Source organism: Curtobacterium sp. MCBA15_012 (assembly GCF_001864935.2).
GTDB lineage: Bacteria > Actinomycetota > Actinomycetes > Actinomycetales > Microbacteriaceae > Curtobacterium.
On the sequence record NZ_CP126267.1, the window covers coordinates 1,776,541 to 1,891,883 of the forward strand.

General features: G+C 72.9%; 107 protein-coding genes and 1 tRNA gene (2 of these 108 only partly in view). 54 read left to right on the plus strand and 54 right to left on the minus strand.

Features of this window, described 5'->3' with window-relative positions; translation table 11 throughout:
• The 6 genes from QOL15_RS08190 to QOL15_RS08215 all read right to left on the minus strand — a co-directional run.
• Positions 1–5 carry the 5' portion of a PfkB family carbohydrate kinase gene (locus QOL15_RS08190; RefSeq protein WP_305405834.1) on the minus strand. 1,522 nt of this gene lie to the left of the window's left edge, so only the first 5 of its 1,527 coding nucleotides appear in the window; it begins with the start codon at positions 3–5; its stop codon lies off the left edge, out of view.
• A complete protein-coding gene (locus tag QOL15_RS08195; protein WP_071247156.1) occupies positions 2–628 on the minus strand; it encodes an SIS domain-containing protein in 627 nt (208 codons plus the stop codon). The genes QOL15_RS08190 and QOL15_RS08195 overlap by 4 nt, the downstream gene beginning before the upstream one ends.
• Complete coding sequence (locus QOL15_RS08200; protein WP_071247154.1) at positions 625–1,944, minus strand: glycosyltransferase; 1,320 nt, start codon at positions 1,942–1,944, stop codon at positions 625–627. The genes QOL15_RS08195 and QOL15_RS08200 overlap by 4 nt, the downstream gene beginning before the upstream one ends.
• Entirely contained in the window at positions 1,941–2,942 is a 1,002-nt protein-coding gene (locus tag QOL15_RS08205; protein WP_071247152.1) for a glycosyltransferase, read from the minus strand. Before QOL15_RS08205 ends, QOL15_RS08200 begins: the two co-directional genes overlap by 4 nt.
• A 135-nt stretch (positions 2,943–3,077) precedes the next feature.
• The gene (locus tag QOL15_RS08210; protein WP_071247150.1) at positions 3,078–4,151 is read right to left on the minus strand and encodes a glycosyltransferase family 9 protein; all 1,074 of its coding nucleotides are present in this window, start codon (positions 4,149–4,151) and stop codon (positions 3,078–3,080) included.
• Positions 4,152–4,309: 158 nt separating this feature from the next.
• The gene (locus QOL15_RS08215; RefSeq protein ID WP_071247148.1) at positions 4,310–4,861 is read right to left on the minus strand and encodes an HAD-IIIA family hydrolase; all 552 of its coding nucleotides are present in this window, start codon (positions 4,859–4,861) and stop codon (positions 4,310–4,312) included.
• Positions 4,862–4,924: 63 nt separating this feature from the next.
• Here QOL15_RS08215 and QOL15_RS08220 point away from each other — a divergent pair, with 63 nt between their 5' ends.
• The 5 genes from QOL15_RS08220 to QOL15_RS08240 all read left to right on the plus strand — a co-directional run bounded on the left by QOL15_RS08220 (position 4,925) and on the right by QOL15_RS08240 (position 10,952).
• Complete coding sequence (locus QOL15_RS08220) at positions 4,925–5,905, plus strand: glycosyltransferase family 9 protein (protein WP_071247146.1); 981 nt, start codon at positions 4,925–4,927, stop codon at positions 5,903–5,905.
• Positions 5,906–5,943: 38 nt separating this feature from the next.
• A complete protein-coding gene (locus QOL15_RS08225) occupies positions 5,944–6,300 on the plus strand; it encodes a PRC-barrel domain-containing protein (protein ID WP_065963667.1) in 357 nt (118 codons plus the stop codon).
• 78 nt (positions 6,301–6,378) lie between these two features.
• Positions 6,379–7,479 carry an SGNH/GDSL hydrolase family protein gene (locus QOL15_RS08230; protein ID WP_071247145.1) on the plus strand — a complete coding sequence of 367 codons (1,101 nt, stop codon included), beginning with the start codon at positions 6,379–6,381 and terminating at the stop codon, positions 7,477–7,479.
• Between the two features lie 57 nt (positions 7,480–7,536).
• Positions 7,537–7,992, plus strand: coding sequence for an NUDIX domain-containing protein (locus QOL15_RS08235; RefSeq protein WP_065963670.1), 456 nt, complete (start codon positions 7,537–7,539; stop codon positions 7,990–7,992).
• Between the two features lie 698 nt (positions 7,993–8,690).
• Positions 8,691–10,952, plus strand: coding sequence for a collagen binding domain-containing protein (locus QOL15_RS08240; protein ID WP_071247144.1), 2,262 nt, complete (start codon positions 8,691–8,693; stop codon positions 10,950–10,952).
• Between the two features lie 547 nt (positions 10,953–11,499).
• Here QOL15_RS08240 and QOL15_RS08245 read toward each other — a convergent pair.
• On the minus strand, positions 11,500–12,900 hold the full coding sequence (locus tag QOL15_RS08245) for an MFS transporter (protein ID WP_139197469.1): 1,401 nt from the start codon (positions 12,898–12,900) through the stop codon (positions 11,500–11,502).
• A 238-nt stretch (positions 12,901–13,138) separates the two neighbouring features.
• Positions 13,139–14,089: a hypothetical protein gene (locus QOL15_RS08250; protein WP_071247141.1), complete on the minus strand. Its 951-nt coding sequence runs from the start codon at positions 14,087–14,089 to the stop codon at positions 13,139–13,141.
• A gap of 120 nt (positions 14,090–14,209) precedes the next feature.
• On the opposite strand from QOL15_RS08250, the gene QOL15_RS08255 reads away from it, so the two are divergent.
• Positions 14,210–14,467 (plus strand): hypothetical protein, encoded by a 258-nt coding sequence (locus QOL15_RS08255; protein ID WP_065963679.1) that lies wholly within the window; start codon positions 14,210–14,212, stop codon positions 14,465–14,467.
• 88 nt (positions 14,468–14,555) lie between these two features.
• Here the strand turns inward: QOL15_RS08255 and QOL15_RS08260 are convergent, their stop codons facing one another.
• On the minus strand, positions 14,556–15,299 hold the full coding sequence (locus QOL15_RS08260; protein ID WP_071247139.1) for a membrane protein insertase YidC: 744 nt from the start codon (positions 15,297–15,299) through the stop codon (positions 14,556–14,558).
• 52 nt (positions 15,300–15,351) lie between these two features.
• Entirely contained in the window at positions 15,352–15,642 is a 291-nt protein-coding gene (locus tag QOL15_RS08265) for a hypothetical protein (protein WP_065963684.1), read from the minus strand.
• Between the two features lie 67 nt (positions 15,643–15,709).
• On the opposite strand from QOL15_RS08265, the gene ybaK reads away from it, so the two are divergent.
• From ybaK to QOL15_RS08280, 3 genes are all read left to right on the plus strand, one after another.
• Positions 15,710–16,195, plus strand: a complete 486-nt coding sequence (gene ybaK, locus QOL15_RS08270; protein ID WP_065962293.1) for a Cys-tRNA(Pro) deacylase — start codon at positions 15,710–15,712, stop codon at positions 16,193–16,195.
• A gap of 96 nt (positions 16,196–16,291) precedes the next feature.
• Entirely contained in the window at positions 16,292–18,889 is a 2,598-nt protein-coding gene (locus QOL15_RS08275; protein ID WP_071247138.1) for an ATP-dependent Clp protease ATP-binding subunit, read from the plus strand.
• Between the two features lie 724 nt (positions 18,890–19,613).
• On the plus strand, positions 19,614–19,850 hold the full coding sequence (locus QOL15_RS08280; protein ID WP_071247136.1) for a hypothetical protein: 237 nt from the start codon (positions 19,614–19,616) through the stop codon (positions 19,848–19,850).
• A 236-nt stretch (positions 19,851–20,086) separates the two neighbouring features.
• On the opposite strand, the gene QOL15_RS08285 is transcribed toward QOL15_RS08280, so the two are convergent.
• Positions 20,087–21,244 (minus strand): glycoside hydrolase family 6 protein, encoded by a 1,158-nt coding sequence (locus QOL15_RS08285; RefSeq protein ID WP_083393973.1) that lies wholly within the window; start codon positions 21,242–21,244, stop codon positions 20,087–20,089.
• A gap of 149 nt (positions 21,245–21,393) precedes the next feature.
• Between QOL15_RS08285 and QOL15_RS08290 the strand changes: the two genes are divergently transcribed.
• From QOL15_RS08290 to QOL15_RS08355, 14 genes are all read left to right on the plus strand, one after another.
• Complete coding sequence (locus QOL15_RS08290) at positions 21,394–21,936, plus strand: adenine phosphoribosyltransferase (RefSeq protein WP_065962287.1); 543 nt, start codon at positions 21,394–21,396, stop codon at positions 21,934–21,936.
• 53 nt (positions 21,937–21,989) lie between these two features.
• A complete protein-coding gene (gene thrS, locus QOL15_RS08295; protein ID WP_175473834.1) occupies positions 21,990–24,011 on the plus strand; it encodes a threonine--tRNA ligase in 2,022 nt (673 codons plus the stop codon).
• Positions 24,011–24,706 carry an HIT domain-containing protein gene (locus QOL15_RS08300; protein WP_083230224.1) on the plus strand — a complete coding sequence of 232 codons (696 nt, stop codon included), beginning with the start codon at positions 24,011–24,013 and terminating at the stop codon, positions 24,704–24,706. The genes thrS and QOL15_RS08300 overlap by 1 nt, the downstream gene beginning before the upstream one ends.
• 12 nt (positions 24,707–24,718) lie before the next feature.
• Entirely contained in the window at positions 24,719–25,645 is a 927-nt protein-coding gene (pdxS, locus tag QOL15_RS08305) for a pyridoxal 5'-phosphate synthase lyase subunit PdxS (protein ID WP_065962284.1), read from the plus strand.
• A complete protein-coding gene (pdxT, locus tag QOL15_RS08310; protein WP_139197467.1) occupies positions 25,642–26,235 on the plus strand; it encodes a pyridoxal 5'-phosphate synthase glutaminase subunit PdxT in 594 nt (197 codons plus the stop codon). The genes pdxS and pdxT overlap by 4 nt, the downstream gene beginning before the upstream one ends.
• Positions 26,236–26,315: 80 nt before the next feature.
• Positions 26,316–27,080, plus strand: coding sequence for a YebC/PmpR family DNA-binding transcriptional regulator (locus tag QOL15_RS08315; RefSeq protein WP_065962279.1), 765 nt, complete (start codon positions 26,316–26,318; stop codon positions 27,078–27,080).
• Positions 27,081–27,084: 4 nt separating this feature from the next.
• Positions 27,085–27,729 carry a crossover junction endodeoxyribonuclease RuvC gene (gene ruvC / locus QOL15_RS08320; RefSeq protein ID WP_065962278.1) on the plus strand — a complete coding sequence of 215 codons (645 nt, stop codon included), beginning with the start codon at positions 27,085–27,087 and terminating at the stop codon, positions 27,727–27,729.
• A gap of 150 nt (positions 27,730–27,879) precedes the next feature.
• Positions 27,880–28,503: a Holliday junction branch migration protein RuvA gene (gene ruvA, locus QOL15_RS08325; protein ID WP_071247130.1), complete on the plus strand. Its 624-nt coding sequence runs from the start codon at positions 27,880–27,882 to the stop codon at positions 28,501–28,503.
• The gene (gene ruvB / locus QOL15_RS08330) at positions 28,500–29,531 is read left to right on the plus strand and encodes a Holliday junction branch migration DNA helicase RuvB (protein WP_071247124.1); all 1,032 of its coding nucleotides are present in this window, start codon (positions 28,500–28,502) and stop codon (positions 29,529–29,531) included. Before ruvA ends, ruvB begins: the two co-directional genes overlap by 4 nt.
• A gap of 127 nt (positions 29,532–29,658) precedes the next feature.
• Complete coding sequence (yajC, locus tag QOL15_RS08335) at positions 29,659–30,078, plus strand: preprotein translocase subunit YajC (RefSeq protein ID WP_065962270.1); 420 nt, start codon at positions 29,659–29,661, stop codon at positions 30,076–30,078.
• 90 nt (positions 30,079–30,168) lie between these two features.
• Positions 30,169–31,917, plus strand: a complete 1,749-nt coding sequence (gene secD, locus QOL15_RS08340) for a protein translocase subunit SecD (protein ID WP_071247122.1) — start codon at positions 30,169–30,171, stop codon at positions 31,915–31,917.
• Positions 31,917–32,921 carry a protein translocase subunit SecF gene (gene secF / locus QOL15_RS08345; RefSeq protein WP_071247120.1) on the plus strand — a complete coding sequence of 335 codons (1,005 nt, stop codon included), beginning with the start codon at positions 31,917–31,919 and terminating at the stop codon, positions 32,919–32,921. The genes secD and secF overlap by 1 nt, the downstream gene beginning before the upstream one ends.
• On the plus strand, positions 32,921–33,289 hold the full coding sequence (locus QOL15_RS08350; protein WP_071247118.1) for a rhodanese-like domain-containing protein: 369 nt from the start codon (positions 32,921–32,923) through the stop codon (positions 33,287–33,289). The genes secF and QOL15_RS08350 overlap by 1 nt, the downstream gene beginning before the upstream one ends.
• Before the next feature lie 57 nt (positions 33,290–33,346).
• Positions 33,347–35,701: a bifunctional (p)ppGpp synthetase/guanosine-3',5'-bis(diphosphate) 3'-pyrophosphohydrolase gene (locus QOL15_RS08355; protein ID WP_253181636.1), complete on the plus strand. Its 2,355-nt coding sequence runs from the start codon at positions 33,347–33,349 to the stop codon at positions 35,699–35,701.
• Between the two features lie 151 nt (positions 35,702–35,852).
• On the opposite strand, the gene QOL15_RS08360 is transcribed toward QOL15_RS08355, so the two are convergent.
• The 3 genes from QOL15_RS08360 to deoC all read right to left on the minus strand — a co-directional run bounded on the left by QOL15_RS08360 (position 35,853) and on the right by deoC (position 38,382).
• Entirely contained in the window at positions 35,853–36,413 is a 561-nt protein-coding gene (locus QOL15_RS08360; protein ID WP_175473021.1) for a type IV toxin-antitoxin system AbiEi family antitoxin, read from the minus strand.
• Between the two features lie 75 nt (positions 36,414–36,488).
• Positions 36,489–37,472: an ROK family protein gene (locus QOL15_RS08365; RefSeq protein WP_071247114.1), complete on the minus strand. Its 984-nt coding sequence runs from the start codon at positions 37,470–37,472 to the stop codon at positions 36,489–36,491.
• 163 nt (positions 37,473–37,635) lie between these two features.
• Positions 37,636–38,382, minus strand: coding sequence for a deoxyribose-phosphate aldolase (gene deoC, locus QOL15_RS08370; protein WP_065962255.1), 747 nt, complete (start codon positions 38,380–38,382; stop codon positions 37,636–37,638).
• A gap of 42 nt (positions 38,383–38,424) precedes the next feature.
• Here deoC and QOL15_RS08375 point away from each other — a divergent pair, with 42 nt between their 5' ends.
• From QOL15_RS08375 to QOL15_RS08390, 4 genes are all read left to right on the plus strand, one after another.
• Positions 38,425–39,957 carry an SDR family oxidoreductase gene (locus QOL15_RS08375; RefSeq protein ID WP_065962253.1) on the plus strand — a complete coding sequence of 511 codons (1,533 nt, stop codon included), beginning with the start codon at positions 38,425–38,427 and terminating at the stop codon, positions 39,955–39,957.
• Positions 39,954–40,553: a GDSL-type esterase/lipase family protein gene (locus tag QOL15_RS08380; RefSeq protein WP_065962251.1), complete on the plus strand. Its 600-nt coding sequence runs from the start codon at positions 39,954–39,956 to the stop codon at positions 40,551–40,553. The genes QOL15_RS08375 and QOL15_RS08380 overlap by 4 nt, the downstream gene beginning before the upstream one ends.
• Positions 40,553–41,002, plus strand: coding sequence for a DUF6804 family protein (locus QOL15_RS08385; protein ID WP_254780109.1), 450 nt, complete (start codon positions 40,553–40,555; stop codon positions 41,000–41,002). The genes QOL15_RS08380 and QOL15_RS08385 overlap by 1 nt, the downstream gene beginning before the upstream one ends.
• A gap of 175 nt (positions 41,003–41,177) precedes the next feature.
• A complete protein-coding gene (locus QOL15_RS08390; RefSeq protein WP_065962249.1) occupies positions 41,178–42,731 on the plus strand; it encodes a stealth conserved region 3 domain-containing protein in 1,554 nt (517 codons plus the stop codon).
• Positions 42,732–43,003: 272 nt separating this feature from the next.
• Here the strand turns inward: QOL15_RS08390 and QOL15_RS08395 are convergent, their stop codons facing one another.
• From QOL15_RS08395 to QOL15_RS08415, 5 genes are all read right to left on the minus strand, one after another.
• Positions 43,004–43,963 (minus strand): phosphodiesterase, encoded by a 960-nt coding sequence (locus QOL15_RS08395; protein WP_071247111.1) that lies wholly within the window; start codon positions 43,961–43,963, stop codon positions 43,004–43,006.
• 182 nt (positions 43,964–44,145) lie between these two features.
• The gene (locus QOL15_RS08400; RefSeq protein ID WP_065962241.1) at positions 44,146–45,834 is read right to left on the minus strand and encodes a ubiquinol-cytochrome c reductase cytochrome b subunit; all 1,689 of its coding nucleotides are present in this window, start codon (positions 45,832–45,834) and stop codon (positions 44,146–44,148) included.
• On the minus strand, positions 45,834–46,904 hold the full coding sequence (locus tag QOL15_RS08405) for a ubiquinol-cytochrome c reductase iron-sulfur subunit (protein ID WP_065962239.1): 1,071 nt from the start codon (positions 46,902–46,904) through the stop codon (positions 45,834–45,836). The genes QOL15_RS08400 and QOL15_RS08405 overlap by 1 nt, the downstream gene beginning before the upstream one ends.
• 33 nt (positions 46,905–46,937) lie before the next feature.
• On the minus strand, positions 46,938–47,747 hold the full coding sequence (locus tag QOL15_RS08410) for a cytochrome c (protein WP_065962238.1): 810 nt from the start codon (positions 47,745–47,747) through the stop codon (positions 46,938–46,940).
• Positions 47,748–47,768: 21 nt separating this feature from the next.
• Complete coding sequence (locus QOL15_RS08415; RefSeq protein WP_065962236.1) at positions 47,769–48,407, minus strand: heme-copper oxidase subunit III; 639 nt, start codon at positions 48,405–48,407, stop codon at positions 47,769–47,771.
• A 70-nt stretch (positions 48,408–48,477) separates the two neighbouring features.
• On the opposite strand from QOL15_RS08415, the gene trpD reads away from it, so the two are divergent.
• A complete protein-coding gene (gene trpD / locus QOL15_RS08420; RefSeq protein WP_065962234.1) occupies positions 48,478–49,533 on the plus strand; it encodes an anthranilate phosphoribosyltransferase in 1,056 nt (351 codons plus the stop codon).
• A gap of 181 nt (positions 49,534–49,714) precedes the next feature.
• Here trpD and glpK read toward each other — a convergent pair whose 3' ends face one another.
• Together glpK and QOL15_RS08430 are read right to left on the minus strand one after the other, a co-directional pair.
• Entirely contained in the window at positions 49,715–51,226 is a 1,512-nt protein-coding gene (gene glpK, locus QOL15_RS08425) for a glycerol kinase GlpK (protein ID WP_065962232.1), read from the minus strand.
• A gap of 101 nt (positions 51,227–51,327) precedes the next feature.
• Entirely contained in the window at positions 51,328–52,050 is a 723-nt protein-coding gene (locus tag QOL15_RS08430; RefSeq protein ID WP_071247109.1) for an MIP/aquaporin family protein, read from the minus strand.
• 311 nt (positions 52,051–52,361) lie between these two features.
• On the opposite strand from QOL15_RS08430, the gene dhaK reads away from it, so the two are divergent.
• From dhaK to dhaM, 3 genes are read left to right on the plus strand one after another with little or no spacing between them, the layout of a single operon-like run.
• Complete coding sequence (gene dhaK, locus QOL15_RS08435) at positions 52,362–53,363, plus strand: dihydroxyacetone kinase subunit DhaK (protein WP_071247107.1); 1,002 nt, start codon at positions 52,362–52,364, stop codon at positions 53,361–53,363.
• 53 nt (positions 53,364–53,416) lie between these two features.
• The gene (gene dhaL, locus QOL15_RS08440; RefSeq protein WP_065961619.1) at positions 53,417–54,043 is read left to right on the plus strand and encodes a dihydroxyacetone kinase subunit DhaL; all 627 of its coding nucleotides are present in this window, start codon (positions 53,417–53,419) and stop codon (positions 54,041–54,043) included.
• Positions 54,040–54,804, plus strand: a complete 765-nt coding sequence (gene dhaM, locus QOL15_RS08445) for a dihydroxyacetone kinase phosphoryl donor subunit DhaM (RefSeq protein WP_071247105.1) — start codon at positions 54,040–54,042, stop codon at positions 54,802–54,804. Before dhaL ends, dhaM begins: the two co-directional genes overlap by 4 nt.
• A gap of 122 nt (positions 54,805–54,926) precedes the next feature.
• On the opposite strand, the gene QOL15_RS08450 is transcribed toward dhaM, so the two are convergent.
• Positions 54,927–55,760 carry a helix-turn-helix domain-containing protein gene (locus QOL15_RS08450; RefSeq protein ID WP_071247103.1) on the minus strand — a complete coding sequence of 278 codons (834 nt, stop codon included), beginning with the start codon at positions 55,758–55,760 and terminating at the stop codon, positions 54,927–54,929.
• Between the two features lie 101 nt (positions 55,761–55,861).
• Here QOL15_RS08450 and QOL15_RS08455 point away from each other — a divergent pair, with 101 nt between their 5' ends.
• Entirely contained in the window at positions 55,862–56,542 is a 681-nt protein-coding gene (locus QOL15_RS08455) for an SDR family NAD(P)-dependent oxidoreductase (RefSeq protein ID WP_071247101.1), read from the plus strand.
• 163 nt (positions 56,543–56,705) lie between these two features.
• Positions 56,706–57,743: an alcohol dehydrogenase catalytic domain-containing protein gene (locus QOL15_RS08460; protein ID WP_071247100.1), complete on the plus strand. Its 1,038-nt coding sequence runs from the start codon at positions 56,706–56,708 to the stop codon at positions 57,741–57,743.
• A 304-nt stretch (positions 57,744–58,047) separates the two neighbouring features.
• Here QOL15_RS08460 and QOL15_RS08465 read toward each other — a convergent pair whose 3' ends face one another.
• The 7 genes from QOL15_RS08465 to QOL15_RS08495 all read right to left on the minus strand — a co-directional run bounded on the left by QOL15_RS08465 (position 58,048) and on the right by QOL15_RS08495 (position 64,800).
• Positions 58,048–59,253, minus strand: a complete 1,206-nt coding sequence (locus tag QOL15_RS08465) for a sensor histidine kinase (protein ID WP_254780111.1) — start codon at positions 59,251–59,253, stop codon at positions 58,048–58,050.
• A complete protein-coding gene (locus QOL15_RS08470) occupies positions 59,250–59,885 on the minus strand; it encodes a response regulator transcription factor (RefSeq protein ID WP_139197466.1) in 636 nt (211 codons plus the stop codon). The genes QOL15_RS08465 and QOL15_RS08470 overlap by 4 nt, the downstream gene beginning before the upstream one ends.
• Positions 59,886–60,185: 300 nt before the next feature.
• Positions 60,186–60,350, minus strand: coding sequence for a hypothetical protein (locus tag QOL15_RS08475; RefSeq protein ID WP_171898746.1), 165 nt, complete (start codon positions 60,348–60,350; stop codon positions 60,186–60,188).
• Between the two features lie 234 nt (positions 60,351–60,584).
• Entirely contained in the window at positions 60,585–60,893 is a 309-nt protein-coding gene (locus QOL15_RS08480; RefSeq protein ID WP_139197465.1) for a DUF4190 domain-containing protein, read from the minus strand.
• A gap of 100 nt (positions 60,894–60,993) precedes the next feature.
• Positions 60,994–63,357: an excinuclease ABC subunit UvrA gene (locus QOL15_RS08485; protein ID WP_071247099.1), complete on the minus strand. Its 2,364-nt coding sequence runs from the start codon at positions 63,355–63,357 to the stop codon at positions 60,994–60,996.
• A gap of 62 nt (positions 63,358–63,419) precedes the next feature.
• Complete coding sequence (locus tag QOL15_RS08490) at positions 63,420–63,887, minus strand: NUDIX hydrolase (RefSeq protein WP_071247255.1); 468 nt, start codon at positions 63,885–63,887, stop codon at positions 63,420–63,422.
• 151 nt (positions 63,888–64,038) lie between these two features.
• Positions 64,039–64,800, minus strand: coding sequence for an SDR family oxidoreductase (locus tag QOL15_RS08495; RefSeq protein WP_065961630.1), 762 nt, complete (start codon positions 64,798–64,800; stop codon positions 64,039–64,041).
• Positions 64,801–65,077: 277 nt separating this feature from the next.
• On the opposite strand from QOL15_RS08495, the gene QOL15_RS08500 reads away from it, so the two are divergent.
• Together QOL15_RS08500 and QOL15_RS08505 are read left to right on the plus strand one after the other, a co-directional pair.
• Positions 65,078–65,548, plus strand: a complete 471-nt coding sequence (locus QOL15_RS08500; RefSeq protein ID WP_065961631.1) for an NfeD family protein — start codon at positions 65,078–65,080, stop codon at positions 65,546–65,548.
• Positions 65,545–66,720 carry an SPFH domain-containing protein gene (locus tag QOL15_RS08505; protein WP_071247097.1) on the plus strand — a complete coding sequence of 392 codons (1,176 nt, stop codon included), beginning with the start codon at positions 65,545–65,547 and terminating at the stop codon, positions 66,718–66,720. The genes QOL15_RS08500 and QOL15_RS08505 overlap by 4 nt, the downstream gene beginning before the upstream one ends.
• Positions 66,721–66,789: 69 nt before the next feature.
• Here the strand turns inward: QOL15_RS08505 and QOL15_RS08510 are convergent, their stop codons facing one another.
• From QOL15_RS08510 to QOL15_RS08550, 9 genes are all read right to left on the minus strand, one after another.
• On the minus strand, positions 66,790–67,140 hold the full coding sequence (locus tag QOL15_RS08510) for an RNA polymerase-binding protein RbpA (RefSeq protein ID WP_071247095.1): 351 nt from the start codon (positions 67,138–67,140) through the stop codon (positions 66,790–66,792).
• A gap of 177 nt (positions 67,141–67,317) precedes the next feature.
• The gene (gene lnt / locus QOL15_RS08515) at positions 67,318–69,000 is read right to left on the minus strand and encodes an apolipoprotein N-acyltransferase (RefSeq protein WP_254784108.1); all 1,683 of its coding nucleotides are present in this window, start codon (positions 68,998–69,000) and stop codon (positions 67,318–67,320) included.
• Positions 69,001–69,011: 11 nt separating this feature from the next.
• Complete coding sequence (locus QOL15_RS08520; protein WP_071247093.1) at positions 69,012–71,453, minus strand: RNA helicase; 2,442 nt, start codon at positions 71,451–71,453, stop codon at positions 69,012–69,014.
• Positions 71,453–72,205, minus strand: a complete 753-nt coding sequence (tatC, locus tag QOL15_RS08525) for a twin-arginine translocase subunit TatC (RefSeq protein WP_071247250.1) — start codon at positions 72,203–72,205, stop codon at positions 71,453–71,455. Before tatC ends, QOL15_RS08520 begins: the two co-directional genes overlap by 1 nt.
• 298 nt (positions 72,206–72,503) lie before the next feature.
• On the minus strand, positions 72,504–73,475 hold the full coding sequence (locus tag QOL15_RS08530) for a YafY family protein (protein WP_071247091.1): 972 nt from the start codon (positions 73,473–73,475) through the stop codon (positions 72,504–72,506).
• Positions 73,468–74,517 (minus strand): YafY family protein, encoded by a 1,050-nt coding sequence (locus QOL15_RS08535; RefSeq protein ID WP_071247089.1) that lies wholly within the window; start codon positions 74,515–74,517, stop codon positions 73,468–73,470. The genes QOL15_RS08530 and QOL15_RS08535 overlap by 8 nt, the downstream gene beginning before the upstream one ends.
• Positions 74,518–74,586: 69 nt before the next feature.
• Complete coding sequence (locus QOL15_RS08540; RefSeq protein ID WP_071247087.1) at positions 74,587–75,510, minus strand: hypothetical protein; 924 nt, start codon at positions 75,508–75,510, stop codon at positions 74,587–74,589.
• A 43-nt stretch (positions 75,511–75,553) separates the two neighbouring features.
• Positions 75,554–76,702, minus strand: coding sequence for a tRNA (adenine-N1)-methyltransferase (locus QOL15_RS08545; protein ID WP_370692483.1), 1,149 nt, complete (start codon positions 76,700–76,702; stop codon positions 75,554–75,556).
• 122 nt (positions 76,703–76,824) lie between these two features.
• Positions 76,825–77,535, minus strand: a complete 711-nt coding sequence (locus QOL15_RS08550; protein ID WP_254784107.1) for an HAD family phosphatase — start codon at positions 77,533–77,535, stop codon at positions 76,825–76,827.
• A 209-nt stretch (positions 77,536–77,744) separates the two neighbouring features.
• Here QOL15_RS08550 and QOL15_RS08555 point away from each other — a divergent pair, with 209 nt between their 5' ends.
• Positions 77,745–78,677, plus strand: coding sequence for a proteasome assembly chaperone family protein (locus QOL15_RS08555; RefSeq protein ID WP_071247244.1), 933 nt, complete (start codon positions 77,745–77,747; stop codon positions 78,675–78,677).
• 158 nt (positions 78,678–78,835) lie between these two features.
• On the opposite strand, the gene mshC is transcribed toward QOL15_RS08555, so the two are convergent.
• The 3 genes from mshC to QOL15_RS08570 all read right to left on the minus strand — a co-directional run bounded on the left by mshC (position 78,836) and on the right by QOL15_RS08570 (position 82,285).
• Positions 78,836–80,080, minus strand: coding sequence for a cysteine--1-D-myo-inosityl 2-amino-2-deoxy-alpha-D-glucopyranoside ligase (gene mshC / locus QOL15_RS08560; protein ID WP_071247086.1), 1,245 nt, complete (start codon positions 80,078–80,080; stop codon positions 78,836–78,838).
• Positions 80,077–80,907 (minus strand): undecaprenyl-diphosphate phosphatase, encoded by an 831-nt coding sequence (locus tag QOL15_RS08565; protein WP_071247085.1) that lies wholly within the window; start codon positions 80,905–80,907, stop codon positions 80,077–80,079. The genes mshC and QOL15_RS08565 overlap by 4 nt, the downstream gene beginning before the upstream one ends.
• A gap of 61 nt (positions 80,908–80,968) precedes the next feature.
• Positions 80,969–82,285 (minus strand): M20/M25/M40 family metallo-hydrolase, encoded by a 1,317-nt coding sequence (locus QOL15_RS08570; RefSeq protein ID WP_065961647.1) that lies wholly within the window; start codon positions 82,283–82,285, stop codon positions 80,969–80,971.
• Between the two features lie 184 nt (positions 82,286–82,469).
• Between QOL15_RS08570 and QOL15_RS08575 the strand changes: the two genes are divergently transcribed.
• A tRNA-Leu gene (locus QOL15_RS08575) sits at positions 82,470–82,555 on the plus strand.
• A 255-nt stretch (positions 82,556–82,810) separates the two neighbouring features.
• Here the strand turns inward: QOL15_RS08575 and QOL15_RS08580 are convergent.
• The 8 genes from QOL15_RS08580 to QOL15_RS08615 all read right to left on the minus strand — a co-directional run bounded on the left by QOL15_RS08580 (position 82,811) and on the right by QOL15_RS08615 (position 92,803).
• A complete protein-coding gene (locus QOL15_RS08580) occupies positions 82,811–83,524 on the minus strand; it encodes a hypothetical protein (protein ID WP_253181617.1) in 714 nt (237 codons plus the stop codon).
• The gene (locus tag QOL15_RS08585) at positions 83,521–84,660 is read right to left on the minus strand and encodes a zinc-dependent alcohol dehydrogenase (protein ID WP_071247084.1); all 1,140 of its coding nucleotides are present in this window, start codon (positions 84,658–84,660) and stop codon (positions 83,521–83,523) included. Before QOL15_RS08585 ends, QOL15_RS08580 begins: the two co-directional genes overlap by 4 nt.
• A gap of 187 nt (positions 84,661–84,847) precedes the next feature.
• The gene (locus QOL15_RS08590; protein WP_071247083.1) at positions 84,848–86,341 is read right to left on the minus strand and encodes an HD domain-containing protein; all 1,494 of its coding nucleotides are present in this window, start codon (positions 86,339–86,341) and stop codon (positions 84,848–84,850) included.
• Between the two features lie 237 nt (positions 86,342–86,578).
• On the minus strand, positions 86,579–87,907 hold the full coding sequence (locus QOL15_RS08595) for an NAD(P)/FAD-dependent oxidoreductase (protein WP_071247082.1): 1,329 nt from the start codon (positions 87,905–87,907) through the stop codon (positions 86,579–86,581).
• 192 nt (positions 87,908–88,099) lie between these two features.
• Positions 88,100–88,309, minus strand: coding sequence for a hypothetical protein (locus tag QOL15_RS08600; protein WP_065961658.1), 210 nt, complete (start codon positions 88,307–88,309; stop codon positions 88,100–88,102).
• Between the two features lie 10 nt (positions 88,310–88,319).
• A complete protein-coding gene (locus tag QOL15_RS08605) occupies positions 88,320–90,116 on the minus strand; it encodes a DEAD/DEAH box helicase (RefSeq protein ID WP_065961680.1) in 1,797 nt (598 codons plus the stop codon).
• Between the two features lie 167 nt (positions 90,117–90,283).
• On the minus strand, positions 90,284–91,534 hold the full coding sequence (gene dinB / locus QOL15_RS08610) for a DNA polymerase IV (protein ID WP_065961660.1): 1,251 nt from the start codon (positions 91,532–91,534) through the stop codon (positions 90,284–90,286).
• 111 nt (positions 91,535–91,645) lie between these two features.
• Positions 91,646–92,803 carry an acyl-CoA dehydrogenase family protein gene (locus tag QOL15_RS08615; protein WP_071247080.1) on the minus strand — a complete coding sequence of 386 codons (1,158 nt, stop codon included), beginning with the start codon at positions 92,801–92,803 and terminating at the stop codon, positions 91,646–91,648.
• 23 nt (positions 92,804–92,826) lie between these two features.
• Between QOL15_RS08615 and QOL15_RS08620 the strand changes: the two genes are divergently transcribed.
• A complete protein-coding gene (locus tag QOL15_RS08620; protein WP_071247078.1) occupies positions 92,827–93,618 on the plus strand; it encodes an SGNH/GDSL hydrolase family protein in 792 nt (263 codons plus the stop codon).
• An 87-nt stretch (positions 93,619–93,705) separates the two neighbouring features.
• Here QOL15_RS08620 and QOL15_RS08625 read toward each other — a convergent pair whose 3' ends face one another.
• The 3 genes from QOL15_RS08625 to QOL15_RS08635 form a co-directional block, all read right to left on the minus strand.
• Positions 93,706–95,100 carry a serine hydrolase gene (locus QOL15_RS08625; RefSeq protein ID WP_071247076.1) on the minus strand — a complete coding sequence of 465 codons (1,395 nt, stop codon included), beginning with the start codon at positions 95,098–95,100 and terminating at the stop codon, positions 93,706–93,708.
• Positions 95,101–95,237: 137 nt separating this feature from the next.
• On the minus strand, positions 95,238–96,476 hold the full coding sequence (locus QOL15_RS08630) for a D-alanyl-D-alanine carboxypeptidase family protein (protein WP_175473833.1): 1,239 nt from the start codon (positions 96,474–96,476) through the stop codon (positions 95,238–95,240).
• A gap of 20 nt (positions 96,477–96,496) precedes the next feature.
• The gene (locus tag QOL15_RS08635; protein ID WP_071247072.1) at positions 96,497–97,315 is read right to left on the minus strand and encodes an RNA methyltransferase; all 819 of its coding nucleotides are present in this window, start codon (positions 97,313–97,315) and stop codon (positions 96,497–96,499) included.
• A 74-nt stretch (positions 97,316–97,389) separates the two neighbouring features.
• On the opposite strand from QOL15_RS08635, the gene QOL15_RS08640 reads away from it, so the two are divergent.
• The 3 genes from QOL15_RS08640 to QOL15_RS08650 all read left to right on the plus strand — a co-directional run bounded on the left by QOL15_RS08640 (position 97,390) and on the right by QOL15_RS08650 (position 99,727).
• Positions 97,390–98,223, plus strand: a complete 834-nt coding sequence (locus tag QOL15_RS08640; protein ID WP_071247242.1) for an NAD-dependent protein deacetylase — start codon at positions 97,390–97,392, stop codon at positions 98,221–98,223.
• Entirely contained in the window at positions 98,220–98,858 is a 639-nt protein-coding gene (locus QOL15_RS08645) for a histidine phosphatase family protein (protein WP_065958974.1), read from the plus strand. The genes QOL15_RS08640 and QOL15_RS08645 overlap by 4 nt, the downstream gene beginning before the upstream one ends.
• Positions 98,859–99,007: 149 nt before the next feature.
• Positions 99,008–99,727: a hypothetical protein gene (locus QOL15_RS08650; protein ID WP_139197463.1), complete on the plus strand. Its 720-nt coding sequence runs from the start codon at positions 99,008–99,010 to the stop codon at positions 99,725–99,727.
• A gap of 92 nt (positions 99,728–99,819) precedes the next feature.
• Here the strand turns inward: QOL15_RS08650 and QOL15_RS08655 are convergent, their stop codons facing one another.
• Together QOL15_RS08655 and QOL15_RS08660 are read right to left on the minus strand one after the other, a co-directional pair.
• Complete coding sequence (locus QOL15_RS08655; RefSeq protein WP_065959284.1) at positions 99,820–100,896, minus strand: glycosyltransferase family 1 protein; 1,077 nt, start codon at positions 100,894–100,896, stop codon at positions 99,820–99,822.
• A 5-nt stretch (positions 100,897–100,901) separates the two neighbouring features.
• The gene (locus QOL15_RS08660; RefSeq protein ID WP_254784106.1) at positions 100,902–101,978 is read right to left on the minus strand and encodes an alpha/beta fold hydrolase; all 1,077 of its coding nucleotides are present in this window, start codon (positions 101,976–101,978) and stop codon (positions 100,902–100,904) included.
• Positions 101,979–102,337: 359 nt separating this feature from the next.
• Between QOL15_RS08660 and treS the strand changes: the two genes are divergently transcribed.
• From treS to QOL15_RS08725, 13 genes are all read left to right on the plus strand, one after another.
• Entirely contained in the window at positions 102,338–104,047 is a 1,710-nt protein-coding gene (gene treS / locus QOL15_RS08665; RefSeq protein ID WP_071247065.1) for a maltose alpha-D-glucosyltransferase, read from the plus strand.
• Between the two features lie 218 nt (positions 104,048–104,265).
• Positions 104,266–105,009: a 3'-5' exonuclease gene (locus QOL15_RS08670; RefSeq protein ID WP_370692484.1), complete on the plus strand. Its 744-nt coding sequence runs from the start codon at positions 104,266–104,268 to the stop codon at positions 105,007–105,009.
• 76 nt (positions 105,010–105,085) lie between these two features.
• Complete coding sequence (locus QOL15_RS08675; RefSeq protein ID WP_065958980.1) at positions 105,086–106,213, plus strand: DUF475 domain-containing protein; 1,128 nt, start codon at positions 105,086–105,088, stop codon at positions 106,211–106,213.
• A gap of 77 nt (positions 106,214–106,290) precedes the next feature.
• On the plus strand, positions 106,291–106,878 hold the full coding sequence (locus QOL15_RS08680; RefSeq protein ID WP_065958982.1) for a TerD family protein: 588 nt from the start codon (positions 106,291–106,293) through the stop codon (positions 106,876–106,878).
• A gap of 20 nt (positions 106,879–106,898) precedes the next feature.
• Positions 106,899–107,480 (plus strand): TerD family protein, encoded by a 582-nt coding sequence (locus tag QOL15_RS08685; protein WP_065958984.1) that lies wholly within the window; start codon positions 106,899–106,901, stop codon positions 107,478–107,480.
• A gap of 71 nt (positions 107,481–107,551) precedes the next feature.
• Complete coding sequence (locus QOL15_RS08690) at positions 107,552–108,130, plus strand: TerD family protein (protein ID WP_071247063.1); 579 nt, start codon at positions 107,552–107,554, stop codon at positions 108,128–108,130.
• 86 nt (positions 108,131–108,216) lie between these two features.
• A complete protein-coding gene (locus QOL15_RS08695; RefSeq protein ID WP_071247061.1) occupies positions 108,217–109,437 on the plus strand; it encodes a toxic anion resistance protein in 1,221 nt (406 codons plus the stop codon).
• A gap of 18 nt (positions 109,438–109,455) precedes the next feature.
• Positions 109,456–110,016, plus strand: a complete 561-nt coding sequence (locus QOL15_RS08700; protein WP_065958991.1) for a hypothetical protein — start codon at positions 109,456–109,458, stop codon at positions 110,014–110,016.
• Positions 110,013–110,573, plus strand: coding sequence for a TerD family protein (locus QOL15_RS08705; RefSeq protein WP_065958994.1), 561 nt, complete (start codon positions 110,013–110,015; stop codon positions 110,571–110,573). The genes QOL15_RS08700 and QOL15_RS08705 overlap by 4 nt, the downstream gene beginning before the upstream one ends.
• A 347-nt stretch (positions 110,574–110,920) precedes the next feature.
• Positions 110,921–111,496: a hypothetical protein gene (locus QOL15_RS08710; protein WP_139197462.1), complete on the plus strand. Its 576-nt coding sequence runs from the start codon at positions 110,921–110,923 to the stop codon at positions 111,494–111,496.
• Between the two features lie 3 nt (positions 111,497–111,499).
• Positions 111,500–112,687: an HpcH/HpaI aldolase/citrate lyase family protein gene (locus QOL15_RS08715; protein ID WP_065958997.1), complete on the plus strand. Its 1,188-nt coding sequence runs from the start codon at positions 111,500–111,502 to the stop codon at positions 112,685–112,687.
• Positions 112,684–115,335 carry a phosphoribosyltransferase domain-containing protein gene (locus QOL15_RS08720; RefSeq protein ID WP_071247057.1) on the plus strand — a complete coding sequence of 884 codons (2,652 nt, stop codon included), beginning with the start codon at positions 112,684–112,686 and terminating at the stop codon, positions 115,333–115,335. Before QOL15_RS08715 ends, QOL15_RS08720 begins: the two co-directional genes overlap by 4 nt.
• Positions 115,332–115,343, plus strand: partial view of a hypothetical protein gene (locus QOL15_RS08725; RefSeq protein WP_065959002.1) — the 5' portion only. Its footprint extends 798 nt past the window's final position; the window shows 12 of its 810 coding nt (coding positions 1–12); it begins with the start codon at positions 115,332–115,334; the stop codon falls past the right edge of the window. Before QOL15_RS08720 ends, QOL15_RS08725 begins: the two co-directional genes overlap by 4 nt.

Consider the following 115,343-nt stretch of genomic DNA (forward strand, 5'->3'; position numbering starts at 1 on the left):
CTCATCGGCGTGCTCCGCGGCGCAGGGCGGGCTCCATCGCGCGGCACAGGGCGTGCACGAGGACGAGCTGCGCCTCCTGCACGTTCGCCGACGGCCCCTCGATCCGGATCGCGTCGTCCACGGCGTCGGCCAGCGGGTTCGGGCCGGGGCCGGTCATCGCGATCGACCGGGCGCCCACCGCGCGGGCAGCCGCTGCGGCGCGGAGCAGGTTCGGGCTCTTGCCGCTCGTGCTGAGCAGCACGACCACGTCCCCGGCTCGGGCGTGCGCCGTGACCTGGCGGGCGAAGACCTCGTCGAAGCCGTAGTCGTTGCCGATCGCGGTGACGGCGGACGACTCGGCGTGCAGCGAGATCGCCGAGTACGCCGGGCGGTCGCCGTCGAAGCGGCCGGTGAGCTCGGAGGTCAGGTGCTGCGCCTCCGCGGCCGACCCGCCGTTCCCGGCGGCGAGGAGCCGACGACCGGCGACGAGCCGTGACGCGATGTCGTCCGCCCAGGCGGCGATGTGGTCCTTGTGGTCGACGAGCGACGCGATCACCCGGACCGAGGCCGCGATGTGGTCGACGACGGTGCGGACGCTGCTGTCCTCGGTGCCCGGGTCGCGGGTGCCGGCCTGCTGGTCGATGGTCATCGTGCGGTCCTCTCCGTCGGGAGCGTGGAGCGGGAGGTCCGTCCGACGCGGGTGGGGCGGGAGCCCGTGGTCGTGGTGGTCGGCACGGCGGCCGACCCGGCGACGAGCCGTTCGTAGACGCGCTCGCTGTCCGCGGCGACCTTGTGCCAGGTGTACTTCGTCTCGGCGCGACGTCGCCCGGCGCGGCCGTACGCCTTGCGACGCTCCGGCTCGTCGAGCACGAGGCCGACCGCGGCCGCGACCGCGTGCTCGTCCCGCGGGGGGACGTGCAGGCCGGTCGCGTCCTCGACGACGGTGTCGATGAGGCCACCGACGCTCGACGCCACGACGGGACGGCCGCAGGCCATCGCCTCGAGCGGGACGATCCCGAAGGGCTCGTACCAGGGGGCGCAGACGACGACGTCGGCGCTGCGGTACACCTCCGGCATGTCGTGCTGGCCGAGCTGCCCCCGGAAGGACACGTGCTCGCGGACACCGAGCGAGCGGGCCAGGGCGTCCAGGCGCTGGTACTCGGGGTCGTCGACGAGGTCGGCCCCGGCGACACCGGCGCCGCCGACGACGACGAGCTCGACGTCGCGTCCCTCGTCGAGGAGCTTCGCGAGGGCGGCGATCGTCGTGCCGACGCCCTTCCGGCGCACCAGGCGCGACGCCGTGAGCACACGGAAGGTGCGACCGCGCTCCTCGACCGGTCCGTCGGGCGTGAACAGCTCGGTGTCGACGCCGCAGGGCACGACCGAGATCGCGTGCAGGGGGACGGCGAGCGCCTTGAGCTCGAACGCCTCGTCGGAGCAGGTCGCGATGACCTGGTCGGCGGTGCGGCCGACCGCGGGCTCGACCCACTCGCGTTCCGCGGGGCTCGTGTCCGCCGTCCCCTGGTGCCGACGCTTCACGACGCCGAGCGCGTGGAACGTCTGCACCACGGGGATGCGGACACCGCCGGTGCGCGCCTGGACCTGCTGGACGGCGTCGATCGCTGCGTGCCCGGACATCCAGAAGTGCCCGTGCACGACGTCGGGTCGGTCGAGGAACCACTCGGCGGCGAGCACCGAGGCGAAGGTCCCCATGTACGGGTACAGGTCGTCCTTCGGCACGTGGCGCGCGGGTCCGGCGTCGACGTGCACGACCTCGACCCCGGGGCGCAGGGCGACCCGGACGGGCAGGTCGGCGTCGTCGCGGCGGGTGTACACGGTGACCTGGTGCCCCCGGTCGGCGAGGGCCCCGGAGAGCTCCGCGACGTGCACGTTCTGTCCGCCGGCGTCCACGCCGCCGAGGACGGCGAGGGGGCTGGCGTGCTCGGAGACCATGGCGATCCTCATCGCGCGCTCCCTTCCAGCGCGGGCGTCGCCGCGCGGTCGCGTCGCGCTCCGCGCGTGACGGCGTCGTCGAGGAGGTCGTCCCAGTCCGCCAGGTACCGGCCGAGCGCGTGCCGCGCGAGCGCGGCCTCCCGTGCCACGGCACCGCGGCGGCGGGCCTCCTCGGGGTCCTCCAGGAGCGTCCGGGAGACGCGGACCAGGTCCGCCACGTCGGTCGCGATCGCGCCGGCGTCGGCGGGCACCGACCGCGGCGCGTCCGTCGTGGCGAGGACGAGCACCGGCATCGCCATGTGCATCGCCTCGATGAGCGAGAGCCCGAGGGACGTCCACCGGTTCGGGTGCACGTAGGCGCGCCGCTCGGCGAGCGCGGCGTGCATCGGGTCGGCGGGGACGTCTCCGAGCGGGACGACGTGGTCGCCGAAGCCGAGCTCCGGGAGCCGGTCGGTGCCCATGCCCCAGACGTCGACGGGTGCGACCGCGGCGAAGCGGGGGAGCAGGTCGGTCCCGACCACGCGACCGCGGCGGACCGGTTCGTTGATGACGACGCCGAACCGCTCGAGCGCCCCCGTGTACAGCGGACCCGGGTCGACGACGCCGTGCTCGACCACGGTGGTGCGGGTGCGACCGCAGTCCCACATCAGGGCGTTCCAGTGCGTCACGTGCGCGATGACGAGGTCGTCGCGGTCGCGCATCGGGTGCAGGCTGTCCGGCACGTCGACCCGCGGGGCGTTGTGCTCGACGAAGACCATCGGGACGTCCCGGCCACCGAGCAGCCGCTGTGCTTCCTCGAGTTCCTCGGTGCGCTGGAGGACGACCACGTCGACCTCGGCGTCGACCAGGTCGGCCGGGTCGATCTCGATCGCCGAGTCCGGCCAGTCACGTCCGCCTCGGCCGAGGCCCCAGCCGTCGCGGGCGGGGGTGGTCGGGATGAGGTACTCGTGGGGGCCGCGGACGAAGGCGTCCATCCAGCCGCCGTGCACGTGCCACACGAGGATCCGCATGCAGGGCCTTCCGTCTCGTCGGTGCCCCTCCGGGAGGCCTGCGGCCGGGGTCGGTGACCCGTGGTCGAGGAGAAGGAGGAGCAGTGGCGCACGCTACGCAGCGACTGCTCCTCCTCCTCGCAGGCTTCCGCGCGATCATCCGCGCAGCGCGACCACCAGTCGCTCGTGGGCCGCCAGGACGTCCTCGACGCGCACTCCGGACAGGCACGGGTGCCCGGCGACCGGGCACTCGCGGGCCCGGCTGAGGCGGCACGGTGCGGCCTGGTCGCCGAGCAGCTCGACGGCCGGGGCGTACGGCGCCCACTTCACCGCGGGCACCACGGGGGAGAACAGGCTGACGATCGAGGCACCCACCGCGGCCGCGAGGTGCGCGGGCCCGGTGTTGCCGACGACGACCACCTCGGCGCCGGCGAGCACGGCCGCGAGCTCGGCGGGGCTCGTCCGGCCGCCGAGGTCGAGCGCGGTGTCGCCCGCGACCGCCGCGGTGAGCGCGCGTTCGCCCGGGCTGCCGGTCACGACGACCGGGACGCCGCGGGCCGCGTACGCGGCGACGAGCGCGCGGTGGTGGCCCTCGGGCCACGACCGCGCCGGGACGCTCGCTCCTGGGTGGACGACCACGTAGCGGTCGAGCGCGACCACCTCGGGCGGTGCGACGGCGTCGTGCCGCACCGCGAGCCTCCCGTCGTCACCCGGCGGCAGCCGGAACCCGGCGGCCTCGGCGATGCGCAGCGCCCGCTCCGGTTCGGGCAGGTCCTCGGGCAGGTCCTCGCCGGGCCGCAGCCGCACGTCGAGCAGCGACCCGGGGTGGTCGACCGAGGCGCCGGAGACGCGGGCGACCCCGGCCAGGCGGAGGAGCAGCGCGACCGGCAGGGGGGACTGGTGGAACGAGGTGAGGACGACGGCCTCGTCCGGCTGCTCCTCGGTGACGAGCGCGCGGAACTCGCCGAGCAGGGCGTCGTCGATCGGCCGGGCGGTCTCGGTGACCCACGGCGCCGCCCACACCCGCACGCGGTCGACCCCGGGCAGGAGGTCGGCGGCGGGGGAGCCCTGCGGCCCGCAGAGCATCGTGACGTGCGACGCGCCGGACGCGACGGCGCGGACGGCGGGGCCGGCGACCAGGACGTCACCGAACGAGTCGAGGCGCACCACGAGGACGCGGGGGCGGCGGGGCTCGTCGGCGGGGGACGTGCCTCCGGTCTCCGTCCCCACTGGCGTGCCGTCCGGCTCCGTCCCCGTAGGCGTGCCGTCCGGCTCCGCGCCCACGGGCGTGCCGTCCGGCTCCGCGCCCACGGGCGTGCCGTCCGGCTCCGCGCCCACGGGCGTGCCGTCCGGCTCCGCGCCCACGGGCGTGCCGCCCGGCTCCCCGCTCACGCGCGTGCGGCGGGGACGCGGGCGAGCACCGCGGTCACGGCGTCGTCGAGCGAGTCGACGACGGTGTCCGCCGCGTCGACCTCCTCTGCCCGGGTCCGCGGGGTGGGCACGAGGATGCCCTGCGCACCCGCGGCGACCGCGGCGCCGACGTCGGCGCCGATGTCCCCGACCACGACGAGCTCGGACGGGTCGATCCCGAGCCGTTCCGCCGCGTCGAGCACCATGCCCGGCCGCGGCTTCCGGCACCGGCAGTCGTCCCCGGCGTCGTGCGGGCAGACACACCACACGTCGAAGGGGCCGACGAGCTCGTCGACCCGGGCGTTCGTCGCGTCCACCTGCTCGCGGGTGGCGAGGCCCTTCGCGATCGCGGACTGGTTCGTCACGACGCCGACGCGGAGCCCGGCGGCACGCGCACGCTCGACCGCACGGTGCGCACCCGGCACCGGCACGACGAGTCGCGGGTCGGCGTTGTACGGGACGTCGATCACGAGCGTGTCGTCACGGTCGAACAGGAGACCGCGCACGACGCGGTCCTTCGCGAGGGCCATGCCCCAGTGCTACCGGAGCGCACCCGCGAACGCCCCCAGTGCGATCCGGTTAGCGTCGCCGGGGTGACCGCCGTCCCCACGCTGCCCCCGTCCGACGGGCGCCCGGACCTCCTGGTCCTGCGCGCCATCAAGCTCGGCGACGCCCTCGTCGCCGTCCCCGCGCTGCACGCCCTCCGCCGGGCCTTCCCGGGCCACCGCATCACCCTCGCGACCACCGCCTGGCTCGCCCCGGTCGTCGAGCTGCTCCCCGTCGACGTGCACCTCGCCCAGCACGGGCTCGACCACGCGATCGGCGCGCCGCACGGTGCGGTCGACGTGGCGGTCAACCTGCACGGCGTCGGCCCGGGGTCGTCCGACCTCGTCGCCGCGCTCGGTGCGCGCCGGGTGATCGGCCACGCCGACCCCGCCCACGGGTACGACGGCCCGGAGTGGCCGGACGACGTCCACGAGCGCGAGCGCTGGGCACGCCTGGTCACCTGGCACGGCATCCCCGCCGACCCGGACGACGTCGCGATCGCCCGCCCCGAGACCCCCTCGGTCGCGCTCGGCGCGGCCGTCGTGCACGTGGGTGCCTTCCACGGGGCCCGGCACTGGCCCACCGACCGGTTCGCGGCCGTCGCGCGCGGGCTGCGGGAGCGCGGACACGACGTGGTCCTGACGGGAGGCGCGGACGACGTCGACCGCGCGGCGGCCGTCGCGCAGGGGGCCGGTCTGGCGCCGGAGGCGGTGCTGGCCGGCGTGCTCGACCTGCAGCCGTTCGCGGCCGTGATCGCCGATGCGGCGGTCGTCGTCACGGTCGACACCGGCGCGGCGCACCTCGCGTCCGCCTACGGCGTCCCGTCGGTCGTGGTGTTCGGTCCGGCGCCGCCCGAGGCCTGGGGCCCGCCGGCGTCCGGTCCGCACGTCGTCCTCACCGACGCGTCGGTGCGCCGTGGCGACGTGTTCGCCGAGGACCCGGACCCGGCGCTCCTCGCGGTGGGCGTCGACGACGTGCTCGCCGCGGTCGACTCGCTGCCCGTGACCGTCCGCAGCAGCGCTCGGTAGCGTCGAGGACGACCTGTCCTGCTCGAAGGGAGCACCCCGTGTTCGAAGCTGCTGACGTCCGCGACTGGATCGGCCTCGCCGTCGTCGACGACACCGAGGACAAGATCGGCACCCTCGAGAGCATCTACTACGACACCGCCACGTCGGAGCCGGCCTTCGGCTCCGTGACCACCGGCCTCGTCGGCTTCCAGAAGCTCCTGTTCGTGCCGCTCGTCGGCGCCACCGTCGCGCCGAAGCACCTGCGCGTCGCGTTCCCGAAGAAGCTCGTCAAGGACGCGCCGTCGATCCCGACCGACGGCGAGCTCGAGGCGACGACCGAGCCGGTGCTGTACGAGCACTACGGCCTGCAGTACCAGACCGGCAGCGGCGGCGAGCGGCGCCTGGGACGGCGCTGACCGCGGCGGGCGGGTCGGACCGGTAGCCTGGTCCGTCCCGCCCGCGCCCCCGCGCGGCGGTGTCGTCCGTCCCGTCCCGTGGAGGTCCCCCTGCTGCGTTCCCGGATCCCGCGCGCCCTGGCCACGGCGCTGGCCGTCGTCCTCGTCGCCGTGTGCGGGGTCGCCGTGGGCAGCGGGACCGGTGCCGGCGGCGTGCTCGGGGTCCCGTCCGCTGCTGCCGCGCCGATGTGGCCGGTGCCGGCCCCGTTCCCGACGACCGACCCGCCGACCGACACCCTCGCGGGTCTCCCGCCGGGCAGCGAGTACGTCGCGCTCGGCGACTCGTACTCCGCCGGCTACGGTCTGCCGGACCCGACCGGGTTGCCGACAGCGGTGTGCGGGCAGTCCGCGCGGGACTACCCGCACCGGATCGCGGCGCGGTACGGCCTCGTGCTGCACGACGTGACGTGCGGCGGAGCGACGAGCCGCGACGTCCTGTCCGGCTACCAGTTCAAGGGCGTGCCGCCGCAGATCCGCGCGCTGTCCGACCGGACGCGGCTCGTCACCCTGTCGATCGGGGGCAACGACGCCGGGCTGTTCAGCACCGCGGCCTCGTGCCTGGCGCTCGCACCGGACGGCCCGGTGTTCTCCGGGCGGGACGCACCGTCGTGCCGGAGCCAGCTCGTGCGCGGCGGTGTCGACGAACTCGGCGACACGATCCGGTCCGACGTCTCGCTCGGCATCGCCGACACCCTCGCGCGCGTCCGTGCAGCGGCGCCGAACGCGGTCGTCGTCCTCGTCGGGTACCCGGCGATCTTCCCCGACGCCGAGCACACGCCGAAGGGCGGTTGCTTCCGGCCGACCCTCGACCTCGGCACGTTGGCGGGGCGCTTCCCGACCGACACGTACCCGTTCACCGACACCGACGTGCGGTACCTGCACGGCGTCCAGGCCGACCTCGACGAGGTCTCGGCCACGGCGGCCCGCGCCGCGGGGGTGTCCTACGTCGACGCGTTCACGAGCACCCAGGCGCGGACCGCGTGCGCGACGAGCCGTGCGTACGTCGAGGGGGTGACGTTGGAGGGCAGCCGGAACCTCAGCCGCATCGACCTCGTCGCCGGGTCACTGCACCCGAACGAGCGCGGCGTCGCGTACCTGACCCGGCGGGTGGCCGCCGAGCTGCAGACCCTCGCCGGCTGATCCCGACCGTGGCAGCGCCGGCGCGCGGGCCCCGTCCCGTCGGGCTAGCCTCGGGCCGTGGTCACCAGCGCCGGACTCCTGCTGCACCGCGGATCCGTCGCGGGCGGTGACGCGGAGGTGTTCCTCGCGCACATGGGCGGCCCGTTCTGGCGCTCCCGCCCGCGCGCCTGGTCGATCCCGAAGGGCCTCGTCGAGGCGGGGGAGGACCCGCTCGACACCGCGCGGCGCGAGTTCGCCGAGGAGATCGGCGTCCCGCCACCGACGGGCACCGTGGTCGACCTCGGCGAGGTCCGGCAGGCGTCGGGCAAGCGCGTGCACGTGTTCGCCGTCCGTGCGGAGGACTTCGGCGTCGACGTCGTCCGGAGCAACACCGTGCGCCTCGAACTCCCGCGGGGGTCGGGCCGCTTCGTCGAGGTCCCGGAGGTGGACGACGCCCGGTGGGTGCCGCTCGCCGCGGCGCGGGACCTGCTCGTCGCGGGACAGGTCCCCGTGCTCGACCGCCTGCCGGGCTGACGGCCCGGAGCCCGCGGTCCGCCGCGCTCCCGCACGACCAGAGGCAGCTCGCGCCACGTCGTTCCGTGGCGCGACGTGCTTCCGTTTGTGTGCAGCCACCGCCTGTCGAGCGCCGCCCGGCGTGCGCAAGGCGCGACCGCCGCGCAACCACCCACCGGCCTGGAGGCGCAGCTCCAGTCCGCCCCGCGCCTCCCGTCCGGCGGTGCCGCGGTTCACCGCGCTCCCGCACAACCAGAGGCACGTCGCGCCACGTGGTTCCGTGGCGCAACGTGCCTCCCGTTGTGCGCAGCCACCCCGCGTCGAGCGCCGCCCGGCGGGCGCAGCGCGCCGGCGCACCGCGCGCGACCACCCGCCGGCCGGGAGGCGCAGTACCAGCCCGCCCCGCGCCTCCTGTCCGTCGGTTCCGCGGTTCACCTCGCCTCCGCACAACGGGGAGCACGTCGCGCCACGTCGTTCCGTGGCGCGACCTGCCTCCCGTTGTGCGCAGCCACCGCGCGTCCAGCGCCGCCCGGCGTGCGCAACGCGCCCGCGCACCGGGCGCGACGACCCACCGGCCGGGAGGCGCGGCACCAGCGCGCCCCGCGCCTCCCGGCCGACGGACCCGCCACGGGTTCCGTCGAGGCAGGCACGGACATGCTCTCGCTCATCGGATAACCTGAGGACTCGTCAAGGATCCGGCGCGGGACAGGGGAACACTCATGCGCCGACTGCGCACGATCACGGCCGGCGCGACCGGCGTCGTCCTCGGACTGGGCCTCGTGCTCGCGGGGGCGACCACAGCGACCGCCGCGACCGAGGGGCACTGGGGTGTCTTCACCGCCACGGGGAAGGCGGGCGCCTACACCGGTGAGGTGGCCCTGCCCGGCTTCCCGACGACCACCTGGACGTCGACCTCGCGCCAGGCACAGGTCATCGGCGGCACGACGACGGGTCAGGGCCCGTCCACGCCGCCCGGCGCGGTCTACGGGGACAGCAGGGGCAACTCGTACCTCAACCTCCGTCCGGCCGCCGACCGCCCCGACGCGTCGGGTGCAGCCAGGACGACCTACACCTTCGCGGGAGGCACGCCCGGTGCGGGCGGGTGGTCGTTCGTGCTCGGGGACATCGACGCCGACCAGGCGACGATCGCGGCGACCCTTGCCGACGGCAGCCCCGCCTCCGTCGCACAGCTCGGGTACCAGGGGTCGTACAACTCGTGCTCGACCGTCTCGCCCGGCGGGTGGAGCTGCCCGAGGGACCCGGGCGGTGTGCCCGCCGGGCAGGACGTGCCGACCTGGGACGCCGCGACCGGTGTCCTGCGAGGCAACGCGGGTGCGGTCGACACGGCGGGGGCGAGCGCGTGGTTCACGCCGACGGCCTCCCTCGCGACGCTGACGATCGCGTTCCAGCAGCGCAGCGGCGCTCCCGTGTACCAGACCTGGTTCGCGAACCGCACCTCGTCCCTCTCCGGCACCGCGACCCTCGACGGGGCGGCCCTCCCGGACGCCCTGGTGACGGTGACCGCACCGAACGGTTCGGTCGTCACGACCACGACCGACGCGCAGGGGCGCTGGTCCGTCCCGGCGCTGACACAGGCCGACGGCTACCGGGTCTCGGTCGCGACCCCGGACAACGCGACCGTGCAGACCGCCCCCGGCCCGGTGTCCCTCCGCGCCGACGTGACGGGCGCCGACACCGCCTTCGTCACGCCGCCCGGCACCGTCGCGGTGGACGGCACCGTGGTGGACACCGCGGGCACCCCGGTCGCCGACGTCCCGGTGGTCGTCAGGGACGCGACGGACGGCACGGTCCTCGCCGAGGTCACCACCGACGGTGACGGCGCCTGGACCGCCGTCGGTCTCCCCGCGGGGTCCGCCATCGTGGCGGGCGTCGTCGGCGGCACCCCGGTCGCGGCCACGACCGGTGCGGACGGCGCGCCGACCGTCGTCCTGGCGCCCATCGTCGTGCAGGCACCGCTCGCCACGATCAGCGGGCGGGTCACCCTCGACGGTGCAGCGCCGAGTGCATCGACGGTCGAACTCGTGCAGGCCGGGAGGGTGGTCGCGACCACCACCACGGCGCCCGACGGCTCCTACGACTTCCGCGTCCTTCCCGGGACCTACACCGTCCGCACCACCGAGCCCGTGGTCGGTGCGACGGGCAGCACCGAGGTCACGGTCACGGCGACCGGCTCCGGTACGGCGACCGCGGACTTCCCGTTCGCCACGCCCGTCCCGTCGACCACCTCACAGGCGGGGTCCGTGAGCTACCGCGGCGGCGCTCCGGTGGCCGGAGCGACCGTGACGGCCCGACCGGTCGAGGCCGGTTCGGGCACCGTCGTCGTCGTGACGACCGCAGCCGACGGGTCGTACGACCTCACGGGTCTCACCCCGCTGACCGACTACCGCCTGACCGTGACCGGTGCCGAGACCACGTCGGTCACGACGGGTGCGACGGGAGCTGCGACCGCCCGGGTCGACTTCGCCCTCCCGCTGCCGACGGTCGAGCAACCCGGAACGGTCACGGACGCGGACGGACGGCCCGCCGCCGGCGTCCCCGTCGTCGCGACGCCCACCGCGGGTGACCCGGTGTCCACGACGACCGCGACGGACGGTACCTTCACGCTCCCCGGTCTGCAGCCGGCGACCGAGTACGACGTCGCGGCCGGCACCGGAGCGACGGCGGGTGCCGCGCAGCGGGTCACCACGGCGGCCGTGGGTGCCACGCCGGTGCCGCTGGCGCTGCGCCTGCGCGCCGCCGCCGTCACGCCGGGCCCGGTGACGCCCGCTCCGACACCGGGTGTCGGCCCGACGGCCCCGAGCGGCGTCGGGAGCGCGACTCCCCGCGGGCCGCTCGCGTTCACCGGCGCGGAGGTCGCCCCGACGGCGATCGCCGCGGGTGCTCTGGTCCTGATCGGTGCGGCCGTCCTCACGGCGCGCGCCGCCCGGACGCGACGGCGGGTGGGCGCCGAGCGCGGCTGAGCGCGGCGAGGTTCGCGCGGAGCCGCGGGCCCGCCGACCCGGAGGCGCGGCGCTCGCCCGCCCCGCGCCTCCCGTCCGGCGGTCTCGCGGGTCACCGCGCTCCCGCACAACCAGGAGCACGTCGCGCCACGTGGTTTCGTGGCGCGACGTGCCGACGGTTGTGCGCGGCGCCGCGCGTCCACCCCGCCGGACGGGAGGCGCGGCACCAGGCCGCCCCGCGCCTTCCGTCCGGCGTTCCCCCGGTTCACCGCGCTCCTGCGCACAACGGAAGGCACGTCGCGCCACGTGGTTCCGTGGCGCGACGTGCCTTCCGTTGTGCGCAGGGCACCGCGGCCGCGGCCGCCCGTCGGTCTGGAGGCGCAGCGCCAGCCCGCCCCGCGCCTCCCGTCCGGCGGTTCCGCGGTCCACCGCGCTCCCGCACAACCAGGAGCACGTCGCGCCACGTGGTTCCGTGGCGCGACGTGCTTCTGGTTGTGCGCAGACAGCTCGCACCACGCGGCACGCGCGCAGCGCAGCAGCGGGCGCAGCAGCGCAGCCTCGCCGCCCCTCAGCCCCGGTGCGTCCGCACCGACCCGGTCGCCGTCCGCACCGACCCCGTCGCCGTCCGCACCGTCCCCGTGACCACGCCGATCGACCCGGTGAGCGTCTGGATCGCCCGTCCGACCACCGGCACCGACGTCGTGACGACCGCGAGCGACGAGGTGATGGCCTCGATCGACGACGTCGACAGGTGCTCCTGCGTGTGCGAGTGCACCGGGAACCCGCGCCGCGCGAGGAGCACGACGCCGAGCGACCCGACGAGCACGACCGCACCGGCGAGCGGCATCCACTGCAGCCCGACGGCCCCGAGCGCCTGTCCGCCGACGGCCGCGCCCCCGGCGATCCCGATGTTCGACGCACCGTTGACGAGCGCGCCGGCGATGTCGGGGGAGACGCCCCCGGTCCGGATCGCCGCGGCCATGAAGAGGGTGCCCGTGGTGCCGTTGGCGGCCATCCACACGCCGGCGACGACCATGGTCCCGACGAGGGAGCCGTGCACGAACGGCAGCAGGGCGAAGGCGACGACCATCACGGCGATCGCGGCGAGCAGGGTCTGCCGGGGCGCACGGTCGACGAACATGCCCGCGAGCCAGAGCCCGACGATCCCGGTGCCACCGAGCACGAGCAGCGCGCCGCTCACCATCCCGGAGTCGAGTCCGGCGTCGATCGCGTACGGGCCGATGTACGTGTAGACGACGTAGTGGCCGCCGAAGAGCAGCAGGTCGGCCACGACGACCGACAGCAGGCCGGTGCGTGCCCATGCGCGCGGCGAACCGATGTGGGGCGACGCAGCACCGCGGACGGCGGGCAGGAACGCTGCGGCGACGACCGCGAGCCCGGCTGCCGCGACGGCCACACCGCCGACGGCGGGACGCCAGCCGACGCTCTGCGCCACCCAGGTCGCGAGCGGGACGCCGAGGACGAAGCCGAGCGAGCTGCCGGAGTACACGAAGGCGATCGCGCGGCCGGCCAGGCGCGGCGGGACGATCCGGGTCGCGTAGGCCGAGGCCACCGAGAAGAACAGCGCGTGCGCGACGCCGCCGACGACCCGGCCGGCGCACACGACCGCGAACGAGGGTGCGGTCGCGACGAGCACGTTCGACACCGCGTACCCGACGAGCGTCGCGACGAGCACGGCCTTGCGGGGGAGCCGGGCGGTGAGCGAGGTGAGCGGGAGCGCGAGCAGCGCCACCGCGGCGGCGTACACGGTCACGACGATGCCCATGGTCGACTCGCCGACGCCGAGGTCGCGGCTCATGGTCCCGAGCAGCCCGACCGGCATGAGCTCGGTGGTGATCGCGAAGAACGTCGCGAGACCGAGCACGGCGATGCCGACGACGGACTGGGTGGTGACGGTGATCGGCCGCGTGTTCGTCGACACGGCCGAGGTGGTGGTGTTGGTGGACACGCTGCTGACCTCCTCCGGGGCACGGCGGAGCACGCGTCTGACCGGACCGTCGTGACGGCGGTGCGAGGTGCGCGCTCGCGGTGGGTGTGGACCGGGTCGAGTGACCCGGGATGGTTGTGGACGACTCCACGGCGAGTGCGCTCATCCAGTGTTGCACGCTGCATCCGGATTGCGCGAGGGGCGGAGCCGAGAAAGTCCTAGGAGCGCTCCAACGCAGTGCTGGAGCGGGCATTCCCGATCAGTTCTCGTTCGTCACCGTGCCCTGGACGGCGCCGCCGCGCAGCGTCACCGTGAGGGTCCCGCTGGTCGACTGCGCCGAGAGCGACACCGACCCGTGCAGGGCGTCCTCCCGCGGGTAGCAGGCCGTCGTCGACGCCAGGCGGTTCGCGGTGGCGACCAGGCAGATTGCCGACCGGTCCGTCCCGACGCCGGCCCACACGTTCCAGGGCGTCTCGAACGCGCTGCCGTCGAGCGCACGGTTGGTGAACACCAGGCGGGTGGTCCGCAGGCTGACCGGCGCCTCGACCGGCCCCGGCAGCTGGTCCGCGTAGGTCTGCGGGATGTCGAGCAGCTCCTCGAGCGTCACCGCACCGGGCGTCGGGGTGGTCTGGGGCGCCGACACCGTCTGTTCGTGCGCGGTCCCGACGACCGTGCCGGCACCGAACGCCACGACCGCGGTCACGGCCGCGCCGAGCACGATCCAGATCCGTGGTCGCGTCGTGCGGACCGCCTCGCGGACCCGGGTCACCAGGCCGCGACGACCGCCGTCGCGGTCGGACGGGAGGCCCGACCCACCGCCGCCTCGTCCGTCGCCGCCGTCAGCGGGTGCGTCCACGACACGGGTCGGCTCGCCGGGTCCGCGCACGCCCGGCGGTCCGTCGGGGCGTGCGCGGGCGGACCCCGTCACGTCGTGGTCGTGGTCGTGGTCGACCGGCTCCGCCCCGGCTGCGTCCGTCCCGGGGAGGTGGGTCGACGACACCGCGGCGGGTGTGCCGCTCGACGGTCCGGGTCCGGGTCCGTCGGCCGACGGCGCGGAGTCGGGGTGCACGCTGCCCGCACGGCCATCGTCGGACGGCACGAGCGCTGCCAGGGCGACCCGGGCGCGCGCGGCCTCGTCGGGAGGCGTCGCAGGGCCCCAGGCGAGGGCCTCGAGCCGTGCTCGTTCCCGTGCCACGTCGTCGTCGACCATCAGCGCTCCCGGTCCGGACGCACCGGACCCGCCCATGCTCCCACCGGGACGACCCGCGTGCCCGTTCCCCGGGGCCCACCGTCCGACCGCTGTCCAGTGGGCGACGGGTAGACGGGTGCCATGACCGCAGACACCGGACCCGACACCACCACCACGGGCGACGCCGAGCGCCACGACGCCGTCCGCCACGACGCCGACCCGGAGACCCTCGAGGCCCTCAGCCACGACACCCAGTCCGGCGAGGCCGACTACGTCGCGACGAGCCCCGGCGGCAGCGGCACCGAGCGCCACGTCCCGACCGCCGACGAGGAGCAGGGGCGCGGCACCGAGTACGACCCGGTCGACCAGGGCCCGCAGCAGGAGGGCCAGGGCGGCTGACCCGACGCACCGGACCGGGTCGGTCGACGGGACCGACCCGGCCGTCGCGACCGGCGCGACCGCTGCGGGCGCGCGTGTCGACTCGGCGCTACCGGATCACCCGACGGAGCGCCGCCCGCTCGCCGTAGGTCCACACCGCGCTCGTGACGACGTACAGCGTCGCCGCGAGCGGTGCGATCCCCGCGAACACGACCGACACGAAGGGCACCCACCGGGCGACGGCCGTGGCGACCCCGCTGCCCGGAGCCTCCGCCCCGTCGGCCACCGGCGCCACCGGGTTCCAGCGCAGGTTCGCCCGGCGGCTGGCCTCGACCACGAGCGCGAGGAGCACGAGCAGCAGCACGACGACCCAGGCGTGGGTCCACAGCGGGGACGTCAGCACCACCACGAGGGACCGCCCGAGCGGGATGCCGACGAGCGTCGCCTCGAGCAGCGTGTTCGTCACGCCGCCGATCGTCCCGTGGCTGAACAGCGTGTACACGAGCGACAGGACCGGAGCCTGCGCGAGCACGGGCAGGCACCCGGCGAGCGGCGAGACCCGCTCCGAGGTGTACAGCTCCTGCACGGCACGCTGCAGACGCTGTGCGTCGCGGCCGTGTCGACGTCGGAGCTCGGCCAGTCGCGGGGCGAGTCGCCGGCGGTCGCGTTCGGCCCGGACCTGGACGACGGCGAGCGGCACGAGCACGAGGCGCACGGCCAGGGTGAGCGCGACGACGGCGAGCGCCGAGGCGGCGTCCCCGACGAACGGGGAGAGGCCCTCGGCGAGGGCGGTGAGCAGGTCGGCGCCGCCGTGCAGCAGCATGCCGACGACGGGCAGGGTGGTGGGGTCCATGACGTTCCGTTCGGTGGAGGGACGGGCAGGCGTGACCCGACCACCGCGGTGGTCAGGCCGGCGTGCACACTCCCGGTGCCCGGGCGCGGACGTGTCCGTCGGCGTCCGGGTGACTCCACGCGATCCGTGTCGGCAGGTCGTCGTCGCGGTCGCCCCGCTGCGGGTGCAGGGGGGCGAGGTCGAACCCGAACGCGACCGCGAGCAGGTGCGCCACGAGCACGGCGACCGCGACGGCCGTCACCCCGAGGACGGCGACCACGGCGACGAGCGGCGCGGGGCCGATCGAGGGGTCGCCGAGCACCAGCGCGGCGACGATGCGCAGCAGGGGCTCGATCACGGTCATGGTGGGTTCAGGCTAGCGCCCCGCGTGGCTCGGTCGGCGGGCGGGTCCGGGCGGGCAGGATCGGACCATGACCGCAGGATCGCCGAGCACCCCAGCGACCCTCGCCCTCGAACGGGCAGGGATCCCGTTCACGCCGCACGTGTACGAACACCACGAGACGGCGACGAACTTCGGCGAGGAGGCTGCCGCCGCGCTCGGCCTCCGCGAGGAGCAGGTCTTCAAGACCCTCGTCGTCTCGGTCGACGGGCAGCTCGCCGTCGCCGTGGTCCCGGTCGCGAACCGTCTCGACCTCAAGGCCGTCGCGGCGGTGCTCGGCGGCAAGAAGGCGTCCCTCGCGCTGCCCGCCCTCGCCGAGAAGCGCACCGGGTACGTCGTCGGCGGGATCAGCCCCGTCGGGCAGAAGACGCCCCTGCGCACGGTCGTCGACGCGTCGGCTGCGGACTACCCGAGCATCTTCGTCTCGGGCGGCCGTCGCGGGTTCGACATCGAGCTCACCCCGGCCGACCTCGTCCGGGCCACGGACGCCCGTACTGCCCGGATCGCCCGGACTTGAGTCGCCCCGGCGCAAGTTCTTCCCTCTCCCGGGAATGAGCCGACCCCTCCTGCGTTGCACTGAGTCGAAGGCACTCACGTTCCCCAGGAGGTCCCGTTGCCAGAGACGTTCGGCCCGACCGGCGGCGACGCGTTCGACGCGTTCCTCGCCCGCCTGCTCGCGGCCCAGCAGCCCGGCGGCCAGCGGTCGGTACCGCTCGGTCGACCGGTCGACATCACGCGGCTGCTCAGCCGCCGCACCCACGGTCTGCTCCAGCAGGCCGCGGAGTACGCCGTCGCCCAGGGCCAGCACGAGGTGGACGCACTCCACGTCCTGCACGTGCTCGTCCGGACCGACCCCTTCGGCGCCGTCCTGCAGCACGCCGGCGTCGACCCGGAGCGCTTCGCCGCCGAGGTCGAGCAGCGCCTGCCGATGGCCCGCGAGTCCCAGGACGCGGCTCCCGGGCGTCCGGGGCTGACCGCGACCGCGCAGCGGATCCTGCTCGAGGCCGCCCAGGCCGCGCGTGGCTTCGGCAGCACCTACACCGACCCCGAGCACGTCTTCTTCGCGCTCGTCACCGACCACGACACCGTGACCGGTCAGCTCCTCGCGAGCGCCGGGGTCACGCCGCAGGTCCTGCAGTCGTACGCACAGCAGGCGGCCGAGGCCGCACGAGAGGGGCGCCCGATGCCCGGCACCACCGAGTCCGACCAGCAGACCGACCAGCAGCAGTCCGACACCCCGACGCTCGACCGGTTCGGGACCGACCTGACCGAGCGCGCGCGGCAGGGCCGCATCGACCCGGTGATCGGCCGCGCCGCCGAGATCGAGCAGACCGTCGAGGTCCTGCTCCGTCGCACCAAGAACAACCCCGTGCTGATCGGGCAGCCCGGCGTCGGCAAGACCGCGATCGTCGAGGGCCTCGCGCAGCGCATCGCCGACGGCGACGTCCCCGGCCTGCTGCGCGGCAAGCGCGTGGTCGCCCTCGACCTCGCCGCCATGCTCTCCGGCACCCGCTACCGCGGCGACTTCGAGGAGCGCCTCACGACGGCCATGGACGAGGTCGCGGCGCACGCCGACGAGCTCGTCCTGTTCGTCGACGAACTGCACACCGTGGTCGGCGCGGGCGGTGGAGGCGAGGGCGGCTCGATGGACGCCGGCAACATCCTCAAGCCCCGCCTGGCCCGTGGCGACCTGCACCTCGTCGGTGCGACGACCCTCGCCGAGTACCGCCGCATCGAGAAGGACGCAGCCCTCGAACGGCGCTTCCAGCCCGTGACCGTCGGCGAGCCGAGCGTCGAGGACGCCGTCGCGATCCTCACCGGCCTCGCCCCGCGCTACGCCGAGCACCACGACGTCGAGTACACGCCGGAGGCCCTGCGTGCCGCGGTCGAGCTGTCGCACCGCTACGTCACCGACCGGCACCTGCCCGACAAGGCCATCGACCTCGTCGACCAGGCGGGCGCACGCCGTCGGCTCGCCCTGTCGGGCGACGACGACGTCGCGGCCCTGCGCGAGCAGCTCGCCGCGCTCACGGCGGCCAAGGACGCCGCGGTCGCCGAGGAACGCTACGAGGACGCGTCGCGCCTGCGCGACGAGGTGGACGGACTGGAGGCGCGGATCACCGCCGCCTCGCAGGGTGACGTCAGCCGCGCCTCCCGTCCGGCAGCCGGTGACCGCACGATCACGGAGGCCGACGTCGCCGAGGTGGTGTCCCGCGCCACCGGCATCCCGGCGACGCGCCTGACACAGGGCGACCGGTCCCGGCTCGCCGCGCTCGAGGACGACCTGCACGAGCGGGTGGTCGGCCAGGACGACGCCGTGCGCGCCGTCGCCACCGCGGTCCGGCGCAGCCGGACCGGCATGGGCGACCCGCGCCGTCCGGTCGGGAGCTTCCTGTTCCTCGGCCCGACCGGTGTCGGCAAGACCGAGCTCGCGAAGGCCCTGGCCGCGTCGCTGTTCGGCGACGAGTCGGCGATGCTCCGCTTCGACATGAGCGAGTACGGCGAGCGTCACACGGTGTCGCGGCTCGTCGGTGCCCCTCCCGGGTACGTCGGGTACGACGAGGCCGGCCAGCTGACCGAGCGCGTCCGGCGGAACCCGTACTCGGTGATCCTGCTCGACGAGGTCGAGAAGGCCCACCCGGACGTCTTCAACCTGCTCCTGCAGGTGCTCGACGACGGGCGGCTCACCGACGGGCAGGGCCGCACGGTGGACTTCCGGAACACCGTCGTCGTGATGACGTCGAACATCGGGTCGGAGTTCCTCGCGTCGCGGTCCGGCGCGCTCGGGTTCTCGGCGGCCGGTGCCGACGGGTACGCCGAGGAGGACCTCCGCGCCCGGGTGATGGGCAAGCTGCGCGAGGCGATGCGGCCGGAGTTCATCAACCGCATCGACGACGTCGTGCTCTTCCGCAAGCTCGAGCCCGGACAGCTCCGCTCGATCGTGTCGCTGCTGCTGCACGAGACCGGCCTCCGCCTGCTCGCACAGGGCATGACGATGACGGTCACCGACGCGGCCGCCGACTGGCTCGCCGAGCACGGGTACGAGCCCGAGTACGGTGCCCGACCGCTCCGCCGCCTCGTGCAGCGCGAGGTGGACGACCGCATCGCGACCCTGGTGGTCGACGGCGCCGTCGCGGAGGGCGACATCGTCCTGGTCGACGTCGAGGACGGCGCGCTCACGGCGCGGGTCGCGGAGCACGCCACGCGGTAGGTGACGGCGCGCCCGGACCCCGGTCCGTGCACGATCGCAACGACCCCGGTACCACCTCGGTACCGGGGTCGTCCCGTGTGCGCAGGAATGCATTCCGAGATTCTTCGAGGAAAGGGTTGCGCATGCATTCCCGGTGTGGATAGTGTTCACGAGCACACCGCGTCAGCACGAGACCGAGAGGGGGGCTGACCATGATGATCACCGCGATGACTCCGTTCCGTGGATTCCGTGGAGCCAGCTGGACCCCGCTCCGGGTCCGCTGACCGCGAGCGTCCCGCACCGCTCGACACCTGCCGTTCCGGCACGTCTGCACTGAGGTCCGCCCTCCGGGGGTGACCTGCCAGGCGTCGCCGGGCCCTGCCCATCCGCACCCGTGACCGCCGACCGTGTCGGCGTGGTCGCGACGGTGTCGGCTGCGCCCGGCGGGGGTACCCGTGCCGGTGCGGCGCTCGTCCAGCGGCATTCCACCACACCGCTCCCGTTCCGATCCGGAACCGTTGCGGAATGCACCGTCCGTGCATTGTTCCGACATTCCCGTCCGCATTCCCGGACGTGGTGTCGTGCCCGTTCTCCGGGCTTGTCGGACTGTCCTCCCGACGGGTTCTTCCGTGGCGCCGGTCGACCGGGTCCTCGTGATGCCCGACCGCCGGGCGTCCGCGCCGGCGCTCCGCCGCACCCTCCGTACCGCCCGTTCTCGGGCACCACTCCCTGAAGGGGAACCACCGTGTCGTCGAAGACCACGTCCACCCGTCCGCCCGACACCGCTGCAGCCGTGCGGCGCGTGTCCCTGGCCGACCGCATCGCCCTGCGCGTCGGCATGTCGCTCATCATCTGGAGTCGTCGGACCCGCCGCGTGCGGCCGTCCGTCGACCACGCGACCCGGCAGCGCCTGGAGCGCGAGCGGCGCGAGCGCGAGCTCGACCTGCTCGTCCGCGGCGCCGCGATGCGCATGTGGCGCTGACCGGCCCGGTCGCCCGACGCCGGGGGCGCTCCGCTGCCGGACCATCTGCACAACGGGGAGCACCTCGCGCCACGCATCGCCGTGGCGCGAGGTGCTCCCCGTTGTGCGACGCGCACCCGAGCCGCTCGGGCCGGGTGCCGAGCGGCGCTCGCGCGCCCGGCGAGCCCGCGGCGGTGCGCCGCCCACGCGGCGGGCGGTGGGGGCGCAGGGAGGTGGGGCGCGCCTCCCGGCCGGCGTCAGCCCGCGCGGTTCGCGACCAGCGCGACCGCGTACGACGCGAACCAGGTGCCCGCCGCCGGGCCGCCGTTGCAGGTGCCGTCGCTCAGGCCCGGGGTCTTGACCCACAGCAGGGCGTCGAGCCCGGTCGTCCCGTTCGCCACGCGCGGGGTCTGCCCGAGCCCGGCGCCGGGCGGGTTGCACCACGTGCCGAGCCAGCCCCGGCCGTTCCGCGACACGTCGACGACGTAGCGGGAGCCACCGGTCAGCGCGCTGAGGCGCTCGGCGTAGGCCTGCTCGCCCTCGAGGGCGTAGAAGTTCGACACGTTCGTGAAGAACCCGCGCGCGCGGTCGATGCCGGCGCGCTGCAGCAGGTCGGCCTGCACGGCGGGCTTGTTCCAGTTCTCGTTGCCGCCGTCGAGGTAGGCGGGCACCCCGGCCGCGGCGAACGCGTCGACCGCGGCCGCGAGGAGTGCCGGGCGCGTGGCGTCCTCCGAGCGGCAGGTCGGCAGGTGCGAGAGCGAGTCCGGCTCGACGAGCACCACCGCCCGGTGCCCGCGGAGCATCCCGGCGATGCGCTCGTTCCACGCGGTGTAGTCGACGGCGGTCAGGCCCCCGGCCGAGAACCCGCCGCAGTCGCGGTTCGGCACCGCGTAGGTGACGAAGACGGGGGTGGTGCCGGACGCCTCGGCGGCGGCGAGGTTGCGCGCGACGACGCGGTCGAGCAGGTCGCCCCGGAGCCAGTCGCCGAGCCAGGTCGCGACCGGCTGCGCGGCGATCGTGCGGGCGGCGGCGGCCTCGGTCGTGCGGCCCTCGGCGGCGAGCCGGGTGGCGGCGACCCCGGCCTGCGCGTCGGGTTGCAGCGTCGGGCCGCCCGCGAAGACCTCGACGGGGGGAGCGGTGCGGAGTGTGCCCGGCGTGACCGGGGGTCGGGCGACGGCGGTCGTGCTCGCGGTGGTGCTGGTCGACCCGCGGGGGACCACGGCGGACGTGCGCGCGGCGGTGCTCCCGCTCGGTGCGGCGATCGCCGGTGCGCCGGTGAGCACGACCGCCCCGGTCAGGAGGGCCGCGGCGGTGACGACGGCTGCCCGGCGCCCGGCCCTGCCCGGGGTCGTCGTCCTGGTCGTCGTCCCGTGGGAGCCGGCCCTGCCCGGGATGGTGGTCCTGTGGTGGTGCACGGTTCCTCCCGACCGGGCGTGTGCCCTGCGCACGCGGTCCCGGTGCCGACCATGGGAACTCCTGCTCCCGTGCCGGGTCGAGCACCAGAAGGAGGGGGTTGACGGCTCCGCGGCGGCGTGGTGCGGGCACGGTCGACTACCGTTGTGCGGTGACCGAAACCGCTGCTGCCCTCGTCGAACGACTCACCGCGATCGTCCCGGACTTCCCGAAGCCGGGGATCCTGTTCCGCGACGTGACGCCGGTCTTCTCCGACCCGGTCGCCTTCGGCCGCGTCTGCGAGGCCCTCGCCGCCCCGTTCGCGATCGGTGCCGGGTTCTCGGCCGTCGCGGGCATCGAGGCACGCGGGTTCGCCCTGGCCGGCGGGATCGCCGCGCAGCACCAGGTCGGCGTCCTGACCGTCCGCAAGGCCGGCAAGCTCCCCGGCGAGGTGCTCAGTGAGCAGTACGCGCTCGAGTACGGCGAGGCCGAACTCGAGCTCCGCCCCGGGCAGCTGCCCCAGGGCACCCGGGTGCTCGTCGTCGACGACGTCCTCGCCACGGGTGGGACCGGTGCGGCGACGATCACGCTGCTCGAGCGCGCCGGGTACGAGGCGATCGGGTTCGCGTCGCTGCTCGAGCTCGACGGGCTGGCGGGTCGGGAGCGCCTGGAGCCGCGCCTGCCCGTGACCACGCTCGGACGCGTCCCCGCCTGAGGCCGCGCACTAGTCTTGACCCACCCCTGATCCAACCGAGGAGCACCACGATCGTGACCGAGTCAGTCGCACCCGCGCCCGCAGACCTTCCCCAGGCACCCGAGCCCCGCACCGCGACGACGACCACGACGGGCACCGAGCTCTTCGCCGGCGTCCGCGGCGTGGTGGCGATCCGCGTCGACGGCGTGCTCAAGGACCTCGCCGCCGACGTGCAGGCGGGCGAGACCGCCGAGCCGGTGACGCTCGACGAGCAGGACGGCCTCGACATCCTCCGCCACTCGGCCGCGCACGTGCTCGCGCAGGCCGTGCAGCAGATCAACCCCGACGCGAAGCTCGGCATCGGCCCGCCCGTCACCGACGGCTACTACTACGACTTCGACGTCGCCGAGCCGTTCACCCCGGACGACCTCAAGGCGATCGAGAAGGGCATGGACCGCATCGTCAAGCAGGCTCAGCGCTTCCGGCGCAAGGTCGTCACGGACGACGAGGCCCGCGAGCTCATGACTGGGGAGCCGTACAAGCAGGAGCTCATCGGGCTCAAGGGCGCCGCTGCCGAGGGTGACTCGGGCGAGAGCGTCGAGGTCGGCGCCGGCGAGCTGACCGTGTACGAGAACGTCGACCCGAAGACCGGCGAGGTCGTCTGGCAGGACCTCTGCCGCGGGCCGCACGTCCCGCACACCCGCTGGATCGGCAACGCCTCGAAGCTCATGCGCGTCGCCGCGGCGTACTGGCGCGGCTCCGAGAAGAACCCGCAGCTGCAGCGCGTCTACGGCACCGCCTGGCCGGACAAGGACCAGCTCAAGGCGTACCTCGTGCGCCTCGAGGAGGCCGCCAAGCGCGACCACCGCAAGCTCGGCGCCGAGCTCGACCTGTTCTCGTTCCCCGACGAGATCGGCTCCGGGCTGGCGATCTTCCACCCGAAGGGCGGCATCATCCGCCGCGAGATGGAGGACTACTCGCGCCGTCGGCACGAGCAGGAGGGCTACTCCTTCGTCTACACGCCGCACATCACCAAGGGCGACCTGTTCGAGCAGTCCGGGCACCTCGGCTGGTACAAGGACGGCATGTTCCCGGCCATGCACATGGACGAGGCGCGCGACGAGGACGGCAACGTCACCCGGCAGGGCGCGGACTACTACCTCAAGCCGATGAACTGCCCGATGCACATCCTGGCGTACCGCTCGCAGGCCCGGTCGTACCGGGACCTGCCGCTGCGGATGTTCGAGTTCGGCACCGTGTACCGCAACGAGAAGTCCGGCGTCATCCACGGCCTGACGCGCGTCCGCGGCATGACCCAGGACGACGCCCACATCTTCACCACCCAGGAGAAGATGAAGGAGGAGCTGACCACGACCCTCGAGTTCGTGCTCTCGCTGCTCCGCGACTACGGCCTCGACGACTTCTACCTCGAGCTGTCCACGAAGGACCCCGAGAAGTACGTCGGCGACGACGACGTCTGGGACATCGCGACGAACACCCTGCGCGAGGTCGCCGAGGAGTCCGGGCTCGAGCTCGTCCCGGACCCCGCGGGTGCCGCGTTCTACGGCCCGAAGATCTCCGTCCAGGCGCGCGACGCCATCGGCCGCACCTGGCAGATGTCCACCGTGCAGCTCGACTTCAACCTGCCCGAGCGCTTCGAGCTCGAGTACACGGCGCCGGACGGCTCCCGGAAGCGCCCGGTGATGATCCACCGCGCCCTGTTCGGCTCGATCGAGCGGTTCTTCGGCGTCCTGACCGAGCACTACGCGGGCGCCTTCCCGGCCTGGCTGTCGCCGGTCCAGGTCGTCGCGATCCCGGTCGCCGCCGAGTACGGCGACTACCTCGACGAGGTCGTCGCGAAGCTCCGCGCGCACGGGGTCCGTGCCGAGGTCGACCACTCGGACGACCGCATGCAGAAGAAGATCCGCACGCACACCAAGGCGAAGGTGCCGTTCCAGCTCATCGCCGGTGGCGACGACCGCGACGCCGGGGCGGTCTCGTTCCGGTTCCGCGACGGCCGCCAGGACAACGGCGTGCCCGTCGACGAGGCGGTCGAGCGCATCACCACCGCGATCCGCGACCGCGCGCGGGTCTGATGGTCGCCGAGCAGCCGGGAGGCTCGCCCGAGGTCCCCGGGACCGGTCACGTCGTCGACGCGGCCGGCGCCGGGGCCGCGGCTGCGCCCGGCGCGACGGACGCGGTCCGCCCCGGGGCCGCCGGCACCGGGTCCGCGGACGACCCGCTGGTCATCCGTGACGCCGCCACCGGCGCCGCGGTGCCGGACGCCTTCCAGCGCCTCTGGAACCCGCACCGGATGGCGTACATCGACGCCGGTCGCGAGGGCAAGGGGCGCGGGCACGAGGACGACTGCCCGTTCTGCGAGGCACCGGGGAAGTCCGACGAGGACGGCCTGATCGTCGCCCGCGGCGAGCACGCGTACGTGCTGCTCAACCTCTTCCCGTACAACAACGGCCACCTGCTGGTCTGCCCCTACCGCCACGTCCCGCTCTACGACGAGGCGACCCCCGACGAGCTCCGCGAGATGGGCGAGCTGACCCAGACCGCGATGCGCGTCCTCCGCGAGGTCTCGCACTGCGACGGCTTCAACATCGGCATGAACCAGGGCGAGGTCGCCGGCGCCGGTGTGGCCGCGCACCTGCACCAGCACGTCGTGCCGCGGTGGGCCTCGGACGCGAACTTCTTCCCGATCATCGCCCGCACGAAGTCGATGTCCCAGCTGTTGGGGGACACCCGCCGTCTCGTCGCGGAGGGCTGGCCCGCTGCGGACTAGACTGTCGGCATCATGAGCGACAGCACCAGCACCTCGGGCACCAACGGCAACGGCACCTCGATCACCGGCTCCGACCGCGTCAAGCGCGGCCTCGCCGAGATGCTCAAGGGCGGCGTCATCATGGACGTCATCGACGCCGAGCAGGCGCGCATCGCGGAAGAGGCCGGCGCGACCGCCGTCATGGCCCTCGAGCGCGTGCCCGCCGACATCCGCGCGCAGGGCGGCGTCGCCCGCATGTCCGACCCGTCGATGATCGAGGAGATCATCGCCGCGGTGTCGATCCCGGTCATGGCGAAGGCCCGCATCGGCCACTTCGTCGAGGCGCAGGTGCTGCAGGAGCTCGGCGTCGACTACATCGACGAGTCCGAGGTGCTGTCGCCGGCCGACTACGTCAACCACATCGACAAGTGGAACTTCACCACCCCCTTCGTCTGCGGTGCCACCAACCTGGGCGAGGCGCTCCGTCGCATCACCGAGGGCGCCGCGATGATCCGCTCCAAGGGCGAGGCCGGCACCGGTGACGTCTCCGAGGCGACCAAGCACATCCGCACCATCTCGAAGGAGATCGCGGCGCTGCGGTACCTCAAGGAGGACGAGCTCTACGTCGCCGCCAAGGAGCTCCAGGCGCCGTTCGACGTCGTCAAGGAGGTCGCCCAGACCGGCAAGCTCCCGGTCGTGCTCTTCACCGCCGGTGGCGTGGCCACCCCGGCCGACGCCGCGATGATGATGCAGCTCGGTGCCGACGGCGTGTTCGTGGGCTCGGGCATCTTCAAGTCGGGCGACCCCGCCGCGCGTGCCGCCGCGATCGTCAAGGCCGTGACCTTCCACGACGACCCCAAGGTCATCGCCGAGGTGTCCCGCGGGCTCGGCGAGGCGATGGTCGGCATCAACGTCGCCGACGTCCCCGCCCCGCACCGTCTCGCCGAGCGCGGCTGGTGAGCGCCCGACCCCGCATCGGGGTCCTGGCGCTGCAGGGTGACTTCCGCGAGCACATCGCCTCGCTGACCGAACTCGGCGCGGACGTCGTGCCGCTCCGCCGCCCGGAAGAAATCGACACCCTCGACGGTGTCGTGATCCCCGGCGGCGAGTCGAGCGTCATGGACAAGCTCTCGCGGGCGTTCGGCGTGGCCGAGCCCCTGTCGGCCGCGGTCCGCGCCGGGCTGCCGACGTACGGCACGTGCGCGGGCATGATCATGCTCTCGTCGCGGATCGCCGCGGGCATCCCCGGGCAGCAGACGCTCGACGTGCTCGACACCACCGTGCGGCGGAACGCGTTCGGCAGCCAGAACGACTCCTTCGAGACCGACATCCCGATGCCGGCGCTCGGTGAGGCCCCGGTGCACGCGGTCTTCATCCGGGCCCCCGTGGTGGAGCAGCACGGCGCGGGCGTCGAGGTCCTCGGTGCCCTCGCCGACGGGCAGGTCGTCGCCGTGCAGCAGGGCAACGTGCTCGCGAGCGCGTTCCACCCGGAGGTCGCGGGCGAGGACCGCTTCCACCGCCGCTTCCTGGCGATGGTCGCGTCGGCCTGACGCGACCCGCGGGGCGGCGGCGATCCGCGCCTCCCGGCCGGTAGACTGGTGCGGATCTTCCGCTAGACGCAAGGAGCACCGTGTCCGGGCATTCCAAGTGGGCAACGACCAAGCACAAGAAGGCCGTCATCGACAGCCGTCGTGCCAAGTCGTTCGCCAAGCTCATCAAGAACATCGAGGTCGCGGCCAAGATGGGCGGTGCCGACCTGTCGGGCAACCCGACCCTGGTCGACGCGGTCCAGAAGGCCAAGAAGACCTCGGTGCCGAACGACAACATCGACCGCGCCATCAAGCGCGGCGCCGGCCTGACCGGTGAGTCGATCGAGTACACGACGATCATGTACGAGGGCTACGGCCCGAACGGCGTCGCGATGCTCGTCGAGTGCCTCACGGACAACAAGAACCGTGCCGCGGCTGAGGTCCGCACGGCGATGTCGCGCAACGGCGGCACCATGGCCGACCCGGGCAGCGTCGCGTACAACTTCTCCCGCAAGGGCGTCATCTCGGTGTCGAAGGTCGACGGCCTCGACGAGGACACCGTCATGACGGCCGTGCTCGACGCGGGTGTCGAGGACGTCATCGACCAGGGCGGCGGCTTCGAGGTCATCACCGAGGCGTCCGACCTCGTGGCGGCCCGCACCGCGCTGCAGGAGGCCGGCATCGACTACGACTCGGCCGACGCCGAGTTCGTGCCGGGGCTCAAGGTCCCGATCGACGCCGACACCGCGCGCAAGGTCTTCAAGCTGATCGACGCGCTCGAGGACAGCGACGACGTGCAGAACGTCTACGCGAACTTCGACATCCCCGCGGACGTCCAGGCCGAGCTCGACGAGGACGAGGACTAGGCAGATGCTCCGGGTGCTCGGGGTCGACCCCGGGCTGACCCGGTGCGGCGTCGGCGTGGTCGAGGTCGCACCGAACCGGCGCGCCCGGCTCGTGCACGTCACGGTCGTGCGCACGCCGGCTGACATGGCGCTCGAGCAGCGCCTGCTCCGCATCGCCGACGGCATCGCCGCCGAGATCGACGAGCACCGTCCGGACGCCGTCGCGGTCGAGCGGGTGTTCGCGCAGGCGAACGTCCGGACCGTGATGGGGACGGCGCAGGCCGCCGGGCTCGCCCTGCACGCCGCCGCGGCGCGCGGGCTGCCCGTCGGGCTGCACACCCCCTCCGAGGTGAAGGCCGCGGTCACGGGGTACGGCAACGCCGACAAGCGGCAGGTCCAGACGATGATCGCGCGGGTGCTCGGTCTCGACGAGGCCCCGAAGCCCGCCGACGCCGCGGACGCGCTCGCCCTGGCCGTGTGCCATGCCTGGAGGCTCGGATCGCCCGACCGGGTCGGCCCCGGTCCGGCGACGCTCACCCCGGCGCAACGCGCGTGGCGCGAGGCGCAGAACGGCGGGACCGCGGACTCGCCGCTCGCGCGTGCCGCGGCGGCCGCCGCGCGCCCGAACGGGGCAGCCGCCGCGCGTCGCGCGGCCGCCCGCCAGGCCTGATCCGACGCGTCGTGGCCGGCCTGGTCCACCGCTGCCCGTCCGAGCGCCTCCGTCGGCGCGCTGCTGGCCGGGTCGACCGCAGCCGGGCAGGCGTGCCCGTCGCCGCGCGGCGGTCCGGTGCCGTCGGTGGGCGGCCCTAGGCTCGTGGGCATGATCGCGAGTCTCCGGGGCACCTGCATCGACGTCGCCGGATCGGCCGTGGTGGTCGAGGCCGGGGGAGTGGGCTACGCCGTCACCGTCACCCCGGCCCACGCCCTGACCATGCGCCAGGGTTCCGAGGTGTTCCTGCGCACCGCGATGATCGTGCGCGAGGACGAGCACCTGCTCTTCGGGTTCGAGTCGACCGATGCGCTCCAGGTGTTCGACCTGCTCCGGAGCGTGTCCGGCGTCGGACCGAAGTCGGCGATGGGCGTCCTGGCGCACCTCGACCCGTCCCAGGTCGCGAACGCCGTCGCGAACGAGGACGACGCGGCCTTCCGCAAGGTGTCCGGCATCGGTCCGAAGACCGCGAAGCTCATCACGGTCGCCCTGGCCGGCAAGCTCGTCGCGTTCGAGCGGGCCCCCGCCGGTGCGCCCGTCGCGGGTGCCGCCGGTGCGCACCCGGCCGCGCTCGACGTCGTGTCGGCGCTCATCGGCCTCGGCTGGCGCGAGGACGCCGCGCAGTCCGCCGTCGACGCGGTCGTCGCAAACGACCCCGGCGCCGCAGCCATGGGCACGCAGTCGCTCCTCCGTGCCGCGCTCGGCACCCTCCGCCCGACGGGTGCGGGCCGGTGAGCGGCATCACGTCCGCCGGTGCCGAGTCCCAGGAGGAACTCGCCTTCGAGGGCGCGCTCCGCCCGAAGTCCCTCGACGAGTTCGTCGGGCAGCGCAAGGTCCGCGGGCAGCTCGACCTGCTGCTCAAGGCCGCAGCGATGCAGGAGCGCACGCCCGACCACATCCTGATGGCCGGTCCGCCCGGCCTCGGCAAGACGACGCTCGCGATGATCGTCGCCCACGAGTCCGGTCGCCCGCTGCGCATGTCGAGCGGCCCGGCGATCCAGCACGCCGGCGACCTCGCCGCGGTGCTGTCGTCCCTGGTCCCCGGCGAGGTCCTGTTCATCGACGAGATCCACCGCATGGCGCGATCGGCGGAGGAGATGCTCTACCTCGCGATGGAGGACTTCCGCATCGACGTCATGGTGGGCAAGGGTGCCGGCGCGACGAGCATCCCGCTCGACCTCGCCCCGTTCACCCTCGTCGGCGCCACGACGCGGGCGGGCTTGCTGCCGAACCCGCTGCGCGACCGCTTCGGCTTCACCGCCCACCTCGAGTTCTACGAGAAGGGCGAACTCGAGCAGGTCCTCATCCGGGCGGCGCACCTGCTCGACCTGCAGATCGACCGGACCGCCCTGCGGGAGATCGCGGGCCGCTCCCGCGGGACGCCGCGCATCGCGAACCGCCTGCTGCGGCGCGTCCGGGACTTCGCCCTCGTGCACCGCACGTCCGACGGGATGGCGGCGGTGCAGGGTGCGCTCGACCTCTACGACGTCGACGAACTCGGCCTGGACCGTCTCGACCGCGCCGTGGTCGAGACGATGCTCACCCGGTTCGACGGCGGCCCGGTCGGCCTGAACACCCTCGCGGTCTCGGTGGGCGAGGAGTCCGAGACGATCGAGTCGGTCGTCGAGCCGTTCCTCGTCCGCGTCGGCCTCGTCACGAGGACCCCGCGCGGGCGCATCGCCACGCCGCAGGCCTGGCGGCACTTCGGCCTCACGCCGGGCGCGGGTGCCGCTGCGCAACCAGGACTCCCCATCGACGACTAGACCGCGTGGTATGTTGTGTACCGCCCAGCGGACACCCCGCGCGACAGCACCGTGCAGGACCGCCCGCCGACCCGTGCCCTAGACTGCTACGGCCCGAAGTCGAGCAACCAGAGAAGGCAACGCCCCCATGGACCAATCCATCTTCCTCATCGTCATCATCGTCGCGTTCGCAGCCTTCATGTTCTACAGCTCGCGCAAGCGCAAGAAGCAGCAGTCCGAGCTGCAGACGAAGATGCAGCCGGGTGCCCGCGTCATGCTGTCCTTCGGCCTGTACGGCACGCTGCTCTCCGTCGACGACGAGAAGGTCACCGCCGACGTCGAGATCGCCCCGGGCACCGTCGTGACCGTCCACCGCCAGACGCTCTCGCGCGTGGTGGACGACAACGCCTCCGACGTCGAGGAGACCCCTGTCGTCACCGACACCGCGGCCGCTGCCCCGGTGCTCGACCTCGGCAAGGACGACACCGACCGCCGCGTCGAGCCGGAGTTCGGCGAGCGGGTCGAGCCGGTCGACCCCGACGTGACCAAGCGCAAGACCGAAGACTGACACCCCGGGCCACCGGGTCCCTCGGGACCCGGTGGCCTCACCTCTGCCGCCGGCGTCGCCGTCGGTCCTGACAGAAAGACGAGACGACCGGTGGCACGATCGACACCCGTCAAGAAGGCGCTGCGTTCGCTCACCTGGTTGGTGATCATCATGGCGGCCCTCGCAGGCCTCAACACCGCGGCGTCGGTGCTGGCCGCCAACACCAAGGACGACACGGGCAAGTGGTTCGCCGGTGCGAGCTGGGTGCCGGAACTGGCGCTCGACCTGCAGGGCGGCACGCAGCTCACCCTCGCGGCGCAGAACACCGAGGGCGGCTCGGTCACCTCGCAGCAGCTGAACCAGGCGGTCAACATCATCCGCCAGCGCATCAACGCGACGGGTGTCTCCGAGTCCCAGATCAACACGCAGGGCACGAACAACATCGTCGTGTCCATCCCGGGCAAGCCGGACAAGGCGACGATCGACCGGATCGAGGCGGCGGCGAAGCTGACCTTCCGTCCGGTGCTCACCACCTCGGCCGCGACGAACGCCGCCGTCGGCGGTGACTCCGCAACCGCGTCGCCGACGCCCTACACCCCGCCGGCCTCGCTGCCCGCGACGCCGAGCGCGAAGCCGACCGACGCGAGCGACCTGAACCAGATCACGCCGCGCCTGCAGGACCTGTACACGAACTACGACTGCAAGGCGCCGGGCGACGTCACCACCGCGCCCGACGACGAGCCGCTCGTCACCTGTGACGCCGACGGCACCGCGAAGTTCGTGCTCGGCCCGGTCGAGGTCTCCGGCGCGGACATCAGCAACGCGACCTCGGGCCTCGCCCAGGACTCGCAGGGTGCGACCACGGGCCAGTGGGCCGTGAACCTGACGTTCAACGGCGACGGCTCGAAGGACTTCAGCAGCGTCACGAACCGTCTCGTCAAGCTGCAGTCCCCGCAGAACCAGTTCGCGATCGTCCTCGACGGGACGGTCATCACCGCGCCGGCGACGAACGCCGCGATCACCAACGGCAAGGCGCAGATCACCGGCAACTTCACCGCCGAGTCCGCGAAGACCCTGGCCGACCAGCTGAAGTACGGCGCGCTGCCGATCAACTTCCAGGTGCAGTCGAACGAGAACATCTCGGCGACGCTCGGGACCGCGCAGCTGATCGGCGGCCTCGTCGCCGGCCTGATCGGCCTGATCCTGGTGATCATCTACTCGGTCATCCAGTACCGGGCGCTCGCGTTCGTCACCGTCCTGTCGCTCGGCGTCGCCGCCGCGCTGACCTACCTCGTCATCGCGATCATGTCGTGGCGCGTCGACTACCGACTGTCGCTCGCGGGTGTGGCCGGCCTCATCGTGGCCATCGGCATCACCGCGGACTCGTTCATCGTCTACTTCGAACGCATCCGTGACGAACTGCGCGACGGACGCGGGCTCGAGAGCGCCGTCGAGGCCGGGTGGAAGCGCGCCCTCCGCACGATCCTCGCGTCGGACTCGATCAACTTCCTCGCCGCGGTCGTGCTCTACGTCCTGGCGGTCAGCGACGTGAAGGGCTTCGCCTTCACCCTGCTGCTGACGACCCTGATCGACGTCGTCGTGGTCGTGCTCTTCACCCACCCGATGATGCAGCTCATCGCCCGCAGCCGGTTCTTCGGCGAAGGACACCGGTTCAGCGGGCTCGACCCGGCCGCGCTCGGCGCCGTCTACCGCGGTCGCGCGCAGTTCCGCGCCCCCGTCGTCGACGGCAAGCGGCAGCGGAGCGCGGGCGAGGCGCAGCGTCGCCAGACCATCGCCGAGCGCAAGGCGCAGCAGAACGCGGGCACCACCGGCTCGACCACGGACGGGAAGGACGACTGATGGCCAGCTTCAGCCAGTTCGGCAGCGACCTCTACACGGGCAAGCGCTCGTACGACATCGTCGGCCGGCGCAAGACCTGGTACCTCGTCGCGATCATCGCGATCGTCGTCTCGCTCGCGGTGCCGTGGCTCCGCGGCGGCTACCAGCTCGGCATCGAGTTCACCGGTGGTTCGGAGTTCACGATCTCGAACGCGAAGGACCTCGACCAGTCGATCGCGACCCGCACGGTCGAGTCGATCGTCCCCGAGGGCATCCCGCGCGTCTCGCAGGTCGGCCAGGACGGCATCCGCGTCCAGACCGAGCAGCTGACCGACCGTCAGACGAGCGACGTCCAGGACGCCCTGGCGAAGGCGTACGACGTCTCCGACGACCAGGTCGCCTCCACCTACATCGGGGCGACGTGGGGTGCCGACGTGCTCGCACAGGCCATCCGCGGTCTCGTGATCTTCCTGGCACTGGCCGCGGTCGTCATGGCGCTGTACTTCCGCACCTGGAAGATGTCGCTCTCGGCGATGGTGGCGCTCCTGCACGACCTGCTCATCACCGCGGGCGTCTACGGCATCGTTGGCCTCGAGGTCACCCCGGCCGCCGTCATCGGCTTCCTGACGATCCTCGGGTACTCGCTCTACGACACCGTCGTGGTCTTCGACAAGGTGCGCGAGAACACGTCGCAGGAGTCGCACCGGACGTTCACGCAGTCGGTCAACCTCGCGGTGAACCAGACGCTCGTGCGCTCCATCAACACCTCCGTGGTGGCGCTGCTGCCCGTCGCGGCGATCCTCTTCATCGGGTCGTACGTGCTCGGTGCCGGCACGCTGCGGGACATCTCGCTCGCGCTGTTCATCGGCATCATCGTCGGCACCTACTCGACGATCTTCATCGCGTCGCCGATGTACGCGCACCTGCGCGAGAACGAGCCCAAGGTGAAGCAGGCCGACGAGAAGAAGCGCCAGGCCGCCGCCAAGCGGCAGCGCGAGGTCGACGCGACCGCCGAGGCCGTCTGATGGCGGTCGAGGTCCAGGACGTCGACGTCGCCGAGGCGCGTCGTCGCATCGACGCCGGTGCACGGCTGTTCGACGTCCGCGAGCAGGGGGAGTGGGACGCGGTGCACGCGCCGGAGGCCACCCTCGTGCCGATGTCCGAGCTCGTCGGGCGCTGGCAGGAGATCGACGGGGGTGACCAGCCCGCGATCGTGGTCTGCCACTCCGGCGCCCGCTCGGCCCGGGTCGTCGCGGCACTCGAGCAGTCGGGTGTGCCGGCCGTGAACCTGACGGGCGGCATGGTCGCGTGGGAGCAGGCGGGCCAGCCGGTCGTGCACGGTGGCCAGGTGGAGCACACCGACGCCCACGGCGAACCGCGTCACGAGCACTGACCGGACGCGCGTAGTCTTGCTGGACCGTACCCGGAAACCGGTCGCTGGAGGCGCTTCATGACGGACACCCGTGAGTCCACGCCCCAGGGCGGTCCTGCGCAACGAGCCGGTGGTCAGGACGCCAGTCGTCCCGGCTCGGCCCCGCGCCCGTCGAGTCCGCTCGGACCGAACACGACGGGGAACATCGGCTCGCTCCGGTCCCTCCTGCCGCGTCTGTTCTCGCGTGCGCAGCCCGCGGGCGCGGTCGACACGCTGATCCGCACGGTCCGTTCGCACCACCCCAAGGCCGACGTCACGCTCATCGAGCGGGCGTACTCGGTCGCCGAGCGCGCCCACGACGGGCAGAAGCGCAAGTCAGGTGAGCCCTACATCACCCACCCGGTGGCGGTCGCGCAGATCCTCGCGGACCTCGGCATCGGCACGATCACGATCGCGGCGGCACTCCTCCACGACACGGTCGAGGACACCGACTACCAGCTCGACCAGCTGCGCGCCGACTTCGGCGACGAGATCGCGATGCTCGTCGACGGCGTCACGAAGCTCGACAAGGTCAAGTACGGCGACAGCGCGCAGGCCGAGACCGTCCGCAAGATGGTCATCGCGATGTCGAAGGACATCCGCGTCCTCGTCATCAAGCTCGCCGACCGGCTGCACAACGCCCGGACCTGGGGCTTCGTCGAGTCCGCCTCGGCCACGCGCAAGGCCAAGGAGACGCTCGAGATCTACGCGCCCCTCGCGCACCGGCTCGGCATCCAGATGATCAAGCTGGAGCTCGAGGATCTGTCGTTCGCGGTCCTGCACCCGAAGCTCTACGTCGAGATCGACAGCCTGGTCAAGGAACGGCAGCCGAAGCGCGAGCAGTTCGTGCAGAACGTCATCGGCACGCTCAAGAAGGACCTCAAGTCGTCGAAGATCCGCGGCGACGTGATGGGCCGACCGAAGCAGTACTACTCGATCTACCAGAAGATGATCGTGCGCGGGCGCGAGTTCGACGAGATCTACGACCTGGTCGGCATCCGCGTCCTCGTGCCGACCGTGCGCGACTGCTACGCGATGCTCGGTTCGGTGCACGCGCGGTGGACCCCGCTGCCCGGTCGCTTCAAGGACTACATCGCGACCCCGAAGTTCAACCTGTACCAGTCGCTGCACACCACGGTCCTCGGGCCGCAGGGGCGCGCGGTCGAGATCCAGATCCGCACGCACGAGATGCACCAGCGAGCCGAGTTCGGTGTCGCGGCGCACTGGAAGTACAAGCAGCGGGCGCAGGGCCGCGACGTCGACACGACGAGCACCGACGACCAGGACATGGCGTGGCTCGCCCACATCACCGACTGGCAGGCCGAGACGAGCGACCCGGGGGAGTTCCTCGACTCGCTGCGGTACGAGATCGGTGCGAAGGAGACGTACGTCTTCACGCCCCAGGGCAAGGTCATCGGGCTCCCCGCAGGTGCCACCCCGGTCGACTTCGCCTACGCCGTGCACACCGAGATCGGGCACCGCACGATGGGTGCGAAGGTCAACGGCCGCCTGGTGCCGCTCGAGAGCCAGCTCTCCAGCGGTGACGTCGTCGAGATCTTCACGTCGAAGAACCCCGACTCCGGGCCGAGCCAGGACTGGCTGACCTTCGTCCGGAGCCCCCGGGCCCGGAACAAGATCAAGCAGTGGTTCACGAAGGAGCGCCGCGAGGAAGCCATCGAGCAGGGTCGTGACGCGATCGCGCGGGCGATGCGCAAGCAGAACCTCCCGTTGCAGCGGATCATGAGCCAGGACTCCATCTCCGAGGTCGCGTCGTCGATGCGCTACGACGACGTCTCGGCGCTGTACGCGGCGATCGGCGAGGGACACGTCTCGACCCAGTCGGTCATCGAGAAGGTGCTCGGCAACGTGCAGACCGAGACCGAGACGGACGAGTCCGAGCTCGCCTTCCCCCGGCAGGTCACGAGCCGGCAGCTGCGCAACAGCGACAGCGGCGTGCTGGTCCGCGGTGCGCCGGACATCCTCGTCAAGCTCGCGAAGTGCTGCACCCCGGTGCCGGGCGACCAGATCGTCGGGTTCATCACCCGCGGCCAGGGCGTGTCGGTGCACCAGGCGTCGTGCACGAACGTGAAGTCGCTCATGAACGAGCCGGACCGGATGATCGAGGTCGAGTGGGCCCCGTCGTCCAAGTCGGTGTTCCTCGTGCAGATCCAGATCGAGGCGCTCGACCGTTCCGGTCTGCTCAGCGACGTCACGCGGGTCCTGACCGACCACCACGTGAACATCCTGTCGGCCACGGTCTCGACCTCGTCCGACCGGCTCGCGCTGAGCCGGTTCGTGTTCGAGATGGGCGACACGACGCACCTCGACCGGGTCCTCAACGCGGTGCGCCGCATCGACGCCGTCTACGACGTGTACCGGGTCAGCGCGGGCTGAACCTCCGGGTCAGCGCGGGCTGAGCCTCCGGGTCAGCGCGGGCTGAGCCTCCGGGTCGTCGTGCGGCCGAGCCTCCGGGTCGTCGTGCGGCCGAGCCCTCCGGGTCGGCGAGCCGCTGTGCCCCACCACACCGGTCGGGCTGACCTGCCGGTCAGGACCGGGTCGGTCCGGCTCGGCCGGTCAGGGTCCGGAGCCGTCGCGCGGCCTGGCGCACCATCGGGACGGTACCGAGCGCGTCGAGCGCCGCGTGCACGGCGTCCTCGTCGACCGTGCCGGTCACCAGCAGGCCGTGCACCGCACCGGCGGACGCGTCGTCGAAGCCGTCCTGCACCCGGAGCAGGTCGACCGCCGTGCGCAACGGTGTGGTGACGGCGACCGTCCCGAACCGGACGACGTCGGTCGGCGGGAGTCGGACCTCGCGCAGGCGCACGTCCGGGTCCACCGGCACGCGGACGCGCGACGGCAGGCTGACCTCGAGGGGCTCGGGTGCCCGCGAGCACGCGCCCCAGATCCAGGCGGCACTGCGCCCGCTCGCGACGAGCCGCGGGTCCGGCAGACGCCAGCCGTGCGCAGCGGCTCGGAGGGCAGGGTCCTGGGGCTCGGCGGGGGAGGCCCAGCACGGCCCCACCGCGACGAGCTCCCCGGCGAGGACCGCCGCGTGCAGCTCGGCGACCGGCCAGTCGTCGCTGGTCACGAGGCGGGGCGACGACACCCGCTCATCCTGCCCGACCATGCCCGTCGGCTGCACCCCCTGTGGAGAGCGACCGAGCACCGCCGGTGCCTCGGCTCAGCGCAGCACGTCGGCCCGGTGCACGAGCGCGGCTGCACCGATGAGCGGCCCGTCCTGCGACAGCCCGGTCGGCACGATCTGCACCTTCGTCACGAACCCGAACTCGACGCGCTCGGCGACCGCCTCGCGGGCGTACGCGAACAGGTCGGGGCTGACGTGCGAGAACCCGCCGCCGATCGCGACGACCTCGAGGTCGACCAGGCTCGCGGCGGACGCGATGGCCTGTCCGAGCGCCCGACCACTGCGCCGGACGGCTGCGACCGCGACCTCGTCGTCGGCGGCGTACGCAGCCGCGAGCTCCTCGCCCGTGGTCCCGGTGAAGCCCTGGCGTCGGGCCCAGGCGACGGTCTTCGGGCCGCTCGCGACGGCCTCGAGGCAGCCGGTCCCACCGCAGGCGCACGGGTCGTCGTACCCGCCGCACTCGACGTGCCCGATGTGCCCGGCGTTGCCGGTGGGCCCGCTCACGGTGCGGCCGTGCAGGATCAGCCCGCCGCCGACACCGGTCGAGACGATCATGCCCATCACGTGGTCGTGGCCCTGCGCGGCGCCGACCCAGTGCTCGGCGAGCGTGATCGCGAGGCCGTCCATGCGGAGCGTCACCGGCACACCGGCCGGCACGTGCGCGGCGACACGGTCGCGCAGCGGGTAACCGCGCCAGACGGGCATGTTGAGCGGCGACACCAGGCCGTGCTGCTCGTCGACCGGTCCCGCCGAGCCGACGCCGACACCGACCAGTTCGGCGTCCGCGGGCAGCGCCGCGAGGGCGCTCGTGACGACCTGGTCGACTGCGGCCTGCAGCTCCTCCGAGGTCCGGCCGGGCCCGGTCGGGCTGCGGAAGCGCGTGGCCGGCAGGACGACGCCGTCGTCGGAGACGAGGGCCGCCTCGACCTTCGTGCCGCCCAGGTCGACGGCGAGGGCCAGGCGTGCGCCGGCGGTGGTCGGACCGGTGGTCGCCGGTTCCGGGGACGAGGTGGTGGTCATGCGCGCTCCGATGCGGCGGATGGACGGGAGGCCCGGCCCGGCTCGGTGACGTTCGTCGCGTCCGGCACGGCTCGGTCCGGTGGTGGTGGGTGCTCTCGATCGCAGGTGCGGACGGGAGCAGGGTGTCCCGCCCACCCGGCTGTGCCGGGTGGGCGGGTCGACGTCAGTAGGACGACGTGTCGTCGCCCGCGGTCGACGCGGTGCCCGTCGCGGCGCGGTGGGCGACCTCGTCGAGGATGCGTGCCGACGCGCTCGTGCCGATGCGGTCCGCACCCGCCTCGACCATCGCGAGCAGGGTGTCGAGGCCGCGGACACCGCCGGAGGCCTTGACGCCCGTGTCGGGCCCGACGGTCTCGCGCATGAGGCGGATGTGCTCGACGGTCGCGCCGCCGCCGGCGAAGCCCGTCGAGGTCTTCACGAACGCGGCACCGGCCGACTGCGCGGCACGGCAGGCGGCGACGACCTCGTCGTCGGTGAGGAACGCGGTCTCGAGGATCACCTTGACGACGGTGTCACCGGCGGCGTCGACGACCGCGCGGACGTCCTGCTCGACGCGGGCCCAGTCACCGGAGCGGGCGGCGCCGATGTCCTGCACCATGTCGAGCTCGAACGCGCCGTCGGCGAGTGCCTGCAGCGACTCGGCGACCTTGGTCGCGGTGGTCGTCGTGCCGTGCGGGAAGCCGATGACCGTCCCGACGCCGACGCCGGTGCCGCGGAGGCGTTCGACCGCGTGCGCGACGTCGCTCGGACGGACGCACACGCTGAACACGCGGTGCGCCGCGGCCTCGTCGAGCTGCGCGTCGACGTCGTCGCGGGTCAGCTCGGGCTTGAGGATCGCGTGGTCGATGAGGGCACGGACGGCATCGGCGTCGAGGGCGACCGGACCGGCGGGGGAGGCTGCGTTGTCCACCCGGCAAGCCTACCCGGAGGCGGCGCGCGTACCGTGCCCTGCATGCAGGTCCTCGTCACCGGCGCCACCGGCTACATCGGTGGTCGGCTCGTCCCCCGTCTCCTCGAAGCCGGACACCAGGTCCGGGTGTTCGTCCGCACCCCGCGGAAGCTGCAGGACGTCCCCTGGCACGACGACGTCGAGGTCGCCGCGGGTGACCTGCAGGACGCCGAGGCCGTCCGTGCCGCCGTGCAGGGCGTCGAGGCCGTCTACTACCTGGCGCACGCGATGGGCGCAGACGGCGACTTCGAGCAGGCCGAGCGCGACGCCGTGGAGACGATGGCGCGCGAGGGCCGGGACGCCGGGGTGCGGCGCTTCGTGTACCTCGGTGGCCTGCACCCGGAGGGCGAGCTGTCGAAGCACCTCCGCAGCCGCAAGGAGGTCGGCGACGTGCTGCTCGCGTCGGGCGTCCCGACGATCGCGTACCAGGCCGGCGTCGTCATCGGCTCGGGGAGCACCTCGTTCGAGATGATCCGCCACGTGACCGACGTCCTGCCGTGGATGCCGGCGCCCCGGTGGGTCCGGAACCGGATCCAGCCGATCGCGGTGCGCGACGTCCTGTACTACCTCGTCGCCGCGCTCGACATCCCCGCCGACGTGAACCGGACCTTCGACATCGGCGGTCCCGACGTCCTCAAGTACGGGCAGATGCTCAACGGCTACGCGGTCGAGGCGAAGCTGCCCCAGCGGCGCTTCACGGTGCTGCCCGTCCTGACCCCCGGGCTGTCCGCGCACTGGTTCAACATCGTGACCCCCATCCCGAAGAAGCTCGCGACGCCGATCATCGAGTCGCTGCAGTTCGAGTGCGTCCAGCGCGAGCACGACATCGACGACCTCGTGCCCCGGCCCGAGGGCGGGCTCACCTCGTACCGACGTGCGGTCCGTCTGGCGCTCGCGCGGATGCGGTCGGGCGAGGTCGAGACGAGCTGGCGGAGCGCGACCCTGTCGGCCACCCCCGCCGACCCGCTGCCGAGCGACCCCGACTGGGCGGGCCACACCGTCTACGTCGACGACCGCCGACGGCACACGTCCGCGTCCGCCGAGGACGTCTGGCGCGTCGTCGAGGGCATCGGCGGCGACAACGGCTGGTACTCGTTCCCGCTGGCGTGGGTCGCCCGCGGCTGGATGGACAAGCTCGCCGGCGGGGTCGGCCTGAGCCGCGGCCGTCGCGACCCGAAGCGCCTCGAGCAGGGCGACGCACTCGACTGGTGGCGCGTCGAACGCCTCGAGCGCGGCCGGTACCTCCGCCTCCGCGCCGAGTTCAAGTCGCCGGGCCGCGCGTGGCTCGAGATGACCGTCACCCCGAACGAGGCCGGCGGCAGCGACTACCACCAGCGTGCTATCTACTTCCCGCAGGGCCTGTCCGGTCGGCTGTACTGGTACGGGATCCTGCCCTTCCACGGCGTGATCTTCCCCGGCATGGTCGAGCGGATCACGGCGGCCGCCGAGCGGGAGTCCGAGCACACGGAGTCGACGGGGCGGAACTGGACCCAGCATGATGGGACCCAGCAACCCGCACACGAGGAGGCAGCATGACCGCGCAGGCCGCGACCGAGCACCAGGGCACCGTCCTGTTCCTCGGCGACAGCATCACCGAGCAGGGGTCGTGGGACCAGTGGCTCCCGGGCGAACGCACCGTCAACCAGGGTGTCGGGGGTGACACCACCGACGGCGTGCTCGCGCGCCTCGACGACGTGGTCGCCGCGAAGCCCGAGTCGATCGTGCTCCTCATCGGCACGAACGACTTCGGCAACCACCGGTCGAGCGTCGAGCACGTCGTCCGCGGCGTCGAGTCGATCCTCGTCACCCTCCGCCGCGAGCTACCGGGCGTCCGCCTGCTCCTCGTGTCGATCCTGCCGCGCCAGGCAGACTGGTCCGCCAAGATCGAGGAGGCGAACCGGCACCTGCGCCAGTTCGTCGCCACGTGCCACGCGCAGTACCTCGACCTGTGGCCGGCGCTGGCCGACGGTGACCACCTCGACGAACGCTTCACCGAGGACGGCCTGCACCTGACCGAGGACGGCTACCGCGCCGTCGTCGACGAGCTCGTCCCGGCACTCGAGCGTCTGCGCGGGCTCCCGCCGATGTCCCGACCGATCCAGGCGATCGACCTCGAGGAGGCCGACGCCTGATGGCGCGGAAGGGTCGCCCCCCGGCGGGGTCGTCGCTGCACGGCGTCCCGGCGGGTCCGACCCGGTCCGCCGCGGGTCGCACGGCCCCCGTGGGCGGTGCCACGGGTACACCCGGGTACACGCGTCCCGCCCTGGCCCCGTCGCTGCTGGCAGCGATCGTCCTGCTCGCCTGCGTCGCCGTGATCGACTCGTCGGCGTTCGTGTTCGCGCGCTGGGGCATCACGGTGCTCGCGCTGATCGTGCTCGTCTTCGCCGTGCGCGGGCGGGTCTGGTGGGCCGCGGTGCTGACCGCCGCGATCGCGGTGTGCTGGAACCCCGTGGTGGTCGTGCCGATCCCGGGGCAGGTCTGGGCAGCCCTGCAGCTGCTCGCCGCGGCCCTGTTCATCGTCGTGGGGATCGTCGTGAAGGTGCCCCGCGGGACGGACGCGACCACCGCCTCCCGTCCCTGACCGGCGACCGACCGCCGGCCGCGGGACGGAGCCGGGACCGGCCTCCGGACCGCACCCGGGCACCCGCCTCCCGCAGGCCGGGCGGCCCAGCGGTGCCGCGCGGACCGGGCCGCCGTCCGGACGGTAGGATCGGGAAGGTCGGGCGCAGGGCCCGACGGCGACCCGAAGGGCATGGATGAGCCACGAGACCGAGCCGGCGACCGAGAGTCCTCTGCTGAACCCTCGACCGTCCTCCGGCGGTCTCGACCGTCCCGACGTCGTGGTCCGGAAAGGCCGCCTCACGTTGGTGAACGGGCACCTCACGCCCCAGCAGTCGATGATCGAGGACCTCCTGTTCCTCGACGACGCGCTCACCGCCGGTGACGTCGACCACCTCCTCATCCGTGGCAACGACCAGCGGCCGGTGATCGCGCTCGACGAGCGCGACCGGCAGCGCGCCGAGAGCGCGATCATGGCGGCGTCGGCGAACGAGCCGTTCTACGCGAAGCCGCCGGGGGAGCCCGCCGTGCTCGTCATCGACGACGGCCTCGGCTCGCCGGAAGAGCCCGTCCTGCGCGTGTTCCGCCCGCGGCTCGAGCCGCTCGGCCGTCTCCGCTACGGCGCCGAGACGAGCGTGCAGGTCGAGTTCTGGCGGGTGACGGACACCGAGGTCCTCGCCCCGGTCGAGAACGCGCTCATGCGCCGCAGCCTGCCGGTCGACGAGTTCGTCCTGGTCGACATCGAGCGCTACGGCCGGACCTGGCGCACCGTCGAGCACATGTTCGACGACCACGTCTCGGACATCCGGTTCCCGATCGACATCGTGTTCTCGTGGGTGGACGGCAACGCGATCGAGTACCAGCGCGCCCGTCAGGCAGCGCAGGCGAACGCGGTGCTCGGCGAGGGCGACGACGCCCCCGCGCGGTTCCGGCAGATCGACGAGCTGAAGTACGCGCTCCGGTCGGTGCACACGTTCGCGCCCTGGATCCGGCAGATCTACATCGCCACGGATTCGCCGGCGCCGAAGTGGCTCGCCGACCACCCCAAGGTCCGCATCGTCCGCAGCGAGGAGTTCTTCGCCGACCCCTCCGTCCTGCCGACGCACAACTCGCAGGCCGTCGAGTCGCAGCTGCACCACATCCCGGGCATCAGCGAGCACTTCATCTACTCGAACGACGACATGTTCTTCGGGCGCACGGTCGACCCGTCGGTGTTCTTCAGCCCGGGGTCCGTGACGAAGTTCATCCTCGCGACGACCCGCATCGGACTCGGCTCGAACAACCCGGCGCGCAGCGGGTTCGAGAACTCGGCGCGCGTCAACCGGCGGCTGCTGCAGCAACGCTTCGGTGCGGTGACCACGAGGCACCTCGAACACGCGCCGACGCCCCTGCGCGCGTCGATCCTGACCGAGATGGAGCACGAGTTCGCGGACGAGTTCCGGGCGACCGCCGCGTCGCGGTTCCGGGCCGCCGAGAACATCTCCGTCACGAACTCGCTGTACCACTACTACGCGCTGCTCACGGGTCGGGCGATCGTGCAGGAGAACGCTCCGGTGCGGTACATCGACACGACCATGCAGTCCGGGCTCAAGGCGCTCCAGGACCTGCTCAAGAAGCGCGACGTCGACTTCTTCTGCCTGAACGACGGGAGCTTCCCGGAGGTCTCGGACGAGGAGCGCACGGAGCGCGTGACGGACTTCCTCGAGAAGTACTTCCCGTTCCCGGCGCCGTGGGAGCGCACGGACGCGTAGCGGCCCGCCGGCCGGTGTCCGTCGGCGGGCGGGGTCCGTCACGCTCGGGGGCGAGCGGGCCGGATCCGTCACGCTCGGGGGCGAGCGGGCCGGATCCGTCACGCTCGTGAGCCCCGTCCGACGATCACCGCGCGCTCGACGGAACGCGCGCGGCGTGTCCTGCCCGCTCGGCGGCGGGGCACATCAGCCGATCCCGCCGGAGTGGCGCGGGTCTCGGCGCTGGGTGACGGTCGGGGCTCCCGTCGCTGCCGTCGCCGACCTCGGACGGACCGTCAGCGACGGATGGGCGAGGTGGGCACCGTGTCGTGCGTGAACACGGGGATGCTCGACGTGACCGGGGCCGGTTCGACGGCAGCGGGGATCGTGACACCGGCGGCCGTGAGGCGGGCCTCCGTCTGTTCGGCCGAGACCGGCTCGCCGACCGTGGAGTAGTGCCCGATCGGGACGACCGAGTGGACGACGTTCGTCCCGAACACGTGCACGAGGTTGAACGACTGCGCACCGTCCTGACCGCGGGTGCCGCCGAGGTACTCGGTGAGGTCCTGCGTGTAGCAGGTCGCACTCGCGACGGAGACGGGGATGCCCGCGAAGACCGCGCTCGTCGAGTAGTGCAGGTGTCCGGCGATGATCGCGATGACGTCCGAGCCCTCGACGACCTCGGCGAGTGACGCCTGGTCGCGGAGCTCGACGAGCACGGCGAGGTCCTGGACGCTCGGCACCGGCGGGTGGTGCATCGCGAGGATGGTGCCGTGCGGTGCCGCCTCGGAGAGGACCTCGGCCAGCCAGTCGAGCTGCGCGGGGGAGACCTCGCCGTGGTGGGCGCCCGGGACGCTCGTGTCGAGGGTGATGACCCGCAGGCCGTTCACGTCGTAGACGAAGTCGACGGGACGGTCCGTGGGCTGCAGGCCGAAGAGCTCCTGGCGGAACGCGCCGCGCTCGTCGTGGTTGCCCATCGCCCAGATGACTTGCGCGCCGACGCGTTCGGCGGCGGGCTCGACGATCGCCTTGACGCGCGCGTACGCGCCGGCCTCGCCCTTGTCGGCGACGTCGCCCGTGACGACGATCGCCTCCGGCCGGGTCCCGGAGGCCTCGACGTCGTCGATGATCGCCTGGAGTCGGGCGGCGGAGTCCACGTCGCCGTAGAGGGCGCGGTCACCCGCCACGAGGTGGGTGTCGCTGAGGTGGAGGAGGAAGTGGTTCGGCCTGGGGTGTTCGGCCGTCCGGCTGTCCATCGGTCTCTCGTTCCGTTGGCGGATGCGTGGTGCAACACGTTGCCACACCGTCCTGGACGAGTCCACCACCCGATCGTGAATCCGAGGTGAACCGGAGGGGTGTGTTCCTGAAAGGGCGGAGAACGAACGAGCCCCCCGACCACGAAGTGGACGAGGGGCTCGTTCGTTCTTGCTGAGGAGACTCAGTGGTTCCCGGCGCCGACCGCGGGTGCCGGCGCGGAGCTGTCGAGCTCCGGACCGTGGTGCGCGGCGTGGGCGGCCTCGAGCTCGGCCTTCGTGACCGGCGCGATGCGGTCCTCGAAGAAGAAGCGGGAGACACGGGCGCGGACCTTCTGCGCCTGGCTGATCCGGCCCTTGGCGTCCGGACGGATCATGAGCGGCTTGTACTCGTTGAACTGCAGGAGCTTCCAGCGCTCGTACTCGTCGAGCTGCTCGTGCACCTCGATGTACTCGCCGTGGGGGAGCCGCACGATCCGGCCCGACTCGTAGCCGTGCAGGACGATCTCGCGGTCCTTCTTCTGCAGCGCGAGGCAGACGCGCTTCGTGATCCAGAAGGCGACGAACGGGCCGAGGACCGTTGTGGCCTGGATGACGTGGATCACGTGCTCGATCGACACCATGAAGTGCGTGGCGATGATGTCGGACGAGGCGGCGGCCCAGAGCGAGGCGTAGAGCGTGATGCCCGCGGCACCGATGGCGGTGCGGGTCGGCGCGTTGCGCGGACGGTCGGCGAGGTGGTGCTCACGCTTGTCGCCCGTGACCCAGGCCTCGATGAACGGGTAGACGAACATCGCCACGATGAGCGCCATGAGGACGGCGATCGGCGCGAGGATGTTGAACGACACCGTGTAGCCGAACCACACGACCTCCCAGTGCGGCGGCACCAGACGGAGCGCGCCGTCGGCGAAGCCGATGTACCAGTCGGGCTGGGTACCGGCGGACACCGGGGACGGGTCGTACGGGCCGTAGTTCCAGATCGGGTTGATCGTGAACAGCGACGCGATGGCGGCGAGGATGCCGGCGACGATGAAGAAGAAGCCACCGGCCTTCGCGGCGAACGCCGGGAGGATCGGGACGCCCACGACGTTGTCGTTGGTCTTGCCGGGGCCCGCGAACTGCGTGTGCTTGTTGATCACCACGAGCACGAGGTGGACACCGAGCACCGCGACGAGGATCGCCGGCAGCAGCAGGATGTGCAGCGTGTAGAGGCGGCCGACGATGTCGGTGCCCGGGAACTCGCCACCGAACAGCAGGTAGGCGATCCACACACCGATCACCGGGACGCCCTCGATCATGCCGACGATGATGCGGAGACCGTTGCCGGAGAGCAGGTCGTCGGGGAGCGAGTAGCCGGTGAAGCCCTCGGCCATGGCCAGGACCCACAGCACGAAGCCGAAGACCCAGTTGATCTCACGCGGCTTGCGGAAGGCACCGGTGAAGAACACGCGGGCCATGTGCAGCATGATCGAGGCCACGAAGAGCAGGGCTGCCCAGTGGTGGACCTGGCGCACGAAGAGCCCACCGCGGATGTCGAACGAGATGTTCAGGGTCGACTGCAGGGCGGTCGACATCTCGACGCCCTTGAGCGGGACGTACGAGCCGTTGTAGACGACCTCGGTCATCGACGCCTGGAAGAAGAACGTCAGGAACGTCCCCGAGAGCAGGACGACGACGAAGCTGTACAGCGCGACCTCGCCGAGCATGAAGCTCCAGTGGTCGGGGAAGATCTTGCGCCCGACCTCCTTCACGAGGCCGGAGATGCTGGTGCGCTCGTCGATGTAGTTGGCGGCGGCCCCGATGATGCGGGACCCGCGCTCCGGCTGCGGCTTGGTGGCCGTCGACGGGGCGTTCGTGGTGGTGGTGCTGGTCATCAGCGTTCACGCTCCCAGAAGGACGGTCCGACCGGCTCGTGGAAGTCGCTCTGGGCAACCAGGTAGCCGTCGTCGTCGATCGCGATCGGAAGTTGGGGGAGGGGACGTGCGGCCGGGCCGAAGATGACCTCGCAGTTGTTCGAGACGTCGAACGTCGACTGGTGGCACGGGCACAGCAGGTGGTGCGTCTGCTGTTCGTAGAGCGCGACCGGGCACCCGACGTGGGTGCAGATCTTGGAGTAGGCGACGATGCCGTCGTAACCCCAGTCCTCGTGCCCCTTGGAGGGGTTGAGGTCCTTCGGGTCGAGGCGCATCAGCAGCACGGACGCCTTGGCCTTCTCCTCGAGCATGTGCTCGGACTCGAGCATGCCCTCGGGGATGACGTGGAAGACGGAGCCGATCGTGACGTCGGACGCCTTGATCGGGAGACCCGTCGGGTCCTTGGTCAGGCGCAGGCCGGACTTCCAGAACGTGTGGCGGAGCAGCTCGTTCGGGTCCTCCGCCGGGGCGAGGTCACGGACGAGGACGATGCCGGGCAGCGGGAACGCCGCGAGTGCACCGATCATCGAGTTGCGGATCAGCTTGCGACGGCTGAAGCCCGACTCCTTGTCGGCGAGCTGGAACGCCTCGACCGCCTTGGCGCGGGTCGCGTCCGTCCCACGGGTGCCGTGGCGCATCTCCGTGATCTCGCGGTCGACCACGAGCGACTTCGACCAGTAGACCGCGCCGAGACCCAGCGCGAGGAGCGCGAGGGTGATGGCGAGGCCGAGCCAGAGGTTGCCGGCGCGGACCGTGCCGAAGTCCTCCGGGTCGATCGGGAACGCGACGTACGCCGCGATCGCGAGGACGCTGCCGACGATGGAGAGGTAGAAGAACGTGGCGACCTGGCGCTCGGCGAGCCGCTGCTTCTTCGGGTCGACGTCGGTGCGACGTGCGCGGTGCGGCGGCTCACCCGGGTTCTCGAAGGCGTCCGCGGGGACGACCGCGGTACCTGCCGAGGTGCTGCTGGTCGTGCCGTGCTTCTCGACAGCCGAGGACGAGTTCAGTGCCTCGTCGTCGTGCTCTGCCATGGTGTTCCCTTCAGTGTCGTGCGACACGGACGATCAGTTGGACTTCGCGGTCAGCCACACGGTCATCGCGACGACCGCACCCAGACCGAAGATCCAGATGAACAGACCCTCTGCCACCGGGCCGAGGGAGCCGAGGGCGAACCCGCCCGGCGACTTGTTGTCCTGCACGTACTTCAGGTACGTGATGATGTCGGCCTTCTGCTCCGGGGTGAGGTTCAGGTCGTTGAAGACCGGCATGTTCTGCGGGCCGGTGACCATGGCCTCGTAGATGTGCTTGCCGGAGACGGTCTGCAGGTTCGGCGCGTACTTGCCCTCGGTCAGGGCGCCGCCGGCACCCGCGACGTTGTGGCACATCGCGCAGTTGATGCGGAAGAGCTCCGCACCCTCGGCGGCGTCGCCGTCCTTGCCGTTCGTCAGCTTGGTGGAGGGGATGCCCGGGCCGGGGCCGAGCGAGGCCACGTAGGCGCCCATGGCGTCGACCTGCTCGTCCGTGAACTGGGCGGGCTTCTCCTCGGCCTGGGGGCCCTGCGCTGCCATCGGCATGCGGCCGGTGCCGACCTGGAAGTCGACCGACGCGGCGCCGACACCGATGAGGGACGGACCCTCGCTCGTGCCCTGGGCGTCGAGGCCGTGGCAGGTCGCGCAGTTCGAGGCGAAGAGCTTCTGGCCCTCGTTGACCTGCGACTGGCTCGAGGCCGCCGTGGCGGTGGTGCTGTCGTCGGCGTTGGCCGTCGAACTGAACAGCGCGTACGCACCGCCGGTGGTCATGAGACCGACGACGATGAGCGAGACGGTCGCCATCGGGGAACGGCGGCCCTTCTTGGTCTTGGTTCTGGTGAACATGCTGTGGGGGGTGTCCAGTTCCTACTTGAGAAGGTAGATGACGGCGAAGAGACCGATCCAGACGACGTCGACGAAGTGCCAGTAGTACGACACGACGATCGCGGTGGTCGCCTCCTTGTGCCCGAAGTTCTTCGCGGCGAACCCGCGACCCAGGGTGAGGAGGAAGGCGATCAGGCCGCCGGTGACGTGCAGGCCGTGGAAGCCGGTGGTCATGTAGAACGCCGAGCCGTACGCGCTCGAGGAGAGCGTCATGCCCTCGTGCCAGAGGTTGGCGTACTCGAAGATCTGGCCGCAGACGAAGATCGCGCCCATGCAGTACGTGACGAAGAACCACTCCGTCATGCCCCAGTCCTTGGGGTTCCAGCTCGTGCGGTGCACCTGGAAGCGCTCCGCGGCGAACACCGCGAACTGGCAGGCGAAGCTGGACAGCACCAGGATGATCGTGTTCACGGAGGCGAAGGGCACCTCGAGCTTGGAGGTCTCGGTGGCCCACAGTTCGGGCGAGGTGCTGCGCAACGTGAAGTAGATCGCGAACAGGCCGGCGAAGAACATGACCTCGCTGCCCAGCCACACGATCGTCCCCACGGCAACGGCGTTGGGCCTGTTCAGGACCGGACCGCTGGCGCTTCTGGAGAGAGGGGTGCTAGTCACGTCCTCCATTATGGCCGAAACCTGTGACAGTGTTTTCGCAGCAGACTGGCGGGTCTTCCGAATTCACTACGATCGAGCCATGTCGCTCCCACTCTCCTGGCCCTCGGTGATCAGCGCGCTCATGGCTCGCGAGGACCTCTCCATCAGCCAGTCCTCATGGGCCATGGAGGAGATCGTCCAGGGACGCGCGACGTCCGCACAGATCGCCGCGTTCGCCGTGGCGCTGCGGGCGAAGGGCGAGACGGTCGACGAGGTCGTCGGCTTCCGCGACGCGATCCTCGACGCGGCGGTGCCGCTCGACGTGGACCCGATGGCGCTGGACATCGTCGGGACCGGCGGCGACGTCGTCGGCACGGTCAACGTCTCGACCATGGCCGCGATCGTCATCGCCGCCGCGGGCGTGCCGGTCGTGAAGCACGGCAACCGGGCGAGCTCGTCGAAGTCGGGGTCGAGCGACGTGCTCGCGGCCCTCGGCCTGGACCTCACGATGGACGCCGCGCGTGTCGCCGAGACGTTCCGGCGTGTCGGACTGACCTTCGCCTTCGCGAGCGCCTTCCACCCCGGGTTCGCCCACGCAGCCCCGGTCCGGCGCGAGATCGGGGTGCCGACGGTGTTCAACTTCCTCGGTCCGCTCGTGAACCCGGCCCGGTGCGAAGCGAACGCGGTGGGCGTGGCGCAGCTCGACCTCGTCCCGATCATCACGGGCGTGTTCCAGACCCGCGGGGCGACGGCCCTCGTGTTCCGCGGCGACGACGGTCTCGACGAGCTGACCACCACCGGCCACTCCCACATCTGGGAGGTCACCGGCGGTCGGGTCACCGAGCACGACCTCGACCCGCGCGACCTCGGCATCGCCCGGGCCCGCACGCAGGACCTCCTGGGCGGGGACCCCGAGCACAACGCGCAGGTGGTGCACCGGGTGCTCGCGGGGGAGACCGGACCGGTCCGCGACATCGTCCTCCTGAACGCCGCGGCCGGTCTCGTGGCCTTCCGGCTCGCCGAGGACCCGGAGCAGGTCGACGTGCCGATCCTGCAGCGGTTCCGCGACCAGCTCGCCGTCGCGGCCGACGCGATCGACTCGGGTGCCGGAGCGCGCAAACTGGCTGACTGGGTGGGCGCGGCGCCCGCCGCCTGACCCGGACGAGCGCTCTCGGACACGCGGCACCAGGCGCCGCACGAGCGACCCACGCGCCGGCGGCGCAGTGCCGGTCCGTCGGACCCGCACTCCACACCGCACCAGCCGGCAACGCACCGGAGGCGCGGTGCCGGTCCGTCGGACCCGCACCGCGCCTCCAGGCGGTCACCTCAGCTGCGCGTCAGCGCACGTCCTCGTCGACCCAGTCGAAGGTCTTCGTGACGGCCTTCTTCCAGAGGCGCAGCTGGCGCGCACGCTCCTCCTCGTCGAGCTGCGGCTCCCAGCGCTTGTCCTCCTGCCAGTTGGCACGGAGCTCGTCGAGGTTCGCCCAGAACCCGACGGCCAGACCGGCGGCGTAGGCCGCGCCGAGCGCGGTGGTCTCCGCCACGACCGGGCGCACGACCGGCACGTTGAGGATGTCGGCCTGGAACTGCATGAGCGCGTCGTTGGCGGTCATGCCGCCGTCGACCTTGAGCTCGGTGAGCTCGACGCCGGAGTCCGCGTTCACGGCGTCCAGGACCTCGCGGGTCTGGAGCGCCGTCGCCTCGAGGGCGGCACGGGCGATGTGGCCCTTGTTCACGTAGCGGGTCAGGCCGACGAGCGCACCGCGGGCGTCCGGACGCCAGTACGGCGCGAACAGCCCCGAGAACGCCGGGACGAAGTAGACGCCGCCGTTGTCCTCGACGGTCTTGGCGAGGGCCTCGACCTCCGGGGCGCTGCCGATGATGCCGAGGTTGTCGCGGAGCCACTGGATGAGCGACCCCGTGACGGCGATCGAGCCCTCGAGCGCGTAGTGCGTGTCCTGGTCGCCGAGCTTGTAGCCGACCGTGGTGAGGAGGCCGTTCTCGGAGCGGACGATCTCGGTACCGGTGTTGAAGATGAGGAAGTTGCCGGTGCCGTAGGTGTTCTTCGACTCGCCCTGGTCGAACGCGGCCTGACCGAACGTCGCCGCCTGCTGGTCGCCGAGGATGCCGGCGATCGGCACCTCGCGGAGCAGGTTCGACGACTCGACGTGGCCGTAGACCTCGGAGGAGCTGACGATCTCGGGGAGCATCGACTTCGGGACACCGAAGTCGGCGAGGATGTCGTCACGCCACTGCAGGGTCTCGAGGTCCATGAACAGGGTGCGCGACGCGTTCGTGACGTCGGTCTTGTGCACGCCGCCGTCGGTGCCACCGGTCAGGTTCCAGAGGACCCAGGTGTCGGTCGTGCCGAACAGCAGGTCGCCGGCTTCGGCCTTCTCGCGGGCACCCTCGACGTTCTCGAGGATCCACATGATCTTCGTGCCGGCGAAGTACGTCGCCAGGGGCAGGCCGACGATCGCCTTGTAGCGGTCGGTGTCGCCGTCGGCGAGCTTGTCGACGAGGGCCTGCGTCCGGGTGTCCTGCCAGACGATGGCGTTGTAGACCGGCTTGCCGGTGGTCTTGTCCCACACGACCGCGGTCTCGCGCTGGTTGGTGATGCCGACCGCGGCGACGTCGTGGCGGGTGATGTCCGCACGGGACAGCGCCTGGCCGATGACCTCACGCGTGTTGTCCCAGATCTCCGACGGGTCGTGCTCGACCCACCCGGCGCGCGGGAAGATCTGCTCGTGCTCCTTCTGCCCGACCGAGACGATCGAGCCGGAGTGGTCGAAGACGATCGCTCGGGTCGAGGTGGTGCCCTGGTCGATGGCGACGATGTAGTCGGCCATTGGTGCTCCTTTGCGGGTGTGTTCGGTGTGGTCGGGCCCGGTGACGGACCGACCGGTGCGGGGGTCGACCCCGGGGTGGGGCCGACCGACGCGGAGGGGGGTCAGACGAGGGGGAGGAGGGGCCCGGAGACGATCGCTGCGAGCGCGCCGCCGACGAGGGGGCCGACGACCGGGACCCAGGCGTAGGACCAGTCACTGGTGCCCTTGCCCTTGATCGGCAGCAGGGCGTGCGCGATGCGGGGGCCGAGGTCACGGGCCGGGTTGATGGCGTAGCCGGTGGGGCCACCGAGCGAGACACCGATCGCGATCACGAGGAAGGCGACGGGGACCGCGCCGAGCTCGGCGGGGGCCTTGCCGTTGGTCATCGCGAGGATGACGAACACGAGGACGAAGGTGCCGATGATCTCGGTGACGAGGTTCCAGCCGTACGAGCGGATCGCGGGGCCGGTCGAGAACACGCCGAGCTTCGCTGCTGCGTCGGGCTCCTCGTCGAAGTGCTGCTTGTAGGCGAGCCAGACGATGACCGCACCGATGATCGCGCCGATGAGCTGCGCGAGCCAGTACAGGAACATCTCGCCGATGGTGATGTTGCCGAGGATCGCCTGCGCGAGGCTGACCGCGGGGTTGAGCTGGCCGCCGGACTTGTACGACACGAGCACACCGGCGAAGACCGCGAAGCCCCAGCCGATCGTGACCATGAGGAAGCCCGCGCCGAAGCCCTTGGACTTCGTGAGCGACACGGCGGCGACGACACCGCCACCGAGGATGATGAGCATCGCCGTACCGACGAGCTCGCTGAGGAAATTGACGCCGATGCCGTCCATCGGTGACCTCCAGTGCATGAGGGTCGGGGGTCCGGTGGTGCTGCGTCCGGCACTCCCCGTTGAGTGATTGGGGCCGAGCATAGTGACGCCGTTCCGCGCTGCGCGACGCATCACTGAGCGAAGTCCACCAAAGTGCACGAACGTGCAGGACGCGTGTGCGCCGGGGGATCGCGGGAGGCTCCCAGACCGGGTGCGGAGTGCACGAACGTGCACCTGTGCGGAACGGGTGGTCGCTGTAGGGTGGACGCACTCCGGTCGACGACGGCGGTGTCGCACCTCCGCGGACGGCCCCGCACCCGTGGAGGGCACCAGTGAAGAAGCTCATCAACGACCCGCAGGCCGTCGTCACCGAGACCGTCCGAGGCTTCGCGCAGGCGCACGCCGACCACGTCGTCCTGGTCGAGGACCCGATCCACATCCGCCGCGTGGACGCTCCCGTGGCCGGCAAGGTCGGGATCGTCAGCGGTGGTGGCAGCGGCCACGAACCGCTGCACGCCGGGTTCGTCGGGTACGGCATGCTCGACGCGGCCGTTCCCGGACCGGTGTTCACGAGCCCGAGCCCGGACCCGATCGTCGCCGCGACGAAGGCCGTCGACGGGGGAGCGGGCGTGCTCCACATCGTCAAGAACTACACCGGCGACGTCCTGAACTTCGAGACCGCCGCCGAGCTCGCGGCGATGGAGGACGTGCGCGTCGAGGCCGTCGTGGTGGACGACGACGTCGCCGTGCAGGACTCGCTCTACACGGCCGGCCGCCGCGGGGTCGCCGGGACCGTGGTCGTGGAGAAGTGCGCGGGCGCCGCCGCCGAGCGCGGCGACGACCTGGACGCGGTGGCCGCGATCGCCCGCCGGGTGAACGCCGCGACCCGGTCGATGGGGCTCGCCCTGTCCTCGGGGACCGTGCCGCACGCCGGCGAACCGTCGTTCACGCTCGCCGACGACGAGGTCGAGCTCGGCATCGGCATCCACGGCGAGCCCGGTCGGGAGCGCATCCCGATGGCGCCGGCCGACCGACTCGTGGACCGGGTGATCGAGCCGGTGCTCACCGATCTCGACGCCCCCGCGGGCTCTGACCTGCTGCTCCTGGTGAACGGCATGGGCGGCACGCCGCTCTCCGAGCTGTACATCGTCTACCGACGCGCCGCCGAGGTGCTCGCGGAGCGTGGCCACCGGGTCGCGCGTAGCGTGGTCGGCGACTACGTCACGTCCCTCGAGATGCAGGGGTTCTCGCTCACCGTCACGGTGCTGGACGAGGAACTCACCGCCCTCTGGGACGCCCCGGTGGAGACCCCGGCCCTGCGCTGGGGTCGCTGACCCGGCCCGACGCGGCCCGGGACCACCGTTCACCATCCAGGAAGGGACACGAATTGGCGCTCGACACCGCATGGGCCACCGACTGGGTGCACCGCACCCTCGCCACGATCGACGAACACCGTGCCGAGCTCGTCACGCTCGACCGTGAGATCGGCGACGGCGACCACGGCGAGAACCTCGACCGCGGCTTCCGCGCCGTCGTCGAGGCCGTCGACGCCGGGTCCTTCGACACCCCCGGCGCGGTGCTCAAGGTCGTCGCGACGAAGCTCATCTCGACCGTCGGAGGCGCTGCCGGGCCGCTGTTCGGGACGGCGTACCTGAAGGCCGCGCAGGCCGCGGGTGACGCGACCGAGCTCGACGCCGACGCCCTCGTAGCCGTGCTCACGGCGGCCCGCGACGGCGTGGTGTCCCGTGGCAAGGCCGAGGTCGGCGACAAGACGATGGTGGACGCCTGGTCGGCAGCGGTCGACGCCGCAGCGACGGCCGCCGCCGCGGGGGAGTCGCCCGAGCGCGTGCTCGAGGCCGCCGCGGACGCCGCACGCACCGGTGCCGAGTCGACCGAACCGCTGGTCGCCCGCAAGGGTCGTGCGAGCTACCTCGGCGAGCGGGCCGTCGGGCACCGCGACCCGGGCGCACAGTCGACGGCGTACATCCTGCGCGCCGCGGCGGACGCGGCGTGACCGTCGGGATCCTCGTCGTCTCGCACAGCGCGGCGATCGCCGAGGGAACCGTGGCCCTGGCCCGGCAGATGGCCGCGGACGTGCCGCTCGTCGCCGCCGGCGGGACCGACGACGGCGGGATCGGCACCTCGTTCGAGGCGATCACCGAGGGGATCGGGGAACTCGCCGGTGCCGACGCGGTCGTGGTGCTGTGCGACCTCGGCTCGGCCTACCTGACGGTGGACACCGCGCTCGACTTCCTCGACGACGACGCCCGGGGTCGCGTGCACGTGTCCTCGGCACCCGTCGTCGAGGGCACGATCGCCGCGGCCGTGGCCGCGCAGACCGGAGGCGACGCCGACGCCGTGCTCGCCGCGGCGGCGACCGCCGCGACCAGCGGGGCGGACGCGGGCAGCGCCTCCAGTCCGGTGCTCGGCGACCAGACCGCCGGGGCCGCGTCCGACGCGCCGTCGGGTGACGGGCCTGGAGGCGCGGTGCCGGTGGACGGCACAGCCGACGGTGACGACGCGGTCGCGTCCGCGACCGTCGAACTGGTGAACGAGAGCGGGCTGCACGCCCGCCCCGCGGCCGAGTTCGTCAAGGCCGCGGCGAAGCACGAGGCCCGGGTGACGGTGAACGGCGTGGACGCCAAGAGCCTGCTCGCGATCATGGCGCTCGCCCTGCCGAAGGGCGCGTCCGTGACCATCGACGCGACCGGGCCGGACGCCCGGGACGCCGTGGACACCCTGGTCAGCCTGGTGCGCTCGGGCTTCGGGGAGTGATCCGCCGCCCTGCCCGTGCCGGTCGGTGCGGGCAGGGCGATGGCGCGCTGCGGACGAGTCCGGTGCCGGGCCGGTCGGTGCGGGCAGGGCGATGGCGCGCTGCGGACGCGTCCTGCCGTGTTTCAGCCCGGCGTGAGCTCCTGCAGGCCGGTGACCCGGAGCAGGTCGAGCGTCGCGGCGTCGGTGCTGCCCGGGACCGCGGTGTAGACGACGATGCGCAGGTCGCTGCCGGGCACGCCGAGGACGTCGCAGTCGATCTCGACCGGCCCGACCGGGGTGCGCACGACCTTGCGGCTGGTCCGGTGTGCGGCGATGCGGCCGCTGTCCCACCGACGTTCGAACTCGGGCGACTCCCGTCGGAGGCGTGCGACGAGGTCGGCCAGCCGTGCGTCGGCGGGGTAGCGCCCGACCGCGGCCCGGAGGTCGGCGACGAGGTCGCTCGAGAAGTCCTCCTGGTGGGTTTCGTCCCACTCCACGCCCTCGTGGCCGTGCACGAAGTGCCGCCACACCAGGTTCCGGTCCAGGCCGGTCCAGCGTCCCGGGTCGTCCCCGAGGGCGGCCCAGAGCTCGTTCCAGAGGACGATGTCGTGCGCCGCGGTGAACACGGCGAGGGGGACGTCGCCGAGTCGGTCGACGATGCGCTGCACGCCCGGGGGGACGTGCGTCGGCACCGTGAGGCGGGACGGCGCGGCCGCGCCGGCGACCCGGAACAGGTGGTCGCGTTCCGCGGTGCTCAGTCGCAGCGCGGTCGCGAGTGCGCCGAGCAGCTGCGGCGACGGGTTCGTCGCCCGCCCCTGCTCGAGCCGGACGACGTAGTCCACGCTGACCCCGGCGAGTGCGGCGAGTTCCTCGCGGCGGAGCCCGGCCGTCCGGCGCCCGGGCCCCGCGGGCAGGCCGACCTGCTCGGGTCGGACCCGGTCGCGCCACGCGCGCAGCACCTCGGCGAACTCGCTCATGCGTCCATCCTGGCCCCGGACGACCCGGGCTCCCTGGTACTGCCGGTCCCATGGTCGACCCGTGCCTGGGGGAGTGCAGCCGCGGGGGCCAGGCTGGACCCATGACCACCACACTCATCACCGGGGCCAACCGCAGCCTCGGACTCGAGACCACCCGCCGCCTCCTCGAGGCCGGCCACACCGTCGTCGCCGGGGTCCGGGACCCTGCCTCGGCCGACGCCGTCCGCGAGCTCGGCGCCGAGGTCGTGCAGCTCGACGTCACCGACCAGACGAGCGTCGACCGGGCGATCGCCGCCCTGCCCGGACTCGACGTGCTCGTGAACAACGCCGGCGTGCTCGGGACGGCCTTCGGCGTCGACGACCTCGACCCGGCCGCGATGGACGCCGTGCTCGCGACGAACGTCACCGGTGTCGTGCGCGTGACGCAGGCCGCGCTGCCGCTGCTCCGGCGCTCGGCGAACCCGGTCGTCGTCAACGTCGCCTCGGGCGTCGGCTTCACCCGGTGGCTGACCACCCCTGGTCACGACGAGTACCCGGTCGCCGCGGTGCCGTACGCCGCGTCGAAGGCCGCCCTCATCGCGATGACCGTGCAGTACGCCAAGAACCTGCCCGGGTTCCGCGTCAACGCGAGCGACCCCGGCTACACGGCGACCGAGTTCAACGGGTTCGGCGGCCACCAGACCGTGACCGAGGGCACCGACGCCACCGTGCGGCTCGCGCTGCTCGACCAGGACGGGCCGACGGGGGAGTTCCACGACCGGAACGGCCGGATCGCGTACTGAGGCGCGGGTCCCCGCCGGTACGCGCGCGGCTCGGCTGGTACGCGCGGGGCCCGGCCGGGAGGCGCGGGGCGCGGTTCCTCCACAGGCGGCGGCGGGTCGGGCGGTCGCCCACAGGGCTCCACCCGGCTCGGTCGGGCGGCGACCGGTCTGCCAGGATGACGGCATGCGCGCAGTCCAGTACGACCGGTTCGGAGCCGCCCCCGCCATCGTCGACCTGCCCGAACCCGTCGCACCGGCCGACGGGGTCGTCGTCCGGGTCGCCGCCACCGGCGTGTGCCGGAGCGACTGGCACGCGTGGAAGGGCCACGACGACTCGGTCGTGCTGCCGCACGTGCCCGGACACGAGTTCGCGGGTGTCGTCAGCGCCGTCGGGGCCGGGGTGTCCGGCTTCGCGGTCGGCGACCGCGTCACCGCACCGTTCGTCTTCGCGTGCGGGACGTGCGAGCAGTGCCAGCAGGGCGCGACGCAGGTCTGCACGCGACAGCAGCAACCCGGCTTCACACTGCCGGGCTCGTACGCCGAGTCGGTCGTGGTGCCGCACGCCGACGTCAACCTGGTGGCGCTGCCCGACGCCGTCGGGTTCGCCGAGGCGGCCGGCCTCGGCTGCCGCTTCGGGACGGCGTACCACGCCGTGCACGCCAGGGGTCGGGTGGCCGCAGGTGAGTGGGTCGTCGTGTACGGCTGTGGGGGAGTCGGCCTCTCGACGGTGATCGTCGCGGTCGCGGCGGGCGCCCGGGTCGTGGCGGTCGACGTCTCCGCGGCGGCACTCGAGCGGGCGGCGGCGCTCGGCGCAGAGACCCTGTCGATGGACGACGACGTCGTCGACGCTGTGCGCGACCTCACCGGCGGGGGAGCGCACGTCTCGGTGGACGCCTTCGGCAGCCGAGCGACCTCGGTCGCCGCCGTGGCCTCGCTCCGCCCGCGCGGACGACACGTGCAGGTCGGCCTCTTGCTCGGCGACGAGGCCGTCCCGGCGATCCCGATGGGTCGCGTCGTCGGTGACGAACTCGAACTGCTCGGCAGTCACGGCATCTCGGTCGGGGAGTACGCCGCGATGCTCGACGACGTCGTCGCCGGGCGGCTGCGTCCGTCGGAGTCGATCGGCCGGACCATCGGGTTCGACGAGCTGCCCGACGCGATCGTCGCGATGGACGGGCCGCCGACCGCTGCGGGCATGACGGTGGCAGTGGTGACGGGGTGACCGAGGCCGTTCGGGACGACCGGTCGGTGCTCGGCGCGGCAGCCTGATCGGACGCTGTTCCGGATGCCGACCTGTTCGACGTCGTGATGGTGGAGGGCTCCGGAAATCGAACCAGACTAGGCACCCCGACTGGTGCGCCCCCCGTACGAGACCATCATGGCACCGGGGAACCGACACCGACATCAGTCCTCCGGATGAAGTCCCGCAGCCGATCGGCTGGTCGCTCGGCAACGGACGCCGCTCGCCTCATCGGCCGCGACATCGGCCCCGACGTCGGACGATGCGTGCCGGACGGCGGTGTCGATCAGCTGTCTGGACGCCGGTCCGGCTGATCGGGTGCGGGTGGCCCGGTCGTCGTCCGTGGTGCGGGGAGGGTCATCCGGAGCGTGTGGGTCCCGTCGTCGCCGAGGTGCCGTTCGAGCGACCCGCCCAGGAGTTCCGCCCGTTCCCGCAGCCCGACGAGACCGTGGTGCGCGCTCGGCAGGTCGAGCGGGGGACCCTGTGGCGGCTCGGCGACCAGCTCCACGGAGACCCGGGTCCCGGACGTGCTGATCGTCAGGTGCACCGCTGCTCCCGGTGCGTGCTTCCGAGCGTTCGTCAGGCCTTCCTGCACGAGTCGGAAGACGGCACGCTGCACCGCGGAGGGGAGTGGTCGGTCGAGCTCGACGTGCGTGTCGACGGCGATGCCGCTCTGCTCGAGGAGTCCTGGCAGGTCCGCGAGGGTGGGTTGTGGAGCGGGCCCGCGGTCGGCGCCACCGGCGGCACGGAGGACCTCGATCATCGCGCGGAGCTCGTCGAGCGTCGTCACGCTGAGCCCGCGGATGGTGGCGGCGACCCGTCGAGCGGTGGCGTCGGGGGAGGCCACCTGCAGCGCGCCTGCCTGCACCGCGATGAGGCTCACCTGGTTCGAGACGACGTCGTGCATCTCGCGGGCGAGCACCGCACGTTCGCGTTCGAGGGCGTGCTCGGCTGCGAGACGGGCGCGCTGCTGCTGCAGGGCGGCACGCTCGCGGATCTCCTGGCGGAGCTCGGCGCCCACGCGGATCGCCACACCAAGTGCCGTCGGCGCTGCCACGTACAGCGCCGAGAAGAGCGCGGCGGTCACCAGCGACTGCAGGGTCGACAGGTCGAACCGCATCCCCGTCGTCATCCCGCGCCAGGAGGGGGAGCAGCAGAACGCGACCACCGCGGCGCCCACGATCCAGGCGGTGCGGCGCTCGCTGCGCGCGACGCTGTACAGCGCGAACATGACCGCGAACACCGCGAAGCCCCACTCGAAACCCGGCAGCGCCAGCACCAGGCTGGCGTACGGCCAGCGACGACGCAGCAGCAAGCCCGCGGCGGCGATCATCGTCAGCACCCACTTCGACGGCGCGTCTGCGTCGCTGTACACGCTCAGCGCGGAGTACGACGCGGAGACGAGCACGAGCACGACGTCGATCAGGAACGGCGACCACCGGGCACCGCGGTGCGTCCGCCCGGTGTCGCGGCGGTCCTCGTCGGCGGTCACCGGTCGACCAGTCCGGCGCGGGCTGCGGTCAGTGCGGCGAGCACCCGGCTCCGCACGCCGAGCTTGACGAGTACCGTCCCGACGTCGTCCTTGACGGTGCCGAGGCTGACCCCGACGGCGTCGGCGATCTCACCGTTCGTGGCACCTTCCGCGACCAGCCGCAGGACGTCCCGTTCCCGGTCCGTCAGGGTCGCGACCCGCGCGCGGGCGTCCGGGTCGAGCGCCGCGGACGCCAGGACGGTCCGGTTCACGCCCGGGGCGAGCACCGTCCCTCCGGCGGCGAGCGTGTGCACCATCTGCGTGAGCGCGACCGGGTCGGTGTTCTTCAGGAGGAAGCCCGCGGCGCCGCCACGCAGGGCCGCGGTCAGGTGGTCGTCGCTGTCGAAGGTGGTGAGCATCGCCACGACCGGGGCGTCCGGCCGGCCGGTGATCTCGGCCAGCAGCTGCAGGCCGTCCACGTCGGGCATCCGGATGTCGAGCAGCACGACGTCGGGTCGGGCGGTCTCGACCGCCTCGAGGGCGTCCGCACCGGAGACGGCTCCGACGACGTCGATCCGGGGGTCGGCGTCGAGGATCATCGACAGGCCGGATCGGACCAGGGTCTCGTCGTCGACGATGAGCACGGAGGACACGGACCCATGATCGTCGCACCTCGCCGCCGCGGCATCCGCCGACACGATCACCGGCGGTGTCCACCCGGTGGTCAGCGGCAGCCGACCGGCTGCGGGGAGGTGCCGAGGAGCCCGACGGGACCGGCCGGCTGCACCTGAGTTGACATAATATGCATTATCGGCGCTCGGCTCGACCCGGCGCACCGAAGCCTCCGTGGCGATCCGCGAGCAGGACACGCCGACTCCGACGACGGACGCCCGGACCGTCGTGGTCCGGGCGTCCGTGGTGGTCCCGACGGGCCGCGCCCGCCGGTCACGAGCTCAGTGCTCGGGGGTCTCGTCCCCGGTGGGCACGTCGTCCGCGTCGATCTCGAGCGCGGCCTGCTCCTCGCCGTGCTCCTCGAGGTCGGGGCGGTCCGTGTCGGGCTGCTCGGGTGCCTCTGCCTGCGTGGTCTCTTCTGCCGGGTCCGGCTGGCTGTACGTCATGCCGCGGACGCTACTCCCGACCACCCTGGGTGGTCGGGCGGTGCGCGACCCGGCCACCTGCGGCGCCGGCAGCCACCGCGTTGTCGCGACCCGCGCCTCCAGACCGGCCCGACCACGCGCCCGACGGGAGGCGCGGCGCGGCCCCGGCACGCGTCGCCCGTCGGACGCGGGTGGTGGACGGACGGGAGGCGCGTGGCGATGCCGCCACGCGCCTCCCGTCCGCCCGCGGTCGCGTCAGTTCGTGCCGAGCTGCGTCAGCGCGACGGCAGCCAGGATGTAGCCGATGATGCCGAGCACGATCGCGATCGCCGACAGGATGATGCCGGCGAGCGTCATGCCGCGCGACAGTCCACGGCGACGCGCGATGATGCCGAGCACGAGGCCGACGACGCCGGCGACGATGCCGACGAGCGCGATGATCAACCCGAAGACGACGCCGACGATGCCGAGGACGAGCGAGCCGACGGCGAGCCCGTTGCCGCCGCTCTTCGCGGGTGCGCCGCCGGGAGCGTTCGGTGCCGGCGGGTATCCGTTGGTGGACATGGTCACTCCTCGTGTCGTGGCCCGCCGTGCGGGTGCACGCGACCGTCGGCGCTCACGGTAGGCGCTTCCCGCCGCGCCCGTTCGCCGCGGCACCGGCCGGTCAGCCGACGTACGCGGCGAGGTGCTCCCCCGTGAGCGTCGACCGTGCGGCGACCAGGTCGGCGGGCGTCCCCGCGAAGACGACCTGGCCACCGTCGTGCCCGGCGCCCGGGCCGAGGTCGATGATCCAGTCGGCGTGCGCCATCACGGCCTGGTGGTGCTCGACCACCACGACCGTGCGCCCGTCGTCGACGAGCCGGTCGAGCAGGCCGAGCAGCTGCGCGACGTCGGCCAGGTGCAGGCCCGCGGTCGGTTCGTCGAGCACGATCACCCCGCCGGGCGTGCCGAGGTGCGTGGCGAGCTTGAGGCGCTGCCGTTCGCCTCCGGACAGGGTGGTCAACGGCTGCCCGATCGTCAGGTAGCCGAGGCCGACGTCGACGAGCCGGGTGGTCACCGCGTGCGCTGCCGGGACACGCGACTCCCCCGCGGCGAAGAAGCGCTCGGCCTCGGCGACCGACATCGCGAGGACCTCGCTGATGTCCTTCCCGCCGAGTCGGTAGGCGAGCACGGACTGGTCGAAGCGCTTGCCCTCGCACTCCGCGCACGGGGTCGACACGCCCGCCATCATGCCGAGGTCGACGTACAGCACCCCGGCGCCGTTGCATGCGGGGCAGGCACCCTCGGAGTTCGCGCTGAACAGCGCCGGCTTCACGCCGTTCACCTTCGCGAAGGCCTTGCGGACGGGTTCGAGCAGCCCCGTGTACGTCGCCGGGTTGCTGCGCCGCGAGCCGCGGATACCGCTCTGGTCGATCGCGACGACGTCGTCGCGACCGGCGAGGTACCCGTGGACGAGGCTGCTCTTGCCGGACCCGGCGACCCCGGTGACGACCGTGAGCACGCCCGTCGGGACGTCCACGTCGACGTCCCGGAGGTTGTGCCGGTCAGCTCCCCTGACCTCGATCGCACCCGTGGGTGGGCGGACCTCGTCCTTGACCGAGACACGGTCGTCGAGGTGGCGGCCGGTGACGGTGTCGCTCGCGCGGAGCCCCGCGACGGTGCCCTCGAAGCACAGCGTGCCGCCCTCGACCCCCGCCCCGGGCCCGAGGTCCACCACGTGGTCGGCGACGGCGATCACCTCGGGCTTGTGCTCGACGACGAGGACCGTGTTGCCCTTGTCGCGGAGCCGCAGCAGCAGGGCGTTCATGCGCTGCACGTCGTGCGGGTGCAGCCCGGTGCTCGGCTCGTCGAAGACGTACGTGACGTCGCTCAGGCTCGAGCCGAGGTGCTTCACCATCTTCACGCGCTGGCCCTCGCCACCCGAGAGCGTCCCCGTGGGCCGGTCGAGGGACAGGTACCCGAGGCCGATCTCGACGAACGAGTCCACCGCGTCCCGCAGTCCGTCGAGCAGCGGGCCCACCGACGGCGCGTCGAGTCCGTGCAGCCACGCCGCGAGGTCGGACACCTGCATCGCGCAGACGTCCGCGATGCTCCTGCCGTCGACGAGGGACGACCGGGCGGTGTCGTTGAGCCGGGTCCCGTCGCACGCGGGACAGGTCGTGAAGGTCACCGCGCGGTCGACGAAGGCACGGACGTGGGGCTGCATCGCCTCGCGGTCCTTCTGCAGGAACGACCGGCGAACGCGGGGCACGAGTCCCTCGTAGGTCATGTTGATGCCGGCGATCTTCAGCTTGGTCGGCTCGCGGTACAGCAGGTCGGCACGCTCCTGCTCGGTGAGGTCGCGCACCGGCTTGTCCTTGTCGACGAAGCCGGACTCGGCGTACATCCGCACCATCCAGCCGTCCGTGCCCCACCCCGGGACGGTGATCGCCCCGTCCGCCAGCGACCGGTCGGTGTCCAGGAGCTGCGTCAGGTCGATGTCCGTGACGGTGCCGCGGCCCTCGCAGTCGGCGCACATACCGCCGAGCCGCGAGAACGAGACCTTCTCGGCCTTCGCGTCCTTGCCCTTCTGCACCGTGATCGCCCCGCCGGCGGTCACGGTCGCGAGGTTGAACGAGAACGCGTTCGGTCCCCCGATGTGCGGCGTCCCGAGTCGACTGAACAGCAACCGGAGCATCGCGTTCGCGTCGGTGACCGTCCCCACCGTGGACCGGGGGTCGGCACCGATGCGTTCCTGGTCGACGACGATCGCGGTCGTGAGGCCGTCGAGCACGTCGACGTCGGGTCGCGCCGACGACGGCATGAAGCCCTGCAGGAAGGCGCTGTAGGTCTCGTTGATCATCCGCTGCGACTCGGCCGCGATCGTCGCGAAGACGAGCGAGCTCTTGCCGGACCCGGAGACACCGGTGAAGACCGTCAGCCGGCGCTTCGGCAGGTCGACGTCGAGGTCGCGGAGGTTGTTCTCGCGCGCACCGCGGACGCGGATCCGGTCGTGTCGGTCCGCCGCGTGGTCGGTGGCGTGCTGCATGTCAGGACGCTACTGCTCCGCGCCCCGCCCCCGCCACCCCCGGTCGGTGCCGGGGTCGGGCTTCAGACCGTGCCCGACCGCGCGGCGTGACGGCGCACGAGCTCCGGGAGCTCGGTAGGTTCGAACGGCTCGTCGGTGGCGTCGAGCTCGTCGGCGGTCCACCAGCGGGACGCGAGGATGTCGACGCGCTCGTCGTCGGTCCAGCCCGCCTCGGACAGCACGAAGCCCGGCGTGCGGACGACGTAGAACTCGCTGTGCCCGCGGTCGTGGTCGGCGAGGTCCCACTCGACGGTGAAGTCCCACGTCCACACCGGCTCGCCCGGGTCGTCGACGACGATGCCGGTCTCCTCGCGGAGCTCGCGCACCGCCGCGACCCGGTGCGACTCCCCCGGGTCGACGCCGCCGCCGGGCGTGATCCAGCGGTGGGACCCGTCGGACGACGGCGACCGCGTGTCCATCAGGAACACACGGTCGTCGGGGTCGAGGAGGATGATCCTGGAGGAACGGCGCAGGCCGGGCTTGGCGGTCACGTCCACGACGCTAGCCGGTCGGACGGTGGTCGCGCTGGCAGATCGACTCGCCGTCTCGTGCGGGTCGCGACCGGCGCGGACGCGCCGTCGGGCTGCCGCGCCGTCGGGCTGCCGCGCCGTCGGGCTGCCGCGCCGTCGGGCTGCCGCGCCGTCAGGCGGTGAAGCCGCTGACGTCGCCGACGAGCTTGGTGTGGTCGGCCGGGATCGGCTCCACCGCGGCGAGGGCGATCTCGGCCGCGAACTCGGACACGCTGTAGAGCTTGCCGACCTCCTGGCGTCGGCCCTCGATCGCGCCGGGGTTCAGGCGGTTGAGGAGCGTCGCGGTGATCGTGCCCTCGATCATGTCGCCGGAGACGACCACGAACTCGATGCCGACGGCCTCGAGCTGCGGGATGAGCTCGCGCAGGGCGAGCTCGCCCGCGCGCTTGCTCTTCGCGACCGGGACGTACTCGTCCATCGTCTCGGCGGTCTCGACGAAGTGGGCCTGGTGGCTCGTGACGAAGACGACGCGGGAGCCGGCCGGCATGTGCGGCACGGCGGTCTGGAGCATGTCGACCTGGGCGTCGCGGTTCAGGCGGAGGGCGTAGTCCTCGCCGAGGCCGCTCTCCATGCCGCCGGAGGCGTTGAGGACGAGCAGGTCGATGCCGCCCCACTCGGCCACGACCGCGTCGACCATCGCCTGCACCGACTCGTGGTCGGTGAGGTCGGCGCCGATCGCCAGGGCAGCGCCGCCGTCCGCGACGATCTTCTCGGCGATCTGCTCTGCGCGACGCGCCTTGTTGCGGTAGTTGACGACGACCTTCGCGCCGGCCTCGGCCAGGTACCCGACCGTGTCGGCGCCGATCCCGCGCGACGAACCCGTGACGAGTGCGCGCGTGTCGGCGAGGGATCCGGGGGCGAGGGGGTTCGTCACAGTCGTGTTCTCCAGGTCGCGGTACCGGCCGGTCGGCCGCCGACGAGCCTACCGCCCGGACCGACCACCACCGAGTCGACCGGCACCGAGCCGTCCCCTGCCGTGCGGTGCCGTCCGGTCCGGGACCGCGCCGAGCGGTGCCGAACGGTGCCGGGCGGTCCGTAACCGCGCCGTAGGTGGTCAGCCGACCCGGCGGGTGGACCGGTACCGTGGAGGCAAGAACACCGGCCGTCGCGACGCTGCACGCCGGAGCGCGCGACCGAGGGAGGGAGATCGCGTGAACATCGACTGGATCCAGACGGTCGTCTGGATCGGACTGACGCTGCTGCTGGGGGTCGTCGAGGTCTTCACCCTCGACTTCGTCTTCCTCATGCTCGCGGCGGGCGCGGCCGGCGGACTGATCGCCGGCCTGGTCGGCGCACCGTGGTGGCTGTCGGCCATCGTGGCCGCCGGGGTCGCGCTGCTCCTGCTCGCCGTCGTCCGCCCGCGCCTCCTCGTCGCCCTCGGCCGCAACGCCGATCCGCACCGCACCAACGTCGAGGGGCTCATCGGCCTCCCCGGGACCGTGGCCGTGGCCTTCACCACGTCCGCCCCCGGACAGGTCCGGCTCGCGAACGGCGAGACCTGGAGCGCCCGGCTCGCCGCCGACTCCCCCGACCGCACACCGCCGCTCGGCACCCCCGTGGTCGTCGAGTCCATCGAGGGGTCGACAGCCGTCGTCCGCCTCGGAGAAAGGGCCACCAAGTGACCATCTCAGCCGGGACGATCGCACTGCTCGTCCTCGTCCTCGTCGTCGTGATCTTCGTGATCGTCGTCCTGTCCCGCGCCATCCGGATCGTCCCCCAGGCGACCGCGGGCATCGTGGAACGCCTCGGGAAGTACCACAAGACCCTCAACCCCGGGTTGAACCTCCTGGTCCCGTTCATCGACCGTCTCCGCCCGCTGCTCGACATGCGCGAGCAGGTCGTGTCCTTCCCGCCGCAGCCGGTGATCACCGAGGACAACCTCGTCGTGTCGATCGACACCGTCGTCTACTTCCAGGTCACCGACGCGCGCGCCGCGACCTACGAGATCGCGAACTACCTCGGCGCCGTCGAGCAGCTCACGACGACCACGCTCCGCAACGTCGTCGGCGGTCTGAACCTCGAGGAGGCGCTGACGAGCCGCGACAACATCAACGGCCAGCTCCGCGTCGTCCTCGACGAGGCGACCGGCAAGTGGGGCATCCGCGTCGGCCGGGTCGAGCTCAAGGCGATCGAGCCGCCCGTGTCCATCCAGGACGCCATGGAGCAGCAGCTCCGCGCCGAGCGCAGCCGTCGTGCGGCGATCCTGCAGGCCGAGGGCACGAAGCAGTCGCAGATCCTCGAGGCGGAGGGCCAGCGGCAGGCCGCGATCCTCGCCGCCGAGGGTGACGCCAAGGCGCAGGTCCTCCGCGCCGAGGGCGAGGCCCAGGCCATCGCGACCGTCTTCGAGACGATCCACACGGGCGACCCGGACGAGAAGCTGCTCTCGTACCAGTACCTGCAGACCCTGCCGAAGATCGCCGAGGGCACCGCGAACAAGCTCTGGATGATCCCGAGCGAGTTCACCGAGGCGCTGTCGGGCATCGCGAAGGGCTTCACCGCGGGACGCTCGGGCTCCGGCCCGGTCACCGGTGGTGCCGGCGGGACGGACTTCCTGTCCCGGATCTCCGCACTCGCGAACGAGAGCCTCGCCAACACCGCGTCCGCCGGTGCCGCCGGGTCGGACCCCCGACCGGACGCGACCGCCGCGGACATCGTGCCCGACGCCGCGATCGACGAACGGCTCGCGGAGTCGAACCGCAGTGTCGACGAGAAGATCGCCGCGGCCGACGAGGCCGCACGGGGCGCGGCCGGTTCGACGACCGACCCGAGCACGGGGCAGGGCACGCCCGCCTGAGCACACCCGCACGCACGACGACGTCCGTCCCGGATCGATCCGGGACGGGCGTCGTCGTGTGTGGTGCGGTCAGGCGCCGCGTCGGGCCCGGAGGACCTGCAGGCGTTCCTGCAGGAGTTCCTCGAGCTCCTCGCGGGACCGCCGCTCGAGCAGCATGTCCCAGTGGGTCCTCGGCGCCTTGACGTCCTCGGCCGCGACCTCGACGGGGATCCCGTCATCGCCGAGGAGTCGACCCTCACGTCCGGAACGGGGCTCGGACCAGTTCGCGGGGACGTCCGCGTCGGCCGAGAACACGATGTCGAACGTCTCGCCCGACTCGGTCTGGTAGACCGCACGCTTGCGGTCCGAGAGCTCGACGCCCTCTTCGCTCTGGAGACTCTGGCTCCCGAGCCGCATGCCGCGGAGACTCCGATCAGCCATGTGTGTGCTCCTCTCGCTCGTCTGCCCTCCCCAACACTGTCCCACGCAGCATCAATCCCGGTGGGGCGCATTCACAGACCGTTCCCAGTGGGTGGTCGCGGCGGGCTTCCGGGACCGCGCAGCGTCGACCCGCCGGCGCGTGCGGACGTCGTCAGGGCCGGGCGGCGGTCGAGGTGGTCAGGGCCGGACGGTGGTCGACCGGCGGCGTGGCGACCACGGCGCGCATGCGAGGAGCGCGAGCAGCGCGCCGAGCGAGACCACCAGGGTGACCGAGCCGGACGCGACGGTCGCCGGCGTCGTCCCGGTGCCGAGCGGCACGTCGGTCACCATCGACGTCGCGGTGTACGCGGGGACCCGGTCGATCGTGCGTCCGGTCGGGTCGATCACCTGCGACGCCCCGACCGTGGAGATGTTCACGAGCGAGCGACCGGTCTCGACGGCACGCAACCTGGCGATCTCGAGCTGCTGCAGGTTCTCGTCGGTGCCGGAGAAGTCGGCGTTGTTCGTCTGCGCGAGGATCACCTGCGCTCCCCCGCGCGCCATGTCGTTCGTCAGACCGTCGTCGACGATGTCGAAGCAGACCGCGATGCCGGCCCGCACCCCGGCGACGGAGAGGACGTTCGGCTTCGTGCCCGGCGTGTAGTCGCGTTGGAGCAGCCCGATGAGCGACGGTGCGAGCTTCGAGAAGAACCACCGGTCCGGGACGTACTCGCCGAACGGCACCGGGCGCTTCTTGTCGTAGGACGACTGCCATCCGTCGGCGGTCCACACGAACGACGTGTTGTGCAGCACGCCCGTCGACGTCCGGGTGATCGCCCCCGCCACGATGGGCGCTCCGACGCTCGACACGACGCTGTCGAGCGCCTGCGCGACGACCGGCTGGACGCGCGGGTCGGCCTCCGCCGCCGCCTCGGGCCAGACGACCAGGTCCACACCCTTCGCGTCGACGTCGGTCGCGGCGACCTGGTCGGCGAGCACCTCGCCCGGCTGCGCCCGGTCGAAGTAGCCCGCGGGTCCGTTGCCCTGCACGGCCTCCACGCGGATGCTCCCGTCGACGCGGGTGGGCCACGCCGGGACCGCCAGGACGACCGCGACGAGCAGCCCGGCGGTGGCGATGCGGACCGGCAGCCGCAGCACGGCACCCGGTGCCCGCGGGACGACCAGGGCGAGCGACAGCACGACGGCCACGCAGTAGACGACGACGAACGTCACCCCGAGCACCCCGACGTAGGCGGCCAGGTGCGTGAACGGCCCCTGCGACTGCGACAGCCCGATGCGCCCCCACGCGAAGCCCTCGTACGGCCAACTGCCGGAGAACCACTCACGCCCGGTCCACAGTCCCGCGACGACGGCCGGCAGCCCCCACACCCGCCAGGCGGTCGACGGGAACACGCGCGCGACCCAGCGGTACGCGAGCGCGATCGCGACGCTGCCCAGGGCGAAGTACGCGGCCTCGAACAGCGCCAGCGCGAGCCAGGGCACCGGGCCGAGGTACCGGCCGGCCCACGAGATCGCCGGCAACCAGAACGCGGCCCCGGCGACGTAGCCGAGCCACGCGGCTCGGCGGGCCCGCTGTCCCATCGCCGCGAGCAGCATGCACGCCATCGCCGGGTACGCGAGGAACCACCAGCCGGGCGACGGGAAGGACAGGGCGAAGAGCAGCCCGCCGACGACGGCGAGCGGGAACGCGGTCCGGAGCGGCAGCGCCGCGAACTCGGACGCACCGGTGCCGACCGGACGCGACGCGGTCCAGCGCGACGACGGCCGTCGGCCCACCCCCGAGCGGACCGACGACGGGATGCCACCACGCGACGGGACGCCGCCGCGCGACGGACGCACCGCGATCTCGGGAGCCGGCACCGTGCCTCCCGTCAGACCGTCGCGTACGCGACGATGCCGCGGCGCACCGCGTCCGTCGCGCGCCGCGCGGTCTGGGCGAGTTCCTCGTCGCCGGCGTTCCGGACCTGGTCGAGGAGGTCGATGACCTGCTTCGACCAGCGGACGAAGTCACCGGCGGGCATGTCGAGCGTGCGCAGGACGTCGTCGAGCGAGGTGCCCGACGCCCAGCGGAACATCCCGACCGACATCGCCGGGGTGGGCGGCTGCGAGCCGGCCAGGCGGGCGTCGCGCTCGACGTCGTCGAGCCGCGCCCAGATCGTCAGGGTCTCGTCGAGCGCCGGGCGGAACGCGCCGCGGGGCAGGGCGTGCTCGGTGCCGGGGGCGTCCTCCCTCCGGGGCTGGTAGACGATCGTCGACGCCATCGCCGCGAGCTGTGCGGGCGTGAGGTCCTTCCAGACCCCGGCCTCGAGGCACTCGGCGACGAGCAGGTCCCGCTCGCCGTAGATCCGCTGCAGGCGTCGCCCGCCCGCAGCGACCGTGGCCTCGCCGTTCCCGGTGTCGACCAGGTAGCCGAGCTGGAGCAGGACGTCGGTGACGCGGTCGAACGTCGTCGCGACGGCACCCGTGCGCGACCGGATCTGCTGCACGAGCTTGTCGTGCGAGCGCTTGAGCTTGTACCAGCGCTCGGCCCAGCGGGCGTGCGCCTCGCGGTCCGGGCACGCGTGGCAGGGGTGGCGCTGCATCTGGCGACGCACCTCGGTGATCGCGGCCTGGCGCTCCTGCTTCGCGCCGTGCGACGCCTCGCGGCCGCCCGGCACGTTGGTGCGTTCGAGGTCGGACAGGCGTCGGCGCAGGGCGGCGTACTCGGTGAAGTCGCCGAGGTGGCACTGCATGGCCTGCTGGTAGCCGTCGAGCGACTCCTGCTGCGACCGGACCTTGCGCGCGAGGTCGACGACCGAACGGTCGGCCTGGAACTGCGCGAACGACGTCTCGAGGACCTCGCGCGTGCGCTGCCGGCCGAACTGGTCGATGAGGTTGACGGCCATGTTGTACGTCGGCTTGAACGACGAGTTCAGCGGGTAGGTGCGACGGCTCGCGAGCGACGCCACGGCCTGCGGGTCGAGGCCGTCCGACCACTGGATGACCGAGTGGCCCTCGACGTCGATCCCGCGGCGCCCGGCACGACCCGTGAGCTGCGTGTACTCCCCCGGCGTGATCGGCACGCGGGCCTCGCCGTTGAACTTCTCGAGCTTCTCGAGGACGACGGTGCGCGCGGGCATGTTCACGCCGAGCGCCAGGGTCTCGGTCGCGAACACGACCTTGAGGAGCTTGCGGCGGAACAGGTCCTCGACGACCTCCTTGAACGCCGGCAGGAGCCCGGCGTGGTGGGCGGCGACGCCCCGCTCGAGGCCCTCGAGCCACTCCCAGTACCCGAGCACGGCGAGGTCCTCGTCGAGCAGCGTGCGGCAGTGGTACTCCGCGGTCTCACGGATCTCGTTGCGCTCCTGCGCCGTCGTGAACGACACCCCGGACCGCAGGACCTGGCGCACGCCCTGGTCGCAGCCGTTGCGGCTGAACACGAAGAAGATCGCGGGCAGCAGCATCCGCTCGTCGAGCACGCGGGCGATCTGCTCGCGGAACATCTTCTCGGTGCGTGGACCCCGGCGCTCCGGGTACCCGCCGCGGCCGCGTCGCCCGCGCTGACCGCCGCCGTGCCGCTCGCTGCGCGCCGCTCCCCCGACCATGCGGAGCAGCTCGGGGTTGACGCGGTTCGTCGCCGCGGCACCGCTCGAGTCGAACAGGTCGACCATCTTCGACCCGACGAGCACGTGCTGCTCGAGCGGGACCGGGCGCTCCTCGGACACGATGACGTCGGTGTCGCCGCGGACGGTCTGCAGCCAGTCGCCGAACTCCTCGGCGTTCGAGACGGTCGCGCTGAGCGAGACGAGTCGGACCTCGGTCGGCAGGTGCAGGATCACCTCTTCCCACACCGCCCCGCGGAACCGGTCGGCGAGGTAGTGGACCTCGTCGAGCACGACCCACGCGAGGTCGTCGAGGAGGTCGGACCCGGCGTAGATCATGTTCCGGAGCACCTCGGTCGTCATCACGACGACGCGCGCCCGCGGGTTCACGTTGGTGTCACCGGTGAGGAGGCCGACCTCGGACTCGCCGTAGGCCTGCACGAGCTCGGCGTACTTCTGGTTGCTCAGCGCCTTCATCGGCGTCGTGTAGAAGACCTTCGCGGTGGGCTGCCGCATCGCCAGCCAGATGGCGAACTCGGCCACGATGGTCTTGCCCGCGCCGGTCGGAGCCGCGACCAGCACGCTCCGGCCCTGGTCGAGGGCGTCGCACGCCGCGGTCTGGAACGGGTCGAGGTCGAACCGCAGGTCGGTGCGGAACAACTCGAGGTTGCGTGAGCGGCTGCGGGACTTCGCGGCGGCGAACCGTTCGGCGGGACTCAGCTGGGTGGACATCAGGCTCCGTACTCCGCGTCGAGCTTCGCCTGGCGCTTCGCGGCGCGGCGGTCGTGCAGCCAGGTGATCGCACACGCGGCCACGTACAGCACGACCATCGGCACCGCGAGCAGGAACATCGAGACGACGTCGGCCGACGGGGTCACGATCGCGCAGAACACGAGGATGCAGAGGATCGCGACGCGCCAGGACTTGATGATCGACGCGGCGGACAGCACGCCGACGAAGTTGAGCAGGACGAGGAAGACCGGCAGCACGAACGCGATGCCGACCGCGACGATCAGCTTGATGACGAAGTCGTAGTACGCCTTGGCGTCGACGATCGACGTGTCCGACGACGACACGAAGCTGCCGAGGATGCCGACCACGTGCGGCAGGATGTACCACCCGAACCAGCAGCCGGCGAAGAACAGCGGGATCGCGGTGCCGAGGAACCCGAACACGTACTGCTTCTCGCGTCGCACGAGTGCGGGGACGATGAACGCCCACAGCTGGTACAGCCAGACCGGGCTCGAGATCACGATGCCGATCGTGATCGCGATCTGCAGCTTGAGGTCGAACGCACCCGTGATCATCGGGAAGTTCAGCTCGGCGGTGTGGCCGCCGACCTTCGCCAGCTGCGTGACCGGGGCGCGGAGCGCGTCGAGCACGAAGGGGGTGAGGAACCAGCCGCCGATCGCGCACACGGCGACCGCGACGACGGCCTTGAACAGGCGGTTGCGCAGCTCGATGAGGTGCTGCCCGAGCGACATGCGACCCTCGGTGTCCTTCTTCGGACGCCCGGGCCGCTTCGCCTGCCCGCTCGCGGTCGTCGAAGCCATGGACCGATCCTACGGGACGGGGACCGACAGGACGGCCGTGGCCGGGCGGACGCCCAGGGGGCGTCGAGGCGGACGGGAGGCGCGGTGCGGGGCCGCCACGGACCTCCCGTCCAGGACGCGCGGACGGGAGGCGCGTGACGGGCCCGGCACGTGCCTCCCGTCCGGCTGCGGGTCCGGTCCGGAGCGCGGGCCGCGGACAGTCGCCCCGCGGCGACGACGGGGTCGGCCGCTACTCGGCGGCGAGGGCCGCCTCGGCGAACGCGCGCACCGCCGCGCGCGCGGCGGGCGGGTGGATGACGACCGCGCGACCCGGCAGACCGGCCACGAGCCGGACCACGCCGTCGAAGCCGTTCGAGGCCGCGAGCCGGATGCGCACCCGGCCGTCGGCGTCCTCGTCGTCCGCGGTGTCGGCGAGGAAGTCGGCGACCAGGGGCAGGGACGAGCAGTCGAGCTCGACCGTGACGATGACGTCCTGGCTCGACTGCTGGAACAGCGTGTCGGGCAGTGTGACGTCGGCGAGCGACTTCTCGGCCGCGCGCTCGTCGACCCGGACGTCGGACATGCGGTCGAAGCGGAACGTGCGGATCGCCTGGCGGTCGAGGTCCCAGGCGCGGAGGTACCAGTCGGTGTCGATCGACTCGACGCGCAGCGGGTCCACGTGGCGGGTGCCGCCGCGGGTGCGCGGGCCGGCGTACTCGAACGTCAGGCCGCGGCAGTCCGACATCGCGCGGCGCACGGTCGCGAGGGTCGCGTCGTGCAGGTCCTGCCCGACGGCGACGTTGGACGCCGCTCCGCCGGCACCGCGGGAGAGCTTGGCCATCAGGGCGTGGATCGCGTCGCGGTCGGCTGCCTCGGGCAGGGCGGACAGGTACTGCAGACCGGCGATGAGCGCCGACGCCTCGCGTGCCGAGAGCCGGGGCGCGTCGTCGATCGCGACGAGGTTCGTCAGGACGATCATGTCGTTCTGCTCGAAGTCGTCCCACGCGATGTCGAACAGGTCGCCGTGCTGGTACTGCATCGTCTCGCCGGGGACGCCCGAGACCGCGATGAGCTCGACCGCGCGGCGGATGCGCTGCTCGGGGACACCGAAGTGCCGCGCGGCCTCGCGCACCGAGACGCGTTCGTGGTCGATGAGGTACGGGACGAGGACGAGCAGGAACGCGAGCTTGTCCTGCGCCTGCAGCGGTTGCTGGTCAGCCACGGTCGTCTCCCCCGGTGGTGTCGGCGGTGCCGGCTGCGTCGGTGTGGTCGGCGACCAGTGCCCGGAGCCGGGCGACCACGCGCTCGCGCAGGGCGGCGGGTTCGAGGACGCGGACCTCGGGGCCGAAGGCGGCGAGTTCCTCGGCGAGGATGTGCGGGTCGACGTGGTGCACGAGCAGGACGCCCTCGCCGTCGACCTCGGTCCCGCGGCGTCGTCGGAGTCGCCGTTCGGCGTCCGAGCCGGGCGCGACGGCGATGCGGGCCGTGCGCTCCGACCAGATGCGGTCGAGTTCCGCGAGGGCGCGCTCCCCCGCCCCGGCCGGCGCGGGGTGCTGACCGGCGTGGTGCGCGGTGACCGGTCCGACGATGCGCGAGAGCAGGTAGTTCTTCACGCTGTCGGTCGCGAACTCGTGGGCCGCGAGCATCCAGCGGCCGCCGTGCTGCACGAGCGCGAGCGGTGCGACGTCGCGCTGCCGGGGCTCGTGCTCGCCCGGGGTGATGTAGTCGAAGCGGACCGCAGCGGCCCGGTCGAGCGCCGATCGCAGCGGCTCGAAGGCCGTGTCACGCGTGCGGAGGCGCGGGGCGTACGCGGCGGTGCCGAGCGGACCGGCCGGGTCCTCGTCGGCGCCGGCGGAGCGGACCTTGAGCAGGGCACGGCGGGAGTCGGCGGACAGCGCGCCCTCACGCCACGCCATCGCGGCCAGGGAGAGCAGCGCGGACTCGTCGGGCGTGAACCGGACGTCGAGCGGCAGGTCGTACTCGCCCTTGGGGATCCGGTAGCGCAGCGTCTGGTTGTTCCCGGCTGCACCGGGCGTCTCGATCGTCTCGAGCGGGATGCCGAGCTCGCGGACGTCGTCCTTGTCACGCTCGAACTGCCGCTCGAGCGAGGCGTTGTCGCCGCCGGGGGTGAACCGCTGCCGGTAGCCCTGGACGTTGGCCAGGATCTCGGCCTTCGTCAGCCCCGACTCGGTCGAGAGCAGTGCCAGCACGAGGCTGAAGAGCCGCTCCTCGGCGGGCACGCGGGGAGCTCGGGTCGCTGGCACGAGCCCGATCCTACGGCAGCGCGGGTGCACCGGAGTGCACCCGCGCTGCGGTCGGTGAAGGGCTGTCCGTCAGCCGGCGATCCGGCCGACGATGTCGATCACGTAGACCGCGGGACCGCTCTGCTGGTGCACGACCGCGAGCACCTGGTCGCCCACGTGGTGGTCGACGAGGGCGTCCCGGACACCGTCCACGACCTGGCCCTTCGCGAGCGGCAGGGTGAGCGCGCCGCTGCCGTCCGACCAGCTGGAGCTCAGCACGGTCGAGCTGCCGCCGCCCTGCGGCCACGACACCGCGGTGAACTTCACGACGGCCGTGTCGCGCTCGGTGAGCTCGGCGCCGGACCCCTTGCGGAGCAGGTGCTGCTGGTCGTTCGCGGGCGCGCTCCAGGACGGGATCGTGATGCCGGGCTGGCCGGACGGCGCGAGCACGACCGCGGGCATGCCGTCGCCCGCGAGCTGCGGGGTCCCGGTGGCACGCGAGTCGAAGGCGCGCTCGACGTCGATCACGGCGACGACGGCGTCCTCGCTGCGGCGCGACTCGGTGCCGGCCGTTCCCGTCTGCGTGAAGGCGCTCTTCGGGATCGCGACCGCGAGGCGGTCGCCGACCCGGGCGCACTCGACGGCCTTGCCGATCGGACCGTACTTCTCGGCGCCGGCGGTGATCGGGTCGGACGGGCCGGTGTAGCCGCTCGACTGCACGGCCTTGCCGGTGGCGCCGTCGACGAGCGTGTAGTCGAGGACCACCGGGGTGCCCTCCTCGACCTGGCGGCCCTCGCCCGAGCGGAGCACCGAGACCTGCGTGCCGGTCGTCGTGAGGCCGGCGGGAACCGAGACCTTCGGCTCCTTGCCGAACGCGCCGGATGCGGTCACGGCGCGCGATGCGGCACCCGGCGTCGCGCAGTCGGAGGCGGCGGTGCCGGCTCCGCTCGCGGCGCAGCCGGTGAGGGAGGCTGCGAGGCCGATGGTGACCAGGAGTGCGGGGATGGTGCGCACGGACCCTCTTTCCGTTCGATGCAGGACGGGCACGGTGCGTAGCCTACCGGTCGCCCTCGTCGGTCCCGGCTCCGTCCGAGGCCTCGGCGGCGGCGACCTTGCGGGCCTGCGCGGCGGCCTGGCGGGCGACCTTGCGCAGCTTCTTGTCGCTCGCGGAGCGCTCCCCCACGGCGCCGGGGGTCCAGGCCTCGACGTCCTCGTCCGAGAACTCCGTCTTGCCTGCGCGACGCTTCAGGTTGGGCAGCACGACGCCGTCGGCGAGTCGTCGGGCGGTGACGAGGAAGCCGGTGTGGCCGACCATCCGGTGGTCGGGGCGGACGGCGAGGCCCTCGACGTGCCAGGTGCGCACGAGGGTCTCGCTCGACTGCGGATCGGTGAAGCGTCCGGTGTCACGGAGCGCCTCGGCCGTGCGGGACAGCTGCGTGACGGTCGCGACGTAGCAGACGACCAGGCCGCCGGGCACGAGGGCGTCGGCCGCGGCGTCGACGCACTCCCACGGCGCGAGCATGTCGAGCACGACGCGGTCGATGCTCTGCGGCTCGGTGGCCTCGGGCAGCGCCTCGACGAGGTCGCCGACCGTCACCGACCAGTTGTCCGGGACCGCACCGAGGAACGTGCCGACGTTGCCCTGGGCGATCGCGGCGAACTCGGCGCGACGCTCGAACGACTGCAGGCGGCCGGTCGGTCCGATCGCGCGGAGCAGGAACAGCGACAGCGCGCCGGACCCCACGCCGGCCTCGACCACGCGAGCGCCGGGGAACACGTCGGCGAAGGCCACGATCTGGGCGGCGTCCTTCGGGTAGACGATCGCGGCGCCGCGCGGCATCGACATGACGTAGTCGTTGAGCAGCGGTCGGAGCGCGAGGTACTCGTCCCCGGTGCTCGCGCGGATGACGGAGCCGTCCGGCTGCCCGATGACGTCGTCGTGCCGCAGGACGCCGCGGTGGGTGTGGTACTCGCCGGCGGTCTCGAGCGACAGGGTCGTGAGCTTGCCCTTCGGCCCGGTCAGCTGCACGCGGTCGCCCGCGCGGAACGGTCCGCGGGGCGGGGTGTGCGGGGCGCCGCCGGCGGTGTGCGGCAGGTCGGCCGGGACCGGGGCTGCCGGCTGCGCGGCGAACGGCTGCGCGTCGGTCTCCGGCAGCGCGTCGCCGGTGCCGTCCGTGTCCTCGGTGGTCGGGTGCTGGTCGCTCATGGTGTGCTCGTCCGTCGTCGGGTCGGTGCCGGTGGTGGGCTCGGTGCCCGTGGTGGGCTCGGTGCCCGTGGCGGGCTCGGTGCCGGTGGTGGTCCGGCCGCCCGGTGTCGGGGCGCCGGTGGTCATCGGGCGGCCGCCGCGGCGCGCGCGGTGAGCGCCGGGCCGGTCAGCTCGGCGAGCCGGTCGACGTCGACCCCCTGCAGCGTGGTGAGGTGCACGTCGCCGCCGTCGATCTCGGAGAGCGGCACGATGTGCTCGACGGCGACGGTGACCGCACCCGACGCGACGGCCGCGGCGACACCGGTGGCCGAGTCCTCGATCGCGACGCACGCGGTCGGCTCGACGCCGAGCTGCGCGGCGGCGGCCAGGTAGGCGTCCGGGTAGGGCTTCGGCCGGTCCACGTCGTCCCCGGCCACGACGACCCGGAAGCCGCGGGCACCGAAGGCCTCGGCGGCGACGAGGGCCATCTTGCGGCGGGACATCGTCACGAGCGCGGTCGGCACCCCGCGGTCGTGCAGCTCCTCGACGAGCTCGCGTGCGCCGGGACGCCACGGGAGCTCACCGGCGAGCAGGTGCTCCATCACGTAGTCGGTCATCCACTGGACGATCTCCTCGACCTCCATGTCGACGCCCTTGTCGCGGAGGATCTCACCGGAGCGCTCGAGGCCGCTGCCGACGAGCGACAGCCCGTCCTCGTGCGTCCACTCGGCGCCGTACCGGGCGGTCAGCTCGACCTGGGACCGCTGCCAGATCGGCTCGGTGTCGATGATCGTGCCGTCCATGTCCCACAGCACGGCTGCGGGCAGGACTCGGTCGGGGTGCTGGGCGGTCACGGGCGACGAGTCTAGCGGGCGGGGTTCCGCTGCACGCGGACGCCGGGACGGGCCGACCGGCGTCGGGCCTATCCTTGGGTACCCGTACCGCGTCGGTGTCCGCACCGTCGCGGCACGACCACCGCGACGGTCCCGGCACCGCCGCAGCACCCGTACCGTGTCCGGCCGCGCGCGTCCCGCGCGTGCCCGCTCCGACCCAGGAGGCCCCCGTGCCACAGCACTCCCCCTTCAGCGACGGACGACTGCTCGTCGTCGCGTTCGAGGGCTGGAACGACGCCGGAGAGGCGGCCAGCGGCCTCGCGCGACGGATCGTCGACGCGATGGGCCTCGAGGAGCTGCGCGATTTCGACGGCGAGCGGTACGTGGACTACCAGTTCAACCGCCCTGAGGTCGGCACCGCCGAGGACGGTTCCCGCGAGATCACCTGGCCGCGCATCGTCCTGCACGGCCCGGGCCCGGACGCCGCCGCCAGACGCGTCGTCTCCGCGACCGGCACCGAGATCGACCGCGACGTCTTCGTCCTCGTCGGCCCCGAGCCCTCGCGCACCTGGCGGAGCTTCTGCGCCGAGGTGGTCGACCTGGTCGACGTGCACGCCATCGACGCCGTCGTCTTCGTCGGCGCGATGCTCGCCGACGTCCCGCACACCCGACCGATCTCGGTGTTCGTGTCGAGCGACGACGCCGCGGTCCGGACGGCGCTCGACGTCGACCGCTCGACGTACGAGGGTCCGACCGGCATCCTCGGCGTGCTCGCCGACGCGGTGCACCGGGCCGGGATCACGACGCTGTCCCTCTGGGCGTCGGTGCCGCACTACGTGCACAACTCGCCCTCACCGAAGGCCACGCTCTCGCTGCTCGACAAGATCGAGGAGCTCACCGACGTGACCGTCCCGCGCGGCAGCCTGCTCGACGAGGCCACCGAGTGGGAGGAGGGCATCGACGCCCTCGCCGCCGACGACGAGGACATGGCCAGCTACATCGGCCAGCTCGAGCAGGCGCGCGACACGGTCGACTCCCCCGAGGCCTCGGGCGACGCGATCGCGCAGGAGTTCGAGCAGTACCTCCGCCGACGCGAGCGCAAGGACGGCAAGGACGGCGGCACGGCGGGTGGCGGGTTCCGTCCGCCGCAGCCGCCGCAGTAGACGCACCCACGTCACGGACGGGAGGCGCGGTGCCGGCTGGCACCGCGCCTCCCGTCCGTCGTGGGGTCGCGTCCCGCGTGCGTCCGGCCGCGCACCCCGGCGCACGGCGTGCGCACCCGCGCACGGGCGGCCCGGTGCGCTGCGCGGCCGTCCCCGGGTCAGCCCAGGCGGATGCCGAGGAGCGCGTCGACGAGGTCGACGAGCTCGGGCGTCACCGCGGTGCCGCCCGCGATCGCGGTGTCCACGGCGGCGACCGCACCCGGCGTGTCCAGGTCGTCGGCCACGCGGGCGCGGATCCGCGCCACCACGTCGGCGGCGTCGTCCGCGTGCCCGGCCGGCGCACCACCGGCCCACGCGTCCCAGGTCGCGAGGCGTGCCGTGGCGCTCGACAGCTCGCCGTCGAACCACTCCCAGTCGTCCGAGTACCGGTGCGACAGGAGCGCGAGGCGGATCGCGCGCGGGTCGGCGCCGTCGTCGAGCAGCCCGCGCACGGTGACGAGGTTGCCGAGCGACTTCGAGATCTTCTCGCCCTGGTAGGCGATCATCCCGGTGTGCACGAAGGCGTTCGCGAGCGGCTGGTGCGCGAGTGCGGCCGCGTGTCCGGCGCTCATCTCGTGGTGCGGGAAGACCAGGTCACTGCCACCGCCCTGCACGCTGATCGGCAGGCCGAGGCGGTCGCCGGCGATGACGCTGCACTCGATGTGCCAACCGGGGCGGCCGGGACCGACGACGGTGTCCCAGCTCGGCTCCCCCTCGCGGGCTGCTCGCCAGAGCAGCGGGTCGAGCGGATCGCGCTTGCCGGGGCGGTCGGGGTCGCCGCCGCGCTGGGCCGACAGGGTGGCCATGGTCTCGCGGTCGAGCCGGCTCTCGTCGCCGAGGGACCAGGCCTCGGTCGGACGGTTCACGTCGAAGTACAGGTCGTCACCAGCGGCGTCGGCGGTGGGGACCTCGTAGGCGTAGCCGGTCTCCTGCAGGAACGCGACGGCCTCGGCGACGCGGTCGACCTCGTCCGTCACGGCGACGTACTCGTCCGGCGGCAGGACGCGGAGTGCCTCCATGTCGCGGCGGAACAGGTCGATCTGCGAGGCGGCGAGCTCGCGCCAGTCGACGCCGTCGCGCGCGGCGCGTTCGAGCAGCGGGTCGTCGACGTCGGTCGTGTTCTGGGCGTACTCGACCTCGAGCCCGGCGTCGCGCCAGGCGCGGCCGAGCGTGTCGAACGCCAGGTAGGTCGCGGCGTGCCCGAGGTGGGTCGCGTCGTACGGCGTGATGCCGCAGACGTACAACGCCGCGCGGTCGTCACCGTGCGTCGGGTCCACCGGGTGCCCGGACGCCGTGTCGTGCACGACGGGACGTGGGCCCTCCCCGGGGACGTCGGGGACGGACGGGGCCTCCCAGGCCCTCACGGCTGGACCACTCCGAGCGACAGCAACACGATGAGCACGATACCGAGTGCGATCCGGTAGACCACGAAGGGCATGAAGCTGCGCTTGCTGATGTAGTTCATGAACGCCGCGATCACGACGAAGCCGACCACGAACGCGACGACCGTGGCGATGAGCGTGTCGGCGAGTCCGAACGGCGCGCCGGTGTCGCCGAGGCTCGTCGCCGCCTCGTAGAACCCGGAGAGGAAGACCGCGGGGACGGCGAGCAGGAAGGCGAACCGGGCGGCCGCCGGGCGGGTGTACCCGAGCGCGAGCCCCATCGACACCGTGGCACCCGAACGCGAGACGCCGGGGACGAGCGCGAGCATCTGCGCGACGCCGATGAGCAGACCGTTGCGGAAGGTCATCTGCTCGATCGGCTTGACCTTGCGCCCGACCACGTCGAGGACGCCCAGGACCACACCGAACACGATGAGGACCACCGCGACGATCCAGAGCGAGCGGAAGGTGGTCTCGATCGCGTCCTTGAGCACGAGTCCCGCGACGCCGATCGGGATCGTGCCGAGGATCACCAGCCAGCCGAGCCGGACGTCCGGGTCACCCTTCGGCACGTCGCGTCGGAACAGCGAGCGGAACCACCGACCGATGATCCGGGTGATGTCCGTCCAGAAGTAGATGAGCACCGCGGTCTCGGTGCCGAGCTGCGTGACGGCGGTGAACGCGGCACCGGGGTCCTCCGCGTCGGGCAGGAACAGGCCCACGATGCGCAGGTGCGCGCTCGAGGACACGGGCAGGAACTCGGTGAGCCCCTGCACGAAGCCGAGGAAGATCGCCTCGAGGATGTGCATCGTGCGGGCCTTTCAGGGGTCGGCAGGCAGGACGGTGCCGCGGTGGCGACCCGGCAATGTATCAGTACGTGGCGAGCAGGTCCCCGAGGACGCGCCGCCCGAAGGCCAGGGCGTCGAGGGGCACGCGCTCGTCGACGCCGTGGAACATCGCCGGGAAGTCGACGCCCGCGGGCAGCTGCAGCGGCACGAAGCCGTAGCCGGCGATGCCGAGTGTCGACAGCGCCTTGTTGTCGGTCCCGCCCGAGAGCAGGTACGGCAGCACGGGTGCGCCCGGGTCGTGCCGCTCGAGCACGTCCCGCACGGCGTCGACGAGCGGCCCGCCGAAGTCCTGCTCGAGGCCGACGTCGCGGAACTCGGTGACGACCTCGACGTCGTCGCCGGCGAGCTCCCGCACGCGGGCGAGCACCGTCTCCTCGTCGCCCGGCAGGCAGCGGATGTCGACGAGCGCCTCGGCACGGTCCGGGATCACGTTGTGCTTGTACCCGGCCGTGAGCACCGTCGGGTTCGAGGTGGTGTGCAGGGCCGCGTGGATGAACCGCGACGCCGAGCCGGTGGCGAGCGCGACCTCGTCCGGTCCGGTGACGGCCGGGTCGACCCCGAGGAACCGGGCGATTTCGGCCACCATCGCGTCGGTGGTCGCGGACAGCCGGACGGGCCACTCCTCGCTGCCGATCCGGGCGACCGCCGCAGCGACCTTCGTGACGGCGTTGTCCCGGATCACGTGCGAGCCGTGGGCGGCGGTGCCGGTCGCGACGAGCTTGACCCACATGAGGGCCTTCTCGCCGGTCTGCAGCAGGTAGGCGCGCCGGTCGCCGAGGGTGATCGAGTAGCCGCCGACCTCGCTGATGGCCGCGGTCGCGCCGGCGAAGACCTCGGGGTGGTGCTCGACGACGTGGTGCGAGCCGAGCACGCCGCCGGCCTCCTCGTCGGCGAAGTACGCGATCACGAGGTCGCGCTCGGGAGCACCCTGCCGGGCGACGACGTCCCCGAGGGCGGTGAGCATCATCGCGTCCATGTTCTTCATGTCGACCGCGCCGCGCCCCCACAGCGAGCCGTCACGGACCTCGCCGCCGAAGGGGTCGACCGACCAGTTCGCCGGGTCCGCCGGAACGACGTCGAGGTGCCCGTGGACGACGAGTGCCGGCTTCGAGCGGTCACGGCCCGGGACCCGGGCGACGACGCTCACGCGGTCGGGTTCGGACTCGAACAGCTGCGGCTCGAGCCCGAGGGCGCGCAGTTCGGCCTCGACGTAGTGGGCCGCCTCGGTCTCGCCGCGGGACTTGCCCCCGCCCCAGTTCGTCGTGTCGATGCGGATGAGGTCACGGGCGATCGCCGCGGTGGCCTCGAGGTCCTGCTCGGTCGCCCGGGAGTCGCTCATGCGCCCACGCTACCGGGCGTCGGTCCGGTCCCGGGGCTGTCGTGCACGGGTGTGACGCGGGAGGACGCGCCCGGGATGTACAGCCGTGTTCATCGGGCGTTCAGAGCCGTGCTAGTGTCTTCTCTCGGCAGGAACGCCGGGGAAACAGCCCGGTGAGACGGCCTGCACGACAGCAGTACCACCTGTCCGGGTGGCGGAATTGGTAGACGCGCTAGCTTGAGGTGCTAGTGCCCGTATTAGGGCGTAGGGGTTCAAGTCCCCTCTCGGACACAGCAAGGACGAAGGCCCCGCAGCTCAGGCTGCGGGGCTTTCGTCCTTCTCGGGGTCGTTCCGGTGGGTGAGGCGGGGCGGGCGTGCTGTTCGTGCGACATCTCCGATGTCGGACGACAGCGGCGTTGACGCCTGTCCCACGACGAGCGGCGCGAGTTCGGCGCGCGCGACATCTCCGACGTCGAACGACAGCGGCGATGTCGCATCCGCCGCGCGCTCGCCCTCGCGCGCCGCCCACCGCCCGTGCGCTCGTGCTCAGCGACGCCGGAGCCGCCGGACGAGCAGCACCACGCCGCCGAGCGCCGCGAACCACCCCCAGTTCGCCACCACGGGGTCGAGCAGCCCGTGCCGCCAGTCCCGCCGCGACGACCCGGCACGCGATGCCACCGGGTGGTGGCGCAGCTCCGCCCGCACGCCGGTCTCGTGCACGACCCGGTCCGGCCGTCCACGCAGGGCGTCCGTGACCCGGTGCGTCGCCACGTCGATCCGGTCACCCAGGACGAGCAGCATCCAGTGCGCGAGCCGTCCCTCGCTGAACCGCCGGTAGGCGTAGCGCCGCACCACCCCGGCCGGCCCGGACAGCGGCTGTGCGGTGCCGAAGACCGGCGTGACGTGGGCGTGCTCGATCGAGCGCTCCCGGCCCTCACCGCCGGGCTGCTGGTCGGGCAGGTCCCAGTGCGCGCCCGAGGTGGCCCCGACCTCGCGGGACAGCTTCGGCACCGAGGGACGGTCCTCCAGGTCGAGGTCGCTCCCCCAGCCCGGGATGCGCTCCCGGAGCTCGGCCGCCGACGGCACCCGTCGGGGCGGGTCCGCGACGTACGGCGTGTGGTCGAGCGCTCCGGGCGGCACGGCGTCCACCCCGGCACCCGCCCGCCGGGCCGCGACGGCGTCTCCCGGCGCCGCTCCGCCCGGCACGTCCGCATCGCCGGCACCGCCGGGCACGGCGTCCCCGCCCTCCACGGCGCTCACGGGACGATCACCGTCTTGATGCAGCCGTCGAGCTTCGCCGAGAACAGGTGGTACGCCTCGTCGATGTGCTCGAGCGGGATCCGGTGCGTGATGATCTCGCTCGGCGTGATGTGGCCCGCCTGGATGTGCTCGAGCAGCCGCGGCCACTGCCGCTTCACGGGTGCCTGGTTCATGTGGATCGTCACGCCCTTGTTCATCGCGTCCCCGAACTTGACCGCGTTCGGGATCGGGCCGTAGGCGCCCATCGCGGACACGGTGCCGCCCTTCCGGACGCCGTCGATCGCCCAGTTGAGGGCGACCGGCGAGCCGCCCTGCAGCTTCAGCTTCGCCGAGGTCACGTGCTGCAGGAAGTTGCCGTCCGCCTCGGCACCGACGGCGTCGATCACGCTGTCGGCACCCAGGTAGTCCGTCTGCTTCTTCATCTCGACCACGACGTCGTCGACCTCGGCGAAGTTGATCGTCTCGGCGTGGGCGAACGTCCGCGCCTTCTCGAGGCGGTACTCGAACTGGTCGACGACGATCACGCGGCCAGCGCCCATGAACCACGCCGACTTCGCCGCGTACAGGCCGACCGGCCCGGCGCCGAGCACGACGACGGTGTCGCCCTGCCGGATCGATGCGAGCTGCGCCCCGAAGTACCCGGTGCCGAGCGCGTCCGTCATCATCAGGGCGTCGTCGGGGTCGAGCCACTCGGGGATCACCTGCGGCCCCACGTCGGCGAACGGCACGCGGACCCGTTCGGCCTGCCCGCCGTCGTACCCACCCGTCGTGTGCGAGTACCCGAAGATGCCGCCGACCGCGGTCGCGTTCGGGTTCACGTTGTGGCAGTTCGTGTACAGACCGCGGGCGCAGAACCAGCAGCTCCCACAGGACACGTGGAACGGGACCATCACCCGGTCGCCGACGTCCAGGCTGCGGACCGACGGCCCGACCTGCTCGACGACCCCGATGAACTCGTGGCCGAACGTGTGACCGACCCTCGTGTCCGGCATCATGCCGTGGTACAGGTGCAGGTCGGACCCGCAGATCGCCGCCCGCTCGACACGGACGATCGCGTCGTTCGGGTGCTCGATCCGCGGGTCGGGCTTCTCCTCGACACGGACCCGGTAGGGCCCGCGGTACGTCATGGCGCGCATGCGCGCTCCTCTCGCTCGTGCGGCCCACGCTCGTGGCCGGTGCGTGGGAGCCGGTCCAGGACCGCGTGCAACGACCAAACGCCGTCCGCGCGGCACGTGCCCGCCAGCGGATCGCGCGGCGACCGGACGACGGACGGGAGGCCCGGTGCGGGCCCGCCCCGTGCCTCCCGTCCGTCCCCGGTCGCCGTCAGCGCTCGGCGATGTGCGCGGCCAGCCACCTGCGGGCGCCGTCGACGTCGTCGAAGACGCCGTCGTCCTGCGCGGCCGTCGCCGCGTCGAGCACCGCCCGGAACGCGGGCCCCGGAGCGAGCCCGGCGTCGAGCAGGTCACGCCCGGTGAGCAGCGGCGTGCGGCGTCCGAGGACCGCGTCGCTCGTCAGCACCCGGAGCCACCGCGCGACGGGGTCCGGCAGCCTCGTGCTCGACGTGCTCGACGTGCTCGTGCCGACGCCCTGCGGGACGCCGCAGGTGCTCCCACGCCCGTGCACGTCGGCCGCGCAGACCCGCGCCCACGCGTCGACGTCGGCCCGCGTCCCACCGAGGCGACGGAGCAGGCGACGCGCCGCCGGCACCGTCGGGGCGGCCCCGCCGGTCGAGTGCGGCACCATGTGCTCGCGGACGATCCGGGCGATGCGCTCGGTGACGGACCGCGGTGCCCCGACGCGACGGAGCAGCGCGCGGGCCGCCTCGGCACCGGTGACCTCGTGGCCGAGGCTCCGGATCCGCCGTCGCCCGTCCTCGTCGACGACCTGCGTCCCGTCGCCGGCCTTGCCGAGGTCGTGCAGGACCGCGCCGAGCACGGCGACCACGCGGTCCTCGCCGGTGACCCCGTCGGCGGTGCAGGCACGAGCGGCAGCGTCGCCCGCGAGCCCGAGGTGGACGTGCACCGGACCCTCGGGGTGCCAGGACGGGTCCTGCGGGACGTCCCGGACCGCCGCGAGCTCGGGCAGGTGCCGCTCCCAGTCGACCGCGTGCAGGACCTCGAGCGCCGCTGCGACGTGGTCGCCGGACGCGAGCCGGCGGAGCTCCGGCCAGACCCGGTCGGGTGCGATCTCGGTCCAGCGGTCGCTCGTGCGCCGCGCGAGGGCGACCGTGTCGGGGTGCACGACGAAGCCGTACCGCGCGACCAGCTGCACCGCGCGGAGCACCCGGAGCGGGTCCTCGACGAACCGGTCGGACGTGTGCCGGAGGACACCGGACCGGACGTCCTCGAGGCCGCCGTGCGCGTCGAGCAGGACGTCCTCGTGCGGGTCCCACGCGACGGCGTCGACCGTGAAGTCGCGGCGTGCCGAGGCGTCCCGGAAGCCCGTGTCGGGCTCGAGTGCAGCGGGGACGACCGCGACGTCGACCTGGGTACCGTCGAGCGCGACCTTGCACACCTCGAACCGGGCTCCGGCGCGGACGACGGATGCGCCGACCTCCCGGAGCGCCGCGACGACCCGGTCGACGCCGTGCCCCGTGTGGAGCTCCACGTCGAGGTCCCCGGCGGCCGTCCCCGGCACCGGACGTCCGGCCTCGCGGAGCAGGGCGTCGCGGACGGTCCCGCCCACGACGAGCGGGCGGCCGAGCGGGTGCAGGGCGTCGAGCACGGTCCGTGCGCCGGGCATCGACGTGACCGTGCGGTGCAGGTGGTCCGGTGCGGGGCGACGGACGACGGGCGTGGTGGGCGGTTCGGGGTTCACGTGGACACCTCCGGGACCTCGGCCGCGCGCGGCGAGGGAGTCAGTCTGCCGCACGCGCGCGCCGTGCGCGACCCGACGCGCGCCGGGCCCGGACCGGTCCGCGCGTGGCACTGCCCGACCCGGCCCCGGCCCGGCGGGCGAGCACGGACGGACGGGAGGCGCGGTGCCGACCGGCACCGCGCCTCCCGTCCGTCGTCCGGTCGCGTCCACGGGACGCGACCGGCAGGGGGTCCTGCGTCAGCTCTTCGACGCCTCGACGAAGGTGCGACGCGGGTCGGTCTCCTTGATGAGCGAGGTCGCGTCGCGGCCCGAGACCGCGCCCGTGACCCAGCCGATCACGATGCGGACCTTGCGGTTCAGCGTCGGCATCGCGTACACGTGGTACGCGCGGTGGGCGAGCCACGCGAACAGGTTCGTCATCTTGACGCCCTTGATGTTCGCGGCGCCCTTCGCGACACCGTACGAGGCGACCGTGCCGATGGACGGGTGGCGGTACTCCTCGAGCGGCTTGCCGGTGATCGTGGCGACCACGTTGTCGGCGGCGACGACGGCCTGACGGACGGCGTTCTGCGCGTTCGGCGGGTAGTACGCCGGCTGCTTCTCGGCGGTCAGGTCGGGGACCTGGGCGACGTCACCGAGACCCCAGGCGCCCGGGACGACCTCGTGGGTGTCCTCGGCCTCGACCTGGAGCTTGGCGTTCGCGGCGAGGTGGCCCTTCGGACCGCGCGGCAGGTCGGTCGCGTCGAGGAGCGGGTTCGGCTTGACGCCGGCCGTCCAGACGAGCAGGCCGGTCGCGAACTCGTCGCCGTCGGACAGCTTGACGACGCCGCCCTCGCAGCTCGGCATGGTGGTCTTCAGGCGCACGTCGATGCCGCGGGCACGGAGCGACTCGAGCGTCCACTTGGACAGCTCCGGGCCGACCTCGGGCGCGACGCGGTCGAGCGCGTCGATGAGGACCCAGCGCGGCTGCTCGCCGGCGAGCGACGGGTACGTCTTGATGGCGGCCTGGGACACGTCGAAGAGCTCACCGATCGCCTCGACGCCGGTGTAGCCGCCGCCGATGAAGATGCTCGTGAGCAGCCGGCGACGCTCGTCCTCGTCGCGGGTGGCAGCCGCCTTGGCGATGTTGTCGAGGAGCTTGGCGCGCACGTAGGCGGCCTCCTCCACGGTCTTGAAGCCGACGCCGACCTCGTCGAGGCCCGGGGTCGGGAAGGTGCGTGTGACCGAGCCGAGCGCGACGACGAGCTGGTCGTAGCCGAGCGTGCGGTCGTCGCCGCCGGCGGTGGCGATCGAGACGGTCTTGTCCTTCGACGAGATCCCGGTGACCTTGCCCTGGATGACGCGGGTCTTCTTCAGCGCGCGACGCAGCTCGAAGGTGACGTCCTTCGGCGCGATGTGGCCGCCGGCGACCTCGGGCAGGAACGGCAGGTACGTGTAGTACGTGTTCTGGTCCACCAGCGTGATGCGCATCGGCACGGTCGCTGCGTGCTTCTGCAGCTGCTTGACCGTGGTGTAGCCGGCGGAGCCGCCGCCGAGGACGAGGACGTGGGGGATGGAGTCTGCCATGGGTCCGGTCTACCGGAAGAACCCTGGTCGCGTCACCCAGCCGCGCCGCACCGTCCGCCGAGCGTCGGCCGATCCGCGCCGCACCGTCCGCCGAGCGTCGGCCGATCCGCGCCGCACCGTCCGCCGAGCGTCGGCGGATCCGGGCGGTGCCCTCCGTCACGCGTCGGCGTGATCGGACCCTGCCGGTGCCGGTCAGCGCCGCAGCGGGCGGTCCTGGAGCCGCCACCACGCCGTCTCGGCGAGCTCGACGCCGGTGTACACGCCGTGCGGGGTGCGCCGGGCCTCGGTGAGCGAGAACCGCCGCAGCCGGTAGCCGCCGCCGAACCGGTCGATGATCGCCTCGGGCGACGACTCCGGCGTGCGACGGACGAGCCAGGTGCGGTCGTCGACGGGGTCGATCACGCGCGGACGCTCACCGTCGGTTGCCGATACGGGAGCGCAGCACGTCGATGCGCTTCTGGATCTGCTCGATGCTCGCCTGCGCGACGGCCGGTCCCCCGCTGATGCGACGGAGCTCGGCGTGGATCGCGCCGTGCGGCTCGTTCGCGTGCCGGGACCAGATCGACACGAGCCGCGCGAGCTCGGTGCGCTGCTCCTTGAGCGTCTGGTACATCGGGCGGTCGGGGGCGGGCTGCTGCTTCGGCATGCCGTCCTTGGCGGTCCGGCCGCGGGAGCGCTTCGCCTGGGTCGCCTGTCGTGCCCGGAGCAGGTCGCGCACCTGGTCGGGTTCGAGCAGCCCCGGGATCCCGATGAAGTCGAGTTCCTCGAGCGAGCCGACCTCGCCGCCGGTCCCGAACTCGCCGCCGTCGTAGAGGACGCGGTCGAACGACGCCTGCGAGTCGAGCGCCTGGAACGGCTGCACCTCGAGGAGGCTCTCGGAGGCACGGTCCTCCTTGTTCGCCTCGGCGACCATGGCGTCCTCGGGGTTGTACATCCCGTCGTCGGCGTCCTTGGGACGGTCGAGGGCGTGGTCGCGCTCGAGCTCGAGGGTCGCCGCCAGTGCCATGAGGTTCGGCACGCTCGGCAGGAACACGCTCGCGGTCTCGCCGCGGCGTCGGGCACGCACGAAGCGGCCGATCACCTGGGCGAAGAACAGCGGGGTGCTCGCGCTCGTGGCGTACACGCCGACGCAGAGCCGCGGGACGTCGACGCCCTCGGACACCATCCGGACCGCGACCATCCACCGCGAGGTGTCCTCGGCGAAGGCCTGGATCCGGCTCGAGCCGGCGGCCTCGTCGGAGAGCACCACGGTCGGCCGCTCCCCCGTGATCTGCTGCAGGATCCGGGCGTAGGCGCGCGCGGTGGTGGTGTCGGTGGCGATGACCAGACCGCCGGCGTCGGGGACCCCGCGGCGGACCTCGGTGAGGCGCTTGTCGGCGGCCGACAGCACCGCGGGCATCCACTCGCCGTCGGGCGACAGCGCCGTGCGCCAGGCCTGGGCGGTGATGTCCTTCGTCACCTGCTCGCCGAGGGACGCCGACATCTCGTCGCCCATCCGGGTCTTCCAGCGCATCTGCCCGGCGTACGCCATGAACAGCACCGGCCGGACCACGCCGTCCTTGAGCGCGCGGCCGTAGCCGTAGTTGTAATCGGAGACCGAGGTGCGGATGCCCTGCTCGTCGGGGGCGTACTGCACGAACGGGATCGGCGCGGTGTCGGAGCGGAACGGGGTCCCGGACAGCGACAGGCGGCGTGTGGCCTTGGTGAACGCCTCGCGGATGCCGTCGCCCCACGTGAGCGCGTCGCCGCCGTGGTGGACCTCGTCGAGGATCACGAGCGTGCGGCCGCCCTCGGTGATCCGCTGGTGCACCTCGGGGTTCATGCCGACCTGCGCGTAGGTGATCGCGACGCCCTGGTAGTGGCGCCCGTACATGCCGTCGCCGTTCTTGAACATCGGGTCGAGCCGGATGCCCACGCGGTCGGCGGAGTCCGCCCACTGCCGCTTGAGGTGCTCGGTCGGCGCGACGACGATGATCCGGTCGATCGTGCCGCGGGCGAGGAGCTCGGTCGCGAGCCGGAGCGCGAAGGTGGTCTTGCCGGCGCCCGGGGTCGCGGCCGCGAGGAAGTCCCGCGGCTCCTTCTCGAAGTACTTCGTGAGGGCCTCGACCTGCCAGGCGCGGAGCTTCGACGCCGTTCCCCACGCAGCACGCTCGGGGAAGGCCGGGGACAGGTGCTCGGCCGCCGCGTTGCCCGCGTTCTCGGCCTGCACGACGGCTTCCTCGTGCGGCCGGACGACCGTGTCGGCGGTGCCGTCGGCCTGCTCGGTGGGACCGTTCGCCGGACGGCCCTCGGCGCTCTCGGGGGTGTCGCCCCACAGCGTCGCGGGCTGCTGCTGGTGCTGGTGTTCCGCTGCGCTCACTCCGGGAGATCCTACCGTCACGCCGGGTCCTGTCGGGCGTGCGGCGGCCGCTGCTCGGGCGTGCCGCGGACGAGCGACGCGGGCCGCAGCACGCCGGCGCCGAACCGCGCGGCGACCGCGTCGACGGTCGTCTCGGTGTCCCGCCACGGCGCGTCGTCGTCCCACAGTGCGTTGCTCGCGGCCGCCGGCACGAGGTTCTCGCCGCGGACCCCGATGAGCCGGATCCGGTTGCCCGGACGGTGCAGGACGTCGTACAGCTCGACCGCCTCGTGGTGCAGGCGCTTCGCCACGTCGGTGGGCTCGGCGAGCGTGCGCGACCGGGTCAGCGTGCTGAAGTCGGTGTAGCGGACCTTGAGGGCGACGGTGCGGGCCTGGACCTCGGCTCGGCGCAGGCGCACGGCCACCTTGTCGGCCAGGCGGAGCAGTTCGCGTGCGACGTCGTCGCGCTCGGTGAGGTCGCGGCCGAACGTGACCTCGTGCCCGATCGACTTCTCGCTCACGCCCGTGTCGACCACGCGCGGGTCCCGGCCCCAGGACAGGTCGTGCAGGCGCTGCCCGCCGGCCGGACCGAGGGCGGCGACGAGCGACGCCAGTGGGGTGTGTGCGAGGTCGCCGACGGTGCGGATGCCGCGGCGCTCGAGCTTCTCCTGGGTGGTGCCGCCGACGCCCCACAGCGCCGACACCGGTTGCGGGTGCAGGAACGCGACCGTGTGCTCGGCCGGCACGACGAGGAGCCCGTCCGGCTTCGCCCGGCTCGACGCGAGCTTGGCGACGAACTTCGTGGACGCGGCGCCGACCGAGCAGTGCAGGCCGGTCTCGCGGAGGACGGCGGCGCGGATCGCGGTGCCGATCTGCCACGGCGTGCCGTACAGGCGCATGGCCCCGGCGACGTCGAGGAACGCCTCGTCGATGCCGAGCTTCTCGACCCGGGGCGTGAACTCGCCGAACACGCGCATCACCGCGGCGGACTTGGCCGTGTACTTCTCGAAGTGGGGTTCGACGATGACCGCGTTCGGGCAACGACGCTTGGCGACGGCCATCGGCATCGCGGAGTTCACGCCGTACTTCCGGGCCTCGTACGTCGCGGCGGTGACGACGGACCGGTCGGAGTCGTGGCCGACGATGACGGGCAGACCGCGGAGGTCGGGGCGGTCGAGCAGCTCGACGGAGGCGAAGAACGCGTCCATGTCGACGTGCAGCACCGTCGCCGTCACGTCGTCGACCGGTCGGTCCGAGACCAACCGGTTGCGTCCGTCCTGCTTGCTCACCCGCCGATGATGCCACGGGCCGCCGACACCGCCCGTCCGCCGACGAGCGACACGGGCGCGAGGCCGGCCAGCACGCCCGCACCCCTGGCTCGTCGCCGGACGGCGGGCCCGCTACGGCAGCGGCCCCAGCTCGGCCGCCGCGATCGTCCGGGCTGCCGAGTCGCGCGTCGACGGGTGGTACTGGCCGGCGCGGACGTCACGGGCGAGCCGCGACAACTCCGACGTCGCCGCGTACGCGGAGCCGCCGACCACGCGCATCGCCTCGTCCACGACGTGCCGCGCCGCGTCGACCGTCCGCGCCTTCGTCCCGACGAGCAGCGGGAACCACCGCGCGCCGAGGTCGTCGCCGTCGTCCACCGACCGTGCGAGCGACCCGACCTGCAGCGCGACCGCGTCGACGGCACCGCGCATGTCGGCGACCGCCCGACGGACGTCCGGGTCCTGCGACCGCGCGACGCCATCCCGGCCACGTCGACCGGACACCGCCGCGACCGCCAGCTCCACCGCGCGGGACGCGACGCCGACGTACACCGCGGCGACGAGCAGCTCGAACGCGGCGAAGATCCCGAAGACGAGCGGGTCGGCGGTCGGACCCACGGGCAGCGACCGCACGATGCGCTCGGCCGGGACGTGCACGCCGAGCAGTCGGGTCGTGCGGCTCTGCGTCGCGCGCATGCCGAGCGTGTCCCAGTCGTCCACGTGCTCGACGTCGCCGTCCGAGCGGAGCACGAACCCGTGCACGAGCCGCGGCTCGGGACCGGTGGTGTCCTTGCCGAAGACGCTCAGCACGTCCCAGGCCGGTGCGAGGGACGTGGACACCTTCGTGCCGGTGAAGCGGTAGCCGCCGTCGCCGTCCGGCTCCGCCGTCGTCGACGAGTCGAACAGGACGGCGTCGTTGTCGGGTTCGCTCACCCCGAACGCGAGCAGGTGGTCGTCCGCCGCGTGGTCGGTGACGGTCTGGAGGAACGCCCCGCCCCGCGCGGACACGCTGCGGGCCGCCTGCACCCACACCTGGTGCATCCCGAGCCCGAGCGCGGTCGCCGGCGCCGCCTGCGCGAGGCGCTGCTGGAGCGCGACGGTCGCGGCGAGGCCGAGGCCCGAGCCGCCCTGCTCGACGGGCACACCGATCCGGAGCCACCCGGCGGCGCGGAGCTCGTCGAGGTCCTCGGTGCAGAACGTGTTCTCGGCGTCGTACCGCGGGGCCCGCTCGGCGATCCGCGCGAGCAGGTCGTCCGGCAGGGTCCAGCCCGGCGAGGTGGCCTTCGTCATGGCACGAGACTACGGTCGCACCTGTGTCAGATCGTCATCCGTGGTCCAGGTACGTCGCGATCGGTGACTCGTTCACCGAGGGGATCGGCGACCCCGACCCCACCGCCCGGGGCGGCCACCGCGGGTGGGCGGACCGCGTCGCCGAGGTGCTCGCCGCCCGGACCGACGACTTCGCCTACGCGAACCTCGCGGTCCGCGGGCGGCTCCTCGGGCAGATCGTCGACGAACAGGTCGAGCCGGCCCTCGCGCTCCGCCCGGACCTCGTCACGGTGTCCGCGGGGGGCAACGACATCATCCGCCCCGGTTCGGACCCGGACGAGCTCGCCGAGCGGTTCGACCGCATGGTCGAGCGGCTCCGGAGCGGCGGGGCGACCGTGGTGCTCTTCACCGGCCCGGACGTCGGCATGACGCCGGTCCTCGGCATGGTCCGGGGCAAGACGGCGGTCTACAACGAGAACCTGCACGCGATCGCGCTGAAGCACGGCGCACGCGTGGCCGACATGTGGGCGCTCCGGGTGCTCCGGGACCCGCGGATGTGGGCGCCGGACCGACTGCACCACTCCCCGACCGGCCACGCGACGGTCGCGGCCGCGGTGCTCGACACCCTCGGCGTCGACCACGGGCTCGCGCCGTCGACGCCCGAGCCGCTCGAGGCCCGGCCGTGGCGCGAGGCCCGCGTCGAGGACCTCGGCTGGGCGCGCGAGTACCTCGTGCCGTGGGTCGTGCGCCGGATCCGGCACACGTCCTCCGGCGACGGGATCAGCGCCAAGCGTCCCGAGCTGCAGCCCGTCGACCGGCGCTCCACGACCCCGTAGGCACGATCCGGCACGCGCTGCCGTGAGCCCGGCCGCGCGGGCGCCGTCGGCGCGGCCGGGTGGCAACCGACGCCGCTCCGGCCCCCGTCAGTCGGCGGGACGGCGGAGCGTCAACGGTCCGTCGTGCAGCGGCTGCGTCGCCCACACCGAGGTGGCGGTCCCGGCCGCGACGTCGAGCCGCACGTGCAGCAGGTGCGGCGTCTCGACGAACCGCACGTCCAGCTGCACCGCCCCGTCGGTGTCGACCGCGGCACTCGCGGCGAGCGGGCCCTCGACCCGCCACTCCCCCACGCCGACCGGTGCGGACAGGATGCCGCCGTCGACGTCGAGCGTGACCCGCCAGCCGTCGGCGTCCGCCGCGAGGCGGACCCCGTCCACCACGCCGGTCGCGTCGTACGAGCCGGCCGCGTCGTCGGTCGGTGCCGACCCCGCGACGGGAGGCAGCCCCAGGGCGGCGAGCCGCGCCTCCAGGCCGTCGTCCGCCGTCGTGTCGCGCGCCGCGTCGTCAGCCGCCGCGTCGTCCACCGGGGCGATCGCCGGCAGGAGGTGTGCCCACGCCGCGTCGAGGACGGCCTGCATGTCCAGGCTCTGCCCGGTGAGCGCGAGGACGACGTCCTGCTCCGGCAGGACCACGCAGAACTGCCCGTACGCGCCGTCGCCGCGGAAGCCGTGACGCGCCATCCAGAACTGGAAGCCGTAGCCCTGGCTCCAGTCGGGGTTCGCCTCGTCCGGGTTCGCGACCTGCGCGCTCGTCGCCGCGTCGACCCAGTCCTCGTCGAGGATGCGCTGCCCGTCCCACACGCCGCGCTGCAGGTACAGCTGTCCGAGCGCCGCGACGGCCGAGGTCGGCGCGTGGCAGCCGCTGAAGCCGAGCTCCGCACCGGTCTCGTCGCGCTTCCACGCCAGGTCGTCGATCCCGAGCGGGTCGAGGAGCCGCGGGCGGAGCCAGTCCACGAGGGACCCGCCGGTGACCCGCCGGACGATCGCTGCGAGCGTGTAGGTGCAGGGCTGGTTGTAGGCGAAGACGGTGCCGGGCTCCTCGTCCGGCGGGGTGAGCAGGAAGCCCCGGACCAGGTCGTGCGGGTCGGCGGCGCGGGCCCGGTCGAGGGTCTCCTCGCGGTGCCCGGACGCCATCGCGAGGAGGTGCCGCACGCGGATCCGTCGACTGCGGTCGTCGGTGACGTCGGCGTCGAGCTCCGGGAAGTACGACAGGACCGTTGCGTCGAGGTCGACCAGGCCCTCGCGGACGGCGAGCCCGACGCCGGCGGCGGTGAAGCTCTTGCTGAGCGAGTAGAGCAGGTGCACGCGCTCCGGGGCGTACGGGGCCCACCAGCCCTGCGCGGCGAGCTGCCCGTGCCGGAGCAGCACGATGCTGTGCGGCTCCACGTCGGGCGTCGACTCGAGGGCGTCGAGGAACGCGGACACCCCGCGCGCGTCGATGCCGAGGGCGGACGGGGTGGACCGGGGGAACGTCGTCGTCACGCTGCCGACCCTACGCGAGCACGGGGCGGGTCGGGCGGGTGGACGGGCGGCCCGCGCGCGGTCGTGTCGGTGTGGCGCGCGGACCGTGCGGGGTGTGCGTGCGGACCGGGTGGGTCGTGCGTGCGGACCGGGCGCCGTCAGGCGTCCGTGCCCTGGAACGGGTTCGTCCAGCGCCACCACACGCCCGGGTCCTCGATGGGGCGCTCGAGCACGAGCGGCACCGTCACCGGGTCGTGGTCCGACACCGTGAACCGGACCGTGCCGACCCGTTCGCCCTTCGTCCCGAAGGTCACCTGCTCGAGCGTGGTCTTCGCGGTCACGGTCGTCCTGCCCCAGACGAGCACCTCGGCCGCGCGCGCGGCCACCGCGTCGGCCTCGTCGCGCCACGGCGTCGAGAACGTGCCGAACGTCTGACCGGCGTGGGTGAGCGTGACGAGATGGAAGTTGTCGGCCACGGACCGCAGGAGGCGCTGCACGTCGCCGTCGAGGGCCGCGTGGTCCACCCCGCCGAGCATCGCGCCGACCACCGTGACCGTGCGGCCGCCGCGCTCGTACGTCGCGGCGAACAGCAGACAGGCGCCGGCCTCGTCGAGCGTGCCGGTCTTGATGCCCTCGACGCCGTCCATCCCGAGCAGCTTGTTCGAGTTCTCGATCGCGCCCGCACCGGGGATCGTCGCCTGCTTCGTCCCGACGACCTCCTTGACGACGGGGTTCGCGAGGGCGAGCTGCCCGAGGTCGACGAGGTCGGTCGCGGTCGAGGTGTTGCCCGCGTCGAGCCCGGTGGGTTCGCGGATCGTCGTGTGGTCGAGGCCGTGCGCGTCGAGCCACCGGTCGGCAGCCGACCGGTACGCGTCCATCGAGCCGAACGCCCAGAGCGCGAGGGCACCCGCGTAGTTGTTCGCCGACTTCATGAGCATGACCTGGAGCGTCTGGTACTCGGAGAGCTGCAGCCCCGCCGGCATCGGTGCGACCTCGCCGTCCTGGGCGAGGTACTGCGCGTAGAGGGCCTGCATCTGCGCGTCGAACGCGATCGTCGGACCGGCCTGCCCCTGCTGGAGCGGCTTCGCGTCGAGCACGACGAGCGCCGTGACGACCTTCGAGATGCTCGCGATCGACCGGGGCGTGCGGTCGCCGCTCGTCCGCAGGCTCTCCGGGAAGTCCGTCGCCTCGACCGCCGTCGCCCCGTACGCGGGGAACGACAGGTCCGGCACCGTCGACGTCGGTGCCGCGTAGGTCGTCGTGCGTGCACTCGCCGGGGCGAAGGGCACCACGGCCGCGGCGACGAGGTACCCCACGACGAGCAGGAGCACGGCGACGACCGAGATCGTCACCGGCCTCCGGACGGCGGAACGGGGGCGACGGACGACTGACGGCACGGGAGCCGAGCGTAGCGGGGTCAGCGGGCCGAGCGCTGGGCGTGCGCGACCGCCCAGAGGCCCACGGCGCTCGCCGCGGCCACGTTGAGCGAGTCGACGCCGTGGTGCATCGGGATCCGCACCGTCGTGTCGGCGGACCGGATCGCGGCGTCGGTGAGCCCCTGCCCCTCGGTGCCCATCACGAGGGCGACCCGGTCGGGCACGTCGGCGGCGAAGGCGTCGAGGTCGACCGACCGGTCCGTGAGGGCCATCGCGGCCAGGTGGAAGCCCTGCGCGCGCAGGTCCTCCCCCGCCGCCGGCCAGTCGCCGATGCGCGTCCACGGGACCTGCAGCACGGTGCCCATGCTCACCCGGACGCTCCTGCGGTAGAGCGGGTCGGCGCAGCGCGGACTGACGAGCACGGCGTCCGCGCCGAGGCCCGCCACGCTGCGGAACACGGCACCGACGTTCGTGTGGTCCACGATGTCCTCGAGCACGACCACGAGCCGGGCGTCCCGGACGACCTCGGCGACGCTCGGCAGCGCCGGACGGTGCATCGCGGCGAGGGCTCCGCGGTGCATGTTGAAGCCGGTCAGCTGTTCGAGCAGGGCGTCCGGCCCGACGAAGACCGGGCCGTCGTGGTCGGCCACGAGCGGCAGCACGCCGTCGAGCCACTTCTCCTGCACGAGGACGCTCCGCGGGACGTGCCCGGCCCGGACCGCACGTTCGATCACGGTGTTCGACTCGGCGATGTACAGGCCGCCCTCGGGCTCCGACACCCGCCGCAGGGCCACGTCGGTCAACCGCGCGAAGTCGTCGAGGCGGGGGTCGTCGAGGGAGTCGATGCGGACGGTCTGCACGGGGCTCGTTTCGTGGGAAGGGGGCGGGGCGGTCGGCTGTTGAGGGTACCGTGGACGACGTGCTGACCGACCCGATGCAGGCCGAGCTGGACCGCGTCGTCGACCTGCTCGACGGCAAGCGCTTCGCGGTGCTCTCGGGCGCGGGGCTCAGCACCGACTCGGGCATCCCGGACTACCGCGGCTCCGGTCGCGTCGTCCGCAAGCCCATGACGTTCCAGGAGTTCCGTGCCGACCCCGCGAAGCGGCAGCGGTACTGGGCGGGGTCGCACCTCGGCTGGCGCAGCTTCGCCGCCGCCCGTCCGAACGCCGGGCACCGGGCGCTCGCCGGCCTCGAGCAGGCCGGCCTCGTCACCGGGGTCGTCACGCAGAACGTCGACGGCCTCCACCTCCGCGCCGGGTCACGCCGCGTCGTCGAGATCCACGGGTCGATGGACCGCGCCGTCTGCCTGACCTGCGGGCAGGTGTTCTCGCGCGCCGACCTCGCCGCCGTGCTCGACCGGGACAACCCGTGGATCGACGACCCCGGGACCGTGCAGCTGCAGCCCGACGGCGACGTCGAGATCACCGACGTCGAGCGCTTCCGCGTGCCGGACTGCTCGGTGTGCGGCGGCGTCCTCAAGCCCGACGTGGTGTTCTTCGGCGAGTTCGTCCCGACCGAGAAGTTCCGCGAGGCGGTGTCGATCGTGGCCGAGGCCGACGCGCTGCTCGTGGTCGGCTCGTCGCTCACCGTGAACTCCGGCGTCCGACTCGTCGACCACGCCACGCGCCGTCGGCACCCGGTCGTGATCGTCAACCGCGGCGACACCCGGAGCGACCGGCGCGCTGCCGTGAAGGTCGACGCGGGCACGACCGAGACGCTCGAGGCGCTGGCCGCGCGGCTCCTGCCGTCTGCGATGATCGAGCGGTGACGACGCTCCTGTACCTGGTCCGGCACGGCGAGACCGACTGGAACGCGCAACGCCGCATCCAGGGCTCGACGGACATCCCCCTCAACGCGACCGGTCGATCGCAGGCGGCCGCCACGGCACTGCTGCTCGGCCGTCGCCGGTTCGACGCCGTCGTCGCGTCGCCGCTGTCCCGTGCCGCCGAGACCGGTGCGATCATCGCCGCCCACCTCGGCCTGCCCGCACCGACCACCTACGCCGGGCTCGCGGAGCGGTCCTACGGCGAGGCCGAGGGGCTGACCGACACCGAGGTCGCCGAGCGCTACCCGGACGACGACGTCCCGGGACGGGAGTCGCGCGCAGCCCTCGTGGCCCGCGCCACCGAGACCCTGGCCGAGATCGCGGTGCGCTACGACGCCGGCGCGGTCGTCGTCGCCACGCACGGTGCGGTGATCCGCAGCCTGGTGAACGAGGCCGCGCCCGGGACCGCCGACCGGTACGCGACCCCGATCCGCAACGGTTCGGTGCACGCGTTCCGCTGGGACCCGGAGCGGTTCCGCGCCGAACTGGTGCGCTTCGACGACCCGATCGACGAGCTGTCGGAGCAGACCGGCGAGGAGCCCTTCGAGCGGCAGAACCCGCTCGAACAGCGCAGCTGACCCGCTCGGACGCAGCACGCCCCCACCTCCGACGGTGGACAGCCCGGTGCGGCGCGCGCGACGCCCCGGGCCCCGCGGGGCTACGCTCCGTCCCACGGGCGACCTGACGGCCGCCCGTGGCGTCCGACGACGTGCGGGAGGGGGACGCGATGACGGATCGACCTCCCGACGACGCCGCCGCGACGGACGACGACCTCGCGCGTGCCTTCGGACCGGACACCGCGTCGGTCCGCACCGCCACGCCGCGGCAGCGGATCCGCCGTGGGACCGTCATCGGGATCGGGGTGCTGCTCACCGCCGCGGTCCTCGCCGCCGCACTGTGGACGATCATCGGCCGCGTGCAGGACGGCGTCGGCGGCGTGTTCCCCCGGCCCGAGGCCGCACTCGCGCGGTTCAGCACCGCTGCGGCCGCGATCGACGGCGTGCAGCAGGTCCTCGACGGCACGACCGAGAAACGGGCCTTCGCGGCGTACGACGTCACGGCGACCGTCGTCCTCGCCGACGACGCCGCGCCGATCGACCAGACCGCCGTGGTCCGAGCCGTCAGCGCCGCGGCGGACGACGCCGGCGGGAACGGCGTCCGCGTCGGGGCCGTCGTGGTCGCCGGGAACCTGTCGGTCGGGGTCACCGCGGACACCGTCCTGAGCACACAGCGGTTGGACGTCGCTCGCACGGTCGCCGCGATCGGTGGCGTGGCCGCCGTCCGGTGCTCGGTCGGGGCGGAGCGCACGGCCGCGGACCCCACCCGGCAGCGGATCGAGGTCGTCATGGGCGGGACCGGGGCCGCGCTCGACACGATCGTGGCGACGGCGTCGGAGCGCGCGCACGGCGTGTTCCCGGGGGCGACCGTGGTGTCGTCGCCGAACTGACCGCACGGGTCTGCCGCACGTGCGCCCGCCAGGTCGGACCGCGCGGGGCCGGACCGTCGGACCGCGCGGGGCCGGACCGTCGGACCGGGAGGTCAGCGCCCCCGCTGTGCCCGGTCCGCCACGGCCCGCTCGACGGCCCGGACGACCTGCTCGGCGGAGTCCTGCCAGCGGAACCGCGCCGCTCGCTCCCGCGACGCCACCGAGGCCTCGTCCCAGCGGTCCTCGAGCCGACGGACCGCCGCCGCGACGGCCGAAGGCGACGACGGGTCGAAGTACTCGGCCGCGCTCCCGCCGATCTCGCGGAAGATCGGGATGTCGCTGACGGCGACCGGCGTCCCGACCCCCATCGCCTCGACGAGCGGGATCCCGAACCCCTCGTCGCGGGAGGCGGTCACCAGCGCGGTCGCGGACCGCAGCGTCGCGAGGTACTCGTCGTCCGAGGCGCCGTCGTGGAAGACGATCGACCCGGACGGGGCGAGCGCGGTCAGCCGTCGCCGGTCGGCGTCGGAGATCCGGGACATGCAGTGCAGCACCCAGTCGGCTCCGAGCAGCGGGAGGGCCGCCGCGAGGGTCTCGACGTTCTTGTACGGCATGTACGAGCCCATGTACACGAGCGAACGCTCCCGACCCGCCGATGGGTCACGGGGGTCCGCCGGGTCGGCGGCGTTGTACGCCACGGTCACCGGGCGCCGGGTGAGCCGGTGCTCGGCGATCAACCCCGCGGTGGTCTCGGACACCGTGACGACGCCGTCGGCCCCGTCGAGCAGGAACCGCTGCGGCGCCCACGACAGGTGGAACAGCCGCCAGCCGAGCCGGATCGGCCACGAGAACTCCCGCGGGGGCGTGCGGTTGCGGTAGTAGATGAGGTCGTGGAGCGTCAGGACGAGCGCGTACCGACGACCGCGCGAGCCCATCGTCTGCATCGGTGAGAACACCGCGTCGAGCCCGAGCCGGTTCACGGCCCGGGCGACGAGCGGCTCCCCCGCGTCGGTCGGTGCCGGGATGCGTTCCCACGGCAGGTCGGGGAGCGACTCGAGCTGGCGCTCGTCGTGCACGAGCAGCACGGGGTCGTGGCGGTCGGGCAGGTGCGCCGCGATGCCCGCGGTGAACCGGCTGATCCCGTCGTGCCGGCCGATCCGGACGTAGCGGCAGTCGATGCCGATCCGCAGCCGCGTCACGACGCTGCCCCGGTCGTGCCGTGGCCCTTGTCCGAGCCCGGGCCGGTCGTCGTGTCGGAGCCCGTCGTCCTGCCGGGGCCCGCGGTCGCCCCGCCGGTGGTCGCCCCGCCCGTGGTCGTGCCGCCCTTCGCGGTCGTCCCGCGCCCGCGTGCGCGCTGGCGTGCCCGCCCCCGCCGCTCGCGACCGCGGTCGGCGATCCGCCGCAGGACCGCGTCGGCCGCGGCCCCGGGGGTCTCGTAGTGCACGAGGTGGCCGACTCCCGGCACGACCACGAGCTCGGCGTCACGCAGCCGGGCCGCCAGCGCACGCTGCTCGGGCACCGCCGTGATGTCGTCGTGCTCGGCGGCCACGAGGAGCACCGGCACGTCGATGCGGTCGGCGTACTCGGAGACGTCGTGCGTGACCGAGGTCCGGAAGGCCTCGAGCACGCTCGTGCGGTCGGCGAAGGCCGAGAAGTAGCGGTCGTGCTGGTCGTGCACCCAGCGGCGCAAGTCGCGGTCACGGCTCTTGAGCATGGCGACGCTCATCGCGCGGACGATCGCCCCGTTGCGCAGCAGCCCGAGCCCGAGGGCCTTCGGCAGGACCGCCCCCGCGCGGTAGTACCCGATGGCGACGGCGGTGGCGACCGCGCGCGGCCCCTGGAGCGCCGGCGCCGCGATCGGGTTCACGAGGACGAGCAACCGGGTGTCGAGCCCGGCGGCGACGGCGGCCGCGGTGACGATCGAACCGAACGAGTGCCCGAGCACCACGGTGTCGTGGCCGAGACCGAGCGCGTCGTGGAACCCGGCCAGCCAGCCCGCGTAGGCGTCGACGTCGGACACCGGCAGCGGGTCGGAGAGCCCGAAGCCGGGCAGGTCCGGGACGAGCACGCGGACGCCGCGCAGGTGCGCCGCGATCGTCTCGAGCCCGTGGTGGTCACCGCGGAACCCGTGCACGGCGAGGACGGTCTGCTCGGCGTCGGTCGGGCCGTACTCCCAGTAGTGCGTGGTGCGGCCGTCGACGACGACGGCTCGGTGCACGACCGGGGTGGCCGCCATCAGCGACTGGTACGGGGAGATCACGGGCGGTTGCATCGCCGCCAGTCTACGAAGCCGCACCCGGCGGGCGCGGCGCCCCGCGCCCCGCTGTGGAGACCGCCGCAGCGAGCGTGCCTGTGGAGGAGGAGCCGCGCCTCCCGTCCGTCCGCACGCACGAGGCGCGACGCCGCGCCCCGTCCGCACGAACGAGGCGCGACGCCGCGAATCCGTCCGCGCGCAGGAGGCGCGACGCCGCGCCCACGCGACGGGCGGGACGCCGCACCCACCCGACGACCCCGGGCGCTCCGCGACGCGCCCACCGACGACTCCCCGCGGACAGTCGCAGGATCGCGCGCCTAGTGTGGCCGTGGTCGGGCCACCTCGCCGGCCCGCCGACCCTTCGACGAGGAGCACGGTTGACGTTCACGGCCCCGATCCAGCTGCCCGGACTCACGCTCGACCCCCAGTGGCACAAGCGCTCGGTCTTCTACGAGTGCATGATCCGCTCGTTCGTCGATTCGAACGGTGACGGCATCGGCGACATCCAGGGGGTCATCGGCAAGCTCGACTACCTGCAGTGGCTCGGCGTCGACGCGCTGTGGCTCCCGCCGTTCTTCCAGTCGCCGATGCGCGACGGCGGCTACGACATCGCCGACTACAAGGCGATCCTGCCCGAGTTCGGGACGCTCGACGACTTCCGCGAGCTCGTCACGAAGTCGCACGAGCGCAACATGCGCATCGTCATCGACATGGTGCTCAACCACACGAGCGACCAGCACGAGTGGTTCCAGCAGTCCCGCGAGGACCCGGACGGACCCTACGGCGACTTCTACGTCTGGCGCGACACCGACGATCACTACCAGAACATCCGCATCATCTTCGTGGACACCGAGGAGTCGAACTGGACGTTCGACCCGGTCCGTCGGCAGTTCTTCTTCCACCGCTTCTTCTCGCACCAGCCGGACCTCAACTACGAGAACCCGGCCGTGGTGGAGGCCGTGTACGACGTCGTCCGGCACTGGCTCGACATGGGCGTCGACGGGCTCCGGCTCGACGCGATCCCGTACCTGTTCCAGTCCGAGGAGGGCAACGGCGAGGGCGAGCCGGAGACCCACGAGTTCATCAAGAAGCTCCGCGCCATGGTCGACGACGAGTACCCGGGCCGCGTGCTGCTCGCCGAGGCGAACCAGTGGCCGCGCGAGACCGCCGCGTTCTTCGGCACCGACGAGGAGCCCGAGTGCCACATGGCGTTCGACTTCCCCGTCATGCCGCGCATCTTCTACTCGCTGCGCGCGCAGCACGCCGCCGAGCTCAAGGCGATCCTGTCCGAGACGCTCGACGTGCCCGAGAAGGCCGCGTGGGGCGTGTTCCTCCGCAACCACGACGAGCTGACGCTCGAGATGGTGAGCGAGGAGTACCGCCAGGCGATGTACGGCTGGTACGGCTACGACCCGCGGATGCGCAGCAACATCGGCATCCGCCGCCGACTCGCGCCGCTGCTCGACAACTCCCGCGCCGAGCTCGAGCTCATCCACGCGCTGCTGTTCTCGCTGCCGGGCTCGCCGTTCCTGTACTACGGCGACGAGATCGGGATGGGCGACAACATCTGGCTGCCGGACCGCGACTCCTCGCGCACGCCGATGCAGTGGACGCCGGACCGCAACGCCGGGTTCTCGACCGCCGACCCGGGCAAGCTCTACCTGCCGGTCGTGCAGTCGCTCGTCTACAACTACGCGCAGGTCAACGTCGAGGCGCAGCTCGCCCAGTCGCGTTCGCTCCTGCACTGGGTGCGGAACGTCATCCACGTCCGGAAGGCGCACCCCGTGTTCGGCATGGGCAGCCTGCACGTGCAGGACACGACGAACGACTCGGTGCTCGCCTTCGTCCGGTCGTGGGAGGGCTCCGGGCAGCAGTTCGGTCCCAGCGCCGAGGACGTGCTCTGCGTGTTCTCGTTCGCCACGAACCCGACGTCGGTCACGGTGTCGGCTCCGGAGTTCGCGGGGCGGCCGCTCTACGACCTGTTCGGCGGGGGCTCGTTCCCGTCGTTCGACGAGGACGGGAACGTCACGCTGACGATGGGCACGCAGTCGTTCTACTGGCTGCACGTGGGCGCGCCGGTCGCGTAGTCGGGTCGGGTCGGCGCGGCGTCGGCGGGTCGGCGCGGCGTCGGCGGGTCGGTGCGGCCGACCCGGTTCGGTCGGGAGGCGCGGTGCGCGCCCGGCCAGCGGGTCGCGGTGCGCGGCCGGGTCGGTCGGGAGGCGCGGTGCGCGCCCGGCGGGCGGGTCGCGGTGGTCGTGTCGGTGCGTCCCGTTAGCCTCGTGACGTGACCTCCTCCGCAGCAGCGATCGACACGGCCGCGCCGGACGCCCCGACGGTGCAGGACCTCTCCGGCCGGCCCTGGTGGCACGCACTCGGTGTGTTCGACCTCGAGACCACCGGCGTCGACGTCGAGACCGCACGGATCGTGACGGCGCACGTCGGCCTCATCGACATGACGGGCCGCTCCATCGTCGAGGGCGCGTGGACCGCCGACCCCGGCATCGAGATCCCCGAGGGCGCCGCCGCGGTGCACGGGTACACGACCGAGCGCGCCCGGGCCGAGGGTCGCCCCGCCGCCGAGGTCGTGGCCGAGGTGATCGCCGCGGTCGAGGCCGTCTTCGCACGGGGCATCCCGCTCGTCATCTACAACGCCCCGTACGACCTCACCGTCCTCGACCGCGAGGCCCGGCGTCACGGCCTGCCCTCCCCCGTGATCGGCAACGTCGTCGACCCGCTCGTGATGGACAAGGCGCTCGACACGTACCGGAAGGGCAAGCGGACGCTCGAGGCCGCCTCCGAGACCTACGGCGTGACGCTGTCCGACGCCCACGACGCCGGCGCCGACGCGGTGGCCGCCGGTCGGGTCGCGCAGGCGATCGCGAAGAAGTACCCGGACGAGCTCGGGGTCTCCGCAGAGGAACTGCACCGCAAGCAGGTCGGCTGGTGCGCCGAGCAGGCCAGCTCGTTCCAGGAGTACATGCGCAAGAAGCGCGACCCGTCATTCACGGCCGACGGTCGCTGGCCGCACCGCGGGGCCGCGGACCTGTAGCATCACGGCGGGGGCAGATCGACGTGGTCCGTCCCGCCCACCGCTGGACGACGTACCGATCGGGAGACGACCGCACGTGTTCTTGAAGACCTTCGGGTGGTCCCTCGTGATCACCGCAATCGCCCTCGCCACCGCCCTGGTCTACGGCGGGTGGAGCGCGGTGGTCATCACGCTCATCCTCGGCGTGCTCGAGATCAGCCTGAGCTTCGACAACGCCGTCGTGAACGCCCGGATCCTCGAGCGGATGAACCCGTTCTGGCAGAAGATGTTCCTCACCGTGGGCATCGTCATCGCCGTGTTCGGCATGCGCGTGCTGTTCCCGCTGCTCATCGTCGGCGTCACGGCGCAGCTGAACCCGGTCGAGGCCGTGCAGCTCGCGCTCGAGAAGGGCCCGATCGACGAGCCCGGCACCTACGCGTACCTGCTCCACGAGGCCCACCCGCAGATCGCGGCCTTCGGCGGCATGTTCCTGCTCATGATCTTCCTCGACTTCATGTTCGAGGAGCGCGACATCCTGTGGCTGCGCTGGCTCGAGCGCCCGCTGCAGTTCGTCGGCAAGCTGCCGATGGTGAACGTCGTCATCGCGCTCGTGCTCCTCGCCGTCTTCGCCGTGACGTCGGGCGACCACCAGAGCGTCGTGCTCATCGCGGGCATCGCCGGGCTCGTCACCTACTTCCTCGTCACCGGACTCGGCGGGCTGTTCGACGTCGACGACCCCGAGGACGAGGGCGACGCGCTCGAGAGCGCCGACCACATGGTCGCCGAGGCCGACCGCATCACGAAGAAGCGCCGGGTCGGCCACGTCGCCGGCCGCGCGGCGTTCCTGCTCTTCCTGTACCTCGAGGTCATCGACGCGTCGTTCTCGTTCGACGGTGTCATCGGCGCCTTCGCGATCACCGCGGACCCGATCATCATCGCGCTCGGCCTCGGCCTCATCGGGGCGATGTTCGTCCGGTCGCTGACCGTGTTCCTCGTCCGACAGGGCACGCTCGACGAGTTCGAGTACCTCGACCACGGCGCCCACTGGGCGATCGGTGCGCTCGCGGTCATCCTGCTCGTCACCATCTCGACCGAGGTCAACGAGGTCGTCACCGGCCTCATCGGCGTCGTGTTCATCCTCGCGGCGTTCACGTCCTCGGTGGTCCGCAACCGGCGCAAGGCCGAGACGGAGCAGGCCGAGCGGCCCGCTTCGCTCGTGCACTGAACCGAGTGCACTGAGCCGTTCCCCCAGGGTGCGCGACCCGATCCGCGCACCACACGAACCGACGAAAGGGTCACACCATGGGTCTCAGCCTCCAGAAGGGTCAGTCGCTCTCCCTGACGAAGCAGGACGGCAGCGCGATGTCGCGCGTCCGTCTCGGTCTCGGCTGGGACGCGGTCGCCGCGAAGCGGGGGCTGTTCGGCGGACGGAAGGAGGCCGAGGTCGACCTCGACGCCTCGGCGATCTTCTTCGACGCGCAGGGCTCCGCGGTGGACACCGTCTGGTTCAACCAGCTCCGCAGCAAGGACGGCTCGGCGCAGCACACCGGTGACAACCTGACGGGTGCCGGCGAGGGCGACGACGAGACCATCCGCATCGACCTCAGCGCCGTGCACCCCGCCGTCGCGCAGATCGTGTTCGTGATCAGCAGCTACAGCCGCCAGACGTTCGACCGGGTGCAGAACGCGTTCTGCCGCGTGGTCGACGACTCGACCGCCGGCTCCCCCGAGGTCGTCCGGTACCAGCTGACCGAGTCCGGTCCGCACACCGCGATGGTGATGGCGAAGGTGTCCCGCGGCGCGAACGGCTGGTCGTTCAGCGCGATCGGCGAGCGTGCCGACGGCCGCACCGTCCAGGACCTCATCGCCCCGGCCGCCGCCGCGCTCTGATCGACCCGGAAGGACCCACCATGGCGACCCTCTCGCTCTCCAAGGGCAACAACCTCTCGCTCACCAAGACCGACCCGGGCCTCCGCCGCGCGATGATCGGCCTCGGTTGGGACCCGCGGACGACCGCGGGCGAGCAGTTCGACCTCGACGCGTCCGCGCTGCTCGTGGGCGCGAACGGCCGGGTCCGCTCGAACGACGACTTCATCTTCTACAACCAGCTGCAGTCGGTCGACGGCTCGGTCGTCCACCAGGGCGACAACCGCACCGGCGAGGGCGAGGGCGACGACGAGCAGATCCTCATCGACCTCGACGCCGTCGCTGCCGACGTCGACCGCGTCGTCATCGTCGTGACGATCGACCAGGCCGACGCCCGGCACCAGAACTTCGGGCAGGTCCGGGGAGCGTTCTGCCGTGTCGTCAACGACGAGACCGGCAACGAGGTGGTCCGCTTCGACCTCACCGAGGACGCCGCCTCCGAGACCGGCATGATCTTCTCGGAGATCTACCGGTACAACGGGGAGTGGAAGTTCCGCGCCGTCGGCCAGGGGTACGCCACCGGGCTGCGCGGCGTCGCGACCGACTTCGGCGTCGTCCTCGACTGACGCCACGCGGACACGGTCGACCGGCCGTGTCCGCCGCACCACCCACCGCACCACCAGGAAGGAACCCGACCATGGCCGGACTCTCGCTCGCCAAGGGCAACAACCTCTCCCTCACCAAGACCAGCCCCGGGCTGACCGTCGCGACCGTCGGCCTCGGATGGGACCCGCGCACGACCTCGGGTGAGCAGTTCGACCTCGACGCCTCGGCGCTCCTCATCGGGGAGTCCGGCAAGGTCCGGTCGGACGCCGACTTCATCTTCTACAACCAGCCGCGCAGCGCCGACGGAGCCGTCGAGCACAAGGGCGACAACCGCACCGGCCAGGGCGAGGGCGACGACGAGCAGATCAGCATCGACCTGCAGGCGCTCCCCGCCGACGTCGCGCGCGTGGTGATCGTCGTGTCCATCGACCAGGGCGACGCCCGCGGCCAGAACTTCGGCCAGGTCCGCAGCGCCTACTCGCGCGTGCTCGACCAGGACGGCACCGAGATCGTCCGCTACGACCTGTCGGAGGACGCCGCTCCCGAGACCGCGATGATCTTCTCCGAGGTCTACCGCAACGGCGGCGAGTGGAAGTTCCGCGCCGTCGGTCAGGGCTACACCACGGGCCTCGCCGGCATCGCCACGGACTTCGGCGTGCAGCTGGGCTGACCCGCCCGGCCCGACACCACGCACCACCCGCACCACCTGCACGAACCGCACGACCCGCACGAGCAGACCGACCCAGGAGCGCAACGATGCCCGGACCCCTCGCACCGCCGGAACCCGCCGACTCGTCCGAGGACGCCCTCGTCCTCCGGCCCGCCGACGCCGCCGAGACGATCACCCCGGACGACGCGCCGGGCATGGTGCCGGTCGACGCCGAGCGGCAGACGCAGATCGCGGCGCAGGCCCGCGAGTTCGTCGACGAGGTCGCGGCGCTCGACCCGCGCTCCCCGGAGTTCGGGCAGAAGATCGACGGCATCAACCAGATCGCCGGCAGTGAGATGGCCCGCTCCGGCGGATTCTCGTCGCGGATGCTCGAGCGGTCCCAGTCGTCGGTCGCCGGGGCCAAGCGCTCCGGCGACGACGCGCAGGTGCGGGTCGCCACGACCCTCGGCGACCTGCGGTCCACGGTCGAGGACCTCACGCCGAACCAGGCCGACCTCAGCACCGGACGCAAGATCCTCGGGATGATCCCGGGCGGCAACAAGCTGGCGAAGTACTTCCAGCGCTACGAGTCGGCGCAGTCCCAGCTCGACCACATCATCAAGTCGCTCATGGCCGGGCAGGACGAACTCCGCAAGGACAACGCCACCCTCGCCGACGAGAAGGTGCAGCTGTGGGAGACCATGCAGCAGCTGAGCGAGTACGCCGTCTTCGCCAAGGCCCTCGACCAGGCGACCGTCACCAAGGTCGAGTCGCTCCGGAACGCCGGCAAGGTCGAGGCCGCCCAGCAGCTCGAGTCGGACGTCCTCTTCCCGGTGCGCCAGCGACACCAGGACATCCTCACGCAGCTCGCCGTCTCGGTGCAGGGGTACCTCGCGATGGACCTGGTGCGCAAGAACAACACCGAGCTCATCAAGGGCGTCGAGCGCGCCCGGACGACCACGATCGCCGCCCTGCGCACCGCGGTGGTCGTCGCGCAGGCACTCGCGAACCAGCGGATGGTGCTCGACCAGATCGACGCGGTCAACAACACGACGAACGCGATGATCCTGCAGACCAGCGAGATGCTGCGCGACCAGACGACGCGCATCCACCAGCAGGCAACGAACTCGGGCGTGAGCGTCGAGACCCTGCAGAAGGCGTTCGACAACGTGTTCCAGACGATGGACGCGATCGACGCATTCCGCTCCGAGGCCGCGCAGAACATGGCGTCCACCGTGTCCGCGCTCGAGTCGGGCATCCAGCGGGCGAAGCCGTACCTGGAGCGCGCCCGGCAGACGGACGACGACCCCCGGTCGGTCGGCCGATGACCCGGACGGTCGCGCGCCGTGCGTGACCGGTTCCGGTCCCTGTTCGGCCGCGACGACGACCGCGACGACCAGGCCCCGGCGCCCACCGCGCACGAGGCGGCAGCCGCGGCCGCGGCGCGGATCGACGTCCGGGGCGCGGGCGGTGCGGCGGACGACGGCGCGGTCGCCGCGGGGCTCGACGACCTCCGGGCGTTCGTGCGCGCCGCCGGGGACGACCTCCCCACCGTGATCGCCTCCCGCGTCCGGCACGTCGAGGACCTGCTCCGGGACGCGGCCGGCACGACCGTCGCGCGCGGGGCCTCGACCGAGCAGCGGTACCTGTTCCAGGCCGTCGTCGACGACTACCTGCCCACACCGGTCCGCACGTACCGGTCCCTGCCCGCGTCCGACCGGCGCGAGGACAGCGCCGCGACCCGCACCCTGGCCGACCAGCTGCAGGTCGTCGCCGAGACGGTCGAGGACATGCACGAACAGATCAGGAGCGGAGCCATCGCCGAACTCTCCACCCACGGACGCTTCCTCCGGGACCGCCTCGGCGACGGCGACGCCGGTCTCCGCCTGCGTGGAGCCGACTCGTGACCGGCCGGCTCGTCCCGGGGGCGAACGCCGCGCTCACCGCCGAGAACCCCGACCTGCAGGCCGTCGTGGTCGGCATCTCGTGGGACCAGATCCCGAGCCGCGGCCCGTCCGCCGAGCTCGTGCCGGTCGCACTGGTCTGCGGGCAGGACGGCCTCGTGCTGTCCGACGAGGACCTGGTGTTCTTCAACCAGCTCGAGAGCGCCGACGCCTCCGTCCGGTACCTCGACGAGTCCGACCAGGAGGAGATCGACGTCGACCTCGTCTCGGTCCCCGCGGTCGTGGACAAGATCGTGTTCGCGCTCTACCTCGACCCCGAGCGCCGCTCGCCGCGTGACCTCGGGTCGGTCCGGTCGATGGCGATCCGGGTGTGCGCACCGGACGGTCGCGAGCTCGTCTCGTTCGCGGTGCCGGCCGACCGCAACCACACCATCGACGCGGTGATCCTCGGCGAGCTGTACCGGCACCGGTCGGACTGGAAGTTCCGGGCCGTCGGCCAGGGCTACACGACCGGGCTGACCGGTCTGCGCGCCGACCACGGCATCGGTCGCGCCCGGTGACCTCCGCGCACCCGTGGCTCCGGCGGCGGACACGCCCGAGGCCCGCCACCCCTGCCGACGCCACGACCGCCACGCTGACCACGGCGCACACCGGCGACCGTCCGACCCCCGGCGCACCGGTGACCGGCCCCGCCGGCACCGCACCGGAGCCCTCCCGCGGCGCGTCGACGGGGCCCGCTCCCGCAGGCACGAGCACGAGGGCCAGCACGGGCCCGCGTCCCGGCGGTGCCGGGCTCCAGCTGTCCTTCGGTGGCGCGACCGGCACGCCACCGGTCCCGGCGACCGCTCCCAGCCCGGCACGGACGGCCAGCGGCGCCGGCGCGTCCGGAACGCCGAGCCCGTCCGCGGTGTCGGGCGCCCCCGCCGCGCAGGGGCCGTCGGCACGTGTGGCCGCGCGGCTCGCCGCCCGTGCCGCACGGGTCCGGCCCTTCCCGGCGCCCGACCCCCGTGACGTCCAGGTCCTCGGTGCGGAGACGCCCGTCGTCCGCGTCGACCGCCGGCGCTCCGCGGTCGGCACGCTGGCCGTCTCCGGCTGCACGAGCACGGTCTGGGAGAGCGTCGACCACGTGGTCGGCGCCCTCACCCTCGATGGTCGCTCCGCCGGCCGCCCGGTGCAGACCCCGGGCAACCGGCCCCTCGTCGGGTTCGACGGCGACGTGGCCCTGGTGACGCTCCGGCACGTCCGCACCCTGCGCCGCGCGCTGTTCATCAACCGCGGTGGTGACCGCACCGTCGTGGCCCTGCACGACGGCACCACGCTCGCGGTGGACCCCGGCACCGCCGACACGATGACGATCACCGCGCTGTCCGTGATCGACGGCGAGGTCGAACTCCGCGCCGAACCGTTCCCCCGTGTCCTCCACGACGGCGAGGTGTTCGCCGCGTTCGGGTTCACCCTCTCCGCACCGCCGATCGGAGCCTGACCCGTGCGCCACTTCGCCCAGCTCGAGCGCAGCGATCCCGAGGGGCACGCGGCGTTCTTCCGCACGCCGCCGGAGGACGTCACCCGCGCGAGCGACCAGGACCTCCGCGCCGTCGCGCTCGGAGCGACCCTCTACACGCCGGGCATCCGGCCGGACCTCGTCCGCGACGTCCTGCGCCAGCGGGACCTCGGTGCCGCGTCGATCGTGCTGTGCCTCGAGGACTCGGTGGCCGACACCGACCTGCCCCGCGCCGAGGACAACGTCGACGCCGCCCTCCGCGAGCTCGCCGCTTCCGGCGCGGACGCGGTGGCCGCGCTCCCCCAGCTCTTCCTGCGCGTGCGCGACGCCGAGCACCTCGCCCGGTTCGCCGGGCGACTCGGTCCCGCGGCCCTCGACGCCCTGAGCGGCATCGTGCTGCCGAAGTTCGAGGCGAGCGACGGCCGCGGCGCACGGTGGTTCGAGGTGCTCGACGGGCTCAACGTCGACCGCGGGGACGACCGACGACTGCTCGTGATGCCGATCCTGGAGTCGCCGTCGATCATGCACCGCGAGAGCCGTGTCGGTGCCCTCGCGGCCATCCGCGGCCTGCTGCTCGCCCGCCGACGTGACGTGCTCGCGGTCCGGATCGGGGCGACCGACCTGTCGAGCGTCTACGGGCTCCGTCGACCCTCGCACCTGACGGTCTACGACGTGCAGATGCTGGCGTCGGTGATCGGCGACGTGGTGAACGTGCTCGGCCGGGCGCGCGACGGGTTCGTCGTGTCGGGTCCGGTCTGGGAGCACTACCCCGGCTCGGACCGGGTCTTCCGGACCCAGCTCCGATCGACGCCGTTCGAGCAGGCCGGTGACCCGGGACTGCGTCGCGAGCTGCTGCTCGAGGGCTTCGACGGACTCCTCCGCGAGGTCACCCTCGACCGCGCGAACGGACTGACCGGCAAGACCGTCATCCACCCCCGCCACGTCCCGCTCGTGCACGCCATGTCCGTCGTGACCGACGAGGAGTTCTCGGACGCCTCCGACGTGCTCGCGAACACCGCCGGCGGGGCCGCCGCGTCCCGCTACGGCAACAAGATGAACGAGATGAAGCCGCACCACGAATGGGCCACCCGGACCCTGCTCCGCGCCCGGGCCTTCGGCGTTGCCGCACCCGACGTGACCTTCGTCGACCTGCTCGAACGGAGCCTGCCGTGACCATCCCCACGCCCGCCGACCTCGGCGTCGTCCTCACCGACGCGACGACCGCACGCGGCCCGCTCGTCCCGCTCGCCGCCCTCGTCCGCGTCGCCCTGCGGCGCAACCCGAAGCGCGCGCACCTGCTCGTGTCGACCGTGCTCGCGAAGCACGTCCCGACCGTGCCCGCGGTCGCCCTCGCCGCCGGCGAGGCACTCGGCGCGCGCGTCGCGGACGCCCTGGACGGCGGGTCCCGTCTCGACGCCGGTGCCGCCGGCCGCCTCGCCGCGCTGCTCGACGCCGACCGTTCCGACGCCGACCTGCACCGCGCGGCGACCGCCCTCCGCACAGACCTCGCGGTCCACCGCCCGGATGCACCAGACGTGCTCGTCCTCGGCTTCGCCGAGACCGCGACCGCCCTCGGGGCGATGGTCGCCGAGACGCTCGGGGCCCGGTACCTGCACTCCACCCGGCACGACCCGGTCGGTGCCACCGCGGCGGCCGGCTTCGACGAGGCGCACTCGCACGCGACCGCGCACCGCCTGCTCCCGAGCGACCCCGAGTGGCTGCCGACCGACGGCACGGTCGTGCTCGTCGACGACGAGCTCAGCACGGGCGCCACCGCGCGGGCGACGATCCGAGCACTGCACGCGATCGCGCCGCAGCGCCGCTGGGTCGTCGCGAGCCTGGTGGACCTGCGCTCCCCCGCCGACGTCGCCGCGACGGACGACCTCGCGCGCGAACTCGGCGCCCCGGTCACCGTCGTCGGACTGGGACGCGGCTCGGTGTCGCTCCCGGACGGCCTGGTCGACACCGCCGCACGGGTCGTGGCCGACCACGGGACGACCCCGACGAGCGGCGCGAGCGGGCCGGGTCGCGTGACCGCGCTGACGGCCGCACCGACCGACGTCGACCGCCACGGCGTGCCCGCCGGACGCAGCCGCCTGCCGCGGACCGACGTCGAGGGGACCGCTGCCGACCTCCGACGGATCCTCGGTGAGGAGCCCGGACGCGTCCTGGTGCTCGGCACCGAGGAGCACATGCACACGCCGCTCGTGGTCGCCGATGCGCTGCGCCGGACCGGTGTCGACGTGACGTCGTCCACGACGACCCGGTCGCCCGTCGCGGTCCTCGACGACCCGGCCTGGCCGGTGCGTTCCGGCGTCCGGTTCCGCTCACGGGAACGGACCGTCGACGGGCCGGGCGAGCGCTTCGCGTACAACGTCCACGGGTTCGACGCGATCGTGGTGCTGCCGGAACCCGGCACCGACCGTGCGCTGCTCGACGGCGACGACGGCCTGCTCGCAGCCCTGACGGCGGTCACCGCGCACGTCGTCCTGGTCGAGGCCCCGCTCCACGTCCCCGCGTCGAGCGGGTCCACGTCGGCCGGCACGGCCCCGACGGCGTCGACCGCCGCCGGGCCCCGACCCCTGACCGGCCCCTCCTTCGGCTCCTACACGCCCGACGACGTCACCTGGCTGCTGCAGGACCTGGCGGACGTCGCGCTCGAGGCGGACACCGCCGACCGGGAACGCGCGATCCAGCTCGAGGGCGCGAACTACGCCGAGTCCCTGCCCGTGGAGTACGTCCCGTCCGAGGCCTACGAGCGGCTGTACGAGGACGCGCTGGCACGCTCGGCGGAGCGCATCGCCGAGGCCGTCGGCGTCGTCACCGAACTCGTGCTGCGCGACCGCCGCCGACCGGTCCTCGTGTCGCTCGCCCGAGCCGGCACCCCGGTCGGGATCCTCATGCGCCGGTGGGCCGAGCGTCAGCACGGCGTCCTGCTCCCCCACCGCACCGCGAGCATCGTCCGCGGGGTCGGCATCGACGAGACCGCCCTCCGCTGGCTCGCCGCGCACCACGACCCGGACGACGTCGTGTTCGTCGACGGCTGGACCGGCAAGGGCGCCATCACCCGCGAACTCACCGACGCGCTCGACCGGTTCGCGGCCTCCGACGGGGTCCGCTTCCGCGACGACCTCGCGGTGCTCGCCGACCCGGCCGGGTGCACCCCGCTGCACGGGACGCGCGACGACTACCTCGTGCCCTCGGCGTGCCTGAACTCGACCGTCTCGGGGCTGGTCTCGCGGACGGTGTTCAACCGCGCGGTGACGCCGCTCGGCACGCTGCACGGCGCGAAGCAGTACCGGCACCTCGCCGCCCGTGACCACTCGCAGGCCTTCGTCGCCGCGATCGAGGCGCACTTCGGCGCCGTCCTCCCCCGTGTCCGCGCCGCCCTGGCCGACGAGGGGCCGGACGCCGTCGCCCGACGCGCGGTGGACTGGCGCGGCATGCGGACCGTCGAGGCGATCGGGGCCGAGTTCGGCATCGCGGACCTGCACCTCGTCAAGCCCGGCGTCGGGGAGACCACCCGGGTGCTGCTCCGGCGCGTCCCGTGGCAGGTGCTCGTGCGGGACCCCGACGACGTGGACGTCGCGCACGTCGTCGCGCTCGCCCGGGAACGCGGCGTGCCGGTCGTCACCCGCCCCGACCTCGCCTACAGCTGCGTCGGGCTCATCCACCCCCTCGGCAGCCGCGTGAGCGAAGGGGTGCCGACCGACACCGGCACCGCGACGGACGCGGGTACCGACACGACCGACGCAACGGCGACCGCACCCGACGCGACCACGACCGACACCCCCACGACACCGACCCGGGTCGCCCGGTGACCGCCCTC

Coding starts and splice junctions, on each gene's coding strand:
- QOL15_RS08195 (WP_071247156.1), bottom strand. CDS start 628: ATGACCATCGACCAGCAGGCCGGCACCCGCGACCCGGGCACCGAGGAC.
- QOL15_RS08200 (WP_071247154.1), bottom strand. CDS start 1,944: ATGAGGATCGCCATGGTCTCCGAGCACGCCAGCCCCCTCGCCGTCCTC.
- QOL15_RS08205 (WP_071247152.1), bottom strand. CDS start 2,942: ATGCGGATCCTCGTGTGGCACGTGCACGGCGGCTGGATGGACGCCTTC.
- QOL15_RS08215 (WP_071247148.1), bottom strand. CDS start 4,861: ATGGCCCTCGCGAAGGACCGCGTCGTGCGCGGTCTCCTGTTCGACCGT.
- QOL15_RS08240 (WP_071247144.1), top strand. CDS start 8,691: ATGCGCCGACTGCGCACGATCACGGCCGGCGCGACCGGCGTCGTCCTC.
- QOL15_RS08250 (WP_071247141.1), bottom strand. CDS start 14,089: ATGGTCGACGACGACGTGGCACGGGAACGAGCACGGCTCGAGGCCCTC.
- QOL15_RS08255 (WP_065963679.1), top strand. CDS start 14,210: ATGACCGCAGACACCGGACCCGACACCACCACCACGGGCGACGCCGAG.
- QOL15_RS08260 (WP_071247139.1), bottom strand. CDS start 15,299: ATGGACCCCACCACCCTGCCCGTCGTCGGCATGCTGCTGCACGGCGGC.
- QOL15_RS08265 (WP_065963684.1), bottom strand. CDS start 15,642: ATGACCGTGATCGAGCCCCTGCTGCGCATCGTCGCCGCGCTGGTGCTC.
- ybaK (WP_065962293.1), top strand. CDS start 15,710: ATGACCGCAGGATCGCCGAGCACCCCAGCGACCCTCGCCCTCGAACGG.
- QOL15_RS08300 (WP_083230224.1), top strand. CDS start 24,011: ATGGTCGCCGAGCAGCCGGGAGGCTCGCCCGAGGTCCCCGGGACCGGT.
- pdxS (WP_065962284.1), top strand. CDS start 24,719: ATGAGCGACAGCACCAGCACCTCGGGCACCAACGGCAACGGCACCTCG.
- ruvC (WP_065962278.1), top strand. CDS start 27,085: ATGCTCCGGGTGCTCGGGGTCGACCCCGGGCTGACCCGGTGCGGCGTC.
- ruvA (WP_071247130.1), top strand. CDS start 27,880: ATGATCGCGAGTCTCCGGGGCACCTGCATCGACGTCGCCGGATCGGCC.
- yajC (WP_065962270.1), top strand. CDS start 29,659: ATGGACCAATCCATCTTCCTCATCGTCATCATCGTCGCGTTCGCAGCC.
- secF (WP_071247120.1), top strand. CDS start 31,917: ATGGCCAGCTTCAGCCAGTTCGGCAGCGACCTCTACACGGGCAAGCGC.
- QOL15_RS08350 (WP_071247118.1), top strand. CDS start 32,921: ATGGCGGTCGAGGTCCAGGACGTCGACGTCGCCGAGGCGCGTCGTCGC.
- QOL15_RS08355 (WP_253181636.1), top strand. CDS start 33,347: ATGACGGACACCCGTGAGTCCACGCCCCAGGGCGGTCCTGCGCAACGA.
- QOL15_RS08365 (WP_071247114.1), bottom strand. CDS start 37,472: ATGACCACCACCTCGTCCCCGGAACCGGCGACCACCGGTCCGACCACC.
- QOL15_RS08375 (WP_065962253.1), top strand. CDS start 38,425: ATGCAGGTCCTCGTCACCGGCGCCACCGGCTACATCGGTGGTCGGCTC.
- QOL15_RS08380 (WP_065962251.1), top strand. CDS start 39,954: ATGACCGCGCAGGCCGCGACCGAGCACCAGGGCACCGTCCTGTTCCTC.
- QOL15_RS08385 (WP_254780109.1), top strand. CDS start 40,553: ATGGCGCGGAAGGGTCGCCCCCCGGCGGGGTCGTCGCTGCACGGCGTC.
- QOL15_RS08390 (WP_065962249.1), top strand. CDS start 41,178: ATGAGCCACGAGACCGAGCCGGCGACCGAGAGTCCTCTGCTGAACCCT.
- QOL15_RS08395 (WP_071247111.1), bottom strand. CDS start 43,963: ATGGACAGCCGGACGGCCGAACACCCCAGGCCGAACCACTTCCTCCTC.
- QOL15_RS08400 (WP_065962241.1), bottom strand. CDS start 45,834: ATGACCAGCACCACCACCACGAACGCCCCGTCGACGGCCACCAAGCCG.
- QOL15_RS08405 (WP_065962239.1), bottom strand. CDS start 46,904: ATGGCAGAGCACGACGACGAGGCACTGAACTCGTCCTCGGCTGTCGAG.
- QOL15_RS08410 (WP_065962238.1), bottom strand. CDS start 47,747: ATGTTCACCAGAACCAAGACCAAGAAGGGCCGCCGTTCCCCGATGGCG.
- QOL15_RS08415 (WP_065962236.1), bottom strand. CDS start 48,407: ATGGAGGACGTGACTAGCACCCCTCTCTCCAGAAGCGCCAGCGGTCCG.
- trpD (WP_065962234.1), top strand. CDS start 48,478: ATGTCGCTCCCACTCTCCTGGCCCTCGGTGATCAGCGCGCTCATGGCT.
- glpK (WP_065962232.1), bottom strand. CDS start 51,226: ATGGCCGACTACATCGTCGCCATCGACCAGGGCACCACCTCGACCCGA.
- QOL15_RS08430 (WP_071247109.1), bottom strand. CDS start 52,050: ATGGACGGCATCGGCGTCAATTTCCTCAGCGAGCTCGTCGGTACGGCG.
- QOL15_RS08450 (WP_071247103.1), bottom strand. CDS start 55,760: ATGAGCGAGTTCGCCGAGGTGCTGCGCGCGTGGCGCGACCGGGTCCGA.
- QOL15_RS08455 (WP_071247101.1), top strand. CDS start 55,862: ATGACCACCACACTCATCACCGGGGCCAACCGCAGCCTCGGACTCGAG.
- QOL15_RS08460 (WP_071247100.1), top strand. CDS start 56,706: ATGCGCGCAGTCCAGTACGACCGGTTCGGAGCCGCCCCCGCCATCGTC.
- QOL15_RS08475 (WP_171898746.1), bottom strand. CDS start 60,350: ATGACGTACAGCCAGCCGGACCCGGCAGAAGAGACCACGCAGGCAGAG.
- QOL15_RS08480 (WP_139197465.1), bottom strand. CDS start 60,893: ATGTCCACCAACGGATACCCGCCGGCACCGAACGCTCCCGGCGGCGCA.
- QOL15_RS08485 (WP_071247099.1), bottom strand. CDS start 63,357: ATGCAGCACGCCACCGACCACGCGGCGGACCGACACGACCGGATCCGC.
- QOL15_RS08510 (WP_071247095.1), bottom strand. CDS start 67,140: ATGGCTGATCGGAGTCTCCGCGGCATGCGGCTCGGGAGCCAGAGTCTC.
- QOL15_RS08520 (WP_071247093.1), bottom strand. CDS start 71,453: ATGTCCACCCAGCTGAGTCCCGCCGAACGGTTCGCCGCCGCGAAGTCC.
- tatC (WP_071247250.1), bottom strand. CDS start 72,205: ATGTCGCTCGGGCAGCACCTCATCGAGCTGCGCAACCGCCTGTTCAAG.
- QOL15_RS08545 (WP_370692483.1), bottom strand. CDS start 76,702: ATGAGCGACCAGCACCCGACCACCGAGGACACGGACGGCACCGGCGAC.
- QOL15_RS08565 (WP_071247085.1), bottom strand. CDS start 80,907: ATGCACATCCTCGAGGCGATCTTCCTCGGCTTCGTGCAGGGGCTCACC.
- QOL15_RS08570 (WP_065961647.1), bottom strand. CDS start 82,285: ATGAGCGACTCCCGGGCGACCGAGCAGGACCTCGAGGCCACCGCGGCG.
- QOL15_RS08585 (WP_071247084.1), bottom strand. CDS start 84,660: ATGCGCGCCATGACGTACCGCGGGCCCTACCGGGTCCGTGTCGAGGAG.
- QOL15_RS08595 (WP_071247082.1), bottom strand. CDS start 87,907: ATGGCAGACTCCATCCCCCACGTCCTCGTCCTCGGCGGCGGCTCCGCC.
- QOL15_RS08615 (WP_071247080.1), bottom strand. CDS start 92,803: ATGACGAAGGCCACCTCGCCGGGCTGGACCCTGCCGGACGACCTGCTC.
- QOL15_RS08640 (WP_071247242.1), top strand. CDS start 97,390: ATGCAGGCCGAGCTGGACCGCGTCGTCGACCTGCTCGACGGCAAGCGC.
- QOL15_RS08650 (WP_139197463.1), top strand. CDS start 99,008: ATGACGGATCGACCTCCCGACGACGCCGCCGCGACGGACGACGACCTC.
- QOL15_RS08660 (WP_254784106.1), bottom strand. CDS start 101,978: ATGCAACCGCCCGTGATCTCCCCGTACCAGTCGCTGATGGCGGCCACC.
- QOL15_RS08680 (WP_065958982.1), top strand. CDS start 106,291: ATGGGTCTCAGCCTCCAGAAGGGTCAGTCGCTCTCCCTGACGAAGCAG.
- QOL15_RS08685 (WP_065958984.1), top strand. CDS start 106,899: ATGGCGACCCTCTCGCTCTCCAAGGGCAACAACCTCTCGCTCACCAAG.
- QOL15_RS08690 (WP_071247063.1), top strand. CDS start 107,552: ATGGCCGGACTCTCGCTCGCCAAGGGCAACAACCTCTCCCTCACCAAG.
- QOL15_RS08695 (WP_071247061.1), top strand. CDS start 108,217: ATGCCCGGACCCCTCGCACCGCCGGAACCCGCCGACTCGTCCGAGGAC.